At 61.9% G+C, this 109,632-nt stretch carries 116 protein-coding genes and 4 tRNA genes (3 of these 120 only partly in view); 71 read left to right on the top strand and 49 right to left on the bottom strand.

The annotated features are described in order from the left end of the window. Positions 1 to 33, bottom strand: partial view of a ribonuclease E gene (gene rne, locus WBK23_RS04100; RefSeq protein ID WP_424482701.1) — the 5' end (the start) only. It extends 3,072 nt beyond the left edge of the window; only the first 33 of its 3,105 coding nucleotides appear in the window; the start codon lies at positions 31 to 33; its stop codon lies off the left edge, out of view. A 579-nt stretch (positions 34 to 612) separates the two neighbouring features. Here rne and rluC point away from each other — a divergent pair. From rluC to WBK23_RS04085, 3 genes are read left to right on the top strand one after another with little or no spacing between them, the layout of a single operon-like run. Beyond that, positions 613 to 1,566 carry a 23S rRNA pseudouridine(955/2504/2580) synthase RluC gene (gene rluC, locus WBK23_RS04095; protein WP_424482700.1) on the top strand — a complete coding sequence of 318 codons (954 nt, stop codon included), beginning with the start codon at positions 613 to 615 and terminating at the stop codon, positions 1,564 to 1,566. Continuing rightward, positions 1,559 to 2,254, top strand: a complete 696-nt coding sequence (locus tag WBK23_RS04090; RefSeq protein WP_424482699.1) for an HAD-IA family hydrolase — start codon at positions 1,559 to 1,561, stop codon at positions 2,252 to 2,254. The genes rluC and WBK23_RS04090 overlap by 8 nt, the downstream gene beginning before the upstream one ends. Then, complete coding sequence (locus tag WBK23_RS04085; protein WP_424482698.1) at positions 2,244 to 3,224, top strand: S49 family peptidase; 981 nt, start codon at positions 2,244 to 2,246, stop codon at positions 3,222 to 3,224. Before WBK23_RS04090 ends, WBK23_RS04085 begins: the two co-directional genes overlap by 11 nt. A 47-nt stretch (positions 3,225 to 3,271) precedes the next feature. Here WBK23_RS04085 and WBK23_RS04080 read toward each other — a convergent pair whose 3' ends face one another. Beyond that, positions 3,272 to 3,850 (bottom strand): Maf family protein, encoded by a 579-nt coding sequence (locus WBK23_RS04080; protein ID WP_424482697.1) that lies wholly within the window; start codon positions 3,848 to 3,850, stop codon positions 3,272 to 3,274. Positions 3,851 to 3,967: 117 nt separating this feature from the next. Between WBK23_RS04080 and WBK23_RS04075 the strand changes: the two genes are divergently transcribed. From WBK23_RS04075 to WBK23_RS04015, 13 genes are all read left to right on the top strand, one after another. After that, positions 3,968 to 4,495 carry a YceD family protein gene (locus WBK23_RS04075; protein WP_424482696.1) on the top strand — a complete coding sequence of 176 codons (528 nt, stop codon included), beginning with the start codon at positions 3,968 to 3,970 and terminating at the stop codon, positions 4,493 to 4,495. Positions 4,496 to 4,508: 13 nt separating this feature from the next. Then, positions 4,509 to 4,691, top strand: coding sequence for a 50S ribosomal protein L32 (gene rpmF / locus WBK23_RS04070; protein ID WP_411185231.1), 183 nt, complete (start codon positions 4,509 to 4,511; stop codon positions 4,689 to 4,691). A 3-nt stretch (positions 4,692 to 4,694) separates the two neighbouring features. Continuing rightward, a complete protein-coding gene (gene plsX, locus WBK23_RS04065; protein ID WP_424482695.1) occupies positions 4,695 to 5,705 on the top strand; it encodes a phosphate acyltransferase PlsX in 1,011 nt (336 codons plus the stop codon). A 117-nt stretch (positions 5,706 to 5,822) separates the two neighbouring features. Then, positions 5,823 to 6,761, top strand: coding sequence for an ACP S-malonyltransferase (fabD, locus tag WBK23_RS04060; protein ID WP_424482694.1), 939 nt, complete (start codon positions 5,823 to 5,825; stop codon positions 6,759 to 6,761). Positions 6,762 to 6,776: 15 nt separating this feature from the next. Next, the gene (gene fabG, locus WBK23_RS04055; protein WP_424482693.1) at positions 6,777 to 7,520 is read left to right on the top strand and encodes a 3-oxoacyl-ACP reductase FabG; all 744 of its coding nucleotides are present in this window, start codon (positions 6,777 to 6,779) and stop codon (positions 7,518 to 7,520) included. A gap of 196 nt (positions 7,521 to 7,716) precedes the next feature. Next, positions 7,717 to 7,950 (top strand): acyl carrier protein, encoded by a 234-nt coding sequence (acpP, locus tag WBK23_RS04050; protein ID WP_058066290.1) that lies wholly within the window; start codon positions 7,717 to 7,719, stop codon positions 7,948 to 7,950. Positions 7,951 to 8,057: 107 nt separating this feature from the next. Then, positions 8,058 to 9,302, top strand: coding sequence for a beta-ketoacyl-ACP synthase II (gene fabF / locus WBK23_RS04045; RefSeq protein WP_424482692.1), 1,245 nt, complete (start codon positions 8,058 to 8,060; stop codon positions 9,300 to 9,302). Further along, positions 9,302 to 10,117 (top strand): aminodeoxychorismate lyase, encoded by an 816-nt coding sequence (pabC, locus tag WBK23_RS04040; RefSeq protein WP_424482691.1) that lies wholly within the window; start codon positions 9,302 to 9,304, stop codon positions 10,115 to 10,117. The genes fabF and pabC overlap by 1 nt, the downstream gene beginning before the upstream one ends. 3 nt (positions 10,118 to 10,120) lie before the next feature. Then, a complete protein-coding gene (gene mltG / locus WBK23_RS04035) occupies positions 10,121 to 11,173 on the top strand; it encodes an endolytic transglycosylase MltG (RefSeq protein ID WP_424482690.1) in 1,053 nt (350 codons plus the stop codon). A gap of 9 nt (positions 11,174 to 11,182) precedes the next feature. Further along, a complete protein-coding gene (tmk, locus tag WBK23_RS04030) occupies positions 11,183 to 11,815 on the top strand; it encodes a dTMP kinase (protein ID WP_424482689.1) in 633 nt (210 codons plus the stop codon). Continuing rightward, positions 11,808 to 12,794 (top strand): DNA polymerase III subunit delta', encoded by a 987-nt coding sequence (locus tag WBK23_RS04025; protein WP_424482688.1) that lies wholly within the window; start codon positions 11,808 to 11,810, stop codon positions 12,792 to 12,794. The genes tmk and WBK23_RS04025 overlap by 8 nt, the downstream gene beginning before the upstream one ends. A gap of 36 nt (positions 12,795 to 12,830) precedes the next feature. After that, the gene (locus WBK23_RS04020; RefSeq protein ID WP_424482687.1) at positions 12,831 to 13,187 is read left to right on the top strand and encodes a PilZ domain-containing protein; all 357 of its coding nucleotides are present in this window, start codon (positions 12,831 to 12,833) and stop codon (positions 13,185 to 13,187) included. 60 nt (positions 13,188 to 13,247) lie between these two features. Further along, positions 13,248 to 14,030: a TatD family hydrolase gene (locus tag WBK23_RS04015; protein ID WP_424482686.1), complete on the top strand. Its 783-nt coding sequence runs from the start codon at positions 13,248 to 13,250 to the stop codon at positions 14,028 to 14,030. A 301-nt stretch (positions 14,031 to 14,331) separates the two neighbouring features. Here WBK23_RS04015 and WBK23_RS04010 read toward each other — a convergent pair whose 3' ends face one another. Further along, complete coding sequence (locus WBK23_RS04010) at positions 14,332 to 15,465, bottom strand: aminotransferase class V-fold PLP-dependent enzyme (protein WP_424482685.1); 1,134 nt, start codon at positions 15,463 to 15,465, stop codon at positions 14,332 to 14,334. A gap of 76 nt (positions 15,466 to 15,541) precedes the next feature. Between WBK23_RS04010 and WBK23_RS04005 the strand changes: the two genes are divergently transcribed. From WBK23_RS04005 to WBK23_RS03985, 5 genes are all read left to right on the top strand, one after another. Next, a complete protein-coding gene (locus WBK23_RS04005) occupies positions 15,542 to 16,177 on the top strand; it encodes a TetR/AcrR family transcriptional regulator (RefSeq protein WP_424482684.1) in 636 nt (211 codons plus the stop codon). An 83-nt stretch (positions 16,178 to 16,260) separates the two neighbouring features. Then, on the top strand, positions 16,261 to 17,229 hold the full coding sequence (locus WBK23_RS04000) for a GTP 3',8-cyclase MoaA (protein WP_424482683.1): 969 nt from the start codon (positions 16,261 to 16,263) through the stop codon (positions 17,227 to 17,229). A gap of 27 nt (positions 17,230 to 17,256) precedes the next feature. Further along, the gene (locus WBK23_RS03995; protein ID WP_424482682.1) at positions 17,257 to 18,147 is read left to right on the top strand and encodes a radical SAM protein; all 891 of its coding nucleotides are present in this window, start codon (positions 17,257 to 17,259) and stop codon (positions 18,145 to 18,147) included. A gap of 76 nt (positions 18,148 to 18,223) precedes the next feature. Next, the gene (locus WBK23_RS03990) at positions 18,224 to 18,826 is read left to right on the top strand and encodes a DUF4823 domain-containing protein (RefSeq protein WP_424482681.1); all 603 of its coding nucleotides are present in this window, start codon (positions 18,224 to 18,226) and stop codon (positions 18,824 to 18,826) included. 9 nt (positions 18,827 to 18,835) lie between these two features. After that, positions 18,836 to 19,399 (top strand): DUF1285 domain-containing protein, encoded by a 564-nt coding sequence (locus WBK23_RS03985; RefSeq protein WP_424482680.1) that lies wholly within the window; start codon positions 18,836 to 18,838, stop codon positions 19,397 to 19,399. Between the two features lie 75 nt (positions 19,400 to 19,474). Here the strand turns inward: WBK23_RS03985 and WBK23_RS03980 are convergent, their stop codons facing one another. After that, a complete protein-coding gene (locus tag WBK23_RS03980; protein ID WP_424482679.1) occupies positions 19,475 to 21,139 on the bottom strand; it encodes an electron transfer flavoprotein-ubiquinone oxidoreductase in 1,665 nt (554 codons plus the stop codon). Between the two features lie 320 nt (positions 21,140 to 21,459). Here WBK23_RS03980 and WBK23_RS03975 point away from each other — a divergent pair, with 320 nt between their 5' ends. Both WBK23_RS03975 and WBK23_RS03970 read left to right on the top strand, forming a co-directional pair. Continuing rightward, positions 21,460 to 22,209: an electron transfer flavoprotein subunit beta/FixA family protein gene (locus WBK23_RS03975; protein WP_424482678.1), complete on the top strand. Its 750-nt coding sequence runs from the start codon at positions 21,460 to 21,462 to the stop codon at positions 22,207 to 22,209. Beyond that, positions 22,210 to 23,139, top strand: a complete 930-nt coding sequence (locus WBK23_RS03970; protein ID WP_424482677.1) for an electron transfer flavoprotein subunit alpha/FixB family protein — start codon at positions 22,210 to 22,212, stop codon at positions 23,137 to 23,139. It abuts the gene before it with no gap. Between the two features lie 64 nt (positions 23,140 to 23,203). On the opposite strand, the gene WBK23_RS03965 is transcribed toward WBK23_RS03970, so the two are convergent. Continuing rightward, positions 23,204 to 24,133 carry an alpha/beta fold hydrolase gene (locus WBK23_RS03965; RefSeq protein WP_424482676.1) on the bottom strand — a complete coding sequence of 310 codons (930 nt, stop codon included), beginning with the start codon at positions 24,131 to 24,133 and terminating at the stop codon, positions 23,204 to 23,206. 111 nt (positions 24,134 to 24,244) lie between these two features. Between WBK23_RS03965 and WBK23_RS03960 the strand changes: the two genes are divergently transcribed. From WBK23_RS03960 to WBK23_RS03925, 8 genes are all read left to right on the top strand, one after another. Continuing rightward, on the top strand, positions 24,245 to 25,072 hold the full coding sequence (locus WBK23_RS03960) for a substrate-binding periplasmic protein (RefSeq protein WP_424482675.1): 828 nt from the start codon (positions 24,245 to 24,247) through the stop codon (positions 25,070 to 25,072). 9 nt (positions 25,073 to 25,081) lie between these two features. Further along, complete coding sequence (locus tag WBK23_RS03955; protein WP_424482674.1) at positions 25,082 to 25,435, top strand: DUF4398 domain-containing protein; 354 nt, start codon at positions 25,082 to 25,084, stop codon at positions 25,433 to 25,435. Next, a complete protein-coding gene (locus WBK23_RS03950; RefSeq protein WP_424482673.1) occupies positions 25,435 to 26,247 on the top strand; it encodes an OmpA family protein in 813 nt (270 codons plus the stop codon). The genes WBK23_RS03955 and WBK23_RS03950 overlap by 1 nt, the downstream gene beginning before the upstream one ends. A gap of 233 nt (positions 26,248 to 26,480) precedes the next feature. Continuing rightward, entirely contained in the window at positions 26,481 to 27,920 is a 1,440-nt protein-coding gene (locus tag WBK23_RS03945; RefSeq protein ID WP_424482672.1) for a PLP-dependent aminotransferase family protein, read from the top strand. Positions 27,921 to 27,998: 78 nt separating this feature from the next. After that, the gene (locus WBK23_RS03940; RefSeq protein ID WP_424482671.1) at positions 27,999 to 29,744 is read left to right on the top strand and encodes a vWA domain-containing protein; all 1,746 of its coding nucleotides are present in this window, start codon (positions 27,999 to 28,001) and stop codon (positions 29,742 to 29,744) included. Continuing rightward, positions 29,741 to 30,325 (top strand): RNA polymerase sigma factor, encoded by a 585-nt coding sequence (locus tag WBK23_RS03935; protein WP_424482670.1) that lies wholly within the window; start codon positions 29,741 to 29,743, stop codon positions 30,323 to 30,325. Before WBK23_RS03940 ends, WBK23_RS03935 begins: the two co-directional genes overlap by 4 nt. Continuing rightward, on the top strand, positions 30,322 to 31,074 hold the full coding sequence (locus tag WBK23_RS03930) for a hypothetical protein (RefSeq protein ID WP_424482669.1): 753 nt from the start codon (positions 30,322 to 30,324) through the stop codon (positions 31,072 to 31,074). The genes WBK23_RS03935 and WBK23_RS03930 overlap by 4 nt, the downstream gene beginning before the upstream one ends. Positions 31,075 to 31,223: 149 nt before the next feature. Continuing rightward, complete coding sequence (locus WBK23_RS03925; RefSeq protein ID WP_424482668.1) at positions 31,224 to 31,727, top strand: hypothetical protein; 504 nt, start codon at positions 31,224 to 31,226, stop codon at positions 31,725 to 31,727. A 27-nt stretch (positions 31,728 to 31,754) separates the two neighbouring features. Here the strand turns inward: WBK23_RS03925 and WBK23_RS03920 are convergent, their stop codons facing one another. Next, positions 31,755 to 33,578: a long-chain-acyl-CoA synthetase gene (locus WBK23_RS03920; RefSeq protein WP_424482667.1), complete on the bottom strand. Its 1,824-nt coding sequence runs from the start codon at positions 33,576 to 33,578 to the stop codon at positions 31,755 to 31,757. A gap of 233 nt (positions 33,579 to 33,811) precedes the next feature. Between WBK23_RS03920 and WBK23_RS03915 the strand changes: the two genes are divergently transcribed. Next, positions 33,812 to 34,195: a VOC family protein gene (locus tag WBK23_RS03915; RefSeq protein WP_424482666.1), complete on the top strand. Its 384-nt coding sequence runs from the start codon at positions 33,812 to 33,814 to the stop codon at positions 34,193 to 34,195. Between the two features lie 55 nt (positions 34,196 to 34,250). Here the strand turns inward: WBK23_RS03915 and WBK23_RS03910 are convergent, their stop codons facing one another. From WBK23_RS03910 to WBK23_RS03880, 7 genes are all read right to left on the bottom strand, one after another. Continuing rightward, a complete protein-coding gene (locus WBK23_RS03910) occupies positions 34,251 to 35,069 on the bottom strand; it encodes an SDR family oxidoreductase (RefSeq protein ID WP_424482665.1) in 819 nt (272 codons plus the stop codon). A 34-nt stretch (positions 35,070 to 35,103) separates the two neighbouring features. Beyond that, positions 35,104 to 37,092, bottom strand: coding sequence for an acetyl/propionyl/methylcrotonyl-CoA carboxylase subunit alpha (locus tag WBK23_RS03905; protein ID WP_424482664.1), 1,989 nt, complete (start codon positions 37,090 to 37,092; stop codon positions 35,104 to 35,106). A gap of 106 nt (positions 37,093 to 37,198) precedes the next feature. Further along, a complete protein-coding gene (locus WBK23_RS03900; RefSeq protein WP_424482663.1) occupies positions 37,199 to 37,996 on the bottom strand; it encodes an enoyl-CoA hydratase/isomerase family protein in 798 nt (265 codons plus the stop codon). Between the two features lie 106 nt (positions 37,997 to 38,102). After that, positions 38,103 to 39,263, bottom strand: coding sequence for a citronellyl-CoA dehydrogenase (gene atuD / locus WBK23_RS03895; protein ID WP_424482662.1), 1,161 nt, complete (start codon positions 39,261 to 39,263; stop codon positions 38,103 to 38,105). Between the two features lie 18 nt (positions 39,264 to 39,281). After that, positions 39,282 to 40,898 carry a geranyl-CoA carboxylase subunit beta gene (gene atuC, locus WBK23_RS03890; RefSeq protein ID WP_424482661.1) on the bottom strand — a complete coding sequence of 539 codons (1,617 nt, stop codon included), beginning with the start codon at positions 40,896 to 40,898 and terminating at the stop codon, positions 39,282 to 39,284. A 4-nt stretch (positions 40,899 to 40,902) separates the two neighbouring features. Next, positions 40,903 to 41,781, bottom strand: a complete 879-nt coding sequence (locus WBK23_RS03885) for an SDR family oxidoreductase (protein WP_424482660.1) — start codon at positions 41,779 to 41,781, stop codon at positions 40,903 to 40,905. Positions 41,782 to 41,783: 2 nt separating this feature from the next. Next, positions 41,784 to 43,583: an acyclic terpene utilization AtuA family protein gene (locus WBK23_RS03880; RefSeq protein WP_424482659.1), complete on the bottom strand. Its 1,800-nt coding sequence runs from the start codon at positions 43,581 to 43,583 to the stop codon at positions 41,784 to 41,786. 212 nt (positions 43,584 to 43,795) lie between these two features. On the opposite strand from WBK23_RS03880, the gene WBK23_RS03875 reads away from it, so the two are divergent. The 3 genes from WBK23_RS03875 (at position 43,796) to WBK23_RS03865 (ending at position 46,212) form a co-directional block, all read left to right on the top strand. Continuing rightward, positions 43,796 to 44,419: a TetR/AcrR family transcriptional regulator gene (locus tag WBK23_RS03875; RefSeq protein ID WP_424482658.1), complete on the top strand. Its 624-nt coding sequence runs from the start codon at positions 43,796 to 43,798 to the stop codon at positions 44,417 to 44,419. 121 nt (positions 44,420 to 44,540) lie between these two features. Then, positions 44,541 to 45,320, top strand: coding sequence for a substrate-binding periplasmic protein (locus WBK23_RS03870; RefSeq protein WP_424482657.1), 780 nt, complete (start codon positions 44,541 to 44,543; stop codon positions 45,318 to 45,320). A 70-nt stretch (positions 45,321 to 45,390) separates the two neighbouring features. After that, the gene (locus WBK23_RS03865) at positions 45,391 to 46,212 is read left to right on the top strand and encodes a substrate-binding periplasmic protein (protein WP_424482656.1); all 822 of its coding nucleotides are present in this window, start codon (positions 45,391 to 45,393) and stop codon (positions 46,210 to 46,212) included. Here WBK23_RS03865 and WBK23_RS03860 read toward each other — a convergent pair. After that, positions 46,163 to 46,921, bottom strand: coding sequence for a lysostaphin resistance A-like protein (locus WBK23_RS03860; RefSeq protein ID WP_424482655.1), 759 nt, complete (start codon positions 46,919 to 46,921; stop codon positions 46,163 to 46,165). The two genes, WBK23_RS03865 and WBK23_RS03860, sit on opposite strands and share 50 nt — an antisense overlap. 22 nt (positions 46,922 to 46,943) lie before the next feature. After that, the gene (locus WBK23_RS03855; protein ID WP_305591693.1) at positions 46,944 to 47,111 is read right to left on the bottom strand and encodes a DUF2897 family protein; all 168 of its coding nucleotides are present in this window, start codon (positions 47,109 to 47,111) and stop codon (positions 46,944 to 46,946) included. A 173-nt stretch (positions 47,112 to 47,284) separates the two neighbouring features. Here WBK23_RS03855 and WBK23_RS03850 point away from each other — a divergent pair, with 173 nt between their 5' ends. Further along, positions 47,285 to 48,589, top strand: coding sequence for an ATP-binding protein (locus WBK23_RS03850; protein ID WP_424482654.1), 1,305 nt, complete (start codon positions 47,285 to 47,287; stop codon positions 48,587 to 48,589). Between the two features lies 1 nt (position 48,590). After that, positions 48,591 to 49,505, top strand: coding sequence for a response regulator (locus tag WBK23_RS03845; RefSeq protein WP_424482653.1), 915 nt, complete (start codon positions 48,591 to 48,593; stop codon positions 49,503 to 49,505). Positions 49,506 to 49,545: 40 nt separating this feature from the next. On the opposite strand, the gene WBK23_RS03840 is transcribed toward WBK23_RS03845, so the two are convergent. The 6 genes from WBK23_RS03840 to WBK23_RS03815 all read right to left on the bottom strand — a co-directional run bounded on the left by WBK23_RS03840 (position 49,546) and on the right by WBK23_RS03815 (position 56,567). Then, the gene (locus WBK23_RS03840) at positions 49,546 to 50,892 is read right to left on the bottom strand and encodes a class II 3-deoxy-7-phosphoheptulonate synthase (RefSeq protein WP_424482652.1); all 1,347 of its coding nucleotides are present in this window, start codon (positions 50,890 to 50,892) and stop codon (positions 49,546 to 49,548) included. A gap of 106 nt (positions 50,893 to 50,998) precedes the next feature. After that, positions 50,999 to 52,789 (bottom strand): N-acyl-D-amino-acid deacylase family protein, encoded by a 1,791-nt coding sequence (locus WBK23_RS03835; RefSeq protein ID WP_424482651.1) that lies wholly within the window; start codon positions 52,787 to 52,789, stop codon positions 50,999 to 51,001. Further along, complete coding sequence (locus tag WBK23_RS03830; protein ID WP_424482650.1) at positions 52,786 to 53,526, bottom strand: sulfite exporter TauE/SafE family protein; 741 nt, start codon at positions 53,524 to 53,526, stop codon at positions 52,786 to 52,788. The genes WBK23_RS03835 and WBK23_RS03830 overlap by 4 nt, the downstream gene beginning before the upstream one ends. Beyond that, positions 53,526 to 54,308 (bottom strand): SDR family NAD(P)-dependent oxidoreductase, encoded by a 783-nt coding sequence (locus WBK23_RS03825; protein WP_424482649.1) that lies wholly within the window; start codon positions 54,306 to 54,308, stop codon positions 53,526 to 53,528. The genes WBK23_RS03830 and WBK23_RS03825 overlap by 1 nt, the downstream gene beginning before the upstream one ends. Next, entirely contained in the window at positions 54,308 to 55,234 is a 927-nt protein-coding gene (locus WBK23_RS03820) for a bile acid:sodium symporter family protein (RefSeq protein ID WP_424482648.1), read from the bottom strand. Before WBK23_RS03820 ends, WBK23_RS03825 begins: the two co-directional genes overlap by 1 nt. Continuing rightward, the gene (locus WBK23_RS03815; RefSeq protein WP_424482647.1) at positions 55,215 to 56,567 is read right to left on the bottom strand and encodes a flavin-containing monooxygenase; all 1,353 of its coding nucleotides are present in this window, start codon (positions 56,565 to 56,567) and stop codon (positions 55,215 to 55,217) included. The genes WBK23_RS03820 and WBK23_RS03815 overlap by 20 nt, the downstream gene beginning before the upstream one ends. Positions 56,568 to 56,730: 163 nt before the next feature. Here WBK23_RS03815 and WBK23_RS03810 point away from each other — a divergent pair, with 163 nt between their 5' ends. Beyond that, complete coding sequence (locus WBK23_RS03810) at positions 56,731 to 57,504, top strand: spermidine synthase (protein ID WP_424482646.1); 774 nt, start codon at positions 56,731 to 56,733, stop codon at positions 57,502 to 57,504. Between the two features lie 23 nt (positions 57,505 to 57,527). Here WBK23_RS03810 and WBK23_RS03805 read toward each other — a convergent pair whose 3' ends face one another. Beyond that, complete coding sequence (locus WBK23_RS03805; RefSeq protein ID WP_424482645.1) at positions 57,528 to 58,319, bottom strand: crotonase/enoyl-CoA hydratase family protein; 792 nt, start codon at positions 58,317 to 58,319, stop codon at positions 57,528 to 57,530. A gap of 343 nt (positions 58,320 to 58,662) precedes the next feature. Between WBK23_RS03805 and WBK23_RS03800 the strand changes: the two genes are divergently transcribed. Together WBK23_RS03800 and WBK23_RS03795 are read left to right on the top strand one after the other, a co-directional pair. Continuing rightward, positions 58,663 to 60,387: a DEAD/DEAH box helicase gene (locus tag WBK23_RS03800; protein WP_424482644.1), complete on the top strand. Its 1,725-nt coding sequence runs from the start codon at positions 58,663 to 58,665 to the stop codon at positions 60,385 to 60,387. 219 nt (positions 60,388 to 60,606) lie between these two features. Next, positions 60,607 to 61,641, top strand: coding sequence for a cyclic nucleotide-binding domain-containing protein (locus WBK23_RS03795; protein ID WP_424482643.1), 1,035 nt, complete (start codon positions 60,607 to 60,609; stop codon positions 61,639 to 61,641). A gap of 11 nt (positions 61,642 to 61,652) precedes the next feature. On the opposite strand, the gene WBK23_RS03790 is transcribed toward WBK23_RS03795, so the two are convergent. Further along, on the bottom strand, positions 61,653 to 62,420 hold the full coding sequence (locus WBK23_RS03790; protein ID WP_424482642.1) for a DODA-type extradiol aromatic ring-opening family dioxygenase: 768 nt from the start codon (positions 62,418 to 62,420) through the stop codon (positions 61,653 to 61,655). Between the two features lie 169 nt (positions 62,421 to 62,589). Between WBK23_RS03790 and WBK23_RS03785 the strand changes: the two genes are divergently transcribed. After that, the gene (locus WBK23_RS03785) at positions 62,590 to 63,246 is read left to right on the top strand and encodes a thiopurine S-methyltransferase (protein WP_424482641.1); all 657 of its coding nucleotides are present in this window, start codon (positions 62,590 to 62,592) and stop codon (positions 63,244 to 63,246) included. A 53-nt stretch (positions 63,247 to 63,299) separates the two neighbouring features. On the opposite strand, the gene htpX is transcribed toward WBK23_RS03785, so the two are convergent. The 4 genes from htpX to WBK23_RS03765 form a co-directional block, all read right to left on the bottom strand. After that, entirely contained in the window at positions 63,300 to 64,172 is an 873-nt protein-coding gene (gene htpX / locus WBK23_RS03780; RefSeq protein WP_424482640.1) for a protease HtpX, read from the bottom strand. A gap of 144 nt (positions 64,173 to 64,316) precedes the next feature. Then, positions 64,317 to 64,769, bottom strand: coding sequence for a hypothetical protein (locus WBK23_RS03775; protein WP_424482639.1), 453 nt, complete (start codon positions 64,767 to 64,769; stop codon positions 64,317 to 64,319). Continuing rightward, the gene (locus WBK23_RS03770; RefSeq protein WP_424482638.1) at positions 64,769 to 65,512 is read right to left on the bottom strand and encodes an SDR family NAD(P)-dependent oxidoreductase; all 744 of its coding nucleotides are present in this window, start codon (positions 65,510 to 65,512) and stop codon (positions 64,769 to 64,771) included. Before WBK23_RS03770 ends, WBK23_RS03775 begins: the two co-directional genes overlap by 1 nt. A gap of 12 nt (positions 65,513 to 65,524) precedes the next feature. Further along, positions 65,525 to 66,736: a pyridoxal phosphate-dependent aminotransferase gene (locus WBK23_RS03765; protein WP_424482637.1), complete on the bottom strand. Its 1,212-nt coding sequence runs from the start codon at positions 66,734 to 66,736 to the stop codon at positions 65,525 to 65,527. 289 nt (positions 66,737 to 67,025) lie between these two features. Between WBK23_RS03765 and msrB the strand changes: the two genes are divergently transcribed. The 3 genes from msrB (at position 67,026) to WBK23_RS03750 (ending at position 68,487) form a co-directional block, all read left to right on the top strand. Next, positions 67,026 to 67,421 carry a peptide-methionine (R)-S-oxide reductase MsrB gene (msrB, locus tag WBK23_RS03760; RefSeq protein WP_424482636.1) on the top strand — a complete coding sequence of 132 codons (396 nt, stop codon included), beginning with the start codon at positions 67,026 to 67,028 and terminating at the stop codon, positions 67,419 to 67,421. Between the two features lie 113 nt (positions 67,422 to 67,534). Continuing rightward, entirely contained in the window at positions 67,535 to 68,020 is a 486-nt protein-coding gene (locus WBK23_RS03755; RefSeq protein WP_424482635.1) for a glutathione peroxidase, read from the top strand. Then, entirely contained in the window at positions 68,017 to 68,487 is a 471-nt protein-coding gene (locus WBK23_RS03750) for a MarR family winged helix-turn-helix transcriptional regulator (RefSeq protein WP_424482634.1), read from the top strand. The genes WBK23_RS03755 and WBK23_RS03750 overlap by 4 nt, the downstream gene beginning before the upstream one ends. Here the strand turns inward: WBK23_RS03750 and WBK23_RS03745 are convergent. Continuing rightward, complete coding sequence (locus tag WBK23_RS03745) at positions 68,471 to 70,789, bottom strand: ATP-binding protein (protein ID WP_424482633.1); 2,319 nt, start codon at positions 70,787 to 70,789, stop codon at positions 68,471 to 68,473. The genes WBK23_RS03750 and WBK23_RS03745 overlap by 17 nt on opposite strands. A 99-nt stretch (positions 70,790 to 70,888) precedes the next feature. Between WBK23_RS03745 and WBK23_RS03740 the strand changes: the two genes are divergently transcribed. Both WBK23_RS03740 and WBK23_RS03735 read left to right on the top strand, forming a co-directional pair. After that, the gene (locus WBK23_RS03740; protein WP_424482632.1) at positions 70,889 to 71,782 is read left to right on the top strand and encodes an ATP-binding protein; all 894 of its coding nucleotides are present in this window, start codon (positions 70,889 to 70,891) and stop codon (positions 71,780 to 71,782) included. Further along, positions 71,775 to 72,257 carry a GAF domain-containing protein gene (locus WBK23_RS03735; protein ID WP_424482631.1) on the top strand — a complete coding sequence of 161 codons (483 nt, stop codon included), beginning with the start codon at positions 71,775 to 71,777 and terminating at the stop codon, positions 72,255 to 72,257. The genes WBK23_RS03740 and WBK23_RS03735 overlap by 8 nt, the downstream gene beginning before the upstream one ends. A gap of 70 nt (positions 72,258 to 72,327) precedes the next feature. On the opposite strand, the gene WBK23_RS03730 is transcribed toward WBK23_RS03735, so the two are convergent. Both WBK23_RS03730 and WBK23_RS03725 read right to left on the bottom strand, forming a co-directional pair. Then, on the bottom strand, positions 72,328 to 72,990 hold the full coding sequence (locus WBK23_RS03730) for a glutathione S-transferase family protein (protein ID WP_424482630.1): 663 nt from the start codon (positions 72,988 to 72,990) through the stop codon (positions 72,328 to 72,330). Between the two features lie 51 nt (positions 72,991 to 73,041). After that, on the bottom strand, positions 73,042 to 73,812 hold the full coding sequence (locus WBK23_RS03725) for a hypothetical protein (protein ID WP_424482629.1): 771 nt from the start codon (positions 73,810 to 73,812) through the stop codon (positions 73,042 to 73,044). Positions 73,813 to 74,036: 224 nt separating this feature from the next. Between WBK23_RS03725 and WBK23_RS03720 the strand changes: the two genes are divergently transcribed. The 4 genes from WBK23_RS03720 to WBK23_RS03705 all read left to right on the top strand — a co-directional run bounded on the left by WBK23_RS03720 (position 74,037) and on the right by WBK23_RS03705 (position 74,442). Further along, positions 74,037 to 74,112: transfer RNA gene (locus tag WBK23_RS03720), tRNA-Glu, on the top strand. Between the two features lie 38 nt (positions 74,113 to 74,150). Next, positions 74,151 to 74,226: transfer RNA gene (locus tag WBK23_RS03715), tRNA-Gly, on the top strand. Positions 74,227 to 74,269: 43 nt separating this feature from the next. After that, positions 74,270 to 74,345, top strand: a tRNA-Glu gene (locus WBK23_RS03710). 21 nt (positions 74,346 to 74,366) lie between these two features. Beyond that, positions 74,367 to 74,442 (top strand) — tRNA-Gly (locus WBK23_RS03705). A 109-nt stretch (positions 74,443 to 74,551) separates the two neighbouring features. Here the strand turns inward: WBK23_RS03705 and WBK23_RS03700 are convergent. After that, a complete protein-coding gene (locus tag WBK23_RS03700; protein WP_424482628.1) occupies positions 74,552 to 74,962 on the bottom strand; it encodes a PA2817 family protein in 411 nt (136 codons plus the stop codon). A gap of 180 nt (positions 74,963 to 75,142) precedes the next feature. Between WBK23_RS03700 and WBK23_RS03695 the strand changes: the two genes are divergently transcribed. The 5 genes from WBK23_RS03695 to WBK23_RS03675 all read left to right on the top strand — a co-directional run bounded on the left by WBK23_RS03695 (position 75,143) and on the right by WBK23_RS03675 (position 81,922). After that, on the top strand, positions 75,143 to 75,802 hold the full coding sequence (locus tag WBK23_RS03695; protein WP_424482627.1) for a transglutaminase-like domain-containing protein: 660 nt from the start codon (positions 75,143 to 75,145) through the stop codon (positions 75,800 to 75,802). Between the two features lie 208 nt (positions 75,803 to 76,010). Then, entirely contained in the window at positions 76,011 to 76,943 is a 933-nt protein-coding gene (locus tag WBK23_RS03690; protein WP_424482626.1) for an ABC transporter ATP-binding protein, read from the top strand. An 11-nt stretch (positions 76,944 to 76,954) separates the two neighbouring features. After that, a complete protein-coding gene (locus WBK23_RS03685; RefSeq protein ID WP_424483283.1) occupies positions 76,955 to 77,734 on the top strand; it encodes an ABC transporter permease in 780 nt (259 codons plus the stop codon). 97 nt (positions 77,735 to 77,831) lie between these two features. Beyond that, a complete protein-coding gene (locus tag WBK23_RS03680) occupies positions 77,832 to 78,857 on the top strand; it encodes an efflux RND transporter periplasmic adaptor subunit (RefSeq protein WP_424482625.1) in 1,026 nt (341 codons plus the stop codon). Continuing rightward, positions 78,854 to 81,922, top strand: a complete 3,069-nt coding sequence (locus WBK23_RS03675) for an efflux RND transporter permease subunit (protein WP_424482624.1) — start codon at positions 78,854 to 78,856, stop codon at positions 81,920 to 81,922. The genes WBK23_RS03680 and WBK23_RS03675 overlap by 4 nt, the downstream gene beginning before the upstream one ends. A 98-nt stretch (positions 81,923 to 82,020) precedes the next feature. Here WBK23_RS03675 and WBK23_RS03670 read toward each other — a convergent pair whose 3' ends face one another. Beyond that, positions 82,021 to 83,028 (bottom strand): NADP-dependent oxidoreductase, encoded by a 1,008-nt coding sequence (locus WBK23_RS03670; protein WP_424482623.1) that lies wholly within the window; start codon positions 83,026 to 83,028, stop codon positions 82,021 to 82,023. Between the two features lie 224 nt (positions 83,029 to 83,252). Here WBK23_RS03670 and WBK23_RS03665 point away from each other — a divergent pair, with 224 nt between their 5' ends. Beyond that, positions 83,253 to 84,014, top strand: a complete 762-nt coding sequence (locus WBK23_RS03665) for an SDR family oxidoreductase (RefSeq protein WP_424482622.1) — start codon at positions 83,253 to 83,255, stop codon at positions 84,012 to 84,014. Positions 84,015 to 84,160: 146 nt separating this feature from the next. Continuing rightward, positions 84,161 to 85,045 (top strand): bile acid:sodium symporter family protein, encoded by an 885-nt coding sequence (locus tag WBK23_RS03660; protein ID WP_424482621.1) that lies wholly within the window; start codon positions 84,161 to 84,163, stop codon positions 85,043 to 85,045. A gap of 58 nt (positions 85,046 to 85,103) precedes the next feature. Here WBK23_RS03660 and cysB read toward each other — a convergent pair whose 3' ends face one another. The 5 genes from cysB to WBK23_RS03635 all read right to left on the bottom strand — a co-directional run bounded on the left by cysB (position 85,104) and on the right by WBK23_RS03635 (position 89,037). After that, positions 85,104 to 86,078, bottom strand: coding sequence for an HTH-type transcriptional regulator CysB (gene cysB, locus WBK23_RS03655; RefSeq protein ID WP_424482620.1), 975 nt, complete (start codon positions 86,076 to 86,078; stop codon positions 85,104 to 85,106). 113 nt (positions 86,079 to 86,191) lie between these two features. Further along, positions 86,192 to 86,692: a universal stress protein gene (locus WBK23_RS03650; RefSeq protein ID WP_424482619.1), complete on the bottom strand. Its 501-nt coding sequence runs from the start codon at positions 86,690 to 86,692 to the stop codon at positions 86,192 to 86,194. A gap of 150 nt (positions 86,693 to 86,842) precedes the next feature. Further along, positions 86,843 to 87,748: a 5'-nucleotidase gene (locus WBK23_RS03645; protein ID WP_424482618.1), complete on the bottom strand. Its 906-nt coding sequence runs from the start codon at positions 87,746 to 87,748 to the stop codon at positions 86,843 to 86,845. 9 nt (positions 87,749 to 87,757) lie between these two features. Further along, positions 87,758 to 88,702 (bottom strand): putative 2-dehydropantoate 2-reductase, encoded by a 945-nt coding sequence (locus WBK23_RS03640; RefSeq protein WP_424482617.1) that lies wholly within the window; start codon positions 88,700 to 88,702, stop codon positions 87,758 to 87,760. After that, positions 88,702 to 89,037, bottom strand: coding sequence for a thioredoxin (locus tag WBK23_RS03635; RefSeq protein ID WP_424482616.1), 336 nt, complete (start codon positions 89,035 to 89,037; stop codon positions 88,702 to 88,704). The genes WBK23_RS03640 and WBK23_RS03635 overlap by 1 nt, the downstream gene beginning before the upstream one ends. A 48-nt stretch (positions 89,038 to 89,085) precedes the next feature. Between WBK23_RS03635 and WBK23_RS03630 the strand changes: the two genes are divergently transcribed. Both WBK23_RS03630 and WBK23_RS03625 read left to right on the top strand, forming a co-directional pair. Then, positions 89,086 to 89,508, top strand: a complete 423-nt coding sequence (locus WBK23_RS03630; protein ID WP_424482615.1) for a PilZ domain-containing protein — start codon at positions 89,086 to 89,088, stop codon at positions 89,506 to 89,508. Between the two features lie 201 nt (positions 89,509 to 89,709). Beyond that, the gene (locus tag WBK23_RS03625) at positions 89,710 to 90,786 is read left to right on the top strand and encodes a 3-deoxy-7-phosphoheptulonate synthase (RefSeq protein ID WP_424482614.1); all 1,077 of its coding nucleotides are present in this window, start codon (positions 89,710 to 89,712) and stop codon (positions 90,784 to 90,786) included. 68 nt (positions 90,787 to 90,854) lie between these two features. Here the strand turns inward: WBK23_RS03625 and WBK23_RS03620 are convergent, their stop codons facing one another. From WBK23_RS03620 to WBK23_RS03610, 3 genes are all read right to left on the bottom strand, one after another. Continuing rightward, positions 90,855 to 92,051, bottom strand: coding sequence for a benzoate/H(+) symporter BenE family transporter (locus WBK23_RS03620; RefSeq protein ID WP_424482613.1), 1,197 nt, complete (start codon positions 92,049 to 92,051; stop codon positions 90,855 to 90,857). Beyond that, the gene (locus WBK23_RS03615; RefSeq protein WP_424482612.1) at positions 92,051 to 92,662 is read right to left on the bottom strand and encodes a LysE family translocator; all 612 of its coding nucleotides are present in this window, start codon (positions 92,660 to 92,662) and stop codon (positions 92,051 to 92,053) included. Before WBK23_RS03615 ends, WBK23_RS03620 begins: the two co-directional genes overlap by 1 nt. Before the next feature lie 152 nt (positions 92,663 to 92,814). Next, a complete protein-coding gene (locus WBK23_RS03610) occupies positions 92,815 to 93,270 on the bottom strand; it encodes a MarR family winged helix-turn-helix transcriptional regulator (protein WP_424482611.1) in 456 nt (151 codons plus the stop codon). A gap of 111 nt (positions 93,271 to 93,381) precedes the next feature. Here WBK23_RS03610 and WBK23_RS03605 point away from each other — a divergent pair, with 111 nt between their 5' ends. Both WBK23_RS03605 and WBK23_RS03600 read left to right on the top strand, forming a co-directional pair. Then, positions 93,382 to 94,539 carry a PLP-dependent aminotransferase family protein gene (locus WBK23_RS03605; protein ID WP_424482610.1) on the top strand — a complete coding sequence of 386 codons (1,158 nt, stop codon included), beginning with the start codon at positions 93,382 to 93,384 and terminating at the stop codon, positions 94,537 to 94,539. A 36-nt stretch (positions 94,540 to 94,575) separates the two neighbouring features. Then, a complete protein-coding gene (locus tag WBK23_RS03600; protein ID WP_424482609.1) occupies positions 94,576 to 95,178 on the top strand; it encodes a glutathione S-transferase family protein in 603 nt (200 codons plus the stop codon). Positions 95,179 to 95,190: 12 nt separating this feature from the next. Here the strand turns inward: WBK23_RS03600 and WBK23_RS03595 are convergent, their stop codons facing one another. Together WBK23_RS03595 and WBK23_RS03590 are read right to left on the bottom strand one after the other, a co-directional pair. Beyond that, on the bottom strand, positions 95,191 to 95,814 hold the full coding sequence (locus WBK23_RS03595) for a DUF4157 domain-containing protein (RefSeq protein WP_424482608.1): 624 nt from the start codon (positions 95,812 to 95,814) through the stop codon (positions 95,191 to 95,193). A 107-nt stretch (positions 95,815 to 95,921) separates the two neighbouring features. Continuing rightward, positions 95,922 to 96,323, bottom strand: a complete 402-nt coding sequence (locus WBK23_RS03590) for a hypothetical protein (protein ID WP_424482607.1) — start codon at positions 96,321 to 96,323, stop codon at positions 95,922 to 95,924. Positions 96,324 to 96,487: 164 nt separating this feature from the next. On the opposite strand from WBK23_RS03590, the gene WBK23_RS03585 reads away from it, so the two are divergent. The 7 genes from WBK23_RS03585 to WBK23_RS03555 all read left to right on the top strand — a co-directional run bounded on the left by WBK23_RS03585 (position 96,488) and on the right by WBK23_RS03555 (position 103,035). Continuing rightward, complete coding sequence (locus WBK23_RS03585) at positions 96,488 to 96,907, top strand: hypothetical protein (protein WP_424482606.1); 420 nt, start codon at positions 96,488 to 96,490, stop codon at positions 96,905 to 96,907. Between the two features lie 121 nt (positions 96,908 to 97,028). After that, the gene (locus tag WBK23_RS03580) at positions 97,029 to 97,349 is read left to right on the top strand and encodes a hypothetical protein (protein ID WP_424482605.1); all 321 of its coding nucleotides are present in this window, start codon (positions 97,029 to 97,031) and stop codon (positions 97,347 to 97,349) included. Further along, positions 97,336 to 98,748 carry a TolC family protein gene (locus WBK23_RS03575; RefSeq protein ID WP_424482604.1) on the top strand — a complete coding sequence of 471 codons (1,413 nt, stop codon included), beginning with the start codon at positions 97,336 to 97,338 and terminating at the stop codon, positions 98,746 to 98,748. Before WBK23_RS03580 ends, WBK23_RS03575 begins: the two co-directional genes overlap by 14 nt. Before the next feature lie 15 nt (positions 98,749 to 98,763). Then, positions 98,764 to 100,176 carry a multicopper oxidase family protein gene (locus WBK23_RS03570; protein ID WP_424482603.1) on the top strand — a complete coding sequence of 471 codons (1,413 nt, stop codon included), beginning with the start codon at positions 98,764 to 98,766 and terminating at the stop codon, positions 100,174 to 100,176. Between the two features lie 29 nt (positions 100,177 to 100,205). Then, positions 100,206 to 100,706 carry a cupredoxin domain-containing protein gene (locus WBK23_RS03565; protein WP_424482602.1) on the top strand — a complete coding sequence of 167 codons (501 nt, stop codon included), beginning with the start codon at positions 100,206 to 100,208 and terminating at the stop codon, positions 100,704 to 100,706. Positions 100,707 to 100,766: 60 nt separating this feature from the next. After that, on the top strand, positions 100,767 to 101,087 hold the full coding sequence (locus tag WBK23_RS03560) for a copper-binding protein (RefSeq protein WP_424482601.1): 321 nt from the start codon (positions 100,767 to 100,769) through the stop codon (positions 101,085 to 101,087). A gap of 337 nt (positions 101,088 to 101,424) precedes the next feature. Next, the gene (locus WBK23_RS03555; RefSeq protein ID WP_424482600.1) at positions 101,425 to 103,035 is read left to right on the top strand and encodes a M28 family peptidase; all 1,611 of its coding nucleotides are present in this window, start codon (positions 101,425 to 101,427) and stop codon (positions 103,033 to 103,035) included. Between the two features lie 51 nt (positions 103,036 to 103,086). Here the strand turns inward: WBK23_RS03555 and WBK23_RS03550 are convergent, their stop codons facing one another. Continuing rightward, positions 103,087 to 103,458, bottom strand: a complete 372-nt coding sequence (locus tag WBK23_RS03550) for a glutaredoxin family protein (RefSeq protein ID WP_424482599.1) — start codon at positions 103,456 to 103,458, stop codon at positions 103,087 to 103,089. Between the two features lie 123 nt (positions 103,459 to 103,581). On the opposite strand from WBK23_RS03550, the gene WBK23_RS03545 reads away from it, so the two are divergent. After that, entirely contained in the window at positions 103,582 to 103,818 is a 237-nt protein-coding gene (locus WBK23_RS03545; RefSeq protein WP_269383119.1) for a DUF3820 family protein, read from the top strand. A gap of 135 nt (positions 103,819 to 103,953) precedes the next feature. On the opposite strand, the gene WBK23_RS03540 is transcribed toward WBK23_RS03545, so the two are convergent. The 5 genes from WBK23_RS03540 to WBK23_RS03520 form a co-directional block, all read right to left on the bottom strand. Beyond that, a complete protein-coding gene (locus WBK23_RS03540; RefSeq protein WP_424482598.1) occupies positions 103,954 to 105,549 on the bottom strand; it encodes a malate:quinone oxidoreductase in 1,596 nt (531 codons plus the stop codon). 352 nt (positions 105,550 to 105,901) lie between these two features. After that, positions 105,902 to 106,450 carry a GTP cyclohydrolase I FolE gene (gene folE, locus WBK23_RS03535; protein ID WP_424482597.1) on the bottom strand — a complete coding sequence of 183 codons (549 nt, stop codon included), beginning with the start codon at positions 106,448 to 106,450 and terminating at the stop codon, positions 105,902 to 105,904. Between the two features lie 86 nt (positions 106,451 to 106,536). Next, positions 106,537 to 107,094, bottom strand: coding sequence for a Smr/MutS family protein (locus tag WBK23_RS03530; protein WP_424482596.1), 558 nt, complete (start codon positions 107,092 to 107,094; stop codon positions 106,537 to 106,539). Positions 107,095 to 107,281: 187 nt separating this feature from the next. Beyond that, on the bottom strand, positions 107,282 to 107,602 hold the full coding sequence (locus WBK23_RS03525; RefSeq protein ID WP_424482595.1) for a hypothetical protein: 321 nt from the start codon (positions 107,600 to 107,602) through the stop codon (positions 107,282 to 107,284). Between the two features lie 123 nt (positions 107,603 to 107,725). Continuing rightward, positions 107,726 to 108,322, bottom strand: coding sequence for a cysteine hydrolase family protein (locus tag WBK23_RS03520; RefSeq protein WP_424482594.1), 597 nt, complete (start codon positions 108,320 to 108,322; stop codon positions 107,726 to 107,728). 157 nt (positions 108,323 to 108,479) lie between these two features. On the opposite strand from WBK23_RS03520, the gene WBK23_RS03515 reads away from it, so the two are divergent. Both WBK23_RS03515 and prmB read left to right on the top strand, forming a co-directional pair. Continuing rightward, positions 108,480 to 108,617: a hypothetical protein gene (locus tag WBK23_RS03515; protein WP_424482593.1), complete on the top strand. Its 138-nt coding sequence runs from the start codon at positions 108,480 to 108,482 to the stop codon at positions 108,615 to 108,617. Positions 108,618 to 108,708: 91 nt separating this feature from the next. Further along, positions 108,709 to 109,632, top strand: the 5' portion of a protein-coding gene (gene prmB / locus WBK23_RS03510) for a 50S ribosomal protein L3 N(5)-glutamine methyltransferase (protein ID WP_424482592.1). 3 nt of this gene lie beyond the right edge of the window; 924 of the gene's 927 nt are visible here — the first part of the coding sequence; the start codon lies at positions 108,709 to 108,711; its stop codon lies off the right edge, out of view. Then, a protein-coding gene (locus WBK23_RS03505; RefSeq protein ID WP_424482591.1) for a hybrid sensor histidine kinase/response regulator crosses the window boundary here: on the bottom strand, position 109,632 shows a 1-nt sliver of it. It continues 3,476 nt past the right edge of the window; a 1-nt sliver of its 3,477-nt coding sequence is all that appears in the window; the start codon falls outside the window, past its right edge — the gene reads right to left on this strand; only part of the stop codon is in view: it crosses the right edge, with 1 base visible at position 109,632. The two genes, prmB and WBK23_RS03505, sit on opposite strands and share 4 nt — an antisense overlap.

Raw genomic sequence — 109,632 nt, 5'->3', positions numbered from 1 at the left:
GGGCTGAGTTGCGTTAATCAGCATTCTTTTCATGTAGTACCGTCGGTTTCCGGTGCTGGCGGAAGCGGCGTTCGGCACACACGACTCTCAGGGTCGGTGTCAGGTGCGTCAGGAACGGTCGTAAATCGTTCCAGTGTCTAGCGGCTACAGCCTGTTGTGCTGGGCCGCGACAGACGTCTCCTGCTCGCTGTTGTGACAGAAAGCACTAAGTCAGGAGGAGGAATCAGCTGTCGGTAGCGGACGAGATAAAGCGTCTTGGTAAAGCGAGCTGCTACGCGGACCGACAGTTGTACATCTCCACCCTACACGTATCGCTGAAAATCGGGTGCCGCTCGCGAAAATCCGCAGCGGGTTGGCTATTACCGCAACCGTCCAGAGGGGCAGGTTGCGCATTATGGCTTAAAGGCTTTATTTCCGAGTTATTCACAGCCTTGGCGGCTTTTCTTTCGTTGAATAACCCGTCGGACGGCCTCACGTCCCGAATGGGTTGCGTTGGTTGGGGATGGCAGTTTTGGCGATCATCCGCAAACCAGGCCGCTTTTGGCGGCGTTCCCGACTATAGCAGCAATGATTAAGTGCTTCAATTCCATAAAAAATTGTTATGATTGCGCGATGACAAATCCTTCCCCTCCAACCTCCGGCGTCCAGCTGCTCGAGGTTGCGCCGGAACTTGCCGGCCAACGCATTGATAACTTCCTCCGCACCCAGCTCAAAGGTGTGCCCAAGACTTTGATTTACCGGATTTTGCGTAAAGGCGAAGTGCGTGTGAACAAAGGTCGGATCAAGCCCGAGTACAAGCTGCAGGCTGGCGACATTATTCGTGTGCCGCCGCTGCGCCTGGCTGAGCGCGATGAGCCGGAGCCGCTGGCTCAAGGTTTGTTGCAGCGCCTTGAGGCGGCGATTGTCTACGAAGACAAGGCGCTGATCGTGCTGAACAAGCCGGCGGGCATCGCCGTGCATGGCGGCAGTGGCCTTAATTACGGAGTGATCGAAGCTTTCCGTCAGTTGCGCCCCGACGCCAAAGACCTGGAGTTGGTGCACCGCCTGGATCGCGACACCTCGGGCCTGCTGATGATTGCCAAGAAGCGCAGCATGTTGCGCCACCTGCACGAAGCTCTGCGCGGCGATGGTGTGGACAAGCGCTATATGGCGCTGGTGCGCGGGCATTGGGCGACGGCCAAGAAGCAGGTCAATGCGCCGTTGCTGAAAAGCAACCTGCGCTCCGGCGAGCGTATGGTTGAAGTCAATCCTGAGGGTAAGGAGGCTTTGACCATTTTCCGTGTGCTGCGCCGCTTTGGCGAGTTTGCCACGTTGGTTGAGGCCAAGCCGGTGACCGGGCGTACTCACCAGATTCGCGTGCACGCGCAGCATGCCGGGCACTGCATTGCCGGTGACAGCAAGTACGGCGATGACGATTTCACCAAGGAAATTCGCGACTTGGGTGGCAAGCGCCTGTTCCTCCACGCCTATGAGTTGATCGTGCCGCTGCCCGAAGGTGGTCAGCTCAAGCTTGAGGCTCCGGTCGATGAGGTGTGGGCGAGGACTATGGAGCGTCTCGGTGCGTGATTATGAGCTGCTGATCTTCGATTGGGACGGCACGTTGGTCGATTCCATCGGTCGGATTGTGGCGGCGATGCATCTGGCTGCGGATGCCTGTGAACTGCCGCGCTGCACGGATGAGCAGGTGCGCGGCATTATCGGTTTGGGCTTGCCTGAAGCTATCCGTGTTCTCTATCCCAATTTGGCCGATGCCGCGCGTGCTGACCGTTTGCGCCGCAGTTACAGTGAAAACTACCTGGTTCTGGAGTCCGAGCCTTCGCCGCTGTTTTATGGTGTGGCTGAGGCGTTGCAGGCCTTTCGTGCTGAGGGTTATCGCCTGGCGGTGGCGACCGGCAAGGGCCGGCATGGGCTTGATCGGGTGCTGGCGGATCGTGGCTGGCTGGATTATTTCGATTACAGCCGCTGCGCCGATGAAACGGCGAGCAAGCCTGATCCGTTGATGCTGCATGAGATTCTTGCGCAAAGCGGGGTGGCTGCCGGTCGCGCCTTGATGGTGGGAGATTCCTCCTTCGATCTGTTGATGGCGCAGCGTGCGGATATGGATTGTGTGGCGGTGGGCTACGGTGCGCAGCCGTTGCAGGCGTTGCGTGAGTGCCAGCCAACGCTGGCGATAGAATGTTTTACCGAGTTGCGCGCCTGGTTGGGTTTGCGTGCAAGTGAGCAGTCAGTTGAGGTGAGAGCGCATGGCCGATGAATGGAAGGCGTCAGCTGCGGCTGATGGTGAAGGGAAAAGCTGGAAGCTGCTGGAAAAAACCTTGCTCGCCGGTGTGCAGGAGCAGCGCAGGGCGCGGCGCTGGGGGATTTTCTTCAAATCGCTGACGTTTGTTTATCTATTTGTGGCGCTGGCCTTGTTTGTGCCGATGCTCGATTTGAAAAAAAGCGCGGGCAGCAGTGCCGGTCATACCGCTGTGATCGAGGTGCGCGGCATGATTGCCGACCAGGAGTCCGCCAGTGCCGACAATATAGTCAGCAGCCTGCGCGCGGCTTTTGAGGACGCTAACACCAGGGGCGTGATCCTGCGGATCAACAGCCCCGGCGGCAGTCCGGTGCAGTCGGGTTATATCTATGACGAGATCCGTCGGCTGCGCGCCGAGTACCCGGCTATCAAGCTGTATGCCGTGATTACTGATCTGGGTGCGTCGGGTGCCTATTACATCGCCAGTGCGGCCGATGCGATCTATGCCGACAAGGCCAGTCTGGTGGGCTCGATTGGTGTCACCGCGGCGACCTTCGGTTTTGTTGGAGTGATGGAGAAGCTGGGGGTTGATCGCCGGGTTTACACCTCGGGCGAGCACAAGGCGTTTCTCGATCCGTTTCAGCCGCAAAAGGCCGAGGAGACCAAGTTTTGGCAAGGTGTGCTGGAAACCACGCATCGCCAGTTTATTGCCAGTGTTAAGCAGGGGCGTGGCGATCGCTTGAAGGATGCCAAGCATCCTGAGCTGTTCTCCGGGCTGATCTGGTCGGGAGAGCAGGCGCTGCAGCTGGGCTTAATCGATGCGCTGGGTAATACCAGCTATGTGGCGCGGGAGGTGGTTGGCGAGAAAGAAATCGTCGACTTCACGCTGCAGGAGTCGCCTTTTGATCGCTTTGCGAAAACCATGGGTGCCAGCATGGCTGAGCGAGTCGCCTTGCTGATGGGTTTTCGAGGGCCGGCATTGCGCTAGCGGTTGCGCGTGTTAAACAGGCCCGGTCATTGATCGGGCCTGTTTGTTTATGGGGTGTCCACGCCGCTGGCGTGCAGCATGTCGATCAGGCGGATCAGCGGCAAGCCGATCAGGCTGTTGGCGTCGCTGCCTTCGGTGCTGCGAAACAGGCTGACGCCCAGGCCTTCGGCTTTGAAGCTGCCGGCGCAGTCGAAGGGTTGCTCGGCGTGCAGGTAGCGCGTGATTTGCGCGTCGCTGAGCTGGCGAAAATGCACGGTAAAAGGAATGCAGTCGGTCTGGTGCTGGCCGGTGGCGCTGTTGAGCAGGCTCAGGCCGGTCAGAAAGGTGACGCTGTTGCCGCTGGCCGCGAGCAACTGCTCGCGGGCGCGCTCAAAGCTGTGTGGTTTGCCGAGAATCTGCTGGTCGAGCACGGCCACCTGGTCTGAGCCGATGATCAGGTGATGGGGGTGGCTTGCGCTCAGAGCCTGAGCTTTTTCCAGGGAGAGGCGGCGTACCAGGGCCTCAGCGGGCTCGTCGGGCTGGCGCGACTCGTCAATCTGTGGCGCGCTCCAGGTAAATGGCAGGCGCAGGCGTGCGAGGAGTTCACGGCGGTAGGGTGAGCTGGAGGCGAGCACCAGAGGCAGCACGGCAGTTTCCTTTATTGGCTGTGGCAGAATGCGCGCGATTTTAGCCGGCCTGCCGGATGTCCGACAGGCCGAATTTCCTTTGACAGCGGCGGGTTGCATCCCTAAAATGCGCCGCCTATGTCAAATGGCCCGATTCCACCTCACGTTGATCCGCGCAAGTTAGCTGATCGCAGCGCCACCCTTGAGGGTGAGTTGCCGCTAGCCGAATTGCAGCGTCTCTGCGGCCCGCTTGCCGATAACCAAGGCATGGTGCGTACGAAGTTCTTCTTCGAGCGCGACGAGCGTCATGCTGTGGTTTTTCACAGCGAGCTTGAGGTTGAAGTCAAGATGGTTTGCCAGCGTTGCCTGGAGCTGGTCACTTTGCCGATCTACAGCGCGTGTGATTATGCTGTGGTGAAAGAGGGTGCGAATACCCAGTCAGTGCCGCAAGGCTATGACGTGCTTGAATTGGGTGAAGACCCATTGGATCTGCTGGCGCTGGTTGAGGAAGAGCTGTTGCTCGCCTTGCCCATTGTCCCGGCTCATGACCCTAAAGATTGCCAGCAACCAACCGGCCTCGAAGAGCCCGAGTTGATCGAGGACGAGGTAACGCGGTCCAACCCGTTCAGTGTATTGGCACAGTTAAAGCGTGACCCAAACGTTTAGGAGTTAATTAGTTATGGCTGTTCAGCAGAACAAAAAATCCCGTTCCGCCCGTGACATGCGTCGTTCGCACGATGCTCTCGACGCCAGCACCCTGTCGGTCGAGAAAACCACCGGTGAAATTCACCTGCGTCACCACGTATCGCCAGAAGGCGTTTACCGTGGTCGCAAAGTGATCGACAAGGGCGCTGACGAGTAAATCTTGTCCGCTCCGATCATCGCGATTGATGCAATGGGTGGGGACTTCGGTCCCCACAGCATTGTTCCAGCCAGCATCGCTTGCTTGGCTGAATACCCCTCGTTGCACCTGGTCCTCGTCGGCCAATCCTCTCTTCTCGAATCCCTGATTGCTCGCTATCCCGGCGTTGATCGTGCACGTCTGCGCGTTGAGCATGCTGGCGAAGTGATTGCCATGGATGAGCGACCTGCGCAGGCGCTGCGTGGCAAGCCGGACTCGTCGATGCGCGTCAGTCTTGAGCTGCTGCGCAGTGGCGCGGCCCAGGCCTGCGTCAGCGCCGGCAATACCGGTGCGCTGATGGCACTGTCGCGCTATGTGCTGAAGACCCTGCCGGGTATCGATCGACCTGCCATGGTGACGGCTATTCCGACCCAGGCGGGCTATTGTCATCTGCTCGATCTGGGCGCGAATGTCGATTGCAGTGCTGAGCATCTCTACCAGTTTGCTGTAATGGGCTCGGTGACGGCCGAAGCGCTCGGTGTGGTTCGCCCGCGTGTGGCGCTGCTGAACGTTGGTACTGAAGACATCAAGGGCAACCAGCAGGTCAAACTGGCCGCCAGCCTCTTGCAGCAGGCGCAGGGGCTGAATTACATCGGCTATGTCGAGGGTGATGGGCTCTACCGCGGTGAGGCTGATGTGGTGGTCTGCGACGGTTTTGTCGGCAATATCCTGCTCAAGTCTAGCGAGGGCTTGGCGGCGATGATTGGTGCGCGTATCGAGGCGCTGTTCAAATCCAGCCTGGCTGCGCGTGCAGTGGGTGTCTTGGCGATGCCGTTGTTGCGCCGCTTGCAGGATGAATTGGCTCCCGCGCAGCACAATGGTGCGAGTTTTGTCGGCCTGCAGGGCATCGTGGTGAAGAGTCACGGTGCGGCAGGGCCTGATGGCTTCCGGAGCGCGATTCGCCGAGCTTTGGCGGAGATTGAAGAAAATCTGCCGCAGCGTTTGCACGGTCGTCTTGGCGAACACCTGCTTTAACTGACAGCTGAAAGATGTGACCGGGTTGGGCAGCTTGTCATCCAACTGTCAGTTTGTTGCGCTTGGCTAGGCCAGGTGTACATTTCCGACGATCACGATCATTAGGAACAGGTTTTCATGTCTGCATCTCTCGCATTCGTCTTTCCGGGCCAAGGTTCGCAGTCGCTGGCCATGCTGGCCGATCACGGCGCGCAGCAGCCACTGATTCTCGATACCTTTGCCGAGGCCTCCGAGGCGCTCGGTTATGACCTCTGGGCGTTGACTCAGCAGGGGCCGGAAGAGCAACTCAATCAAACCGACAAAACCCAGCCGGCCATCTTGTGCGCTTCGGTGGCGCTGTGGCGTTTGTGGCTGGCTGAAGGCGGGGCGCGTCCTGGCTTTGTTGCGGGTCACAGCCTGGGCGAATACTCGGCTCTGGTCGCTGCCGGCAGCCTGTCTTTGGCTGCGGCGGTGAAGTTGGTGGAGCACCGTGGCCAGCTGATGCAGCAGGCAGTACCGGCCGGGCAGGGCGGCATGGCCGCCATCCTGGGGCTGGAGGATGCCGACGTATTGGCGGCCTGCATCGAAGCGGCGCAGGGCGAAGTGGTCAGTGCGGTGAATTTCAATGCGCCGGGCCAGGTGGTGATCGCCGGCGGCGCGGCTGCCGTCGAGCGGGCCATCGAGGCGTGCAAGGCGCGCGGCGCAAAGCGTGCCATGCCACTGCCGGTCAGCGTGCCCTCGCACTGTGCGCTGATGCGCCCGGCGGCCGAGCGCTTTGCCGAGGCCGTAGCCGCCATCGATTGGCAGGCTCCACAAATTGCCTTGGTGCAGAACGTCAGCGCTGCGGTGGTGACCGATCTCGACAGCCTCAAGCGCGATTTGCTGGCGCAGCTTTACAGCCCGGTCCGCTGGGTTGAGTCGATCGTCTGCCTGTCAGGGCTGGGCGTGACCGATTTGGTTGAATGCGGCCCAGGCCGAGTGCTTTCAGGGCTGAACAAACGCTGCGTGAAGGGCATCAATACCCATAACCTGGATACCCCGGACGCTTTCGCCACTGCGCGTGCGAACCTGGTCTGATTAAGGAGAAATGCTATGAGCCTGCAAGGTAAGGTCGCGTTGGTCACTGGCGCGAGCCGTGGGATTGGCCAGGCAATTGCCCTGGAGTTGGGGCGTCAAGGCGCTGTGGTGATTGGCACGGCGACATCGGCCTCGGGTGCCGAGCGCATTGCTGAAACACTGAAGGCGAACGGCATCGAAGGCGCAGGCCTGGTGCTGGATGTCAGCGACAGCGAATCGGTTGCCAGCACCCTGGAACATATTCAGCAACACCTTGGTCAGCCGTTGATCCTGGTCAATAACGCCGGCATCACCCGCGATAACCTGATGTTGCGGATGAAAGATGACGAGTGGTTCGATGTCATCAACACCAACCTGAGCAGCCTCTATCGGCTGACCAAGGCGGTGCTGCGCGGTATGACCAAGGCGCGGTACGGGCGCATCATCAACATCGGTTCGGTGGTGGGTGCCATGGGTAACGCCGGGCAGGTCAACTACGCAGCTTCTAAGGCCGGCCTTGAAGGTTTCGGCCGTGCATTGGCGCGTGAAGTGGGCTCGCGGGCGATTACCGTGAACGCCGTGGCACCGGGTTTTATCGACACCGATATGACCCGCGAACTGCCTGAAGCACAGCGTGACGCGCTACTGACCCAGATTCCGTTGGGCCGTTTGGGGCAGGCCGAAGAGATCGCGAAAGTGGTCGCTTTCCTCGCTTCTGATGGCGCGGCTTACGTCACAGGCGCTACTATCCCTGTGAACGGCGGGATGTACATGAGCTGAATGTGACGGATGGCTTCAGAAAACTGTCATAGATGCTGTCTAAAATCCGTTATAAAGCTGCAACAGGTTTATAGACAGATCGTTGAAGTGTTCGTGGGGCACCCCGGCATTCAGCTTGAAATGCTAAAAACCCTTTCTATACACTTGGCCGCAGCACAGTGGCCATGATTTGTCCCATTAGGAGTGAGAACAACGTATGAGCACCATCGAAGAACGCGTCAAGAAAATCGTTGCCGAGCAACTGGGCGTCAAAGAAGAGGAAGTAACCAACAGCGCTTCCTTCGTTGAAGACCTGGGTGCCGATTCGCTTGACACCGTTGAGCTGGTGATGGCTCTCGAAGAAGAATTCGAGACCGAGATCCCGGACGAGCAAGCCGAGAAGATCACCACCGTTCAGGAAGCGATCGACTACGTTACCGCTCACGCGTAACACGTAATCGTCGGTTCCCGACTCGGAAAAGCCGCACTCCCTTCATCAGGCGTGCGGCTTTTCTTTAAGCGCATTCCAAGCGTTGAAAACTAGAAAAGGAGATTGCTGTGTCGCGTAGACGCGTCGTGGTTACCGGTATGGGCATGCTGTCGCCATTGGGTAACGATGTGCCGAGTAGCTGGCAGGGCATTTTGGCTGGCCGCAGTGGCATTGGCCTGCTTGAGCATATGGATCTTTCCGCTTTTTCCACCCGTTTTGGTGGTGCGGTAAAGGGCTTCAACGTCGAGGAATACTTGTCCGCCAAAGAGGCACGCAAGCTCGATCTGTTTATCCAGTACGGTCTCGCTGCCAGTTTTCAGGCGGTACGCAACTCCGGTCTGGAAGTCACGGATGCCAACCGTGAGCGCATCGGTGTGGCCATGGGCTCCGGTATCGGCGGCCTGACCAATATCGAGAACAATTGCAAATCGCTGCATGAGCAAGGGCCGCGGCGCATTTCGCCATTCTTCGTGCCTGGCTCGATCATCAATATGATTTCCGGCTTCCTGTCGATCCATCTGGGGCTGCAGGGACCTAACTACGCCATCGCCACGGCCTGTACCACCGGTACGCATTGCATCGGCATGGCGGCGCGCAATATTGCCTACGGCGAAGCCGACGTGATGGTTGCTGGCGGTGCCGAGATGGCCGCGTGCGGCCTGGGCATGGGCGGCTTCGGTGCTGCCCGGGCGCTGTCGACGCGCAATGACGAGCCGACCCGGGCCAGCCGTCCGTGGGACAAGGATCGCGATGGTTTCGTGCTGTCCGATGGCGCTGGCGCACTGGTGCTGGAAGAGCTGGAGCATGCCAAGGCACGTGGCGCGATCATCCATGCCGAGCTGATCGGCTTTGGCATGAGTGGTGATGCCTACCACATGACCTCGCCACCGGAAGATGGCGCGGGTGCGGCACGTTGCATGGCCAATGCCCTGCGCGATGCTGGCGTGAATGCCGATCAGGTGCAGTACATCAATGCCCACGGCACCTCGACCTCGGCCGGCGACAAGGCCGAAGTGGCGGCGGTGAAGTCGGTGTTCGGCGAGCACGCGTACAAGTTGGCCGTCAGCTCGACCAAATCCATGACCGGTCACCTGCTCGGTGCGGCCGGTGCGGTGGAGGCGATCTTCAGCATCCTCGCCCTGCGTGATCAGGTGGCTCCGCCCACCATCAACCTGGATAACCCGGACGAAGGTTGTGACCTCGACTTCGTCGCGCACCAGGCCAAGGCCATGGCGCTGGATGTGGTGCTGTCCAACTCCTTTGGTTTTGGTGGCACCAACGGCTCGCTGGTGTTCCGCCGGTTCGCCGGTTGATGCTGAGCTGGATTGACGGCCAGCCGGCCGAGCTGCTGTCCGTCAAGGATCGTGGCTTGGCCTACGGCGATGGCCTGTTCGAGACCGTCGCCGTAACGGCGGGCCAGGCGTCTCTGCTGGAGCGTCATCTGGCGCGTTTGGCCGAAGGCTGTACGCGTCTGCACATCCCTCTCGATATGACTCTGCTCAAGGCCGAACTGTTGGCGTTTAGCCAGCAGTTGGGCGATGGCGTGGCCAAACTGATCGTTACCCGCGGCGATGGTCAGCGTGGCTATGCGCTGCCTGAGCCGACGCAGCCGCGGCGTATTCTGCAAGGCGCGGCGAAGCCGCAGTATCCCGCGCGCAATGCCGAGCAGGGCGTGCGTCTGTTTCCTTGCGCCACCCGCTTGGCTGAGCAGCCGCTGCTGGCCGGTTTGAAGCACCTCAACCGCCTGGAGCAGGTGCTGGCACGTGCCGAGTGGCAGGGCGCCGAGCATGCCGAAGGCTTGATGCTGGATGCGTCCGGGCGAGTCATCGAGGGGGTCTACAGCAACCTGTTTATCGTCCGCTCCGGTCAGTTGATCACCGCGGAGCTGAGCCGTTGTGGCGTGGCCGGGGTGATGCGCGCCGAGCTGTTGGCGCAGGCCGCTGCCTGTGGAATCGGCTGTCAGGTGCGCGATTTTTATTTGGCCGAGTTGCTGGCGGCCGATGAAGTCTTTCTCTGCAACAGCGTCTACGGCATCTGGCCGGTATGCGCGCTGCAAACGCACGACTGGCCGGTCGGCCCGCTCACCCGTAAACTGCAGGCCATTGCCCGCGATCTACTGGACTGCTGATTCGTGATACGCAAAATTTTGCTGCTGCTGGAAGGCGGCGTGTTGCTGGCTGGCTTGCTGGTTGCGTTTGCCGCCTGGCAACAGCATACGGCGCTGCATCAGCCGCTGAAGCTCACCGAGGACTACCTGGTTGAGGTGCCCGCCGGTGCCACGCCGGGTGGTGTGCTCAACCGCCTGGAAGCCGATGGGGTAATCGACAAGGCCTTCTGGTTGCGCCTCTACTGGCGCTTCAACTTGCGTAATCAGCCGCTGCACAGTGGTGAATACCGGCTTACGCCTGGCCTCAAGGCCATCGATATGCTCGGCCTGTGGCGGCGTGGCGAGGTTTTGCAGTACAGCCTGACGCTGGTTGAAGGCTGGAATTTCCGCCAGGTGCGTGCGGCGCTGGCGCGCGAGACGCGCCTCGATCTGACTCTGACTGAGCTGAGCGATGCCGAGTTGATGAAGCGGCTCGGCCTGCCGGGCCTCAACCCGGAAGGGCGCTTCTTCCCCGATACCTACAGTTTTGTCCGTGGCATGAGCGATCTGGAACTGCTCAAACAGGCGCATGTGCGGCTGGAACAAGTGCTGGCCGAGGAGTGGGCGCAGCGGGCCAAGGATCTGCCGTACCAGGAACCTTATGACGCCTTGATCATGGCCTCGATGATTGAAAAGGAAACCGGTGTGCCCGAGGAGCGTGGCGAGATTGCCGGGGTGTTCGTGCGCCGACTGCGCATCGGCATGCGCCTGCAGACCGACCCAACGGTGATCTACGGCATGGGCGAGCGCTACAGCGGCCGCATCACCCGCGACGACCTGCGCGAGCCGACCGCCTACAACACCTACACCATCGACGGCATGCCGCCGACGCCGATTGCCCTGGTTGGCCGTGAGGCCATTCATGCGGCGCTTAATCCGGTGGCCGGCAGCAGCCTGTACTTCGTCGCCCGTGGCGATGGCAGCCATGTGTTTTCCAATACCCTTGAACAGCACAACCGGGCGGTACGCGAGTATCAGCTCAAGCGGCGGGCGGATTACCGTTCCAGCCCGGCTCCCACAGCGCCCAATAATCACTAAGGACAGCCCGTGAGCGGTTTGTTTATCACCCTGGAAGGCCCTGAAGGTGCTGGCAAGAGCACCAATCGTGACTACCTGGCCGAGCGGTTGCGCGAGCAGGGTATCGATGTGCTGCTGACTCGCGAGCCCGGTGGTACGCCGTTGGCCGAGCAGGTGCGCGAACTGCTGTTGGCCCCCAGCAACGAAATCATGGCGGCTGATACCGAGCTGCTGCTGGTGTTCGCCGCGCGGGCGCAGCACCTCGATCAAGTCATCCGCCCGGCGCTGGCACGCGGTTGTGTGGTGCTCTGTGACCGTTTCACCGATGCGACCTATGCCTACCAGGGCGGTGGCCGGGGCTTGTCTGAGGCGCGTATTGCCGTGCTGGAAGAGTTCGTTCAGGGTGCGCTGCGCCCCGATCTGACCCTGGTGTTCGACTTGCCGGTTGAAGTCGGGCTGGCGCGCGCTGCCGCCCGTGGCCGTCTGGATCGTTTCGAGCAGGAAGGTCGGCAGTTCTTCGATGCCGTGCGCCATACCTACCTGCGCCGCGCGGCTGAGCAGCCGCAGCGCTACCGCATTCTGGATGCCGCGCAATCCTTGAGCGAGGTTCAGCAGGCACTGGATAAGTTGCTGCCGCAGCTGCTGGAGTTGCAGCGTGGCTGAGGCTTACCCCTGGCAGGACGCGCTGTGGCAGCAACTGGCTGGGCGCGCGCAACATGCTCACGCCTATCTGCTGCATGGCCCGGCCGGCATCGGCAAACGCGCCCTGGCTGAACGCCTGATGGCGCGTCTGCTGTGCCAGCGGCCTGTTGGGTTGGATGCTTGCGGACAGTGCAAGTCCTGCCATCTGCTGGCGGCCGGCACCCACCCGGACAACTACATCCTTGAGCCGGAAGAGGCCGACAAGGCCATCAAGGTCGATCAGGTGCGTGATCTGGTCAGCTTTGTGGTGCAAACCGCGCAGCTGGCCGGGCGCAAGGTGGTGCTGGTCGAGCCGACTGAGTCGATGAACCTGAACGCCGCCAACGCTTTGCTGAAAAGCCTGGAAGAGCCTTCCGGCAATACCGTGCTGCTGCTGGTCAGCCACCAACCGAGTCGCTTGCTGCCCACGGTGAAGAGCCGCTGCGTGCAGCAGGCCTGTCCTCTGCCGAGTGAGGCGATGAGCCTGGCGTGGTTGGCCAAGGCGCTGCCCGCTTGCAGTGCAGAAGAACATCGCGAGTTGCTGTTCCTCGCCGCCGGCTCGCCGCTGGCAGCGGTGAAGATGTATGAGCAGGGCGTCAGCGCGCAGCGCGCGCAGGTGGTGGAGGGGGTGAAGAAACTGCTCAAACAGCAGATTGCCCCCAGCCAGCTGGCCGAAAGTTGGAATGCGGTGTCCTTGCAGCTGCTGTTCGACTGGTTCTGCCAGTGGTCGCAATTGATGCTGCGTTACCAGCTGACCCGTGACGAAGCTGGCCTTGGCCATGCCGATATGCGCAAGGTGGTGCAGTACCTTGCGGATAAAACGCCGCAGCCCAAAGTGCTGGTGATGCAGGATTGGTTGCTGGCGCAGCGGCAGAAAGTGCTGGGCAAGGCCAACCTTAACCGTGTCTTGCTTCTCGAAGCCTTGCTGGTGCAGTGGGCAAGCTTGCCCGGACCGGGCTAGAATCGGCCATTAAGTGAATAAAATCAGGAATGCCGCATGAGTCTGCCTCCTAACTTGGGCCCGCGTAACGGAATTTTGTCGCTGACAATCAAGGACAAATCCGTGCTCTATGCCGCTTACATGCCCTTTATCAAGAACGGCGGCCTGTTTATTCCAACCAACAAGAGCTACAAACTCGGCGATGAAGTGTTCATGCTGCTCAACCTGATGGACGAGCCGGAGAAGATTCCGGTGGCTGGCAAGGTGGTGTGGATTACGCCAAAAGGCGCACAGGGCAACCGTGCTGCCGGCGTAGGCGTGCAGTTCAATGACGGTGACAACGCCGCGCGCAACAAGATCGAAACCTATCTGGCGGGCGCACTGACTTCGGATCGTCCGACGCACACCATGTAAGAATCCGTTTCCTCTTTGCGCTGCTCCCGTGGGGGTAGCGACTCTCAAGTGATTGCTCCCATGCTGGTTGATTCCCACTGTCATCTCGATCGCCTCGATCTGGCCGCACACAACGGCTCGCTCGACGCGGCGCTTGACGCTGCGCGTGCGCGCGGCGTCGGCCATTTCCTCTGCATCGGCGTCAGTGCCGACAATGCAGGGGCGGTCAAAGGCCTGGCTGAGCGTTACGCCGATGTCGATTGCTCGGTGGGTGTGCATCCGCTGGATCTAGAGCCAGGTGCTGCGCCGGCACTGGATTGGCTGCTGGCTGAGCTGAACCACCCGGGGGTAGTGGCCATCGGTGAGACGGGCCTGGATTACCACTACGAACCCGAAGCGGCCGAGTTGCAGCAGGCCTCTTTTCGCCTGCATCTGGACGCTGCACGGATTACCGGGAAACCGGTGATCGTGCACACCCGCGGTGCACGCGCCGATACCCTGAGGTTGCTGCGCGAGGCGGCGTTGCCGCAGGCCGGCGTGCTGCACTGCTTTACCGAAGACTGGGAGATGGCCAAGGCCGCGCTGGATCTGGGCTTTTATATCTCGCTGTCGGGCATCGTCACCTTCCGCAATGCCGAAGCGCTGCGCGAAGTGGCGCGTCAGGTGCCGGTTGACCGCCTGCTGGTGGAAACCGACTCGCCCTATCTGGCCCCGATCCCGCATCGCGGCAAACCGAACCTGCCCGAGTATGTGCGTGATGTCGCCGAGTACCTGGCGGTACTGCGTGGCGTCAGTTTCGAGCAACTGGCGGAGCAGACCACGGCCAACTTTAAGCGCCTGTTTCCTTTGGCCCGGGTGAACTGAGCTTCGCAGGTTCAGAGCAAAAAATTGCCTGGAGCAATTTTTAACGTCGCGTAGCGACGGCCCGAAGGGTGGCCGCCATGGATGGCGGACATAAAAAAAACCCGGTCTCTGGGGGATGAGACCGGGTTAAGACCATTAGGAGTAAATCAAAGTACGCGGTCCACGGTACTTTGCCTGGCGGGGCGCTTGGGGGATACGCCGCACACCAGTAACCATCAGTATTGGTGAAGATTGCCGAACGTCCAGGCCGTTTACCGGCATTCTTAAACGGATTTGGAATACGCATCGCGCTGCTGAGTCCTCAAGCAGTGGCCAGCTGGTGCAGCAGCTGCATCGTCTCTTCGATCACGCGCGGTTCAGTATAGAAATGCGGTGATAGGCGGATGCCCGCGCCGCGTTGCGCGCAGACCACCTGCTGCTGTTTCAGCTGTTCGAACAGGGCCAGGTTGTCCCAGCCATCCAGGCTGAAGGTCAGGATGCCGCCACGGCGCTGGCGTTCCAGCGTGCTGTGCAGGTGCGCGCCGGGCATCTTCTGCAGCGCATCGATCAACCATTGCATGCGCTCCTGTAGCGCCTGCTCGACCTGCGCCATGCCGACGTCTTCCAGCAACGACAGGCTGGCCTCCAGGGCCATGGCACCGAGCATGTTCGGGCTGCCGCACTCAAAACGTCGGGCGCTGCGTGCGGGTTCCCAGGTGGTGCGTTGGTAGTCGCCGGCATGTTCGAGCATATGCCAGCCGTATTCGTGCAGTTTCAGCTGGGCGCGCAGGTCGCTGCGGCAATAGAACACCCCAAGGCCTTCCGGGCCGAGTAGCCATTTGTGTCCATCGGCCATGGCGAAGGCGCATTGGCTGGCCTGGACATCAAGGGGCAGAGCACCCAACTGCTGGATCGCATCGATGCACAGCAATACGCCGCGTGCCTGGCAGCCGTGGCCGAGGCGCGGCAGATCCAGGCGCAGGCCACTGGCGTATTGCACGGCGCTGATCGCCATCAGCCGGGTACGCGGACCGCAGGCCGCCAGCAGCGCTGCTTCCGCATCGCCTTGATGCAGATTGACCTGCACCACCTCGACGCCCAATGGCGCGAGGGCTTCCCAGACAATCCGGTTGGAGGGGAATTCTTCGTCGCTGATCACCACCTGATCGCCGGTGCGCCAATCCAGGCCGAAGGCTACAAACGAGAGGGCCTCCGAGGTGTTTTTCACCAGGGCGATATCGCTGTGGGAGGGCGCGTTGAGCAGGCGTTGCAGGCGCTCGCGCAGGCGGCGCTCTACTTGCAGCCAGGCTGGGTAGTTGCGTGCGCCGTGCTGAGCGTTCTCCAGGGCGAAGCGGCTGACCGCATCGACCGCTCGTTGCGGCCAGGGGGAAACCGCTGCGTGGTTCAGATAGCGCAGGCCGGGATGTTGCGGAAACTCGTCATGAACTGCGTACATGGTCGGATGATCCGTGCAATTTGCCGCTAGTTAGGCATAATACGCGCCTTCGATTTTTTGACCCCGTAGTCCTTTTATGCATAAAGAACCCCGCAAGGTCCGTGAGTTTCGCCGCCGCGAACAGGAAATTCTCGACACAGCACTGAAACTCTTCCTCGACCAGGGTGAAGACAGCGTGACTGTGGAGATGATTGCCGACACGGTAGGCATCGGTAAAGGCACCATCTACAAGCATTTCAAATCCAAGGCGGAGATTTACCTGCGCCTGATGCTGGATTACGAGCGCGATCTCAATGAATTGCTGCACTCGGCCGACGTCGACCGCGACAAGGAAGCCCTGTCGCGCGCCTACTTCGAGTTCCGCATGCGCGATCCGCAGCGCTATCGCCTGTTTGACCGCCTGGAAGAAAAGGTGGTCAAGGGCAATCAAGTGCCGGAGATGGTCGAGCAGTTGCACAAGATTCGCGCCTCCAACTTCGAGCGCCTGACCCAGCTGATCAAGGGCCGTATCGCCGAAGGCAAGCTGGAAGACGTGCCGCCGTATTTCCATTACTGCGCGGCCTGGGCGCTGGTGCATGGCGCTGTGGCGCTGTACCACTCGCCGTTCTGGAGCAACGTGCTGGAAGATCAGGAAGGCTTCTTCCAGTTCCTCATGGACATCGGCGTGCGCATGGGTAACAAGCGCAAGCGTGAAGGCGATACTCCGGCTTAGTAGCCGCTATTCAGCCGCCCTATAGCGCGCTGCTGTGCGAACGGCAGGCCTATACTGGCTGACCATTCACGCTGGAGCCTCGCATGATCGTTGACCGTCAGGGCAGACGCTTTCGCAACCTGCGCATCAGCCTGACCGCCGCCTGCAACTATGCCTGCACCTACTGCGTGCCGGACGGCAAACGCTTGGTGGCAGCGCAGGATGAGCTGTCGGCCGAGGCCATGCTGCGTGGCGTGGCGTACCTGATTGAGGCGGCCGGCATTGAGCGCCTGCGCATTACCGGTGGCGAACCGCTGGTCAGCCCCAAGCTCGAAGCGTTTCTACGCGGTGTCAGCCAACTCGGTTTGGCCGATATCAGCCTGACCAGCAATGGCCAGCTGTTGGCGCGCAAGCTGCCGCTGCTGCTCGAATGCGGTATACGCCGTCTGAATATCTCCCTGGATACCCTGGACGCGACGGCGTTTCGCACGATTGCCCGTGGCGGTGATCTGGCCACGGTGCTCGATGGCCTGCAGCAGGCGCGGGCTGCCGGCCTGCAGATCAAGGTCAATATGGTGCCGTTGCGCGGGCAGAATCTCGATCAGGTGCTGCCGTTGCTGGACTACTGCCTGGCCAATGGCTTCGAGCTGCGTTTTATCGAGTTGATGCGCATGGGTCATCTGGCGCGCGACGGCAATGGCTTCCAGCGTCAGTTTGTCGGCATGCCTGAGCTGCTCGGCCTGATTGGCGAGCACTATGACTTTACCCAGGCCAACGCGGCGCTGGATGCCACGGCGCTGCGCTACGAGATACCCGGGCACGGCTTTTTCGGCGTGATCGCCAATGAAAGCGTGCCGTTCTGCCGTACCTGTTCACGCCTGCGCCTGTCCTCGACCGGCTGGCTGCATGGCTGCCTGTCGTCGAGCAACCGCCACTTTGTCGGCGATCTGCTCGACAAGCCGCGCCACCAAGCGCTGCCGGCTTTGCAAGGGCTGCTGGTCAAGGCGCTGGGCGATAAACAGGACGTTGCCTTCTCCGGCGGTGTCACTGTGATGAAGATTATTGGCGGCTAAGTTCGCCATCCGCCCTGAGTAGAAACCATGCACGATTTCCCCATCAGCTATATCGAGCCGGTGTTCCGTCCGCCCAGTGAGGCCCACTCGCTGATTCTGCCGGTGACCAATGGCTGCTCCTGGAACGCTTGTGGCTTCTGCGAAATGTACACTCAGGAGCAGAAGAAATTCCGCGCCCGCGATGAAGCGCAGGTGCTTGAAGAGATTCGCCTGACCGGTGAGCGGATGATCGTGCAGCGGGTGTTTCTCGCCGACGGCGATGCCCTGGTGCTGTCAACACGGCGCTTGCTGACGATCCTCCGCGCGATTCGCGAACACATGCCGGAAGTCGACCGGGTGTCGAGTTATTGCCTGCCGCGCAACCTGCGCAAGAAATCCGTCGATGAACTCAAGGAGCTGGCTGACGCCGGGCTGCGCATGGCCTATGTCGGCTGCGAGTCGGGTGACGACGAGGTGCTGGCGCGGGTCAACAAGGGCGAGACCTTCGAGTCCAGCCTCAGTGCCTTGGACAAGCTCGGTCAGGCTGGTATCAGCCGTTCGGTGATGATCCTCAATGGCCTCGGTGGAACGACTCTGAGCGAGCAGCATGCGGATAACTCGGCGCGCCTGATGAACGAGGCGCAGCCGGAGTTTCTTTCGACTCTGGTGGTCAGTTTCCCTCAGGGCGAAGCGCGCTTTCGCCAAGGTTTTGCCGATTTCCAGTCGCTCGATCAGCAGCAGTTGTTTGTCGAGGTCGAGCGCTTGCTGAGTGGCTTGGAACTGCGCGATACGGTGTTTCGCAGTGACCATGCCTCCAACTACCTGGTGCTCAAGGGTAATCTGGGCGCCGACAAGGCGCGCTTGCTGGATCAGGTGCGCCAGGCCATTGCGCAGCCGCAGCAGGCTGGCTTGCGTCAGGAGTGGCAGCGCGGCTTGTGATGCCGCTGCGCTGGCGTGAAATCTGCATTGAGGCCCTATCCGCCGGTTTTCCGTCACCGGCTGCGGGAGAAGCGTGATGCGTAGTCTGTTGCTGATGTTGGGCGTTTTGCTACTAAGCGGCTGCATGAAGGCCAGTGATCTGGCTGATGAGGCGATTTATCAACTGAGTGACGTCGGCGTGCTCGACCATAGCCAGACGCGCCGTGCCAGCTCGTGGCGCTTGCAGGCCGACTCCTTTATCTACATTGCCCAGGGCCATTTCGTGCCGCCGGGCGGTGCTTATCCGCGGCCCAATGTGGTGGCCGAGGAGGCCTACAAGGGCTTTGTCGAATATTTCCCAATGGTGCGCCGCGCCCAATCGCCGCTAGGGCTGGAAGAGTCGCTGACGCAGGCGCGCGAAGCGGGCGCGCATTACCTGCTGTACAGCCGCTTTGCCTATGCCGATGACCGTATCGGCACGGTGGAGGAGTGGGAGGATCAGGAGTCGCTGGACCGGCTGGGCACCGATCGTGGGGTGATCCAGTTGATGCTGATCGAGACCAATACCCGTTATCTGGTCGATACCGCGCGTATTCGTAGCCGCGGCGGCTTCCTGACGCTCTATGATGTGAAGCCGGAAGAGTTGATCGGTCCGGCGCTGCAGGATTACGCGCGGCGCTTGTTGGGGTTGGCAGATTGAGGAGTGGTGATGACTGATACAGGCAAGGCTGGCGACCTGCTGGCACAGATTCCCAAGAGCAAGGGGCTGCCGCCGGTGCATTTGTGGAATCCGGACTGCTGCGGCGATATCGACATGCGCATCGCCCGTGATGGCACCTGGTATTACCTGGGCACGCCGATTGGTCGCAAGCCGATGGTCAAACTGTTCTCCACGATTATCCGCCGCGATGGCGATGATTACTTTCTGATCACTCCGGTGGAGAAGGTTGGCATCCAGGTCGATGACGCGCCGTTCGTGGCAGTCAGCCTGCAGGTTGAAGGTGAGGGCGAGGCGCAGGTGCTGCGCTTTGTCACCAATGTCGAGGATGAGGTGGTGGCGGGTAGCGAGCACCCGCTACGGGTCGAGCTGGACGCGTTGACCGATGAGCCCGCGCCCTATGTGCATGTGCGGGTCAATCTTGAGGCGCTGATCCACCGCAATGTGTTCTATCAGCTGGTCGAGCTGGCGGTGCCGCGTGAAATCGATGGCAGAGCCTGGCTGGGCGTCTGGAGCAGCGGCGAATTCTTCCCGATCGGGCCGCAGCCTGACTGATCGGCTCTGCCGCTAGTCGTTGAATTCAACGCAATAAAAAAGGCTCCCGAGGGAGCCTTTTTTGCGTCTTACGTCTTACATGTTGGGGTAGTTAGGCCCGCCTGTACCTTCAGGGGCCACCCAGTTGATGTTCTGGGCCGGGTCCTTGATGTCACAGGTTTTGCAGTGCACGCAGTTCTGCGCGTTAATCTGGAACTTCTGCTCGCCATCTTCCTTGGTGACGATTTCGTAAACGCCGGCCGGGCAGTAGCGCTGGGCGGGTTCGTCGTACATCGGCAGGTTCTTGCCCAGCGGAATGCTGGCATCAGCCAGTTTCAGGTGGCAGGGCTGCTCTTCCTCGTGGTTGGTGTTGGAGAGGAATACCGAGCTGAGCTTGTCGAAGCTGAGCTTGCCGTCGGGTTTCGGGTAGCTGATCTTCTGCGCCTCTGCGGCGGGCTTCAAGCAGGCGTAATCCGGCTTGGTGTCGTGCAGGGTGAAGGGGATTTTGCCGCCGAAGATGTTCTGGTCGAGCCAGTTGAAACCGCCACCGACCAACGGGCCGAACTTGTGCAGTGCCGGGCCGAAGTTACGGCTGCGGAACAGTTCGTCGTACAGCCAGCTGGCCTTGAATGCATCGACGTAGCCGGTCAGCTGGTCGCCGCCTTCCTTGCCTGCAAACAGCGCGTCAGCCACGGCGTCAGCAGCGAGCATGCCGGACTTCATGGCGGTGTGGCTGCCCTTGATCTTGGCGAAGTTCAGGGTGCCGAGGTCGCAGCCGATCAGGGCGCCGCCGTTGAAGACCATCTTCGGCAGCGAGTTGAGGCCGCCTTTGCAGATGGCGCGAGCACCGTAGGCCACGCGCTTGCCGCCTTCCAGGTACTGGGCGATCACCGGGTGATGCTTGTAGCGCTGGAACTCATCGAACGGCGACAGGTGCGGGTTGCTGTAGGCCAGGTCGACGATCAGGCCAACCACTACCTGGTTGTTTTCCAGGTGATAGAGGAAGGAGCCGCCGGTGTTTTCGTTATTAACGATATCCAGCGGCCAGCCGGCGGTGTGCACCACCAGGCCTTGCTCGTGCTTGGCGGGGTCGATGTCCCAGATTTCCTTGATGCCGATACCGTAATGCTGAGCATCGGCTTCGGAGTCGAGGTTGAATTTCTTGATCAACTGCTTGCCGATATGGCCACGGCAGCCTTCGGCGAACAGGGTGTACTTGGCACGCAGTTCCATGCCTGGGGTGTAGTAACCCTCTTTCGGGTGACCTTCACGGTCAACACCCAGGTCGCCGGTGAGAATGCCGTAGACCGCGCCTTCTTCATTGATCAGCGCTTCCTGAGCAGCGAAGCCTGGGTAGATTTCTACGCCGAGGTTTTCTGCCTGCTGCGCCAGCCAGCGGCACAGGTTGCCCAGAGAGATGATGTAGTTGCCATGGTTGTGCATGGTCTTGGGCACAAACAGGTCTGGCACGCGAGTGGATTTATCCGCGCCGGTCAGCACGTAGATGTCATCGCGCTTGACTGGGGTGTTCAGCGGCGCGCCGAGCTCTTTCCAGTCGGGGAACAGCTCGTTCAGTGCGCGCGGCTCGAACACGGCGCCGGAAAGAATATGCGCGCCGACTTCGGAGCCTTTCTCGACCACGCAGACGCTGATTTCTTTACCGGCTTCGGCGGCTTTCTGCTTCAGTCGGCAGGCGGCGGACAAACCAGCAGGGCCGGCGCCGACGATGACGACGTCGAATTCCATAAATTCGCGTTCCACAGGCTATCTCCTACTCAGGGCTCTCTAATTTTATTTGGCGATCGAGCTCGTTCCATGAGCGATGCTGGCGCATTATATCCAGACCCTTCGGATGGGCCAATACAAACGTTTGTTTGAATTTTCTGTAGGGCTGCTAGAATCTTACTACATCGCTGACGATCGGCCGCTTCGTTGTATTGACCAGTCTAGGTCGTGCGGTCAAGATACGGGCGGTTTTGTGTCTGCCGTTATTGGTTGACTCCCGGTTCCGGCCGGTCTGCTGTTCCCGCCATGTTCGCTTCTGGCGACATTCTTATTCACCGGAGAGTAACGAGGAATCCATGAAGGTTCTTGTAGCTGTCAAACGAGTGGTCGACTACAACGTCAAAGTTCGCGTCAAAGCGGACAACAGCGGCGTTGATCTTGCCAACGTCAAGATGTCGATGAACCCCTTCTGCGAAATCGCCGTGGAAGAAGCTGTACGCCTGAAAGAAAAAGGCGTGGCGAGCGAAATCGTCGTCGTCACCATCGGCCCGGCCACTGCTCAAGAGCAGCTGCGTACCGCGCTGGCGCTGGGTGCTGATCGCGCCATTCTGGTTGAGTCCAGCGACGAGCTGAACTCCCTGGCTGTGGCCAAACTGCTTAAGGCAGTGGTCGACAAAGAACAGCCGCAGCTGATCATCATGGGCAAGCAGGCCATCGACAGCGACAACAATCAGACCGGCCAGATGCTCGGCGCGCTGACTGGCTTCGCCCAGGGCACCTTCGCCTCCAAGGTTGAAGTGGCTGGCGACAAGGTCAACGTAACCCGCGAAATCGACGGCGGTCTGCAGACCGTTGCGTTGAACCTGCCGGCTATCGTGACCACCGACCTGCGTCTCAACGAGCCGCGCTACGCGTCGCTGCCAAACATCATGAAAGCCAAGAAGAAGCCGCTGGAAACTGTTACCCCGGCTGATCTGGGCGTTTCCACCGCTTCCACCGTCAAAACCCTGAAAGTCGAAGCGCCTGCTACCCGCAGCGCCGGCATCAAGGTCAAGTCCGTGGCTGAACTGGTCGAGAAACTGAAGAACGAGGCGAAGGTAATCTAAATGACTATCCTGGTTATCGCTGAACACACCAATGCCGCCCTGGCTCCTGCCACGCTGAACACCGTGGCTGCTGCCGCGAAAATCGGTGGCGACATCCACGTTCTGGTTGCCGGTGCCGCGTGCGGCGCAGCTGCCGAAGCCGCCGCCAAAATTGCTGGCGTGGCCAAGGTGCTGGTTGCTGACAACGCTGCCTTCGCTCACCAGCTGCCGGAAAACGTTGCGCCGCTGGTTGCCGAACTGGGCAAGGGCTACAGCCACATCCTGGCTGCTGCCACCAGCAACGGTAAGAACATCCTGCCGCGCGTTGCCGCCCAGCTGGACGTTGATCAGATCTCCGAGATCATCGCCGTTGAAAGCGCCGACACCTTCAAGCGTCCGATCTATGCCGGTAACGCCATCGCTACCGTGCAGTCTTCGGCTGCCGTGAAAGTGATCACCGTGCGTTCCACCGGTTTCGACCCGGTTGCTGCTGAAGGCGGTTCCGCTGCTGTTGAAGCAGTGGGCGGCGCAGCTGACGCGGGCAAATCGGCTTTCGTTGGCGAAGAGCTGGCCAAGTCCGATCGTCCTGAACTGACCGCTGCCAAGATCGTCGTTTCCGGCGGCCGTGGCATGCAGAACGGTGACAACTTCAAGCACCTGTACGCTCTGGCCGACAAGCTGGGCGCTGCTGTAGGTGCTTCGCGCGCCGCAGTCGACGCAGGCTTCGTGCCGAACGATATGCAGGTCGGTCAGACCGGCAAGATCGTTGCGCCACAGCTGTACATCGCCGTTGGTATCTCCGGCGCGATCCAGCACTTGGCCGGCATGAAAGACTCCAAAGTGATCGTTGCGATCAACAAGGACGAAGAAGCGCCGATCTTCCAGGTAGCCGATTACGGTCTGGTAGCTGATCTGTTCGAAGCAGTCCCTGAGCTGGAGAAACTGGTTTAAGCCGGTTTCCCCGCCCAGAAAAAACCCGCTCACTGAGCGGGTTTTTTTATACCCGTCTTTTGCGTTAGTTCTGCTGGGCCTGGAGAAAGGCGCGGTAATGTTCGGCGGTCTGCTGGGGGCGCTCGATCATTGGTGCATGGCCGGTCTGCGGCATGATGACCACACTTGGCTTGCGCAGCAGCGGTCGCATCACCTCGATGCTCGATACATGCAGCGCCCGATCCTCTGCGCCCCAGATGATCAGCGTGGGTGCCGAAATTTTCGCAAGCTCAGGCTCCAGTGGGATATAGCGTTCGATCAAATGGGCAAACACTTGGTCGTAATGGGCGCTGTTGCGGATCGCCTGTTCGGCAAAATAGCCTTTGAGCGATTCCGGCAGGTAGGGCGGCTGCACGAAGACGAACTCCAGCAGGCGCTGGAAATCTTCGGGCTGCTTGACCACCAGCGGGTTGGCTGCGCCACGTTCCAGCAGTTGCATCAGCTCGCTGGGCTGTGGCGCGGTGATGCCGGCATTATCGAGCAGGGCCAGGGACAGCACCTTGTCGGGGTAGCGCGCGGCATACAGCGCGCTGATATGCCCGCCCATGGAGTTGCCGATCAGGTGCAGTCGGTCGATGCCGAGCGCCTCGATCACGATGGCCAGGCGCTCGGTCTGGGTGCCGACATCGTAGCTGCCGGCGGGCCTGTCGCTGGCACCGAAACCCGGCAGGTCGAGGGCGATGACCCGGTAGTCCTTGCTGAGGTGGCGGGCAAAGCGCAGCCAGTTGTCTTTATTGGCGGCGAAACCGTGAATCATCAGGATGGTTTGTGCGTTGCTCGGGCCGCCCTCGTAGTAATGAATGCTAAGATCGCCAACCGTTATCTGCTTGAGGCTTAGCCCAGCCAACTGTCGCTCAGCCAGCTGCATGCTCGCCAACAAGGCGGCCGGCGACAGGTAGAGCAGCGCAGCGGTAGCGGCGAGCAAGAGGATCAGGCCGGCGATCAGTTTTTTCATGACGTGTCTTTATCGCGAATTGGTATTGATGCGTATTAAGCTAGCATGAACCAGATGTTTTCCGATGGGCGACCACCAGCGCCCATCCAAGGTTAAGTCGAGAAGTCGCTAATGCTTGAGCGTGGTTTTTATAAGTCGTTTCTCCTGCTGTGCGCTGTGCTGCTGATGCCGGTCTTCGCCGTTGCCGCCGGCAAGTGCGAACGCCTGGTGGCGACCGGCAACCCGGAATACCCGCCGTATCTCTGGCGCGATCCGCAGAATCCGCAGCAACTGATCGGTGCCAACGCCGATTTGCTCAAGCACCTGGCCAAAGAGCTGGGGGTCGCCGTGGAGATCCTCTACACAGGGCCCTGGTCACGCGCCCAGGATGAGGCCAGAACTGGCCGAGTAGATCTGCTGGCCGGAGCCTTTCTGACTCTGCCGCGCCTGGAAGTCATGGATTACGTGCACCCGGCGTTCTATTTCACGCCGAGTGTGGTGTGGGTGCATCGCGGTGCCGAGTTCCCCTATGCCGGCTGGGAAGATTTGCGCGGGCGTACGGGCGATACCTTGGTCAACAACAGCTTTGGCCAGCAGTTCGACAGCTTTGCCAAGGACAATCTGACCCTGGAAGGGGTTTCCAGCCTGACTCAGGCATTTCAGAAGCTGCTGCTAGGCCGCACCGATTATGTGCTCTACGAGCGCTACCCAGGCCAGGCGCTGGCTGAAACGTTGGGTATGCAGGACGATCTGCTGGTGCTCGACCCGCCGATCTCCAGCGAAGGCTTGTACCTGACGCTGTCACACAATTCCGCCTGCAACGATCCATGGTTGCGCGGCATGTTGGCGCAGAAAATGACCGAGGCGGTTGCCGCCGGTTTGCCGGAAATTTGGCTGCAACGCAATTTGCAGCGCTGGAAAGAACAACAGCTCACACCCGTCAGTGAAGCTACTCAGTAGGGAAGCCCCGTGATCTATCGACGTCTATGTGCGGTGTTGCTGCCGCTTATTCTCAGTGCCTGTGCCTCCGACCCCGCGCCCACCGAGCAATTGCGCTTGACCGAACAGGCGCTCAGCCAGACGCAGGCTTTGGGCGTGACCGCAGAACAATCGCAAGCGTTGCGTCAGGCCGAGGAGAAGCTGGCCCTGGCGCAAGCCGCGCTGCTGGAAGAAGACTACAAGCAGGCCCGCGTATATGCCGAGCAGGCGGAGCTTGATGCACGTCTGGCCGAAGCCGAGCATCTGACGGAAAAGAGCCAGCAGCAACTGGCGGAGCTGAGCAACAGCATCAACCGCTTGCGTAAACAACTGGGGGGCTTGTGATGAAACCGGTCCTGCAGTGGATGAGCACCGCCCTGGCGGCGTTGTTGCTGAGCGGTTGCGCCTCGTCGCACAGCGATAGTGAACAAGCGCTCGTAGCCGCGCACAGTGCATTTCAGCGCGTCAAGGAAGACCCGGATGTGCTGCGCAGCGCGCCCAAGGACCTGATTCGCGCCGGCGAGTCGCTGGCCAAGGCCGATCGCCTGTCGAGCTACTGGGGCAGTGCCGATGATGTCACCCACTACGCCTACCTGAGCCAGCAGTACAGTGCGATTGCCGGGCAGAAGAGCGCCTTGAATCTCAACCAGGAGCGTGCGGTCAAGCTGGAGCTGGAACGTCAGCGCCTGCAACTGGCGTTGCGCGAGGCCAAGTTGCTCAGTGTGCAGGACCAGAGCAACTGGCTCGAAGAGCAGATGGTCAGCCTGGCCACCAGCCAGAGTGAGCGCGGCCTGGTGATGACCCTGGGCGATGTGCTGTTCGATGCCGGCCACACCGACCTCAAGGCCTCGGCCAACCGCACCGTGCTCAAGCTGGTGCAGTTCCTCCAGCTCAATCCGCGCCGCGTGGTGCGCATCGAGGGTTATACCGACAGCCGTGGCGATGCCCAGGAAAACCTCGAACTGTCTCGCGCCCGCGCGCAGGCGGTGGCAGATGTGCTGGTTGACCTCGGCATTGATAGCAAACGCATCGAAGTGCAGGGCCATGGCGAAAGCTTCCCGGTGACCGAGAATGCCTCGGCCAAGGGCCGTGCGCAGAATCGTCGGGTCGAGATCGTGTTCTCCGACGAGCAGGGCCGCCTGGGCGACTCACGCTAAATCGCATTGCACCTGAAAAGCCCCAGTTTACTGGGGCTTTTTATGGCCTGTTATTCAGTCTGGCCAACCTGCAGGGTGTAGCTAGGCATCGCAGCACAATCCATACACCTGTTGATTGAACCGTTACAGTCCTGGCGGATGCTCACTGTATCGCCCACAATTCAGTGAACTGTACCGGTGCAATTTAAAATGGCCGGTTTACTGTTACGGTTCAGTCAAGCAGGAACGCGGTCATGACCAATCTGTTGCTTTATCAGCGCATCGCCCAGCAACTGGCAGAAGACATCCGCCGGGGCGTCTATCAACCCGGCGAACGGGTGCCCTCGGTGCGCAAGATGAGTGCGCAGCTCAGCGTCAGCCATGCCACCGTGCTGCAGGCTTACGCCAATCTGGAAGACCAGGGCCTGATTCGCGCGCGCCCGCAGTCCGGCTTCTATGTGCACCAGACTCCGGCACTCACCGCGCCGACCCCGGATATCGCCCGGGTCGAGCGACCAGGGCTGGTAACGCGCAGCAGCATCATCAATCAGGTACTTACCGAATCACGCCGCGAAGGGGTATTTCCCCTCGGCGCAGCGGTGCCACATGTGGATTACCTGCCGGTGCGTGCGTTGCACCAGCAGTTGGCCAAGGTCACCCGTTTCCATAGCGCGCGGGCCTTTAGCTATATGTTCAGCCCAGGCTTCGAGCCGCTGCGCCGCCAGGTGGCGATCCGCATGCGCGACGCTGGCGTGGTGGTCGATCCGACCGAGGTGGTGATCACCCACGGTTGCGTTGATGCCTTGCAGATGAGCCTGCGAGTGCTGACCAAACCGGGTGATCTGATCGCCACCGAGTCGCCGACCTATTACGGTCTGCTGCAACTGGCCGACCTGCTGGGTCTGAAAGTGATCGAAATCCCCAGCGATCCGAGCACCGGTATCAGCCTGGAGGCCTTGCAGCTAGCGGCCAATCAATGGCCGATCAAGGCGCTGGTGCTGACCGCGCGGCTGAGCAATCCGCTCGGCGGCACCATCCCCGAAGAGCGTCAGCGCCAGCTGCTGCGCCTGGCCGGTGATTACGATATCCAGATCGTCGAAGACGATATCTACGGCGAATTGCTGTTCGAGCAAGGGCCGACCAAGGCGTTGAAGTCCCATGATCGCGACGGCCGTGTGCTGTATTGCTCAAGCTTCTCCAAGACCCTGTCGCCCGGGGTGCGCATCGGCTGGATCATCGCCGGCAAGCATCAGGACGAGATCCAGCGCCTGCAGACGTTCAGCACCCACTCGGCGTGCAGCGTGACGCAGATGGCGGTGGCGGCGTATCTGGAGAACGGTGGCTATGACCGCCACCTGCGCTTTATCCGTCAGGAGTACCGCAAGAACCTCAGCGCCTTCCAGTTGGCGGTGCAGCAGTACTTCCCCGAAGGCACGCAGATGACCCGACCCAAGGGCGGCTTTATTCTCTGGGTCAGCCTGCCGGCGCGGGTCAATACCAAGGATTTGCATATGCGTGCCTTGCAGCAGGGCATCAGCATTGCGCCGGGGCTGATCTTCAGTAACACCGAGCAGTTCAATCACTGCATCCGCCTCAATTGCGGAATCCCGTGGAACCGTGAGGCCGAGCGCGCTTTGATGACCCTGGGCATGCTGGCCGGGCAGTTGTGTCAGGAAGGCGCGGCGAGTTTTTAACCGCGGCTTAACCCGATTCAACCCATGACGGCGTCTACCTGAGCGAATGGTTTATTCGATCGCTCAGGAGATTCCCCCATGTCTGCTTACCCCATATTGCTTACCCGTCCTCTGCTTGCCGGTTTTGCCGCAGGCGTACTGATCAGCCTCGGTGCGTGCAGCGCCGCCAACCCCGAAGCGCCGGCCGCAGAGGCTGGAAACCCGCAACTGAGCGATCAGGCCCATAAGCGTGAACGGGCCGAGCTGCATGAACAGCTGGCCGCTGCCCCCGCTGAACTGCAACGCAAAAGCCAGGTAGCGGGTAGGACCGTGATGCCCAGCGTGGCCTACGCGCCGATGTCCATGCCGCAGGCCGATACCGTGCCGCCGGGTTACCGTGACCAGGGCCGTGAGCAGTACCAGAAGATCGCCGCCAATCCACTGCATGCCGTGGCTGAAACCCCGGTGTCGACCTTTAGCATCGACGTCGACACCGGCAGCTACGCCAATGTGCGGCGCTTTCTCAATCAGGGTCAGCTGCCGCCGCAGGATGCGGTGCGCCTGGAGGAGCTGGTCAACTACTTCCCCTACGCCTATCCGTTGCCCACGGGCGATGCGCCGTTTGGCATCAACACCGAGCTGGCGCGCACGCCCTGGAACCCGGAAACCCGCTTGCTGCGCATCGCCATCAAGGCCTCGGATATGCAGGTAGCACAGCTACCGCCGGCCAATCTGGTGTTTCTAGTGGATGTGTCCGGTTCGATGGACCGCCGCGAAGGCCTGCCGATGGTGCAGGGCACGCTGAAGCTGCTGGTCGAGCAACTGCGCCCCCAGGACAAGGTGTCGCTGGTGGTGTACGCCGGCTCATCCAGCGTGGTGCTGGAGCCGACTGTCGGCAGTGAAAAGGCCAGGATCCGCGCGGCGATTGATCAGCTTACGGCCGGTGGCTCAACAGCCGGCGAGTCGGGCATTCAGCTGGCTTACCAGCAGGCGCAGCAGGGCTTTATCGACGGCGGCATCAACCGCATCCTGCTGGCCACCGATGGCGACTTCAACGTCGGCATCAGCGACTTTGAAACCCTCAAGCAACTGGCGGCGGATAAACGCAAGACCGGCGTATCGCTGACCACCCTGGGCTTTGGCACCGACAACTATAACGAGCAGTTGATGGAGCAACTGGCGGATGCCGGCGATGGTAATTACGCCTATATCGACAACCTGCGCGAGGCGCGCAAGGTGCTGGTCGATCAGCTCGGCTCGACCCTGGCGACGGTCGCCAGCGATGTGAAGATCCAGGTCGAGTTCAACCCGGCCGAGGTCAGCGAATACCGTCTGCTGGGTTACGAGAACCGTGCCCTGAAGCGTGAAGATTTCAGCAATGACAAGGTCGATGCCGGCGAAATCGGAGCAGGCCATACGGTGACCGCGCTGTATGAAGTGCTGCCGGCCGGTGGCAAGGGTTGGCTGGAGCCGCTGCGTTATCAGCCTGCGGCGAAAACCGCGGGCAAGGCGGGCGAACTGGCTTGGCTGCGCATTCGCTACAAGGTGCCGGGGCAGAGCGATAGCAAGCTGTTGCAGCAACCAATTCAAGCCGCCGATACGCGGGCCGTCAGCCAGGCCAGTGAGGACCTGCGCTTTGCCGCGGCGGTGGCGGCCTTTGCCCAGCAGCTCAAGGGCGACAAGTACACCGGGCGCTTTAGCCTGGCCGACAGCGCCGAGCTGGCGCGTAACGCCAAAGGCGACGACCGTTTCGGCCTGCGCGCCGAGTTCGTCCAGCTGGTGGAACTGGCGCAGAGTCTGCAAACTGGGGCTTCCCGTTCAACTACTGCCCGAGTGGACCAGTGAACCTACCCCTCACGGATGACGACGCCGCCTTGTTGCGGCGTTACCGCCAAGGCGACAGCGCGGCGTTTGCCCAGTTGTATAAGCGCCATCGCCTGGGCCTGTTTCGCTTCCTGCTCGGCCTGTGCGGTGACCACGCTCTGGCCGAGGAGGTGTTTCAGGAAACCTGGCTGAGCCTGATTCGCAGTACCAGCGAACAGCGCGAAGCGGTGCTGTTCAAGACCTGGCTGTACCAGATCGGCCGCAACCGGTTGATCGACCATTGGCGCAAGCACGGCCGCCATCAGGGGCAGCAGGATGAATATGATGAGCAGCAGCACGCCAGCAGTGATCCGCAACCCGGGCCGGAGCAGCAACTCAGCCTGAGCCGCGACCAGCAGCGCTTGCAGGCGGCGCTGGATGACCTGCCCGCCGAGCAGCGTGAAGTGTTCCTGTTGCGCGCCCACGGCGACCTGGAGCTGGCCGAGATCGCCGCACTGACCCAGACCCCAGCCGAGACGGTAAAGAGCCGTCTGCGCTATGCAATGCAGAAATTACGCCGGCTGCTGGCCGAACCTGGCGCAGCCGAGGAGTTGTCCGCATGAACCACGATCCCCATTCCCCAGACGAGCTGGAGCAGCAGTTGCTCGGCCACTTTCGCGCGCACAGCCATGGCGAGCCTTCGCCTGAGCTGGATGCGCGGATTCTCGCGGCCTCACGCGCGGCGTTGGCTAGCGAGCCGCAACCGCGTCTGAGCGAGCGTTTGCATGCCTGGCTGTTCGGTGGCGCGGGTCGTCAGCGCTGGTCGGTGGCATTGGCCGGCGTGGCCTGCCTGGGCATCGGCGTCAGCCTGACCTGGCGCAGCGTTGAGCAGGTTCCGGATGCCTTCGATGCGGTACCCACGGGGGCGTTGATGGCTCCGGCTTCCTCTGCGGCCAGGCAGGCAGCGCCGGCTGCGCCGCTGGCCGAGTCCGCGCCCGCTGATCTGGCGGGGGCTTATGAATCCCAGGCCACACCTGCGATACAGGCCTACAGCGCGGATGCGGCGAAGGCCGAGAAGAAATCAGCCGCGCCCGAACCGCTGCGTGAAGAAGTCGCCAGTCCGGCGTTGGCTGACCAGCCGGCTCAGGCTGCACCGGCACCGCGTGCCCTGGCCAAATCCAAGGCCCAGGCCAGCAACCAAACCAAGCAAGTCGAGGCCGAGCAGACGTTGCAGGCTGAATTGCAACGCCTGCTCAAGTTGCGCCGCGAGGGCTGGAGTGATGAGGCCGATGCGCTGCTGCTGAAATTGATGCGTGACTACCCGCAGGTGGATATCGGCGCGCAGCTGCAACAATTGGAAAAGGCTGACTGATCGCGCTGCACCCCGCGTGCGGTCAGCGTCTGCCCGGACACTGGTGGCATTGCGGGCGTTGGGCGCTGCGCACTGAGCCGCACAGCGCTTGCCAGTGCGGCGGGCAGGGGGGAGCATAGTGGCTTGTATCACTGCCTTTGTAGCTGCCCATGACCTGCCTTCGAAGCCTGGCGTTGCTATTAACGCTGTTCACCCTGCTGGGCTGTGACCCGCCCTCCGCGCCGAAACCAACCCCCCCGGCAACCACGTCCGCGCTGGAGTCCACTGTGTCGCCGCCGGCTGCACCTGTTGTGCCGGAGACCGTGGCGGTGCTCGAGCCGCAACAACTGGCCGAGCCGGAAGCCAAGCCGAAGCCGGTGATAGCACCCACGCAGGCCGCGCCGCCTAAAGCAGTCAAACCGGCAAAGCCTGCGGCACCCGAGCAGCCTCCTGTGGTTCTGGACCTGAGCCTGCCGCCGGAAGTGTTCGCGCCGCTACAGCCCCTGGAACCGCTGGATGATGCCCCCGCCAAGCTGCTACCGCCGCTGTTTGGCGAAAAGGTCGCGCCCGAGAGCCCGTTTCAGCTCAACGGCAAGCTGATCACTAATGAACGCGGTGACGATTATTGGGAGTCGGTGGAAGGCGCGCAGCTGCAGTTCGAGTTCAAGCAGTAGGTGCCGGCCCGGTTGGGCCGGCTTGTTTCAGAATCGATACTGCTGCTGGTCGATGGCCTGGTACAGCGTCTGATCCAGTGGCTCGAAGCGCGCTTGCCCGGGCAGGCGCACCCAGAGCGGGTCGCGCACGGCGTTGGGGTCATAGGCGGCCTGCTTGAGGTCGGTCTTCTTGTATTTGAAGGTGCCGGTGGTTTCCACCTCGCCGAGCAGGCGGATAAACAACGGCGCGGCATACACCGGCAGTTCGCTGTCCAGGTGCGCCGCCAGGGCGTTGCCATCCAGCATCTCGCCCTCGCTCAAACGCAATGCGGCCATGCCGCAGCGGCCGTTGGTGCCGGGGATTTCCACGCCATACACCACCGCATCCTCGACGCCGGGGAACGCCCCCAGCACGTTCTCTACCTCGGTGGTGGAGACGTTTTCGCCTTTCCAGCGGAAGGTGTCGCCCAGGCGGTCGACAAACTGCGCGTGCTTGCAGCCGATATCGCGCATCAGGTCGCCAGTGTTAAACCAGGCATCGCCCTTCTTGAACACGTTGCGCAGGATCGCCGCTTCGCTCTTGGCCGGGTCGGTGTAGCCGTCGAATGGCCACTTGGCGCTGATTTCGCTGATCAGCAAACCCGGCTCGCCCTTGTCGGCCTTCTGCAGAAAGCCCTTGGCGGTGCGGATGGCGCAGTCGTTCTCCAGGTCATAGCGCACGATGGCGTAGGTGGCGGGGGAGAAGCCCACGGTGTTGTCGAAGTTGAACACGTTGGTAAAGCCGATATTGCCTTCGCTGGATGCGTAGAACTCGGTGATCTGCTCAACCCCGAAGCGCGCCTTGAACTCGCTCCAGATCGAGGGCCGCAGGCCGTTGCCGATCATGCAGCGCAGGCTGTTGTTCTTCTCTGCGGCGCACTCAGGCTGATTGAGCAGATAGCGGCACAACTCGCCGATATAGCCGAAGCAGGTGGCCTGGTAGCGCTGCACATCCGGCCAGAAGGCGCTGGCGGAGAACTTGCGGCGCAGGGCGATGGCCGCGCCACCGGCGAGGGCGGCGCTCCAGCATACGGTCACGGCATTGTTGTGGTAGCAGGGCAGGGTCAGGTAGAGCACGTCCTGATTGCTCAGGGTCAGGCCGGAATGGCCGAAACCGCCGTAGGCCTTGATCCACTTGCCGTGGCTCATGATCGAAGCCTTGGGCAGGCCGGTGGTGCCGGAGGTGTAGATCAGGAAGCAGGGGTCCTTCATCTGCACCTTGGCGCTGTCGGGCAGGTTATCGCTGGCCTGGCTGCGTGCCAGTTGCATCAGGTTGGTCCAACCGTCGGGGGCCTGGCCGGCGTCCTGCAGGCAGTCCTGATCGGCGATCCAGTAGCGCGCCGGCTCGTTGTGCAGTTGCTCAGCGATCTCGCCGTAAGCCTCCAGCAGTTCAGCGCCGAGCACCAGGTGGCTGGGGTTGACCAGATTGAGGCTGTGCGCCAGCACTTTGCCGCGCTGGGTGGTGTTGACCAGTGCGCCGACCGCGCCGAGCTTGCTGAGCGCGGCGAGTATCGCCAGCAGCTCCAGACGGTTTTCCAGCATCACTGCCACCACGCTGCCATGGCGCACGCCTTCGGCCTTGAGCGCCCAGGCCAAGCGATTGGCCCAGGCGTTGAACTGGGCATAGCTGAGGCTGCGTGACTCATCCAGCAACGCCGGGCGATCGGGATGCTGCTGCACAGTGCGCTCCAGCGCCCAAGCCAGCGATAGGTTCTTTTCGCGGTTACGGATGCCGGCGTAATACAGGCCGCGCAGCATGCGCGGTACACGTGGCAGGTGCTGGGGCAGGCAAGCAAGAAAACGCAGCGGGGAAATCAGATCGGCTTGGCTCATGGCTCTCGCGCTTATGGTTGTTATGCGGGGGCGAAGGCCAACTCTAGTTGCCCAAACGCAGTTGCGCCATGGCTCTGGCGCAAGCCTGACAGGGCAGATCGGCAAATAGTGAGCCGCCTGCGTATTGCCAGATTGCCCGGAGCTGTGGCATTAGCTCGACACACCGGACACACCGGACACACCGGACACACCGGACACACCGGCGCGATGGCGCGCTGAGCCAGGAGGGTGCGATGAACCTGAACCAAATCACCGTGGCGGTCACCGACGTGCCGCGCGCCATCCGTTTCTATCAGCGCCTGGGGTTGCAGCTGATTGTCGAGAGCCTGCCGGACTACGCACGGTTCTGTTGCCCGGATGGCCAGGCGAGCTTTTCCCTGAGCAAAGTTGCGCAGGTGCCGGCGAGCCAGACGTTGATCTACTTCGAATGCGCTGAACTGGATCAGACCGTCGAGCGCCTGCGGGCCCAGGGCATCGAGTTCAGCATGCTTCCGACAGACCAGCCCTGGCTCTGGCGCGAGGCCTATCTGCAGGACCCCGACGGCAATCCGCTGTGCCTGTATCACGCCGGGGAAAATCGCTTGAATCCGCCCTGGAGGCTTAAGCAAGGCATCTAATGCACTGCGCCACGACCCGCTCCAAGGTGAGCGGGCTTTGCTGCGGCCTGCCGATTTAGTCAACAAACAGATCGTTCATCAGCTTGCCGGCCGGATCATAGCGGTACTGCTCGAAGTCGCTCTGGCCCTGTTCGCGGAGGATTTCCTCGTCGATCAACAGGCGGCCGCTGATGCTGCGTTCGCTGCTGGAGAGGATGGCGTGGGCGGCATCGGCCATGATCGCCGGCAGGCGCGCAGCCTTCATCACTGCGGGTCCTCCGGCCTCGAACTCGATGGCGGCGGTGGCGATCACCGTCTTCGGCCACAGCGAGTTGACACTGATGCCGTATTTCTTGAATTCCTCGTGCATGCCCAGGGTCAGCATGCTCATGCCGTACTTGGTGGTGGTGTAGGGGCCGTAGCTGGCGAACCACTTGGGATCAAGGTTGAGCGGTGGCGATAGGCTGAGGATATGGCCCTTGCTCTGTTTAAGGTAGGGCAGGGCGGCCTGGCTGCAGACCATCACCGCACGGGTGTTGATCTGGAACATCAGGTCGAAACGCTTGGGTTCGAGTTTCTCCACACCGACCAGCTTGATTGCGCCGGCATTGTTGATCAGTGCATCAATACCGCCGAAGTGCTCGGCCGCCTGGGCCATGGCGTTTTTTACTGCGTTCTCGTCACGCACATCGACTTGCAGGGCCAGGGCCTTGCCGCCCATTTCCTCGACCTCGGCGGCCACTGAATGGATGGTGCCGGGCAGCTTGGCGTGGGGTTCGGCGCTTTTCGCCGCAATCACGATATTGGCCCCTTCACGCGCGGCGCGCAGGGCAATTTCACGGCCGATGCCGCGGCTGGCACCGGTGATAAACAGGGTTTTGTCTTGCAGTGACATATGCGTTCTCCAAGTCTTGTTGTTATAGGGCGCGTCAGGCTTCGTTGGCTTCGATTTCCACCAGCAGCTGACGGTTCTTCACCTGATCGCCGCGGCTGATGCCAATCCGCCGTACCACGCCGTCGATGCTGGCCTTGAGCGGGTGTTCCATCTTCATCGCTTCCAGCACCACCAGCAGTTGGCCTTTGCTGACGCTGGCACCTTCCTCGACCAATACCTCGACAATCGCGCCGTCCATCGGTGCCTTGACGCTGCCCGAGCCCGCGCCGGCAGCGCTGCTGACCGGCAGGTGGGTGATATCGCTCAGCTGCAGATTGCCGTTATGGCCGTAGAGCCAGAGGTTTTCGCCGGCGAGGTGATAGGCCAGGCGCTGGCGAATGCCGTCCAGCTCCAGGGTGGCCCAGCGGCCGTCGCTGGCCAGCAGCTTGAGGCTGACTTGCTGCTCGCCGAGTGTGGCCAGCAGGTTGGGTTGTGGGCCGTCGGCCAGTACTTGCAGCTCCACGGTAAATGGCTGTTCGCCTTGCTTAAGCAGAAAACGCCAAGGCGCGCTGCCAGCGTTGCGCCAGCCGGAGAGGCCCGGTTGGTGTGCGCGGGCATTGGCCGATTGCTGGAACAGCAGGGCGGCTGCGGCGGCCAATTCGCGGGCTGCGGGTGGCTGCGGGCTCAGGCTCGGGTCGCTGGCGAAATGCTCGGCGATAAACGCGGTGGTGGCATTGCCGGCGGCAAATTCCGGGTGGCTGAGCAGGTTAGCGAGAAAGCGCTGGTTGCCGTTGACGCCCAGTAGCACACAATCCTCAACCGCACGCACCAGCTTGCGCCGCGCTTCGTCGCGGGTCGCGCCATAGGCGATGACCTTGGCCAGCACCGGGTCGTAGAACGGCGTAATGGTTTGGCCTTCGACCAGGCCGTGGTCGACGCGGATGCCATCGCGCAGCGCCGGCTCCCAGCGCAGGGCGGTGCCGGTTTGCGGCAGGAAATTCTGCGTGGCGTCTTCGGCGTACAGGCGCACTTCCATGGCGTGGCCGGTGAGGCGAATTTCGTCCTGCTTAAGCGGCAATGGTTGGCCTTCGGCGACGCGAATCTGCCAGGCGACCAGATCCTGGCCGGTGATCAGTTCGGTGACTGGATGCTCGACCTGCAGGCGGGTGTTCATCTCCAGGAAGAAGAATTCGCCATTCCGATCCAGCAGAAACTCCACGGTGCCGGCACCGACGTAGTTCACTGACGACGCCGCCTTCACCGCCGCCTCGCCCATGGCCTGGCGCAGTTCAGGCGTCATCACCGGGCAGGGCGCTTCCTCGACCACCTTCTGGTGGCGGCGCTGCACCGAGCAGTCGCGCTCACCGAGATAAACGATGCTGCCGTGCTGGTCGCCGAATACCTGGATTTCCACGTGGCGCGGCTGGATCACCGCGCGTTCGAGAATCAGCTCGCCGGAGCCGAAGGCGTTCTGCGCCTCCGAGCGGGCAGTGCGGATCTGCGCCAGCAGCTCACTGGAATCGTGTACCAGGCGCATGCCACGACCACCGCCGCCAGCACTGGCCTTGATCATCAGTGGGTAGCCAATACGCCCGGCTTCGCGGCTGAGGGTCTCGTCGTCCTGCGCCGCGCCTTCATAGCCGGGAATGCACGGCACGCCGGCTTCGAGCATGGCGATTTTCGACAGGCGCTTGCTGCCCATCAGGTGGATGGCTTCCACGGTCGGGCCGATAAACACGATGCCGGCGGCTTCACAGGCGCGGGCGAAGTCGGCGTTCTCGGAGAGGAAACCGTAGCCGGGGTGAATCGCGTCGGCCCCGGTCTTCTGCGCCGCTTGGATGATGTTGTCGATCAGCAGGTAGGACTGATTAACCTGGGCCGGGCCGATGCACAGCGCCTCGTCGGCCAGCTGCACATGGCGCGCATCGCTGTCGGCCTCCGAGTAGACGGCCACGGTGCGGTAGCCGAGGTCCTGGGCGGTGCGCATCACCCGGCAGGCGATTTCCCCGCGGTTGGCGATCAGAATTTTGTTAAAGGCGGGCATCTGTGTGCTCCTGCGAGGCGAATGCTGTTTATCGTGGGAGGGGCTTTAGCCGCGACAAGCTCACCGCCATCGCGGCTAAAGCCCCTCCCACACAAGTGTGCTGCGGTTACTGTGCCCAGCTCGGCGCACGTTTCTGCACAAAGGCCATGGTGCCCTCGATGCCTTCGGTTCCGGTGACTGCGGCGGCGAACTGCTCGGCGGCGCGGTCCAGCAATGGCCCGAGTGCTTCGTGTTCGGCGGCCAACAGCAGGGCCTTGGTCTGGGCATTGGCCTGCGGTGCGCATTGGCGTACCTGGCTGAGTACCTGGTGCAAACGGGCGTCAACGGCTTCGCTATCGGTTTCGCTGAAATGCACCAGGCCCAGGCGTTCGGCTTCGCTACCATTGAAACGGGCGGCGGTCAGGGCCAGGCGGCGGGTCTGGGTCAGGCCGATTCGCCGCACCACAAAGGGTGCAATCTGTGCCGGCAGAATGCCCAGGGTGGTTTCCGGCAGGCCGAATTTGGCGTCCTGCTGGCAGATGGCGATATCCGACACGCAGGCCAGGCCGAAGCCGCCGCCGAGCACTGCGCCTTCGAGCACGGCGATCAGCACCTGTGGCGTGTTCTGCGCTTCTTCCAGCAGACTGCCGAAGGCGCGGTTAAGGCTGCGGTAGGCGTCACCACCGGCCGCACGAGCGCCGGCCATATCCTTGATATCGCCACCGGCGCAGAAATGGCCACCGGCACCACGCAGCACAATGGCGCGCACGTTCAGATCATTGCGCAGGCTTTCCAGCACAGCGCGCAATTCGCTGACCATGACCAGGCTCATGGCGTTGCGGCTGTCCGGGCGGTTAAGGGTGATATGCAACACACCGGCATCGAGGCTTAGCAGCAAGGTTTGGCAATCGGGTAGAGCAGACATCCGCTATTCCTCTGCGTAGGATGGGTTGAGCAACGCGATACCCATCAATTCGGTGGCGATGGGTATCGACGCTGCGCGTCTCACCCATCCTACGGTCGTACGTTTCTCAACCCTTCCGTTTGCCAGGCAGAATGCCCATCAGCTTGCAGATAATGCCCAGCATGATTTCGTCGGCACCGCCGCCAATGCTCACCAGGCGCACGTCGCGGTAGGCGCGGGCCACCGGGTTTTCCCACATGTAGCCCATGCCGCCCCAGTACTGCAGGCAGCTGTCGGTGACTTCACGGCCGAGGCGGCCGGCCTTGAGCTTGGCCATCGAGGCCAGGTTGGTTACGTCGCGGCCGCGCACATATTGCTCGGTGGCCTGATAGACCAGGGCGCGCAAGCACTCCACTTCGGTCTGCAACTCGGCCATGCGGAAGTGGATGACCTGGTTGTCGATCAGCGCATTGCCGAAGGTCTTGCGCTCTTTGCAGTAGTCGATGGTGGCGTTGATGCAGTGCTCCAGGCCCTTGATCATATTGGCCGCGCCGAACAGGCGCTCTTCCTGGAACTGCAGCATCTGCATCATAAAGCCCGCGCCTTCGTGGCCGATGCGGTAGCGCTGCGGCACGCGCACGTTGTCGAAGAACACCTGGGCGGTCTCCGAGCTGCGCATGCCGAGCTTGTCCAGGTGCGGGCTGATGCTGATGCCCGGGGTCTTCATCGGCACCACGATCAGCGATTTGTTGACGTGGGCCTTGTCGTCGCTGGTGTTGGCCAACAGGCACATAAAGTCGGCCGATGGCGAGTTGGTGATCCACATCTTGCTGCCGTTGATCACATAGTCGCTGCCGTCTTTCTTGGCGGTGGTTTTCAGCCCGGCCACATCCGAGCCGGCGCCGACTTCGGAGACGCCGATGCAGCCGACCATCTCGCCAGTGATCGCTGGGCGCAGGAACTCCTCGCGCAGCTCATCGGAGCCGAAGCGCGCCAGGGCCGGTGTGCACATATCGGTCTGCACGCCGATGGACATCGGGATGCCGCCGCAGATGATGGTGCCGAACTCTTCGGCGGCGACGATCGAGTAGCTGTAGTCCAGGCCCATACCGCCGAATTTCTCCGGCTTGGAGATGCCCAGCAAACCGAGGTCGCCGGCTTTCTTGAAGATCTCGTGGATCGGGAAGCGACCGTCTTTTTCCCACTGTTCGACGTGCGGGTTGATTTCCTTATCGACAAAATTACGAACCGTGCGGCGTAGCTCTTCGTGTTCTTGGGTAAAGATCATTTCTTATTCTCCGAATGATTACAGGCGGGCTACGCCGAACGAGTTGGATTTAAGCGGGCGCACAGCGGCTTCTGCACAGATATCCAGCAGGTAGCCGAGCAGTTTGCGTGTATCGCGTGGGTCGATCAGGCCGTCGTCCCACAGGCTGGCGGTGCCATAGAGCGCGGTTGACTGGCTGTCGAGTTTCTGTGCGGTAACGGTTTCCAGCATGTCGAGCATCTTCGGGTCGGCTTCTTTGCCTTCCTTCAGGTGTTTTTCCTCGGTGACGATGCGCAGCACCTTGCCGGCCTGGGCGCCGCCCATCACGGCGGTCTTGCTGTTGGGCCAGGCGAAGATAAAGCGCGGGTCAAGGCCGCGGCCGCACATGGCGTAGTTGCCGGCACCATACGAGCCGCCAACCACGATGGTCAGCTTCGGCACCGTGGCGTTGGCCACCGCCTGGATCATCTTCGAGCCGTGTTTGATCACGCCGAGCTGTTCCGACTCGGTGCCGACCATAAAACCGGTGGTGTTGTGGAAGAACAGGATTGGCGTGTTGCTCTGCTCGCACAGCTGGATAAATTGCGCCGCCTTGGCCGCGCCTTGCGGGGTGATCGGGCCGTTGTTGCCGATAAAGCCGCAGGGCTGGCCTTCGATCTGCAAGTGGCCGCAGACGGTCTGGTTGTCGAATTCGTTCTTGAAGTCGAGAAACGCCGAGCCATCGGCGATACGAGCAATGATCTCGCGCACGTCGTAGGGCTTCTTGGCATCAGCCGGCACCAGGCCGAGCAGCTCTTCGACCGGATACAGCGGCTCGCTGTAGGCCTTGGCTGGGCGCGCCGGCAGTTGCGCGTTCCACGGCAGCATGGCGAGGATTTCCCGGGCGATGCGCACGCCGTCGGCGTCATTTTCGGCCAGGTATTCGGCGGTGCCGGCGACCTGGGCATGCATCTCGGCGCCACCCAGTTGCTCGTCGGTGGCGATCTCGCCGGTGGCGGCTTTCAGCAGTGGCGGGCCGGCGAGGAACATCTTGGCCTTGCCGCGTACCACTACCACGTAATCCGATAGCCCTGGCTGATAGGCCCCGCCCGCGGTGCTGGAGCCGTGCACTACGGTGATCTGCGGCAAACCCATGGCCGACATGCGCGCCTGGTTGGCAAAGCCGCGCGCGCCTTCGACGAAGATGTCGGCGGCGTAGTTGAGGTTGGCACCGCCGCTTTCGGTCAGCGCCACCACCGGCAGTTTGTTCTCGAAAGCGATCTGCTGCAGGCGCAGGGTCTTCTTCAGCCCGGTGGGGGAGATGGTGCCGCCCTTGATCGCGCTGTTGCTGGCGCTGACCAGGCAACGCACCCCGGCGATATAGCCGATACCGGAAATAATCCCGCCGCCGGCCTGGGTGCCGTCCTTGTCGTCATGCAGCTTGTAGCCAGCCAGCGACGACAGTTCGAGAAAGGGCGCGCCAGGGTCGAGCAGCAGATTCAGGCGTTCACGCGGTAGCAGTTGGCCGCGCTTTTCGAACTTCGCCTTGGCTTCAGCCGCCTTGTTCAGGCAGTTCTGTTCGATCTGGCGAAAGCTGGCCACGGCAGCGAGCATGGCTTCGCGGTTGTTGGCGAAGTCCTCAGCATGCACGTCGATCTCGGAATGGATTACCGGCATCGCATCACTCTCCCTGGTCTTTCAGCACATCGGGCAGGTAGGCCCGATGGAAGCCGTTGTAAGACTGGCTCTGCCCGGCCTTGGCCTTGAACAGCGGGAAGGCTCGGCTGCCCTGGCTGGCGGCACCGTCGATGCGCACCGTGTTGCCACTGATAAAGGCGGCGCCCGGCGAGAGCAGAAAGACGATGGCCGCTGAGACTTCCGATTCTGTGCCGATGCGCTTGAGCGGCACATGTTCGCGCAGGGTCGGGATTACCGCCTTGAACGCGCCTTCGTAGGTGTCCATGCCGCTGGAGGCGACCCAGCCCGGTGCCACGGCATTGACCCGCACCCCGGCGTGGCCCCACTCGACGGCGGCGGTCTTGGTGAAGTTCTCCATCCCAGCCCTTGCCGCACCCGAATGGCCCATGCCGGGCATGCCGCCCCACATGTCGGCAAGCATGTTGACGATGCTGCCGCCGGTTTTGCTCATGCTCTGGTTGAACACCTCGCGGGCCACCAGAAAGCCGCCGACCAGGTTGGTGCGCACCACCGTCTCGAAGCCTTTCTGGTTGATTGAGGCGAGCGGCGAGGGGTACTGACCGCCGGCATTGTTGACCAGGTGATGAATCGCCCCGCGCTCGCTGACCACTGCCGCGACCATGGCCTTGACCGATTCCTCATCGCGAATGTCGCAGACCTGGTAGCTGACGCTGCCGCCATCCTCACGGATTTCGCCGGCGGTCTTTTCCAGCTTGTCGGCCTTGCGTCCGACCAGCACCACATGAGCGCCGAGGGCCGCCAGTTCATGGGCAGTGCAGCGGCCAATGCCGCTGCCGCCGCCGGTGACCAGAATGGTTTGGCCGCTGAATAGGCCGGGTTTAAACACCGAGTCGTAGCTCATTGTTATTGTCCTTGTTCGAGGCTAGCGGCCAGTGCCTTGGGCACTTGCACCGGGAATTCCAGCAACTGTTGGGCGAAGGCCTTGCCTTGCGGATCGATGCGCAGCGAGGCGACGCCGCCGCCACCCAAGGCGTTCTCCAGTAAAAAATTCAGGCTATGGCTGCCCGGTAAATACCAGCGGCTGACCTTGCCGGTTTGCGGGTCGAGCGCGTGCTGCATCCATTCGGCCACGGCACCCTCACTCAGCGCAGCGGCGATCCAGGCCAAGTACTCGGGCTTTCTGGCCATTACACCAATATTGCTGTGATTGCCCTTGTCGCCAGAGCGCGCCACCGCCAGCTTGATCAGCGGTACGCAGGCGTCGGGCTGACCGCTTGAGAGCGGGGCGGCAATATCGGCAGCGATCTGTGCGCTATCCAGTACCGCGATCTGCGGCAGGGCGACCGGTGTGCGTTCGCCGTTGAGTTCCACTTCCATGACGCAGGCGCTTTTGTCGGCGAGAAAGCTGAACAGGCGGATTACCGGGTAAACCGTAGGGCGACCACCGACGATACCGGTCAGCCCCGGGGCCATGCCGGTGGCTGCCTGGGCGATCTCGCGGGAGAAGAGGATCAAGGCTTCTTTCTTGGCATGACGCACGGCGATCTTGATTACGATCTCGCGGGTGTCGGTGCGTTGGCCGCGGGGGCCGTAGGTGGCTTCGGAACCCAGCAGCTCGATGCTGACTTCCTTGTACGGGCCCCAGCCGCGCTCGGCGAACATTCCCTCGGTCTTGCTGATGATCGCCTGGCTGACGCGCTGGGCTTTCTTCACCGCATCGATGCCAGCCATCAGGCAGCTGGCGGTGCAGCGGAAACCGTCCGGGTGGGTGGCGCTGACCTTGTATTGATCAGTTGGCGGCAGGCCGCGTGCGCCTTTCAGTTCAACGCGGTTGTCGCTGACTTGGGTCAGTTGCACCTGGGTGAAATCGCAGAGCACATCGGGCAGGTAATAGGCCCGTGGATCGCCGATTTCATAAAGCATTTGCTCGCCCACGGTAAAAGGCGTGACCAAGCCGCCGGAACCATCCGGCTTGGCCACGACAAAACTGCCATCGGCGCTCACTTCCACCACCGGGAAGCCGATATGTTCGTAGTCCGGCACGCTTTCCCAATCGGTGAAGTTGCCGCCGGTGCACTGCGCGCCGCACTCGATGATATGTCCGGCCAATGCGGCTTGGGCCAACTGGTCGTAGTCGCTCCAGCTCCAGCCGAATTCATGCACCAGCGCGGCGCTGACCACGGCGCTGTCGACCACCCGGCCGGTGATGACGATGTCCGCACCCAGTTTCAGGGCTTCGACGATGCCCGGCGCACCGAGGTAGGCGTTGACCGAGACGCAGAAGGGCGGCAATGGCGCGCCGCTGAACATCTCCACGGTGCCGGCCTTGGCCAGCTCACCGAGCTTGGGTTGCAGGTTGTCGCCATGCAGCACGGCAATCTTCAAGTTGACCCCGGCCTGCTCGCAGGCGGCGGCCAGAGCGGCGGCGCAGGCGCTGGGGTTGACCCCGCCGGCGTTGCTGATTACGCGGATGTTCTTGGCAGCGATAGTGCCCAGCAGCGGTGCCAGGGTTTCCACAAAGTCGGTGGCGTAGCCGGCGTCCGGCGTCTTCATGCGTGCACCGGCCATGATCGACATGGTCACTTCGGCCAGGTAGTCGAATACCAGGTAATCCAGTTCGGTGCCTTGAACCAGCTGAGCGGCGGCGGTGCTGGTATCGCCCCAGAAGGCGGAAGCGCAGCCGATGCGTACGGTTTTAGTCATTGGAATAGGTCCGCAACACATGAATAAGGTGATTCGAAGGCTACCAAGCAAGCGCTTGGTTGAAAAGCCCTGGAGTGAATCTTTCTAACCTAAAGTGCGGCCAAGCGCTTGCTTGGTTGGCTGGCGCAGCATAAATTTCACCAATAACGACAAGCACTTGGGTAAACCTGCGGCTTGGCCCAAGGCATATAGAGAGTTGGAGAGTACTTAGCGTGGATGATCAACAAGCTCAGGCGGTGATGCGCGATCTGGTGGCCAGCGGGCAGATCACCGACCCGGACAGTGCCCGCGGCAAACTGCTGCAAACCGCCGCGCACCTGTTTCGCAGTAAGGGCTACGAGCGCACCACGGTGCGTGACCTGGCCAGCGCCGTGGGCATTCAGTCGGGCAGCATCTTTCACCACTTCAAGAGCAAGGACGAGATCCTGCGTTCGGTGATGGAGGAGACCATCCGCTACAACACCGCGTTGATGCAGGCCTCCCTGGCCGAGGCGAGCGATCTGCGCGGCCGCGTGCTGGCGCTGATCCGCTGCGAGCTGCAATCGATCATGGGCGGCACCGGCGAGGCCATGGCGGTGCTGGTGTACGAATGGCGCTCGTTGTCGGAGGAGGGGCGCGAATTTATTCTCGAACTGCGCGACAACTACGAGCAGCTCTGGCTGCAGGTGCTGGGCGAGGCCAAGGCGGCCGGCTACTTCAAGGCCGATCCCTTTATCCTGCGGCGCCTGCTGACCGGCGCGTTGAGCTGGACCAACACCTGGTTCCGCTCCGAAGGTCCGATGACCCTCGATCAGTTGGCCGAAGAGGCATTGTCGCTGGTGCTCAAGGACGCTTGAGGAAATTCAGCTACGCTAGGGTGGCACTTTGATAGTATTTTGGCGTCAAGGGACTGCGCATTCTTCGGCTCAAGGAAGAACACCGCTGGTTTGAGTCTGTTGTGAGGTTTGCCGCTTGACCATGCTGTTAAGAGCTTTGCTGCTTGGGCTGATGCTATTGGCCGCAGGCGTTGCGCATGCCACGCAAGACGTGCGCGTAGGCGCGTACCATTTCCCGCCTTATGCAGTGAAGCCGGAAAGCGCGCGCCCGGCAGGCTTGCTGCCGGAACTGCTGCAAGCCCTCAATCAATTGCAACGCGATTACCGCTTCACTCTGGTGGCGACTTCGACCATGCGCCGCTACCAGGACCTGCAGAGCGGGCGATTCGACCTGATGCTGTTCGAGTCGCCGGACTGGGGCTGGCAGGACACGCCGCATGCCGCCCTCGACCTGCATGTCGAAGACGCCGAAGTCTATGTCGCGCGGCTGCAACCGGGGCGTGACGAGCATTATTTCGATCAGCTCAAGGGCAAGCGCCTGGCACTCTACAGTGGCTATCACTATGGCTTTGCCGGTTTCAACGCGGATAAGCAGTTTCTCACCGAGCAATTCAATGCGCTGCTGACCTATTCCCACGACAGCAACCTGGTCATGCTCCTGCGTGGTCGGGCCGATGTGGCCGTGGTCACGCGTTCCTACCTGCGTGCCTATCAGCAGCGCAACCCGGAGCAGAGCAGCGCTTTGCTAGTTTCCCAGCGGGTCGATCAGGTCTACCACCACCAGGCCTTGTTTGGTCGGCAGTCGAGTATGAGCCCCGAGGTGTTTGCCGACCTGCTGCAGCGGCTGAACCGGGATAAACAGCTGGACAAGCTGCTCAGTCGTTACCATTTGAGTGACCCGGCCGTGCTGATAAATGACTGAAACTGCTCTGTTCGGTCAGATTTTCCTGGGGTAGGCTGCGCTCATTGGAAAATAAGGAAGTTGGCGTCGTATGAAGCTGTTCATGCGTAGGGTAAGCAAGGTAAGTGGCTGGTGTCTGGCCATGCTGCTGGCTGTCCAGGTGCAGGCTGCGCAGGAAGTTCGGGTGGCAGCAGCGTATTTCCCCCCCTATGTATTCAAGAATGAACAGTCGCGCAGTCCAGGCTTGCTGAACGAGTTGCTGGAGGCACTGAATCAGGCACAGGGCGATTTTCGCTTTGTCGCGGTGCCGACTGCGGTAAAGCGCCGTTACCGCGATTTCCAGCAGCAACGCATCGACCTGGCGATCTTTGAAAACCCCGAGTGGGGCTGGCAGGACATCGCGCATACCGCGCTGGACATGCAGCTGGAAGACTCCGAGGTATTTGTTGCCCGTGCCGAGAGCGGGCGCACCCAGCGCTACTTCGACGATCTGCGTGGCAAACGCCTGGCGCTCTATCACGGCTATCACTATGCCTTCGCCGGCTTCAATGCCGAGCCGGACTACCTGGCCAAGACCTTCAACGCCACCCTGACCCATTCCCACGAGAGCAACCTGCTGATGGTGCTGCATCAGCGCGCCGACGTTGCCCTGGTGACCCGTTCCTATATTGGCGACTTCCTTGAGCGCAATCGGCAATACGCTGGGCAATTGCTGATTTCCGAGCGGGCCGACCAGCGTTATCGCCATCACGTGCTGCTGCGTCCGGGGGCACCGATCGAAGCGCAACAGTTCGCCGCGCTTCTCGAACAGGTGCGCAGCAATGGCCAGCTGGTGAAGATTTTCGGCCGTTATCAGGTCGCGGTCATGCCAGCCGCAACGGGTAACTCAGTAGCAACAGGTGCAGCAAATTGACTGCGCCGTGCACGGCGATGGCCAGGCTGATACGGCCGCTGAGCTGAAAGACCAGTCCATAACCCAGCCCGGCTACGCCGGCGACCACGGCAAACAGCGGGCTGAATGGCAGATGCACGGCGGCGAACAGCGCGGCCGTCAGGCCAATCCCCGGCACTATGCCCAGCCAGCGCACCAGGTGGCTTTGCAGCAGGCCGCGAAACAGCAGCTCCTCGGTCAGTACCGCTACTCCCAGATTGACCGCCAGCCATATCCACAGCTGCTCTGGCCATTTCGGTTGCCAGCCGACCAGACCCAGCGCCAATGCCAGCAGCGGCACGCCCAGCAGGGTCAGTGCCGCCGTCAGCCAGACGCCAGTCGACCGTGCTTTACTCGGGTGTTCTTGCCCCAGCCACCAGGCCAACAGCGTGACGCCGACCAGCAGCTTGTCCCAGGACAGGCGCAGGGCGTAAGGCGCGGCATCGGTACTGAGTTGGCGAGCTGGCCACAGCGGCGTGGCGCTAAAGCCTGGAGCAAGGTGCGCGGCGAAGGCGATGCAAGCCAGTAGGCTCAGCATTACCCATAACGCGTTGGGCAGGTACTTGTCTGCATACAGCAGTAATGCGCAGAGAGCGGTCCCGGCGGCCAACCCAGGCAGTTGGATATAACCCAGGGCAAATCCACTGGCCAGGCACAGGGCAGGCAGCAGCAGGCGCAGATGCAATGGCATGGTACGTCCTTGTCGTTCGCGGTTAAGGCTCGCGGGCGTCCTTGGCTTCCTGTTCAAGCTGGCGTTGGCGGATCTTCGCCAGCTGTTCCTCGCTTAACGGCAGCGGTTTGGCCGTGCGCAGCAGCACCATCAGGCCACCCACGATGGAGCCCAGCACCAGGAGCATCAGCAGCCAGATATACCAGGTCATAAACCCGTCCTTGCAGAGTTGAGCCTGCACCTTAGCGCGCGGCGGCCGGCAAATAAACGGCAGCAGCGCCAGCGCAGCGCTTTGGCCCGGGGCTAGCGAGTGTGATGACTGTCACACGGCAGCAACTTGGCGCTGCTTGAATGGCGGCTTTCCAACGCACAGGGAGCTTGTCCATGACCACTGCCAGCGCGCTAACGCGTTTGCTCAAGCCGGTTACGCCGTTGGCTGCGGACATGAGCATCGCGGATGTCGCGGATCGTTTGCTGACCCCGGAGCACAAGGCGTTCCTCTCGCTGCCGATCATCGATGAGGCCGGCATGCCGCTGGGGCTGGTCAGTCGTACCACCTTGCAGGACATCTTTATGCAGCGTTTTGGCCGCGACTTGCGCGGTCGCCATCCGGTGCAGGAGGTGATGAACCCGGCACCGCTGATGGTCAGCCTGGAAACCAGCCTGGAGGAGGCGGCCAAGCAGATCACCGGGCAGCTGCAATACCCGATCACCGAGGACTTTATCCTGGTCGACGGGCACGGCCGGTACTGCGGCCTGGGCACCGTGCTCGACCTGCTCAAGGCCATGGAGGCGCGCATCGCCCAGCGCAATCTGGTGCTGCGCAAGGCCCTGGTCGACCTCAAGGAGTCCCAGGCGCAGCTGGTGCAGTCAGAGAAAATGGCCTCGCTCGGGCAGATGGTCGCCGGTGTGGCCCATGAGTTGAATACTCCGCTGGGCTACGTGAAAAACAACGTACAACTGCTGCGCGAACTCAGCGCGCCGCTGTTCGAGCTGGCCGAGGCGCAAGCCACGTTGGCCGATTGCCTGGGTGATCAGGATTGCGACGAGTCACGCCTGGCGATCGCCCTGGATAAGGCCGCCATCGCCCGTGACAATGCTGCGCCGGAACTGCTCAGCGAAGACCTTACGCAACTGTTCAGCGACACCCTCTACGGCCTGGAGCAGATTGCCGAGCTGGTGGTCGGACTCAAGGATTTCGCCCGCCTGGACCGCGCCATGAGCGAGCAGGTCGACCTCAATGACTGCATCCGCAGCGCCCTGGTGATCGCCCGCAACGGCATCAAGGACAAGGCCGAAACCCAGCTGCAACTGGGCGAGTTGCCGCGTATTCCCTGTGCGCCCTCGCAGATCAACCAGGTGCTGCTCAACCTGCTGAATAACGCCGCCCAGGCCATCGACGGTTTCGGCCGCATCGTGGTGAAAACCTGGGCCGAGGACAGCGCGGTGTTTATCTCCGTGCAGGACTCCGGGCGCGGTATGTCGGCCGACGTGCAGGCGCGGGTTTTCGATCCGTTTTTCACCACCAAACCGGTCGGCGAGGGTACCGGGCTGGGCCTGTCGATCAGTTACAAGATCATCCAGGACCACGGCGGGCAGATTCGTGTGGCCTCGCAGCCAGGGCGCGGAACGCGCTTTCTGATCCGCCTGCCGCGCCCGCAGGCAATCCCACTGCAACGGAGCGCCTGAAATGACTGCTGCCATCCGCATTCTGTTTGTCGATGACGAAGAGCGCATCCTGCGCAGCTTGGCCCTGCAGTTTCGCCGCGAGTACCAGGTGCTGACCGAGAGCGACCCGCGCCGCGCCTTGGAACGCCTGAAAACCGAGCGCGTGCAGATCATCGTCAGCGACCAGCGCATGCCGCAGATGAGCGGTGCCGAACTGCTGGCCCAGGCGCGGCAGATCGCCCCCGATACCTTGCGCATTCTGCTGACGGGCTACTCGGATCTGGATGCCGCCGTGGAGGCGCTCAATAGCGGCGGCATCTTCCGTTACCTGACCAAGCCCTGGGACCAGCAGGAAATGGCCTTCACCCTGCGCCAGGCGGCGCAGATTGCCGCGCGCCAGTTGCAGGCGCCGAAAGCCGTCACGGTGGCGCGCCAGGCGGTCGCACTGAATGTGTTGCTGTTGGATGACGATGCGCAAACCCTCGCGGTGGTGGCCGAGTTCTGCGTCAAGGGTGGGCATCGCTTGCTGCGTGTGGCGTCGCTGGCCGAAGCCGTGGGCGTACTGAACAGCCAGCCGGTGGACATGCTGGTCAGCGATCTGCAGCTGGCCGGCGAAGACACCGCGGCGCTGCTGAAGTCCCTGGCCCAGCTGCAGCCGCGCTTGCTCAGCTTGGTGGTGACGCCGTTTTGCGACACTCAGGCGCTGCTCAAACTGATCAACGAGGCGCAGATCTTCCGTTACCTGCCAAAACCCATTCGCCGTGGTTTGTTCGATAAAGGTTTGTTGGCAGCGGCTGAGCAAGCGCAGATCTGGCGTGCGCAGCCAGCAGAGTTGGTGACTCGCCTGGCGCAAGTTCCACTGGAGGAGCGTGATCGTGAGAAGGTGGGCAGCCTGATGGGCATGCTCGGGCGTTTGCGTGAGCGGCTGATCGCCTAAGAACGGCGGATAACCACGGGGTTATCCGCCGTTGTTGGTTTTAGCGGCGTACCTGCTTAAGGGTTTCGGCGATCAGGAAGGCCAGTTCCAGCGACTGGTCGGCATTCATCCGTGGGTCGCAATGGGTGTGGTAGCGGTCCGACAGGCCGTCCTCGGTGATCGGCCGTGCGCCGCCGATGCATTCGGTGACGTTCTGCCCGGTCATCTCGATATGGATACCACCGGCGTAGCTGCCTTCGGCCTGGTGCACGGCGAAGAACTGCTTCACTTCGGCCAGAATCTGCGCAAAGTCGCGGGTCTTGTAACCGCTGCTGGCCTTGATGGTGTTGCCGTGCATCGGGTCACTGCTCCACAGCACCTGACGACCTTCGCGCTGCACGGTCTGGATCAGGCGCGGCAGACCGGCTTCGACCTTGTCCGCGCCCATGCGCACGATCAGGTTGAGGCGGCCGGGATCGTTGTCCGGGTTGAGGATATCGATCAGGCGGATCAGGTCTTCGCTGTCCATGCTCGGGCCGACTTTCACCCCAATCGGGTTGCCGACGCCACGCAGGAACTCGACATGCGCACCGTCCAGCTGGCGGGTGCGGTCGCCGATCCACAGCATATGCGCCGAGCAGTCGTACCAGCCGCCGGTAAGGCTGTCCTTGCGCACAAAGGCTTGCTCGTAGTTCAGCAGCAGCGCCTCGTGGGCGGTGAAGAAGCTGGTTTCACGCACTTGCGCCGCGCCGTCCATGCCGCAGGCGCGCATAAAGGCCAGGGTTTCGTCGATGCGGTCGGCCAGTGCGCTGTACTTCTCGCCCAGCGCCGAGTTGGCGATAAAGTCGAGGTTCCACTGGTGCACCTGATGCAGGTCGGCGAAGCCGCCCTGGGCAAAGGCGCGCAGCAGGTTCAGCGAGGCGGTGGACTGGTGGTAGGCCTGCAGCAGGCGCTCCGGGTCCGGCACGCGGCTGGCAGAGTCGAAGCCGATGCCGTTGACGATGTCGCCACGGTAGGCCGGCAGGGTCACGCCGTCGATGGTTTCGTCATTGGCTGAGCGTGGCTTGGCGAACTGGCCGGCCATCCGCCCGACTTTTACCACCGGGCAACCGGCGGCAAAAGTCATGACAATGGCCATCTGCAGCAGCACCTTGAAGGTGTCGCGGATTTTCGCCGCGCTGAACTCGGCAAAGCTCTCGGCGCAATCGCCACCCTGCAGGAGAAACGCGCGACCCTGGGTGACCTCGGCAAACTGGCGGCGCAGTTCGCGAGCTTCACCGGCAAACACCAGCGGCGGATAACCGGCCAGGGTCTGCTCGACCTGGGCCAGTTGCGCGGCGTTCGGGTACTGCGGTTGTTGCTGGATCGGCTTGGCTCTCCAGCTTTCAGGGCTCCAGGGTTGCGACATTGCGGCTCTCGGCTTAAGTCAATTTAGGCGGACGGGCATGGTAACCGATAAGCCATGACCGGCAAGCCGATAGGCGCGATAGAGCCGCTGCATGGTGACGTACGGCTCAGGCCGTGACGGGTTTGAACCCTGCTGCTGGCGCTGTGCGCGGCGCTACGTCACGCCCCGGCAGAAAGCTGCCAAAGCCTTGCTGTTTGCCCAGCTCCTCAGGGAACTCGCTGCCACGGCGGTAGGCGATGCGGCCGTTGATCAGGGTGGCATCCACCGCCGCGTCATTGCGTTTGACCACGCGCTCCAGGCCGAGCACTTCCATCGGCGCTTCATGGATCTCATCCAGTGCATCGGTCAGCCCGGCCGGGTTGACGATCACCACGTCAGCACGGTCGCCGACGCGGATGTAGCCGGCATCCACGCCAATAAAGTCCGCCAGCTCACCGCTCAGGCGATGGATCGCCCGGCCGGTGTCCATAAACGGCGTGCCAGCCAGTTCGGCGTCACGCACGTATTTAAGGAAGCGCAGTGGGAAGTTGTACTGGGCGATGGAGCGCAGGTGCGCGCCGGAGTCGGCGAAGCCCGGCTGGGTCCAGGGGCTGGACAGCAGTTTGTGCATCACCGCCTCGCGCTGGTTGCCGTAGCAGGTGGTCCACTTCAGCGCTTCGCGGTGCTGGCAGGCCAGCTCGAAGTAGGCGTCCACCGCATCCAGGCCCATCTCTTGGCCGAGTTGTTTGAAGTTTTTGCCGACCATGTTGGCGTCCGGGCATTCGCTTACCCAGCAGTCGGAGAAGTCGCGGTGCCACAGGCCTTTGGTGAGTACGGCCTTGACCTGCTTCTTGAACAGCGCGCGGAACTCTGGCTCCTTGACCTTGTTGTACAGCTCGTCCGGGTCTTTGATATTGCGCAGAATCTCGCCGGCACCGAACTCCTCGAAGGCGTTCACATTCAGTCCTTCCAGGCGCAGGGTGAAGGGCGCGGGCAGGGTTTGCCAGCGGAAGTGGCCGCGCAGCACGCGGTTGGCCAGCCAGCCAGAGAGGCGGGTGAAGTAATGCAGCAGCGGCTGCGATTTCAGGTCCAGCGCCGTGAGCATCGAGCACTTCAGCGGCGTGCGGAACCAGCCGTGGGCCTGATAAAGGAAGGCGAACACGTTGACCTTGGTCACTGCGTCCGGCGCGCCCTGCATCACCGCACCACGCCGGCGCAGCACGGCAAACAGGCGCGAGAACTCGGTCCAGCTGGCGAAGGTCGAGGGCAATGGGCTGGACCAGGCGCGGTCGCCGTCCATCTTGTCGAGCTTGGTGGTCATCACCGACAGACCGATGCAGCCGGCGTCCAGCGCTTCTTCCAGACGTTGTTCCATGCGTTGCAGCTCGGCTTCGGTCGGCTTGATCTTACTGGTGGCGCGTTCCAGGCCGAGCACCGCCACGCGCAGCTCGGAGTGGCCGAGGAAGGAGCTGACGTTCGGCCCCAGCGGATGCTGGTCGTAGAAGGCGCGGTAGCCGGCGGCGTCGCGCCAGGTTTTCTTCTCTTTAAGAATCGGCAGCACGTATTCGCGCGGCACCGCCTCGACCCGGGTAAACAGGTCGGAGCAGTCCTCGGCATCGGCCAGCACCATGCTGATCGAGCAGGAGCCGATGGTTACGCTGGTGACGCCGTGGCGCACCGACTCCTTGAGTGCCGGCGCGGCGATCACTTCGGCGTCGTAGTGCGAGTGGATTTCCAGAAAGCCCGGCGTCACCCACTTGCCGGCGGCGTCCAGCACTTCGGTGCAGCCGCTTTCATCCAGCGGGCTGAGGCTGACTGCATCAATACGCCCGGCCTTGATACCGATATGCCGCAGCTGCCCTGACTGGTTGCTGCCATCGAAGTACAGGCCGTTCTTGATGATCAGGTCGTAGTTCATAGCAGACTCCAAGGCGCTAACAGCAGGCCGCCGGTAACCAGCAGCAACAGGTAAATGGCGATACGGAAGTGTTGTTCATTAAAGCGCTGGTGCAGGCGCTCGCCGAGCCACACGCCGATCAGCAGCAAGGGCGCGTAACTGAGCACTTGCGGCAGGGCGGGCAGCAGGCGACCGTCAAGCAGGAAGGCCAGGGTCAGCAGGCTGTTCAAGGTGAACCAGACGCTGACCAGGGTGGCGCGCAGACGCGCCTTGTCCAGTTGGGTGCCGGCCAGGGCGAACACCAGCAGCGGCCCGCCAGAGGCGAACAGGCCATGACTGACGCCGGCACACAGGCTGAGCAGGCGGCTTAGCCACAGCGGCCGGGCGGGTTGCGCGGTCGCATGGCGCAGGCGCCACAGTTCGCGGGCGGCAAACCACAGCACCAGCGCGCCGAACAGGCGCTTGGCCAGCGCGGCGTCGAGGAAGGGCAGCAGGGCGTAACCGAGCAGGGTGCCGATGACCATGCCAGGCAAAATCATGCCCAGCAGCAGGCGGCGGTCGATCATCTGCCGATGCCGCCAGACCAGATAGCCGGTCATGCAGATATTCAGCGGCACCAGTACCGGCAGCAGCTGGTCGATCGGCAGCAGCAAGGCCCCCAGCGACAGGGCGATGACGATGCTGCCGAAACCGGTGATCGCCTCCAGGGTGTAAGCCAGCAGGATAAAGCCGGCCAGGGCCAGCCAGGCGATGTCCATCAGCCCATCTCCGCGGCGAAGCGTGCGCTCATCTTGCGGTAGTAAAAACCGGGTGCGATGCGCCAGAGCAGGCTGGCCAGCCTGCTGCCACGGTCCGGGAACAGGCGTTCACGGCCTTGCGTCTGGGCCTGGAGAACCTGCGCGGCCATCCAGTCGGCCCCGCGTACCTGGCCGATGGTCGAGCGCGCATGGCCGGCCGGTTGGCCGTCGGCCCCGAGGGCGTTGAGGTCGATGGGGGTGTCGAGAAAGCTTGGGTACACCAGCAGCATGCGGATGCCGTCGCGGGCAGCCTCGCCGCGCAGCACTTCGAAGAACTGGCCCAGGGCGCTTTTCGCCGCGCAATAGCCGGCGCGGCCGAGCACCGGCATCCAGCCGGCCATGGAACCGATGGCGATAATCTGGCCACGGCTCTGACGCAGCAGCGGCAGGGCGCTCAGGGTCAGCTCAACTGGGGCCTGATAATCCACCGCCATGACCTTGCGAAACACCGCCGGATCGGTCTGGCTGGTGGGCGAGCGGTGGGTGATGCCGGCGTTATTGATCAGCACATCGAGGCGGCCGAAACGCGCGCTACAGGCGTGCAGAAGTTGCTGGTGCAGCGCCGGGTCGGTGATATCGCCGGCGAGGCCCAGTACGCGCTCTGCACCAAGCTCATTAACCCGCTCGGCCAGGCCTGCGGCGTTGATGTCGGTGAGCAGCAGGCCGTAGCCCGCCGCATGATAGGCGCGTGCAAGCGCCCAGCCGAGGCCGCTGGCGGCTCCGGTGATCAGGGCAATAGGCATCAGTGACTGCCTTCGCCGAGAGCCCTGACCTGTGCGCTGGCCGGTGGCTTGCGTGACCAGTAGAGCGCCAGGAGCAGCCCGGAAAGCAGCTGCCAGCAGCCCCAGAATGCGGCGATCAGCAGCATGCCGCCCGCCTGCGGGAAGAAGGTGAAGATCAGCGCCATGCCCAGGGCCGAGTTATGAATGCCGGTTTCCAGGGTCACCGCCCGCACATCGGCCTCGGGCAAGCGCCACAGCCGCGCACAGAGGTAGCCCAGCAGCAGTGCCATGCCGTTGAGGGTAACCACCAGCCAGAAGAACAGGTGGAAGTAGTCGATAAATTGCGCGAAGTTCTTGGCGAACGCGCCGCCGACAAAGGCCAGCATCACCAGCAGGGAGAAGGTGCGCAGCGGTTTTTCCAGCGTGTGCGCCAACTCTGGGTGGCGCTTGCCGAGCAGCATGCCGAGCACCATCGGCAACACCAGAACCAGCAGTACCATCAGCAGCAGCTCGACCGGGTCGACACTGATTTCCGTAAGCAGCGCGCGGGTACTGGGGTTGAGGCCGGCATACAGGGCGAAGTTGAGTGGGGTGAAAATCCCCGCCGTAACGCTCGACACCGCGGTGACGCTGGCCGACACGGCGACGTTGCCGCGCCCCAGCCAGGTCATGATGTTGGAGAAGGTGCCGCTGGGGCAGGTCGCGACCAGGATCATGCCCAGGGCCAGGCCCGGGTCGATTGGCAACAGGATGGTCAGCAGGCAGGTGCTGGCCGGCAGCAGGATGAACTGCACGAGCATGCCGATCAGCGGGGCTTTGGGCGCAAGCAGGATGCGCTTGAAGTCATCGGCGCGCAGTTCCAGCGACACGCCGAACATCATCAGCGCGATGATGGCATTCAGCGCGATCATCGCGCTGGGGGAAAACTCAAGATTGACGGCAGGCATCGTGGCTTTCCTTTGGCGGAGTCGGGGTAACTGGGCTGAGGTGCTGTTGCAGTTCGGCGATATGGCGGTGCAGCGTGGCCCGGTAACTGTCTTTGTGCACGTAGTAGGCCATGCGCTCCAACTCCAGATAGCTATAGCCGCCATCCAGGCGTTGTGCGCTGCGCGCCTGCACCAGGGCGCGGAAACGTTTGGCGGCGGCGCTGCCTTGCTGCTGTTGGCGAATCACCAGGGCGACCAGCTCGGCCTGCTCGTCGCGACCCTGCCAGCCCAGGCCCGAGGCCTCGACCATGCCCATCATGAACAGGTTGTCGTACTCGGGGTGGAACACGTTCAGGTACAGCTGCGGCGCGCCCACCTGCGCCGGCCAGTTGAGGTGGGCGCGGTCGATAAAGGGGTAGTCGAGCTTGTAGCCGGTGCCTTGCAGGATCAGGTCGTACTCGGCCTGTTCGCCATCGCTGAAGGTCACCTGCAGACCATCAATCTGGGCGATGTCGCGGCGCGGCTTGATGTCGCCATGGCCGAGGTAGTGCAGCACCAGAGAGTTCATCACCGGGTGCGATTCGTAGAGTTTGTAGTCCGGGTCGGGCAGGCCGTACTGCGAGGGCTTGCCGACCAGGGCGCGCACCAGCAGGCCGTCGAGGAACTGCTTGAGTGGGCGTGGCAGCTTGATTGCGCCGCCGAGGGTGTCGGTGGGGCGGCCCAGGGTGAACTTGGGCAGGAAGTAATAGCCGCGGCGCACCGACAGGTCCACCGAGGCGGCGCGGTGCACGGCGTCCACGGCGATATCGCAGGCGGAGTTGCCGCAGCCGACCACCAGCACGCGCTTGCCATCGAATACCGCGGGCGAGCGGTAATCGCTGGAGTGCATCAGCTCGCCACTGAACTCGCCCGGCAGCGCCGGCTGGTTGGGCGTGTGCAGGGTGCCGTTGGCGATCAGTACGCCGTCGAACAGCCATTCGCGCTGCACGCCGTCGCGCTCGCTGAGTAGCTGCCAGCGGCCGTCGGCCTGGCGCTGCACGCTGACAACCCGGGTATTGAACTGATAGTGCGCGTACAGGCCGAAGTGCTCGGCGTAGTCGCGGAAGTAGCGGCACATTTCGCTGTGGTGCGGATAAGGGGCCACCTCGTCGCGCATCGGAAATTCAGTGAACTGGGTGGTGCCCTTGGAGGAAATCAGGTGCGCCGAGTCGTACATGGTGCTGTGCGGGTTATCGATGTCCCATAGGCCGCCGACATCCGCGTGCAGTTCGAAACCGACAAAGTCGATGCCGTGCTTGTGCAGTTGACGTGCTGTACACAGCCCCATGGGGCCGGCACCGATAATGGCGTACATGGCAAACCTCGATAAGCGTTTTTATTGTTGTAGCCGCACGGCGACGAACTCGGCGCTCCCGACTGCGGCAAATTATCGCGTGACCAGGGGAGGGTGCCTCAATGACAATTAGCGCCTTTCACCTGGCCGAAATGGTCGGGGATGTCATGGTGGAGTGTGCTGGATGCCAGGTTTACCTCCGGTCGGTCAGATGCCGGACCCGTTGTTGATCGCCGAAGTGCACGATGCCTTCGGGGTGATCCAGGTGGTCGAAATGGGCGCTTACCGCTTTCTCGAGTTCGGTGAGGCGATTGAGCAGAGCTGCGTCTACATGCCGGACCCGAGTTGGCTGGAGTACGACTACACCCGCGCCATGCTGCTTGGCGCGTTATGCCATGAACACCCGGAAAGTGCGTTGTTTCTTGGCCTCGGTGCCGGCAACCTGACCCAGGCGTGCCTGAAGTTTCTGCCGCTGGATGATGTCGAGGTGATCGAACTGCGTGCCGATGTGCCGCGACTGGCCATGGAGCATATGGGCCTGGTCGATGACCCACGGCTGACCATCCGCATCGGCGATGCCCTGGAGTTGCTGGAAAGCGCGGAAAAGACCGACCTGCTGTTTGTCGACCTGTACACCGACCACGGTCCGGCGACCGGGCATCTGGCCTGGCGTTTTCTGGAAAATTGCCAGAAGCAGCTCAACCCGGGCGGCTGGCTGATCATCAACCAGTGGGCCGGCAACGACGGCAAGCCCCTCGGCGCGCCACTGTTGCGCGGGCTTTACCATCGGCATTACTGGGAGTGCCCGGTGAAGGAGGGCAACGTCGTGCTGCTGGTGCCGGCGGATCTGGACCAGGAGATTGACTTCGACGAGCTGCGCCGCCGCGATGCGCTGCTGGCACCGCAGTTCGGTTATTCGCTGGAGTCGTTGATCAAGGTCGTACGCCCGGCAACCTGATCAGGTCGCCGGACTTAATCGGCTCAACGCCCTTTAAAGTCGCCGGGACGGCGCTCCAGCATGGCCTTGACCCCTTCCTGAGCATCTTCGCTGGCCATCAGCCGGCGGACTGTCGGATGCAGGCTGGCGGTGGCGGCCACTGCGCCTTCGCTGACGGCCTGGCGTGCCGACGCCAGCGTCGCCTGCACGCCTAGCGGTGCCTGGGCGGCAATGCGCTCGGCGAGCCACAGCGCCTTGGGCAGCAATTCCTCGCTGGCCACCACTTCCTGCACCAGGCCGAGGCGATAGGCCTCGTGGGCATCGAACTGATCGCCGGTGAGCAGCCAGCGCATGGCATTGCCCCAGCCGGCGGTCTGATGCATGCGCAGGGTCGCACCGCCGAACGGGAAGATGCCGCGCTGCACTTCCATCTGCGCAAAGCGGGTATTGCTGGCGCAAATATTGATATCCGAGGCCAGCATCAGTTCGATGCCGATGGTGTAGCAGTAACCCTGGGCGGCCACGATCACCGGCTTGCTGGTGCGCGGCCCACCGAATACGCCCCAGGGGTCACAGCCGCCTGCGGGAATGCTCCAGCCCGCGGCGAAACTGGCGGCCACGTTGGCCAGGTCCAAGCCGGCGGTAAAGTGTTCGCCATGGGCAAACACCAGCGCCACCCGCGCCTCGCTGTCGCGCTCGAATTCGCCATAGGCCAGGCAGATATCATCCAGCAGGTCGAGGTCGAAGGCATTGCGTTTACTCGCGCGGTCCAGGCCGATCAACATGATCTGCCCACGTTTTTCACGGCTGACGCGGCCGCTGGTGCTTTGGGTCATGGCGGTGAGTCCTTGTACGCAGGTTGGGGCGGGTGTGCGCTGTGCTACTACAGCGTGCCAGCTGCAGGCTACCAGAGGATGACCATTCGGCACGGCACAGGCTCTATTTGTGGCTTATTTATGGAAAAGCAGGCACATCGGCCAGGTTTTCCGGTATAGTGCGCGCCGGTCAATTTTTGGCCACGTTCAGGTAGTGCAAATCGCCCGAAGCTCGACTTCGGCAGCCAGTCCGCAAAGCGGGCTATCCTTGACGATTCATTTATCACCATGTTTTCGCAAATCCCCGCCGACAGAGCTGCCAGGGTGACCTTAGGGTCTTACACGGCATGCGCAGCTTTGGAACATGGGTCTTTGCGGATGCACTAGAGGCAGACCCATGACCCAGGAAATCGGCGGCTTCGCCGCACTCGGACTCAATTCCAATATTCTCGCTGCCCTGACCGCTGTTGGTTACGAAGAGCCGTCGCCGATTCAGGCGCAGGCTATTCCGGTAATCCTCTCCGGCCAGGACATGATCGGCCAGGCCCAGACCGGTACCGGCAAGACCGCAGCGTTCGCCCTGCCGATCCTGTCGAAAATCGACCCGGCCAAGAAAGAGCCGCAGGCGCTGATTCTCGCGCCGACCCGCGAACTGGCCCTGCAAGTGGCCACCGCGTTTGAAACCTATTCCAAGCAGATGCCAGGCCTCAACGTGGTGGCCGTTTACGGCGGCGCGCCGATGGGCCCACAGCTGAAAGCCATTCGCCAGGGCGCACAAGTGATCGTGGCCACCCCGGGCCGTTTGGTCGACCACCTGCGTCGCGACGAGAAAGTGCTGTCGACCATCCAGTACCTGGTACTCGACGAAGCCGACGAAATGCTCAAGCTGGGCTTTATGGATGACCTCGAAGTGATCTTCGAGGCCATGCCGGCCAGCCGTCAGAGCGTGCTGTTCTCCGCCACTCTGCCGCACTCGATTCGCGCCATTGCCGAAAAGCACCTGCGCGACCCGCAGCACATCAAGATCGCCTCCAAGACCCAGACCGTGACTGCCATCGAGCAGGCGCACCTGATGGTCCACGCCGACCAGAAGCACGCCGCCGTACTGCGTCTGCTGGAAGTCGAAGAGTTCGACGCGCTGATCGGTTTCGTGCGCACCAAGCAAGCCACCCTGGACCTGGCCGCCGCGCTGGAAGCCAAGGGCTACAAGGCTGCTGCACTGAACGGCGACATCGCGCAGAACCAGCGTGAGCGCGTGATCGAGTCGTTGAAAGATGGTCGTCTGGACATCGTCATCGCCACCGACGTGGCCGCTCGCGGTCTCGACGTGCCACGTATCACCCACGTGATGAACGTGGACATGCCCTACGACCCGGAATCCTACGTGCACCGTATTGGCCGTACCGGCCGTGCTGGCCGTACCGGTCGCGCCCTGCTGCTGGTGACTCCACGTGAGCGCCGCATGCTGCAAGTGATTGAGCGTGTCACCGGGCAGAAGGTTGGCGAGGTCAAGCTGCCGGACGCCCAGCAGGTGCTGGACGCACGCATCAAGAAACTCACCAACAGCCTGGCTCCGCTGGTCGCTGATGCCGAAGCCAGCCACGGTGATCTGCTTGATCGCCTGACTGCCGACATCGGTTGCAGCCCGCGTGCCCTGGCCGCAGCCCTGCTGCGCAAGGCCACCAATGGTCAGGCACTGACCCTGGCTGAAGTCGAGCGTGACCAGCCACTGGTTCCGGGCAGCAGTGCCCCGCGTGAACGTAGTGAGCGCAGCGACCGTGGTGACCGTGGTGACCGTCCTGAGCGTGATGGCAGCCGTGAGCGTCGCGCTCCGGTGCCACTGGCCGAAGGCCGTGCCCGTTGCCGCACCGCGCTGGGCGCGCGTGACGGTATCGCCGCGAAGAACCTGCTGGGTGCCATCCTCAACGAAGGCGGCCTGGTGCGTGAAGCCATCGGTCGCATCCAGGTGCGCGAGAGCTTCAGCCTGGTCGAGCTGCCGGAAGAAGGCCTGGAGCGTCTGCTGGCCAAGCTGAAAGACACCCGCGTCGGTGGCAAGCCGCTGAAGCTGCGTCGTTATCGCGAAGATTGATGGCTGACGGCGCAAGCTGACAGGTGTCAAACAAAAGCCCCGCATCGTCGTGATGCGGGGCTTTTTTGTGGGCTGAATCAGGGGCTGCGATGACGAGATGAACGCCCCCGTCTGTATGCTGTGAGCTAGTGTGAATATATGGACGACTGGCCCGTTGCGTCGTGTTCTGGTCGCCATTGCAGAGGGCCTGACATGGTTACCGCTACTGTATCTTTGACGTTGGAGTCATTACTCCGCTTCAGTCCGTTCGACTTCCTTAGCCCGCGATATCGCCAGCAAGTGCTTGACAGCGTGCAGTATGTGCAGCACAAGGCCGGAACCCCGCTGTTCAAGCGTGCAGAGAAGTCCGTGACGCTGTACTACCTGCTAGAGGGCAAGGTCGGGGTCGGCGAGGACGGTGCGCGCAAGCCGATGCTGGCGGGCAGCCCGCAGGCCTGCAATGCTCTCAATGAGACGCAGCCCCATGCGCAGTCGGTCGTGGCACTTAGCGATGTCAGCTTGTTCGCGGTGGATCGCGGCTTGTTGGAGCGTTTGCTGAACTGGAGTCAGACCGCCGATTACGGCGTGGTAAGCCTGGATGCCCAAGTCGAGGAGCAGCACGACGATGAGGATTGGCTGGGCAAGTTACTGAGCTCGCCGTTGTTCGGCAGATTGCCGCCGGCACATTTGCATACCTTGCTGGCGCATTTCGAGTCGGTTGAAGTCGCGGCGGGCGAAACCGTGGTGCGCTATGGCGAGCCAGGGGAGCATTTCTTCGTCCTCAAGAGCGGTCGGGCGGCGGTGACGCTGCCCTCGGCCTATCAGCAGGAACCACAGCAAATCTTGCAGGTTGGGGATTTTTTCGGCGAGGAGGCGCTGGTCAGTGGCGCGGTGCGTTCGGCCACCGTGACCATGCTCGAAGATGGCGTGCTGGCGTGTCTGGACCGTGCGCTGTTCGTCGAGCTGGTGCAGCCGACGCTGATTCCACAGGTCACTACGGACCAGTTGAAGCAGATGCTCCTGCGCGACCAGCGGCAGCTGAAACTGCTGGATGTGCGCCTGTCGGTGGAGTACCGCATCGGCCACCTGCCAGGCAGTATCAGTCTTCCTGTCGCCAGTCTGCGTAGTCAGACCGAGAATCTCGACCGCGAAGCCCTCTATGCGGTGACGCCGGAAGGCGGTATCCGCAGCGAGTTGGCGGTGCATCTGCTTAATCAATTGGGCTTCGAGGCGTATCTGCTCAAGGACCCGCCGGTGGCACCGAGCGCCGCCTGAGCGCCCGCCAATCAAGCGAAGCTATAGATATCCATGCCCAGGGCGGCATAGTTGAAGCTGCTGTGTTCGATCTTGAAGCGACCGCCCGCGGCGCGCGCGAAGAACAGCGGCAGCAGATGCTCATCACTGGGGTGGCTGCGCACGGCGTGGGGCGCTTGGCGGCGGTAATCGTGCAAGGAGTCTTCATCGCCGCTCGCCAGTTTTTCGACCATCCAATCGCGAAACGCTTGCGCCCAGGGCGCGATCACCTCGGGGGCGGCCTGCCAATCGAGTTGACCGAGATTGTGGGTGATGCTGCCGGAGCCGATCAGCAGCACGCCTTGTTCGCGTAATACGCTTAAAGCCTGGCCGATGCGGGTTTGCAGCGCCGGGCCGGCACGACTCGGCAGCGATACCTGGACCACCGGGATATCGGCCTGCGGGTACATCAATGACAGCGGCACCCAGGTGCCGTGGTCGAATGGCCGCTCGCCATCGAGTTGCGCGGCCAGGCCGGCATCTTCCAGCAGTTGTTGGATGCTCTGCGCCAGCTGTGGCTGGCCGGGCGCGGGGTATTGCACCTGATGCAATGCCGCGGGGAAGCCGCGGAAGTCATGCCAGGTCTCTGGCTGGGCTGCGCTGCTGATGCGTAGGTCGTGGCTTTCCCAGTGCGCTGAAACCAGCACGATGGCGCGTGGCTTGGGCAGCTGACTGGCCAGGCGCGCCAGGGCTGGGCCGCTGGCACCGGGTTCGAGGGCTAGCATGGGCGAGCCGTGGGAGATAAACAGGCTGGGTAACATGGCGGGCCTCCTGAGCGATTGATTGCATCATCTATCAGTCGGGTTAGTGGTAAAAGCGCAAATACCCGAGGTTTAAAATCGGATAAATAGATTGGTCTGTAAGGCGGTGCTTGGACTGGCTGGGCGTTTCGCTCAGCATTGGCCGCTGAATATTCTGGGGAGAGTGGCGATGCACGCGGAGTTTTGGCAGGCGCGTTGGGCGCGCAGTGAAATCGGCTTTCATTCGCCGCAGGTCAACCCTTATCTGTTGCGGCATTGGCCCGCTCTGGCTTTGGCGGCGGGCGCGAAGGTGCTGGTGCCGCTGTGTGGCAAGAGCGTGGACATGGCCTGGCTGGCCGGTTTGGGTTATCAGGTAGTGGGCGTTGAATTGGCGCGCCAGGCGGTTGAGGATTTCTTCATTGAGCAGCAGTTGTCGCCGCAGATCAGTGAGGAAGGCGCGTTTGTGGTGTATCGCGCCGGGGCTGTGGAAATTTACTGCGGTGATTTCTTTGCCCTGACGGCGCAGCAGTTGCAGGGTTGCCAGGCACTGTATGACCGCGCCGCGCTGATTGCCTTGCCGCCTGAGATGCGTGAGCGCTATGCCGCGCATTTGGCGCAGGTTCTGCCCGTAGGCTGCCGAGGGTTATTGGTGACCCTGGATTACCCGCAAGAGCAGATGGCGGGGCCACCGTTTGCGGTGCCCGGCAGCGAGGTGCAGCAACTGCTGGGCGCGGCATGGCAGCTTGAATGCATCGAGGCGGCGGATGTGCTGGGCGACAACTGGAAGTTCCTCCAGCGTGGCCTGCAGCGCCTGGATGAGCGGGTGTATCGCTTGTGTAAGGTCTGAAGCCTGAAAAGAAAAAGGCGGCCCGTGGGCCGCCTTTTGCGTTGCTGCTGAGCTTAGCCGCGCTGACGCAGGGCTTCGATACGTACTTCCAGCGGCGGGTGAGTCATCAGCAGGCCAGCCAGGCCGCCCTTCAGGCCGCCGTTGATGCCGAAGGCGGTCAGGCTGTTAGGCATGGTGACTGGCACTTCCTGCTCGGCGCGCAGGCGCTGCAGAGCGGCGATCATCGCACCAGTGCCGGCCAGGCGAGCACCGGCTTCGTCGGCTTTGAACTCGCGCTTACGCGAGAACCACATAACGATGATGCTGGCCAGAATCCCTAGAACAAGCTCGGCGAAGATGGTCGCGACGAAGTAGCCGATGCCCGGGCCGTCTTCGTTCTTCAGGATCACTTTGTCGACGAAGTTGCCGAAGATCCGCGCGAAGAACATCACGAAGGTGTTCACCACGCCCTGGATCAGCGCCAGGGTGACCATGTCGCCGTTGGCCACGTGGCCGATTTCGTGGGCCAGTACGGCTTTTACTTCATCGGGCGAGAAACGCTCCAGCAGGCCCTGGCTGACCGCGACCAGTGCGTCGTTCTTGTTCCAGCCGGTGGCAAAGGCGTTGGACTCATAGGCCGGGAAAATACCGACTTCCGGCATCTTGATCCCGGCTTCGCGGGACAGTTCTTCCACGGTCTGCAGCAGCCACTGTTCGTGACGGGTGCGCGGCTGGGTGATGATTTCGGTCTTGGTGCTCATCTTCGCCATCCACTTGGACAGCAGCAGCGAGACCAGCGAACCGGCGAAGCCGAACACCGCGCAGTAGATCAACAGGCTGCCATAGTTCTGGCCGGTATAGCGGTCAACCCCGAGCAATTTCAAGGTGATGCTGGCGATCGCTACGACTGCTAGGTTGGTGGCCAGGAACAGCATAATGCGCATCATGGTGTATTGAGACTCCTCACGGGAAACATCTATCAGGCCGCTGAAAACCCTGTATTGGCTGCTTCGCCCGGCTTTCAACGGCCACTATTGGTTATGACGGCTATATAAGGGCGACCCCCCGGCCACTTCAACCGGGCGACTATTTCAAACTATGTCGCTTGCGCCGTTGAGGTTGCTTTCAAACAGCAGGCGGGTGAGGCGGGCGACACGTTCGCCATGGCGCTGGCCGAGGGCTTCGCGCAGCTGAAAGGCCAGGGTGGCATGCACGCGGCGTACGCTGGGCGGCAAGGCATCACCTTCGCGCAGGGCGTGAGGTACGCCGCGAGTCAGGCGCAGAAAGCCTTTTTCGCTGAGCACCGCCTGGTCGAGGGCGTCGTAGCCGATGGTCGACTCGAAGCGGATATAGCCTTCATCGGCCAGCCACAGCAGGGCCCCCAAACAGCTTTGATGGCGCGGCGTGGGCAGGCCGAATTCGTCGGGCTCTTCGCGGCCGATCAGGTCTTCGACATACAGCGCGGCTTTGCTGGGGAACGCCTGGTACAGGGTCAGCATGCCGGCGGCGGCATCCTTGTAGAAGTCGTCGATCTGCAGGTCCATCAGAATTTGCCAATCATGGAGGTTGGAAGGTAAGGCAGCACGCGGCCCAGCAGCGCCCAGGGCCAGCCCGGCACGTAGGCACTGACGGCGCGTTTGTCGATGTGCTTGGCGATCAGCGCCGCGCCACGTTCCACGTCGATCAGGAACGGCCGGCTGGGCATGTCGCTGTTCAAGGGGGTGTCGATAAAGCCCGGCAGCAGCAGGGTGGTGTCGATGTTCTTGCCCAGCAGCTCGGCGCGGGTGGCTTCCATATAACTGATCAGGCCGGCCTTGCTCGCCGAGTAGGCCGGGCTATGCGGCAGCCCACGCTTGCCGGCGACCGAAGCGACCGCCACTAGGTGGCCATGGCCTTGTTGGCGAAACAGTGCGCAGGCCGCATCCAGGCAGGCAATCGCGCCGATCAGGTTGGTTTCCACGGTCAGTCGGGCGCGCTTGAAGTGGCCACCGCCGGCTTTGCCGGTCAGGGCGATACCGGCGTTGGCGATAATCCCGTCCAGCCCGCCGAGGGCATTGGCAGCCAGACCCACAGCGTCCTGGCAGGCGTCGTAGTCGGTCACATCCAGTGGCAGTACCACCACCTTGCGCTTGAAGCGTGCCTGCAGCTCGGCAGCCAGCAGGTGCAGGCTGTCCTCGCGGCGTGCGGCAAGAGCCAGGTCGTAACCCTTGGCCGCCAAGTCGCGGGCCAGGGCGGCACCGATGCCGGAACTGGCACCGGTCAGCAGGTAGCGTTTGCCCTGGCTCATGGGTTGCTCCGATTACTGTTGGTAGGTCTTGAGGAAACCGCCGATGCGGCCGATGGCCATTTCCAGCTCATCCACCCGCGGCAGGGTGACCACGCGGAAGTGATCCGGCCACGGCCAGTTGAATGCGGTGCCCTGGACGATCAGCAGTTTTTCCGAGAGCAGCAGATCGAGGACGAACTTCTCGTCGTTATGGATCGGGCAGACCTTCGGGTCGATCTTGGGGAAGGCATACAGCGCGCCCATTGGCTTGACGCAGCTGACCCCGGGGATATCGTTGAGCAGCTCCCAGGTGCGGTTGCGCTGCTCCAGCAGGCGGCCTTGCGGCAGCACCAGGTCGTTGATGCTCTGGTAGCCGCCTAGTGCGGTCTGGATCGCGTGCTGGCTCGGCACGTTGGCGCACAGGCGCATATTGGCGAGGATGTCGATGCCTTCGATATAGCTCTGCGCGCGGTGCTTGGGCCCGGAAATCGCTACCCAGCCGGAGCGGAAACCCGCCACGCGGTAGGACTTCGACAGGCCGTTGAAGGTCAGGCACAGCACGTCCGGAGCCAGCGAGGCGGTGCAGATGTGCACGGCGTCGTCGTAGAGAATCTTGTCGTAGATCTCGTCGGAGAACAGCACCAGGTTGTGCTGGCGCGCCAGCTCGACGATATCCAGCAACACTTCCTTGGAATACACCGCGCCGGTGGGGTTGTTCGGGTTGATCAGCACCAGGGCCTTGGTGTTCGGCGTGATCTTGGCCTTCATGTCGGCGATATCGGGGAACCAGCCGGCTTGCTCGTCACACAGGTAATGCACCGGCTTGCCGCCGGCCAGTGCTACGGAAGCGGTCCACAGCGGGTAGTCGGGGGCCGGGATCAGTACTTCATCGCCGTTGTTCAGCAGCGCCTGCATAGCCATCACGATCAGCTCGGAGACGCCGTTGCCGAGGTAGATGTCCTCGATGCCAACGCCTTCCACCTGCTTCTGCTGGTAGTACTGCATCACCGCCTTGCGTGCGCTGAACAGGCCCTTGGAGTCGCTGTAGCCCTGGGCGGTGGGCAGGTTGCGGATCACGTCCTGAAGGATTTCCTCCGGCGCTTCGAAACCGAACGGTGCCGGGTTGCCGATGTTCAGCTTGAGGATGCGATGGCCTTCCTCTTCCAAGCGCTTGGCGTGCTTGAGCACCGGTCCGCGAATGTCGTAGCAGACGTTGGCAAGCTTGTTCGATTTGCTGAACTGCATGTAAATGATCCCGAATGGTGAGCGCCGCTGAATTACCCTGCAAAAAGACGCGATCTGACGCGCCTTGGCAGGTTGTAACGCCGGTGACAGACTGGGGTCGAATGATACGTGGCAGCCCGACCTTGGCAAAGGTACTGGTCGGGCTTTTTTGTGCTCAGCACATCCATGTGCTTCACCCCTTCGGGGCTTACGCGCAAAAACGCTCCTGGCGGTTTTGTGGCGTGCCATCCATGGCTGTGCGACGTTAAAAATCGCTCCCGGCGATTTTTTGTGTAGAGGAGACTTACCTGTGAACAAGCTGGATAAACCCCTGGAAGCCTGGCGCGAAGAGCTTTCTGATGAGCAGTTTCACGTGTGCCGCCTGGGCGGTACCGAGCGCGCGTTTTCCGGCCAGTACCACGACAGCAAGGTGCCGGGCATTTACCACTGCGCCTGCTGCCAGGCCGAGCTGTTCGATTCGGCGGCCAAGTTCGATTCCGGCAGCGGCTGGCCGAGCTACTTTCAGCCGGTCAGCCAGGAGGCAATCGCCAGCCTGGATGACTTCAGCCATGGCATGCACCGCATCGAGGTGAAATGCGCCCAGTGCGATGCGCACCTCGGTCATGTGTTTCCGGATGGTCCGGTGCCGACGGGCTTGCGCTACTGCATCAACTCGGCGTCGCTCAGGCTGGTGCCGCACGCTTAACGTCATGCCGTAGGCCTGCTATCAGCGGGCCTTATTTCATGGCAATTAAATTGCGTGCAATTTAATTGCTAGCTATCTTGTCCGCCACTTCCATCCAAAGAGGGACTGCAACCATGAGCAACGCACTCTTCGATATTCCGGTTACCACCATCAAAGGCGAGCAGAAGACCCTGGCCGATTTCGGCGGCAAGGCGGTGCTGGTGGTCAACACGGCCAGCAAGTGCGGCTTCACCCCTCAGTACAAGGGCCTGGAAAACGTCTGGAAACAATACAAGGACCAGGGCTTGGTGGTGCTGGGCTTCCCCTGCAACCAGTTCGGCAAGCAGGAACCGGGTGATGAGGGTGCGATCAGCGAGTTCTGCGAGCTGAACTTCGGGGTGAGCTTCCCGCTGTTCAAGAAGGTTGATGTAAATGGCAGCGATGCCCATCCGCTGTTCGTCAACCTGAAGAAGAGTGCACCGGGCTTGCTGGGCAGCCAGGGTATCAAGTGGAATTTCACCAAGTTTCTGCTGAGTGCCGATGGCCAGGTGATCAAGCGTTTCGCCCCGACCACCAAGCCCGAAGACCTGACTGCCGAGATCGAAGCGCTGCTCAAATGATTCCAGCCAGTCTGTCAGCGGATGAAGGGCTGCAGCTGGATAACCAGCTGTGCTTCAAGCTGTATGCCGCCTCCCGGGCGGTGATCCGTGCCTACAAACCGATGCTCGATCAGCTCGGCCTGACCTACCCACAGTACCTGGCCATGCTGGTGCTGTGGGAATGGCAGCAGCAACCACCGGCGCAACCCACGGTGAAAGCCTTGGGTGAGCGCCTGCTGCTCGATTCGGGCACGTTGACGCCCTTGCTCAAACGCCTGGAGTTGCAAGGCTTGCTGCTGCGCCAGCGCTCGGCCAGTGACGAGCGTGAGGTTCATCTGGCGCTGACCGATGCGGGCTGTGCGTTGCGTGAGCAGGTGCTGCCGCTGAAAAACCAGCTGCTGTGCGAGCGCGGCGTCGATCTGGATGCCCTGGCCGCATTGCGCAGCCAGGTTGGGGTGTTGCTCGATCAATTTATGGCGTTGCGTTAGCCGTCAGCCATTGGTCGAGCAGGGCAGCCAGTTCGTCCTTGCGAAAGGGTTTGGCCAGGTAGTCATTCATGCCAGCGGCGCGGCAGCGTTCGCGCTCATCTGACAGTGCGTTGGCGGTCAAGGCGATGATCGGCAAGTCAGCGTGCTGCGGCAGCTGGCGAATGCGCCGGGTGGTCTCGTAGCCATCGAGCACCGGCATATTGCAGTCCATCAGAATCAGGTCGACCGCCTGCGTCTCCAGCGTGCTCAGGGCTTCGCCGCCGTGGTTGGCCAGCAGCACCTCGCAACCGAGCTTGCCGAGCATGCCCTTGGCCACCAACTGATTGACCGGGTTGTCTTCCACCAGCAGCACCCGCGCTTGTCGACTGGCTTGCGGCTCCGCATGCGCGGGCGTTGCGCTGGGTTCGCCTTGGCCGAGGTTGCGGCGCAAGGCGTGCAGCAGCGTCTGGCGCGCCAGTGGTCGGGCCAGTTGCTCGATGGGGGCCAAGGCGTGGGCCTGATCATTAGGCAGGAAGTTGCCGTAGGCGCTGACCAGCAGGATGGGCAGGCTGCACGCCGCGCGCAGTTCGTGCAGGCGCTGCGGGCAGTCGCTGATCAGCAGGTCGGTGTTGCTGGTATCCAGAGCCGCATCGGGGTCGATATGCCGGTACTCCAGGCCCCAGTCAGGCAGCAGGCTGCTCAGTTGTTTGCGCAGTCCCGAGCCGGCCGGGGTCAGCAGCAGCACGCGGCCGTGCAGGCGTGGCGGCGGTGCGGCGGCGGTGTGACTGGGCAGCGGCAGCTCCACGCTGAAGCGGCTGCCAATTCCTTCCTGGGTTTCCAGGCTGAGCTCCCCGCGCATCGCTTCGCACAGTCGGCGGGTCAGGGCCAGGCCCAGGCCGGTGCCGCCGAACTGGCGGGTAATGCCGGCACCCGCCTGGGCAAAGGGCTGAAAGATCCGGGTCTGGGCGTCTTCGGCGATACCGATGCCGGTGTCGCGCACCACGATCTGTATGCCACTCGGGCGGGCGTTGAGGCTGATGTCGACGCGCCCGGCCCGGGTGAATTTCAGCGCATTGGACAGCAGGTTGCTGAGAATCTGCCGCACCCGGGTCGGGTCGCCGACCACTTGGGTTGGCAGCTTGGGGTCGATCAGGCAGGTCAGCTCGACGCCGGCCGCGGCATTCTGCGAGAGCAGGTTGGCGGTTTCCTCGAGCATGCTGGCGAGGTCGAAGGGGATGTGTTCCAGCTCCAGCTGGCCGGCTTCGAATTTTGACAGGTCGAGGATGTCGTTGAGCAGCTCGACCAGTACCTTGCCGGAATCATGGGCAATCGACAGTTGCTGGCGTTGTTCGTTGTTCAACGGGCCGTCCAGCGACAGGGCGAGCATGCCCAGCAGGCCGTTGAGCGGGGTGCGGATCTCGTGGCTCATATTGGCCAGAAAGGCCGAACGCGCCTGGGCCATGTCCAGAGCCATGCGTTTGGCCTGTTCCAGTTCGCTGTTGGAGTCGAGCAGGCGACTGTTGGCCGCTTCCAGCTGCTCGGTGCGCGCCGAGACCATGTCTTCCAGTTCGGCCAGGTAGCGCGTCAGGCGGCCTTCGGCTTGCTGGCGCTGTTCGATCTCGGTGGCAATGCTGGCCAGCTGGCGGTTGGTCACATCGACCAGTACACCGATTTCGTCGCGCTCATGGTTGGGCGGGTAGGGTAGTTTGTCCTTGTTCGGACTGCGCAGGTCGCGCTCGCTGAGGGCGCGAATAAAGCCGGTCAGCGGCTTGGTCAGCATGAAGTAGAACAGCACCAGCAGAATCAGCGAGAGCAGCAGGCTGCGGGCAAAACCGGTGAGCAGGGTCAGCAGTGAGCGATTGAGGAAGTGGCTGCCAAAGGCGTAGGTGTCGACTTCCAGGCTCAGGCTACCGAGGGCTTCATTGGGTGAGTGGCTGACGAACAGGGCGGTCTGGAAGTGCCGGCGCTCGCCGAACATAAAGTCGCTGAGCACCCGGTAGCGGCTCTGCATGGCGGGGCGGCTGACGCTGGCCAGGGTCATCTGGTTGTTGTCGATGATCTGCGCGTTGATCACCGCCGGCGAGCGCAACAGCCCCAGCACCAGCTCCTGGGCCAGTTCGGCGTCGATGTTGTAGGCGATGCGCGCAGCCGGGTTGTGGCTGATTTCCATCAGCGCATTGATCTCGCGGTTGATGGAGGCATCTTCGCTGGCATAATCGATGCCCACTTGAATCAGGCTGAGCGCCGTGCCGAGGATAAACGCTACCAACACGGTCAGGCCGGCCTGTTTGAATGACAGGCGTTGGGTGAGCGCTATATCCATATGAGCTGGCAGTTCTCGTGTTGAATCGCCTGCCAAGCATAGCCCATCTGTTTTAGCTGACGGCAGTGGCTGCGCTGCCGCAATACTCTGGAGTGTGTCGTGGATTCGCGTTTAAGCAGTTTTTTAGTGCGGGCCGAGGACGTGCTGAGCCGACTCGAGCCTTTGTTACCCGCGCCGCGTTTGCTTATTGATTGGCGGCAGAGCCTGGCTGCGCGCTGGCAACGTGATGGTCGCAGTGGTTTTCTGCTGCCGCTCAAGGTCAGCCTCGATCTGCACCTGAGTGACCTGATCGGAGTGGATCGTCAGCGCGAACAGTTGGCGCGCAATACTCGGCAGTTTATCCAGGGTCTGCCGGCCAACCACGCGCTGCTCTGGGGCGCGCGCGGTACGGGTAAATCATCGCTGGTGCGGGCGCTGTTGGCCGAGCATGCGGCTGCGGGGTTGCGCCTGGTTGAGATCGAACGTGATCATCTGGCCGATCTGCCGCGCATCGTCGAGCAACTGGCCGGTTTGCCGCAGCGTTTTGTGCTGTTCTGCGACGATCTGTCGTTCGAGGCCGGCGAGGGCGATTACCGCATGCTGAAAACCGTGCTCGACGGCTCCCTGGAGCGTGCGCCGGACAATGTGCTGCTGTACGCCACTTCCAACCGCCGTCATTTGCTGCCGGAGAAAGAGAGCGACAACGAAAACTGGCAGCGCGTGGATGGCGAGTTGCACCCCAATGAGGCCGTGGAGGACAAGATCGCCTTGTCGGACCGTTTCGGCCTGTGGCTGTCGTTCTACCCCTTCACTCAGGAGCACTTCCTCGATGTAGTGCGCCACTGGATCGAGGTGCATGCCGCGCAGGCGGGGTTGGCCTGGCAGTGGCATGAGGCGTTGGAAAAGGCGGCGATTCGCTGGGCCTTGGGCCGTGGTAATCGCAACGGCCGCTGCGCCTATCAATTCGCCCGGGACTGGGTCGGCCTGCAATTGCTGAGTAAAACCGATGATTGATCTGCAGCAAAGTGGCCAGGGGCTCGATGGCTATCCGCTGCTGACGGCGCAGCTGCAGGCGCTGCTGGCCGGTGAGCGCGACTTTATCGCCAATGCTGCGCAGTTCTCGGCGTTCCTGTTTCAGGAACTGGCGCAGTTGAACTGGGCCGGGTTTTACCTGGCGCGCGGTGACGAGTTGGTGCTTGGGCCGTTTCAGGGCAAGGTGGCCTGTGTGCGCATTCCGTTCGGGCGTGGCGTATGCGGCGCGGCAGCAGCTAGCCGGCAAACCCAGCGGGTCGAGGATGTGCATGCCTTTGCCGGGCATATCGCCTGCGACAGTGCGTCCAATAGCGAGCTGGTGGTGCCGCTGCTCAAGGATGGCCGCTTGATCGGCGTGCTGGATCTGGACAGCCCGCTGCTGGCGCGTTTCAGTGCGGCGGATCAGGCGGGCATAGAGCGCCTGGTCGAGGTGTTTGTGCAATCGACCGACTGCTGAGCCTCGCTAACGCCAAGGCAAAAGAAAGCCCGGCAAGTGCCGGGCTTTTTCTTGCCGATCGATCAACGGCTCAGGCGTTGGCCGCCATCTTGGCGAGCATCTTCTGTTCGCCCGGCAATACACCCTGCACCGAGGCGCGGGCCTTGATTCGCGCGTAGTGCGCATGCAGGTTGGGCCAGCGTTGTGCATCCAGCTGTTCGTCGCCATGCTGCATATTGATCAGTTGGCAGGCTATGGCCAGATCGGCCAGGGTCAGGCTGTCGCCGACAAAGTACTCGGCGGCACCCAGGGTCTGTTCCAGGTAGTTGAAATGCGCCGGGAGTTTTTCCTGCAGGGCTTTCTGTACGGCGGCTTCGTCGCAGCTCTGGCCCATGCTGGGTTTTAGCGCGCGATTGCGGAACACCGTGAAGGTGCACAGTGGTGCCAGCTCATAGTCGGCGTATTTTTCCAGCCAGCGTACCTGGGCACGTTGTTCGGCGTTGTGCCCGAGCAGGCTGGGGCGATCCGCCTGTTTGTCGTCGAGGTATTGGCAGATCACGCTGGAGTCGGCGAGGCTGAAGTCGCCATCCTTGAGCGCGGGAATGCGCCCCAGTGGGTTGAGGTCGCGGTACCAATCCGGCTGGCCGAACGGCAGGATGATTTCCAGTTGGTAATCCAGCGCTTTCTCCGCGAGAAACAGGCGCACTTTGCGGACGAAGGGCGATAGCGGGGCACCGTAAACGATCAGGCTCATGCTGGGGTCTCGTCGGTTCGCACGGCCGCGCCGATTGGCGCGGGGAGGGCATCAGTCGTAGATGTTCTTCTTCTTCCACTCGTCTTCGCCGCCGAGCGACTTCAGGCCCTCGTCCAGCTCGCTGGCCTGGTCGGCGCGGGGCTTGCTGTTTTCCAGAACCATGGCGTTGGCGTTGGCGAGTTGCTCCTCGAACTTTTTCAGGGCGCTCTGGTAAACCGCCGGGTCAGGCTGTTTGCGCAGGTATTGCACGCCGCGCTCGAACGCCAGGCGCGCCTGGCCTGGCTGGTTCTGTTGCAGCGCTTGTTGGCCGAGGTTGCCGAAGAACTCGATATGCACCTGGGTCAGCATATGGCGCACTTCTTTGAGCCAGTGCTTGGCCTCGTTGGCCGGGATAAGCCCCTCTTTGGCGCTGCGGGTCAGCTGGCCGTGCAGGCCCTCCAGCTGGAAACGTACATCCTTGGCCTTGGCTTCATTGAGGATGGGCTGTGCTGGATTGTTGACCGCAATCGACTCGCCCTGCGCAATCAGTTTGCGCAGCTCTTCAATACGCGCCTTGAGGGCGTTGTTGCCCTTGTCCAGTGGCAGCATGCGTTCACTGAAGTGCAGCTGCAGGCGGCTGAGCAGCAGCTTCAGGGCTGGGGTCATGAGTTGGCCGGGGAGGGCTTCGGCGAGATCGGTGCAGCGGCGCAGGCGGTCGTTGAGGTCGGCCTTGATGCGCGCCTTCTCCAGCTTGTTGTTCTCGACCATATGATTGATGTAGGCAATGGCGATCAAAACGACGATGCCAGAAACAATCAATATGGTAATCACGAGTGGGGACATGGGTGGAGCCTCTCGATCACCGGTTTTTCGTCCGAGTGTAGTGCCTTAGCCAGGAGGCTGATAGGGCTGCATCACATTCGGGACTGAAGTCTTTGATTTATAAAATTTTTTACGCGGAGGTTGACGAGCCTTGCAAGGCTCCATAGAATGCGCGCCACTTCGTAGCGCAATGCCTTAGGGCGGAACGTGTAGAAGCCGGAGAGAAGTTGTAGTTTCCGGGCTGCGTCCCCTTCGTCTAGTGGCCTAGGACACCGCCCTTTCACGGCGGTAACAGGGGTTCGAGTCCCCTAGGGGACGCCACTTCTTTATGAAGTGTGCTGCTTTAAACCAAGTTGTATGCGGGAATAGCTCAGTTGGTAGAGCACGACCTTGCCAAGGTCGGGGTCGCGAGTTCGAGTCTCGTTTCCCGCTCCAGATTCAGGTCATCTGCTCAGGCAGGTAGCCGACAAGTTCCAAGGTCCCCTTCGTCTAGTGGCCTAGGACACCGCCCTTTCACGGCGGTAACAGGGGTTCGAGTCCCCTAGGGGACGCCATTTTTAGTACCAAGCTACATTGCGGGAATAGCTCAGTTGGTAGAGCACGACCTTGCCAAGGTCGGGGTCGCGAGTTCGAGTCTCGTTTCCCGCTCCAAATAAATGAAAACGCCGCTCACTGAGCGGCGTTTTTATTTTTGCGTTTTAAATACCCATAAAAAAGCCCGCCGGTGATGCCGTGCGGGCTTTTGTGCGTCTGGTAGCGCTTAGTGCGTGCTGCCTTGGGCAGGCATCGCCAGCAGCTGCTTTTCCTGATTCCAGTCGAACGGTTCGTCGTTCTCTGCGGCGTAGAAGCGGCGCTCTTCGAGGGTCTGGTACATCTCGATTTCTTCGTCCGGCATAAAGTGCAGGCAGTCGCCGCCGAAGAACCACAGCAGGTCGCGGGGCACCAGGTGGGCGATCTGCGGGTAGCGCTGGAAGACCTGGCTGATCAGGTCCTGGCCGAGGTACAGGCTGGCTTCCGGATCGCTGGGCAGGTCGGCGAGCAATTCGTCGTAGCGCTCCAGGTACATGGCGTGGCTGTCATCGAGAATCTGCTCGGCTTCGCCCAGGGCCACCAGAATGGTGCGCAGGTGCTGCAGCAGCGTGAGGTGATGGTCGATGTGGGTGTTGGCCATGGGGCAATCCTGTAGGTAAAACGGGCGCGCAAGTATAAGGGCATGCGCCTTGGCTGTCCCGGCTACTGCGCAGTCGCCCGGCGAACGGATGGCGACAAGAGCGGTGAGCTTGGCCGAATCGTCGTAACCCAGGCGGGATTGGCCTGGCTAGACTGGCGCATCAATCATGGAGAAGCCCTGATGCGCGAATACCTTGAGCCTGGCCGTTTTATCGACAGTGATCACCCTGCGCTGGTGGCATTCGCCGAGGCGTTTCGCGGGGCCAGTCGTGAGCCGCGCGAACAGGCGATCAAGCTGTATTACGCGGTGCGTGATCAGATTCGCTACAACCCTTACGTGTTCAGCCGTGATCCTGAAACCCTGAAGGGCAGTCACGCCTTGCTTGCCGGCGAAAGCTACTGCGTGCCCAAGGCCACCCTGCTGGCGGCGTGCGCTCGCCATTGCGGCATTCCGGCGCGAATCGGCCTGGCCGACGTGCGCAACCACCTGTCCACACCGCGCTTGCTGGAGATGCTGCGTAGTGAAGTGTTCGCCATGCACGGCTATACCGAGCTGTATCTCGACGGGCGCTGGGTCAAGGCCACGCCGGCGTTCAACCTGCAGCTGTGTCAGCTGTTCAAGGTCGCGCCGTTGGAGTTCGATGGCCTGAGCGACAGCGTGTTTCACCCGTTCAACCAGCAGGGTGAGCGTTATATGGAATACCTGCGCGACCACGGCCAGTTTGCCGATGTGCCGTTGGAATTGTTCTTCGGTCATCTGGCTGTCTGTTATCCGCACCTGTTTGTCGAGGATGCGCAGTCGATCAGCGGTGACTTTGCTGGCGAGGCAGTACCCGGTTGATCTATCGACAGGGCTGATAAGCATCATCGGCAACTGGCGGGTTTCTTCCGCGCGCAGCGCTGCTAGGCTGCTGGCCTGCTTTGGGGCATCGAGTTATCCGGTAAAAGGGCTGCGATAGCGGCCGCCCAGGCGCTAGACTTGGGCACTTCGTGCTGTACAGCTCGGCCCCTCTCGAATTTTTCTTCTCTACTCAGGTGCGCGCATTTTTATGAGTACCGCTCTGTCTATCCGTCAATTGAGCAAAACCTACGGCAACGGCTTCCAGGCTTTGCATGGCATCGATCTGGATGTGGCCGAAGGTGACTTCTTCGCCTTGCTCGGCCCCAACGGTGCCGGCAAATCCACCACCATCGGCATTCTCTCCACCCTGGTGACCAAGAGCGGCGGCACGGTCAATGTGTTCGGCCATGACCTGGACAAACAGCCGTCGGCGCTCAAGCGCTGCCTGGGTGTGGTGCCGCAGGAATTCAACTTCAACCAGTTCGAAAAACCCTTCGATATCGTGGTGACCCAGGCTGGCTACTATGGCATTCCCGCGAAAATCGCCAAGGAGCGCGCCGAGCAATACCTCAACCAGCTCGGCCTGTGGGGCAAGCACAATGTGCCGTCGCGCGAGTTGTCGGGCGGTATGAAGCGCCGCCTGATGATCGCCCGCGCCCTGGTGCACCAGCCGCGCTTGCTGATTCTCGATGAGCCGACTGCCGGGGTTGATATCGAACTGCGCCGTTCGATGTGGGGCTTTCTCAGCGAGCTGAACGAGCAGGGCATCACCATCATCCTCACCACCCATTACCTGGAGGAGGCCGAGCAGCTGTGCCGCAATATCGGCATCATCGACCACGGGCGTATCGTCGAGAACACCAGCATGAAGGAGCTGCTGAAGAAGCTGCACGTGGAAACCTTCCTGCTCGACCTCAAGGAGGCGCAACTGATGCCGCCGCAGTTGCTCGGCTACCCGGCGCAGCTGCTTGATGCGCATACCCTGGAGGTGCAGGTGGAGAAGAGCCAGGGCATTACCGAGCTGTTCCGCCAGTTGGCTCTGCAGAAAATCGAGGTGCTGAGCTTGCGTAATAAAACCAATCGCCTGGAGGAACTGTTCGTTTCCCTGGTCGGCAAGAACCTGGCGGGGGTGGCGGTATGAGCACGGCGTATCTGAATTCCGAACTGGCCGCCAACCTGGTGGCGCTGCGCACCATCGTCTACCGCGAGGTGCGCCGCTTTACCCGCATCTGGCCGCAAACCCTGCTGCCGCCAGCGATCACCATGGTTTTGTACTTCGTGATCTTCGGCAATCTGATCGGCCGGCAGATCGGCGATATGGGTGGCTTCACCTATATGGAATACATCGTGCCGGGGCTGATCATGATGTCGGTGATCACCAACTCCTACGGCAACGTGGTGTCGAGCTTCTTCGGCAGCAAGTTCCAGCGCTCCATCGAGGAGCTGATGGTCTCGCCGGTGTCGCCGCATATCATCCTCACCGGCTATGTGGTTGGCGGCGTGCTGCGCGGCCTGGCGGTGGGCTTTATCGTCACCCTGCTGTCGCTGTTCTTCACCCACCTGCAGGTGCATCACCTCGGCATTACCGTGCTGGTGGTGCTGCTGACTGCGACCATCTTCTCCCTGGGCGGGTTTATCAACGCGGTGTATGCGCGCAATTTCGACGATATTTCGATCATCCCGACCTTTGTCCTGACGCCTCTGACCTACCTCGGTGGGGTGTTCTATTCGATCAGCCTGCTGCCGCAGTTCTGGCAGACGGTGTCGCTGGCCAACCCGGTGCTGCACATGGTCAACGCCTTCCGTTACGGCATCCTCGGCGTCTCGGATATCCGCATCGGCGTGGCCATCGCCTTTATGCTGGTTGCCACCGCCGTGCTCTACGCGGTGTGCATCCGCTTGCTGGTGACGGGCAGCGGCATGCGCCAGTAGTGCCGGCGCAAGGCTAATATCGGGAAACATGTTTAACGGCTGAGCAGCACGGCCCGGCCGTTAAACTCGGCCTCTATAACAAAATTAGGGGTTGTATATGGTTGCCCGCGCGCATGTTCTTCTCGCCGCCACGCTGTTGGCGGCGGTTGCCTGGCCGATTCAGGCCGAAGAGCCGCCGGTGGTCGAGGTGGTGCCGGTCGCCAAGAGCCTGGTGCGCGATGAGCTGATCACCTTCGGCTCCTTGCGCTCCGATGAGTCGGTGATGATTCGCCCGGAAATTGCCGGCCGCCTGAGCAGCCTGCATTTTCGTGAAGGGCAGAGTGTCGAGGCCGGCGCGCTGCTGGTCAGCCTGGATGATTCGATCAGCCGCGCCGAGTTCGCCCAGGCCCGCGCTAACCTGAACCTGGCAGAAAAGAACTTTGAACGCGCGCAGATGCTGTTCAAACGCGGCGCGAGCAACCCGCAAGCCCTCGACGAAGCCAGCGCGCAACAACAGGCGGCCCGCGCCACTCTGGCGTTGTCCCAGGCGCGTCTGGATAAAACCCAAATTCTCGCGCCCTATGCCGGCGTGCTCGGCCTGCGTCAGGCCAGCCCCGGCGATTACCTCAGCGAGGGCCAGGGCATCGTCAATCTGGAAGTGCTCGACCCGCTCAAGGTGGATTTCCGTATTCCGCAAAAAGCCGTCAGCCAGATCCGCCTCAAGCAGACCATCGAAATCAGCCTGGACGCCTACCCGGACGAACGTTTCAGCGGCGAAATCTTCGCCATCAACCCGCGTCTGGATGAGGTCGGCCGTAGCCAGGCCGTGCGCGCGCATATCAGCAACAGCGATGGGCGTTTAAGCCCCGGACAGTTCGTCAAGGTGTCGGTGATTCTCGCCGAGCGCCCCAATGCCCTGGTGATCCCCGAAGAAGCCTTGATGCCTGTAGGTGAGCGCTTGCTGGTCAACCTGGTGGTGGACGGCAAGGTCGAGGTGCGTGAGGTCAAGCTGGGCAAGCGCCAGGCCGGATTGGTCGAGGTGCGTGAAGGCTTGGACGGTAGCGAGGTGCTGATCAGCGCCGGTTGGCAGAAGGTCCGCAACGGTGATGCAGTGCGCAGCAAGGCGGCGGAGCGCACGCCATGACCCTGTCGGATATCTGCATCCGGCGGCCGGTGTTTGCCACGGTGCTGTCGCTGATCGTGGTGCTGCTCGGCTTGATGGCCTATGACCGCCTGGCCGTGCGTGAGTACCCGAATATCGACGTGCCGATTGTCACGGTCAACGTCACCTATCCCGGCGCCAGCCCGGAGATCATGGAGTCGCAGGTCGCCCAGCCGATTGAGGATGTGCTCTCGGGCATCGAGGGACTGGATTTCGTCAGCTCCATCAGCCGCTCGGAAAACACCCAGATCACCGCGCAGTTCATCCTTGGCAGCAACTCCGATGAAGCCGCCAACGATGTGCGCGACCGTCTTGGCCGCGTGCGTGGTTTGCTGCCGGATGAAATCGCTGAGCCCATCGTGCAGAAGGTCGAGGCCGACGCCCAGCCGGTGATCTGGCTGGCGTTCTACAGCGAACGCTACAGTGCCATGGCGATTACCGATGTGCTGGAGCGGGTGATCAAGGACCGCCTGCAGACCATTCCCGGCGTGTCCGAGGTGCAGATTCGCGGGGCGCGCACCTACGCCATGCGCATCTGGCTCGACCCGGAGAAGCTCGCCGCGCACAACCTCACGGTACAGGACGTGGAAGATGCGCTGCGCCGGCAGAACGTCGAGATTCCGGCCGGGCGTATCGAATCGCAGCAGCGCGAATTCACCGTGCTCACGGAAACCGACCTGAACACCCCCGAGCAATTCAATCAGCTGATTCTCGATGACTCGCGCGGCTACCTACTGCGCCTGGCCGATGTTGGCCACGCCGAGATCGGCGCCAAGGACGAGCGCAGTATCGTTCGCTACAAAGGCCGCCCGGCGGTGTCGATGGGCATGATCAAGCAGGCCACGGCCAACCCGCTGGACATCTCCGATGGCCTGGCGCAGGCCTTGCCCGATATTCGCGCGCTGTTACCGGACGGCATGGAAATGGCGGTGGCCAACGACAACTCGCTGTTTATCCGCGAGTCGATCGACAACGTGTTTATCACCATCTGGGAAGCAGTCGGGCTGGTCATCCTGATCATCTTTATCTTCCTGCGTTCGTTGCGCGCCACCATCATCCCGCTGGTGACCATCCCGGTGTCGCTGATCGGCGCGTTTGCCCTGATGTCGCTGATGGGCTTCACCATCAATACCCTGACGCTGCTGGCCATGGTGCTGGCGATCGGTCTGGTGGTGGATGACGCCATCGTCATGCTGGAGAACATCCACCGGCATATCGAAGAGGGCATGGCCCCGGTGCAGGCCGCGCTCAAGGGCAGCCGCGAAATCGCCTTTGCGGTGATGGCCATGACCCTGACGCTGGCCGCCGTGTTTGCCCCGATCGGCTTTATGCAGGGCACCACCGGCAAGCTGTTTACCGAGTTCGCCTGGACCCTGGCCGGCGCGGTACTGGTGTCGGGCTTCGTCGCCCTGACCCTGACGCCGATGATGTGCGCACTGCTGCTCAAGCCGCATCAAAGCGGTGAGCGGCACAACCGCCTGTATAACCTGATCGAGAACTTTCTCAACGGCCTGACCTACAGCTATAAACACCTGCTGGCCAAGGCGCTGAGCGCCTGGGTGCTGGTGGTGGGCGTGCTGTTACTCACCATCGTCACCTGCGTGCTGCTGTTCTCCGGCCTCAAATCCGAGCTGGCCCCGACTGAAGACACCGGCACCATCATCGGCGTATTCAACGGCCCCGACGGCGCGACCCTGAACTACACCAGCCGTTACGCCGAGGAGATTGAAGCGGCGTATGCGAGCATCGCGGAAACCAACCGCTATATGGTGATCGCCGGTTTCCCCACGGTGGCCCAGGGCATTTCCTTTATGAAGCTGGAGGACTGGGCCGAGCGTAGCCGCAGCCAGTTCGAGATACGTAACGAACTGCTGCCCAAGTTGCAGGCCATCGCCGGCGTGCGCGCCTACCCGGTCAACCGCCCGCCACTTGGGCAGAGCGCGCGTAACCAGCCGGTGAATTTCGTGATCCGCTCCTCCATGGAGTACGCCCAGTTGCAGGGGTATGTGGATGAGCTGCTCAGCCAGCTGCGTGACTATCCCGGCCTGGAAAGCCTCGATAGCGATCTCAAGCTCAACGCGCCGCAGCTGAAAGTAGCGGTCAACCGCGAGCAGGCGGTGGTGGTCGGCACCGACGTGGCCACCATCGGCCGCAGCATGGAAAGCCTGTTTGGCAGCCGCCAGGTCACCCGCTTCAAGCAGAACGGCGAGCAGTACGACGTGCTGGTGCAGTTGCAGGGCGTCGACCGCAGCAACCCCGACGACCTCAACCGGGTCTACGTGCGTGGGCGCAACGACAACATGGTGCAGCTCTCCAACCTGATCGAGGTGCGCGAGACGGTGGCCCCGCGTGAGCTCAACCACTTCAACCAGCTGCGCGCGGTAACCATCAGCGCCAACGTTGGCAGCGGCTACACCCTGGGCGAAACCCTGCAGCACCTGGAGCAGGTCGCTCGCGGCGTGTTCCCGGCGGAAACCCAGTACGACTACACCGGCACCTCGCGTGACTTCAAGGAGTCCAGCGCCGGTATTGCGCTGATCTTCGCTCTGGCCCTGGCATTTATCTTCCTGGTGCTGGCTGCGCAGTTCGAGAGCTTTAGCGACCCGCTGATCATCCTGTTCAGCGTGCCATTGTCGATGGCCGGGGCCTTGCTGGCGCTGACCTTGTTCGGCGGCACGTTGAATATCTACTCGCAAATCGGCCTGGTGACACTGATCGGCCTGATTACCAAGCACGGCATCCTGATCGTCGAGTTCGCCAACGTGCTGCTGCGTCAGGGCCATGAGTTGCGCGCGGCGGTGATCGAGGCGTCGGTGCAGCGTTTGCGGCCGATTCTGATGACCACTGGGGCGATGGTGTTGGGTTCGCTGCCGTTGGCGATTGCCACGGGCGCGGGGGCGGAAAGCCGGCAGCAGATCGGGCTGGTGATTGTCGGCGGTTTGCTGGTCGGTACGCTGTTCACCCTGGTGGTGATTCCGACCCTGTATATGCTGCTGCGCCGCTGGCGGCCGATCCAGCAGGAGATCGAGGAAGTGGCAATTGCCTAGGGAGAGTGGGCACAGCGCAGGGCCTGTGGGAGGGGCTTTAGCCGCGACATTGCAGCGTCGCGGCTGAAGCCCCTCCCACCCAAGCCGGAACCGGGCGCTTAGTCGACCTTAAGCACCAGCTTGCCGAAGTTTTCGCCGCTGAACAGCTTGAGCAGGGTTTCCGGGAAGGTCTGCAGGCCGCTGACAATGTCTTCCTTGGATTTCAGCTTGCCGCTGGCCAGCCAACCGCCCATCTCCACAGCCGCTTCGGCGAAGCGCGTGGCGTAGGTCATCACCACCATGCCTTCCATGCGCGCGCTGTTGACCAGCAGGTTGAGGTAGTTGGCCGGACCTTTGACCGCCTGTTTGTTGTTGTACTGGCTGATCGCGCCGCAGATGATCACTCGCGCCTTGAAGGCCAGGCGGGTGAGCACCGCATCGAGAATGTCACCGCCGACGTTGTCGAAATACACATCCACGCCTTTCGGGCATTCGCGCTTGAGACCGGCGATCACGTCTTCGTTCTTGTAGTCGATGGCACCGTCGAAGCCCAGCTCATCAATCAGAAACTTGCACTTGTCCGCGCCACCGGCGATGCCGACCACGCGGCAGCCCTTGAGCTTGGCGATCTGCCCGGCAATGCTGCCGACCGCACCGGCCGCGCCGGAAATCACCACGGTTTCGCCGGCTTGCGGTGCGCCGACATCTAGCAGGGCGAAATAGGCGGTCATGCCGGTCATGCCCAGTGCCGACAGATACAGCGGCAGCGGCGCGCGCTTGGGGTCGACCTTGTAGAAGCCCTTGGGCTCACCGAGGAAATAATCCTGCACGCCGAGGGCACCGTTTACATGGTCGCCCACGGCAAAATCCGGGTGCTGCGAGGCCACCACCTCACCGACACCGAGGGCGCGCATCACTTCGCCAATGCCGACCGGCGGGATATAGGACTTGGCATCGTTCATCCAGCCGCGCATGGCTGGATCCAGTGACAGGTAGGCGTTTTTCACCAGGATTTGCCCGGGGCCGGGTTCACCGACACTGGTTTCCACATAGCTGAAAGTCTCGCGGCTGGGCAGGCCGACCGGGCGTTGGGCAAGCAGGAACTGACGATTGAGTGGGGCAGTCATGGCAGGTACTCACTGAGCGGAAAGACTGTTGATAGCCCGTAGTGGTGCAATCGGCAAGATTTGCCCGCGGGACGAATGGTGTTTAATCCATTCGAATGATAGGTGGCCTGGGGTGTTAATCACTCGTTTGGATGAAGCCATCACCAGCAGTTTGATAGTGCTGCCTTGGCGGCGGGCAGCTGATTAGACTCGCTGCAGTTTCTAATCCTTGCGAGGACACGCAGATGAGCTTGAGCTTTTCCGGCCGGGTTGCCCTGGTCACCGGTGGTGCTGCTGGTATTGGTCGTGCCACGGCACTGGCATTCGCCAACGAAGGCCTGCAAGTGGTGGTGTCCGACGTTGATGTGGCGGGCGGCGAGGCGACTGTCGGGCTGATCCGTGAAGCCGGCGGCGACGCACTGTTCGTGCGCTGCGACGTGACCCGTGACGCCGAGGTCAAGGTGCTGATGGAACGCACCCTGGGTGCCTACGGCCGTCTGGATTATGCCTTCAACAACGCCGGCATAGAGATCGAGAAGGGCAAGCTGGCCGAAGGCAGCGAAAGCGAGTTCGACGCGATTATGGGCGTCAACGTCAAAGGCGTGTGGCTGTGCATGAAGCACCAGATCCCGCTGCTGCTGGCCCAGGGTGGCGGCGCCATCGTCAACACCGCTTCGGTTGCCGGCCTGGGCGCTGCGCCGAAGATGAGCATCTACGCTGCCTCCAAGCATGCGGTGATTGGCCTGACCAAGTCGGCTGCGGTCGAGTATGCGAAGAAGAAGGTGCGAGTCAACGCGGTGTGCCCGGCGGTGATCGACACCGACATGTTCCGCCGCGCCTATGAAGCCGACCCGAAGAAGGGCGAGTTCGCTGCCGCCATGCACCCGGTTGGGCGCATCGGCAAGGTCGAGGAAATCGCCACCGCCGTGCTCTACCTGTGCTGCGATAACGCGGCGTTTACCACCGGCCAGGCGCTGGCGGTGGACGGCGGCACCACGGCGATCTGATTCCGTTACGTAATAAAAAAGCGCCTATTTGGGCGCTTTTTTTATACCTCGCCATTTCTTTCACACGATTGGCCACTAAAGTCACTGCAGTGTTCTACGCCGCTGTTCAAGATCGCCCAGCGCTTTGATCAAGGAGTAAAAAAGCCGTGACTGCTGATCCGTTATTGACCCTGTTCCTGCCCATTGCCCTGGGCATCATCATGCTCGGCCTGGGCCTGTCGCTGACCCTGGCGGATTTTGCCCGGGTGGTGAAATTTCCCAAGCCGGTGCTGATTGGCCTGGGCTGCCAGCTGTTGCTGCTGCCGTTGGTGTGCTTCTTCCTGGCCAAAGCGTTTGGTCTGGCCCCGGCGCTGGCTGTGGGCCTGATGCTGCTGGCGGCCTCGCCGGGCGGCACCACGGCCAATCTCTACAGTCACCTGGCGCACGGCGATGTGGCGCTGAATATCACCCTGACCGCAGTCAATTCGGTTATCGCGGTGCTGACCATGCCGCTGATCGTCAACCTGTCGCTGGCCTACTTTATGGAAGGCGATCAGGCCCTGCCGCTGCAGTTCACCAAGGTGGTGCAGGTGTTTGTCATCGTCCTCGGCCCGGTGGCTATCGGCCTGTGGATCCGCAGCCGTTTCCCAGGCTTTGCCGCGCGCATGGAAAAGCCGGTGAAGATCATTTCCGCGCTGTTTCTGCTGGTTATCATCCTGTTGGCGGTGGTCAAGGATTGGCAGACCTTTGTCGATTACGCACCTTTGGTGGGCGGCGCGGCGCTGGCGTTCAACCTGATCAGCTTGGCCGTGGGGTACTGGGTGCCGCGTCTGTTCAAGCTGAGCCTGCGTCAGGCGGTGGCGATCGGCATGGAAATCGGCATCCACAACGGCACCCTGGCGATTGCCCTGGCGCTTAGCCCGATGTTGCTGAACAACCCGACCATGTCCATCCCGGCGGCGATCTACAGCATCATCATGTTCTTTACCGCTGCGGCGTTTGGCTGGTGGATCAATTTTGCCCATGGCCAAGAGCTAAAAGCCACTGAGTAGGTTTTTTAGGCCATAAAAAAGCCCGTCCTAGTGACGGGCTTTTTATTCGGCTGACGGTTTAGTGCAGCGGCAGTTCCACGCCTTCAAACAGCTCTTCCAACTCGATCTTGCTGTGGCACTGCACAGCCTTGGCCATCACGTCGCGGGTCAGGTGCGGGGCGAACTTCTCGATAAAGTCGCACATAAAGCCGCGCAGGAAGGTGCCGCGGCGGAAGCCGATCTTGGTCACACTGGCTTCGAACAGCTCGCCGGCATCCAGCACCACCAGATCCGGATCGAGCTTGGGGTCGACGGCCATCTTGGCCACGATGCCCACGCCCAGGCCCAGGCGCACATAGGTCTTGATCACGTCGGCGTCGGCGGCGGTAAACACTACTTTCGGCGTCAGGCCGCGATGGCTGAAGGCTTCGTCGAGTTTGGAGCGGCCGGTAAAGCCGAACACGTAGGTGACGATCGAGTATTCGGCTAGGGCTTCCAGGGTCAGTTTCGGCAGCTTGGTCAGCGGATGCCCTTGGGGCACCACTACGCAGCGGTTCCAGCGGTAGCAGGGCATCATGATCAGGTCGTTGAACAGCTCCAGACCTTCGGTGGCGATGGCGAAGTCTACGGTGCCGTCGGCGGCCATTTCGGCGATCTGCATCGGCGTGCCCTGGTGCATGTGCAGGGCCACGTCCGGGTATTGCTTGATAAACGCACTGATCACTGGCGGCAGGGCATAGCGCGCCTGGGTGTGGGTGGTGGCGATCGACAGGGTGCCTTTCTTCTCGTTGGAGAACTCCTGAGCGATCTGCTTGATGCTTTCGACCTTGCGCAGGATTTCCCCAGCGGTGTTGATAATCCGCTCGCCGGCCGGGGTGATGCGAGTTAGGTGCTTGCCGCTGCGGGCGAATACTTCAACCCCCAGTTCGTCTTCCAGCAAGCGGATCTGTTTGCTGATGCCCGGCTGCGAGGTGTAGAGGCTTTGCGCCGTGGCAGATACGTTGAGGTCGTGATGCGCGACTTCCCAGATGTAGCGCAGTTGCTGAAGCTTCATAAAAATCCCTCAAAGCCAAGAAGTGCCGTTCAGATTACCGGCGTTTTTATATAACCAGATTGACGATTAGAGCATTAAATCTAGACCAATTCTTTAAGTGTGCCGGGCGATCTTTAAAGTTCACCGCGGCTGCGGTGTTGCAGCATCGGCACCAGGTACACCGGTACTTCAGATAACTGCACCAGCCGCGACGCGGTACGCCCCAGCGGAATATCCATATCTGTGCCGTGGCTGTGACTACCTAGGACCAATAGATCGACCCCGAGTTGCTGTGCCTCATCGAGAATCACCAAGGGCGGGTCACCCTGTACCACGCGCACGGCCTTGATCAGGTCGAGGTCATGCACTGCTTCGCCGATCTCATCACGAAAGCCTTCCAGTACCCGTTGCTCAATGCTCGCCATCACTGTGCTCAGGCCGTTTTTGCGCAGTTCCTTGAGGCGTTCCTCATCCAGATAGGTTTGTAAGACCGACTCGGCAAACAGCCCCATGGGTTCCACGGCATGCACGACGTACAGACTGGCGTTGAAGGCGCGGGTCATGGCCAGAGCATGTTGCAGGATATAGGGGGCATAGAGGCCGAGGTCGGTGGCGTAGAGAATCGAGCGAATCATTCGGCCTCCTTGACTGCCAGACTGGCGGGCCTGCTCTGAGCTTAGCAGCGCCATCGATAAGTCAAAGAAAGCCGAGGTTTTGAGGACGAATGGTTATATACGAGGGGGTAGGGCTAAGCGGCGAGGACGGTTGAGCGCCCTCGCGCGGGGTTAGATCTGCGGTTCGTTGCTGATGCCGTGCGGTACATGACCGGTGGGCACGACTTTGCTGGCTTTTTCGCAGTGTCCGGTCTGGTCGTCGAAGAACACGTCGGCGCCGAAGGTTTCCAGAATCGCGGCTTTTTCCAGGCCGCCGAGGAAGAAGGATTCATCCAGGCGGATATTCCACTCGCGCAGCGTGCGGATCACCCGTTCATGGGCCGGTGCCGAGCGCGCGGTGACCAGGGCGGTGCGGATCGGGCACTGTTCTTCGGGAAACTCTTGCTGCAGGCGGTGCAGGGCGGCGAGGAAGGGCTTGAACGGGCCGCCGCCCAGCAGCTCGCGGGCCGACTCGCGTTCGTGGCTCTGGAAGGCTTCCAGGCCGGCCTGCTGATAGACCCGCTCGGACTCGTCGGAAAACAGCACGGCGTCGCCGTCGAAGGCTATGCGCAGCTCATTGCTTGCCGCCCGTCGTGCGCCGCCGGACAAGATGGTTGCCGCGCCAAAGCCGGCCCGCAGCGCGCTGCGCACATCCTCGGCGTGGGTGGAGAGAAACAAATGGCAACCGAATGCGGCCAGATAGGGGTCGGGGCTGCGCCCACCGACAAAGGCGGCGCGGGAGATGCCCAGGTTGTAATGCTGGATTGAGTTGAAGGCGCGCAAGCCGGTGTCGGCGCTGTTGCGCGAGACCAGAATCACCTCGACCCGCTGCTGCTTGAGGGTGGTGTTGATCTCCAGCAGCTTCTCCACCAAGGGGAAGGCATCGCCGGGGGCGAGAATTTCGTCCTCATGCTCGATCTGGTATTGGCGATAGGCCTCGACGCCCTGACTTTCATAGACCTGGTGGCTGTCGCGCAGGTCGAACAGCGCCCGCGAGGAAATCGCCAGTACCAGTTTGTCGCCTAATCCCTTGCTCATGGCTGTGTCCTATTGCGGGCGTTGTTCGAGGAAACGCAGGGTCTGGTAGAGCATCTCGGTGCGCGGCATGGCGCAGCCGGCCTTGGCTGCCGCAGCCAGCGGCGCGTTATAGATGGCGTGCAGCTCCAGCGGGCGATGCAGGGCGAAGTCGTGGTACATGCTCGGCAGGTAATCGGGCATGCGGTCGGTGGCGCTTAGCAGCTTGCCGGCAAAGCCAGGCGGCAATTGATGGCCGCAAGCGCTGGCGGCATCGATCACTTCCTGCATGATCGCCGCGATCAGCGCACGGCTGTCGGGGTTGCCCATCAGCGCGCTGGTGCCGCTGCCCAGCAGCACCGCCAGGCCGTTGTAGGGCACATTCCACACCAGCTTCTGCCAGCGCGCCTGGGCCAGGTTGGGCATGGCCGAGGAGTCCAGGCCGGCAGTGGTGAACAGGCTGGTGCCTTGTTCGAGGATCTGCTGGCGGCTCTCGGCATCGGCAGGACCTGAGTGATAGCCCAGGTTGACCCCGCCCAGTGCCTGATGCTCGATCACTCCCGGCGCGCTGCGGTGCGCGCAGATATAGCAGAGGCCGCCCAGCAGGTGCAGGGTGTCCGGGAGCAGCGGGCGCAGTTCTTCCTCAACCTCCAGGCCGTTCTGTAGCAGTACGACCTTGGCCCCCGGCGCGGCGGCCTGGCTGATCAGCGGAGCCAGTTCGGCGTTGCTGGTGGTTTTCGCCCCGACCAGCAACCAGTCGCACGGCGGCATATCGGCCGCCGACTGATAAGCCTGCACCTTGTCCAGTTGCAGTGCGCCGTGCACGGCACTGTTGAGGCGCAGGCCCTGGCTGGCGACTGTAGCGAATTCACTGCGCAGCAGAAAGTGCACATCAAAGCCGGCGCGGGCCAACATCAGGCCGTAAAAGCCGCCAATGGCACCGGAGCCGATAATGCCGATACGGGGTGCTGCATTCATCAGGGTAATTCCTCTGCGGGGCGCGACAGGGCAGTGTCCAGCGCCTTAATAAGTTCGGCAGCCTGCAGACGGCTCTGCAAAGCGCCATAAAATTGGCCATCGCGCACCACGAACAGCGCGGGCAGGTGGAATACCTCGTAACGCGTCACTAAACCGCCATTGTTGGCGGCATCGATCCAGGCCAAACGCTGCACTGGCAGGGGCAGATTAGGCAGCTCACGGCGCGCCCAACGGCAGCTGGCACAACCTATGCTGGTAAATATCAACAGTGAAGTGCCGGGCAGGTCCAGCAGATGGCGATCCGCATCAAAGTCGGTCAGTTCAAGCTCAGCCACTATACTGCCCTTGTGGTATCAAATTGATGGCATCAGAGGTAGTCGGAGATGCGTCATTTCTTGCGTCATCCCAGTGACATGCCGGTTGAGCTAGTTGTACGCAAACAGGCATTTGTACCCAAAGAGCGGCTCAACAATATCAGCCTCGGCGGTGTGGCTTGCAACTCCAGCCGCGCTTTTCGCCGGGGCACCGCGATCGAACTGCGAATCCCCGTGTTTGGTGAGCATGCGCGTTATCCAGGTTTAGTGGCCTGGTGCCGCAAGCAGGAAGGCAAGTACCTGGTAGGTATCGCTTTTGTCGATGAAGACACCCTGTTTCGTGCACGCATGGTCGAGCAGGTTTGCCAGATCGAGCATTACCGCCATCAGCGCGAGCAGGAGCTGGGTTGCAGCCTGTCGGTGGAAGCGGTGGCTCAGGAGTGGATCGCCCAGCACGCCGCCGAGTTCTCCCGGGCCAGCCTGAGTCAGTGATTGCTCCGCCAGCAGGCCGTTGTTAACGCAGTATTGCCCCGCACGTAGTTTTTCGACGACCTGCCAAGCCCATTGTCGAGCCAGGCCTTTACGCGCTAAGGTTCGGCTTCCCCGCTGTGCTCATATTGCTGTGCTCCGCCACACGGGGATCGCTGGCGGCCGGCACCCGTGACCTGATGACTCTGACTGATGAATAGCACGATGGCTGATTTACCGATTGATGACCTGAACGTTGCCTCCAACGACACCCTGATTACCCCGGCCCAGCTCAAGCGTGAAATTCCGCTGACCGACGCTGCGCTGCGCACCGTGGCCAGTGGCCGTGAGGTGATCCGCAATATTCTCGATGGCACTGATCATCGCCTGTTCGTGGTGGTCGGGCCGTGCTCGATCCACGATATCAAGGCCGCCCATGAGTATGCCGAGCGCCTCAAGGCGCTGGCCGCCGAGGTCTCCGACAGTCTGTATCTGGTTATGCGCGTGTATTTCGAGAAGCCGCGTACCACCGTCGGCTGGAAAGGCCTGATCAACGATCCGTTTATGGACGACTCGTTCAAGATTCAGGATGGCCTGCATATCGGTCGTCAGTTGCTGCGTGACCTGGCTGAAATGGGCCTGCCGACTGCCACCGAAGCCCTCGACCCGATCTCCCCGCAGTACCTGCAGGACCTGATCAGCTGGTCGGCCATCGGCGCGCGCACTACCGAATCGCAAACCCACCGCGAAATGGCTTCCGGTCTGTCCTCGTCCGTGGGCTTCAAGAACGGCACCGATGGCGGCCTGACCGTGGCGATCAATGCCCTGCAGTCGGTTTCCAGCCCGCACCGTTTCCTTGGTATCAACCAGGAAGGTGGCGTGTCGATCGTCACCACCAAGGGCAATGCCTACGGTCACGTGGTGCTGCGCGGTGGCAACGGCAAGCCGAACTACGATTCGGTGAGTGTTGCCGTTTGTGAGCAGGAACTGACCAAAGCCGGCATACGCCCGAACATCATGGTCGATTGCAGCCACGCCAACTCCAACAAGGACCCGGCTCTGCAACCGCTGGTGATGGACAACGTGGCCAACCAGATTCTGGAAGGCAACCAGTCGATCGTCGGCCTGATGGTGGAAAGCCATCTGGGCTGGGGCAACCAGTCGATTCCCAAGGATCTCAGCCAACTCAAATACGGCGTGTCCATCACCGATGCCTGCATCGATTGGGAAAGCACCGAGAAAACCCTGCGCGGTATGCATGCCAAGCTCAAAGACGTGCTGCCGAAGCGTCAGCGCGGCTGATTTCGCCAGCTGTAACGAAATAACGGGCTAATGCGCACTGCATTAGCCCGTTTTTTTATACCTATCAATTACCCGTCCTGCTTGCCCCAGTTAAGAATTGCCAGGGTCAAAAGCCCTGCAACAATCCCCCAGAACGCTGAGCCCACCGAGAACAGGGTCATGCCCGAGGCGGTTACCAGAAAGGTGATCAGCGCCGCTTCACGCTCTTTCGGCTCGCTCATGGCCTGGGTCAGGCCGCCGATGATCGAGGCGAATAGCGCCAGCGCCGCGATAGACAGGATCAATGCCTTGGGTAGAGCGGCAAATAGCGCCGCCAGGGTTGCGCCGAAGATGCCGGCGATGCCGTAGAACACCCCACACCAGATGGCGGCGGTGTAGCGTTTTTTCGGGTCTTCGTGGGCTTCCGGGCCGGCGCAGATCGCCGCGCTGATGGCGGCCATATGGATACCGTGGCTGCCGAACGGGGCCAGCAGCATCGAGGTCAGTCCGGTCGTAGTCAGCAACGGGCTGGCCGGCACGTCATAACCATTGGCGCGCAGCACGGCCATGCCCGGCAGGTTCTGCGAGGCCATGGCGACGATAAACAGCGGAATGCCGATGCTGATGGCCGCTGCCAGAGAAAAACTTGGCGTGGTCCATTGCGGTGTGGCCAGTTGCAGCTCGAAGTGCGCAAAATTGAGCAGGCCGAAGACTCCGGCCAGCACGCTGCCGACGATCAAGGAGGCCAGCACCGCATAGCGCGGCAGCAAGCGTTTGCCCAGCAGATAGGCGAGCAACATGGCCACCACCAGCACCGGCTGCTGTTCGGCGGCCCCACAGATTTCCAGACCGATCTTGAACAGCACGCCGGCCAGCAGGGCGGCGGCCAGGGAACCCGGAATACGGCGCATGATGCGGTCGAAGCTGCCGGTCAGACCGATCAGCACGATCAAGCCGGAAGCCAGGATATAGGCCCCAATCGCCTCGCTGTAGGGCACGCCGGGCAGGCTGGTGATCAGCAGCGCTGCGCCTGGGGTGGACCAGGCGATCATTATCGGCGCGCGGTAGCGCAGCGATAGGCCTATGCAGCAGATCGCCATGCCAATCGACAGCGCCCAGATCCACGAGGAAATCTGCCCGTTAGTCAGACCGGCGGCCTGGCCGGCCTGAAACATCAGTACCAGCGAGCTGGTGTATCCGGTAAGCATGGCGATAAAGCCGGCGACCACCGCCGAGGTTGAGGTGTCGGCCAGCGGTCGTAGGCGGGCTTGCGGCAGGTCGTGCATCAGAGCAGTCCGGTGTCGGCGAAGATGGGGTACAGCGAGGCTACCAGCAGCAGGGCCATGCCGATATTGAACACACGCAGGGCGCGGGCGTTACTCAGCCAGTTGCGCAGCAGGCTGCCGGCCACCGTCCACAAGCCGACGCTGGGGCAGTTGACCAGAGCGAACAGTGCCGCGATCAGCAACACATTGACCACGAAGTTTTCCTGCGGGGTATAGGTGGTGATGGCACCGATGGCCATGATCCAGGCTTTCGGGTTGACCCATTGGAAGGCCGCCGCCTGCAGGAAGCTGAACGGTTTGCCGGTGGCGTTGCTCTGACTGTCCGGTGCGCCGGAGTTGGCGATTTTCCAGGCCAGGTACAGCAGGTAGGCCGCGCCCAGGTAACGCAGCACGCTGTACAGCAGCGGCACCTGCTCGAACAGTTGGCCCAGGCCGAGGCCGACCGAGGCCACCAGCAGCATAAAGCCCAGACTGATGCCGAACATATGCGGCAGGCTGCGGCGCAGGCCGAAGTTCACCCCGCTGGCCAGCAGCATCATATTGTTCGGCCCCGGCGTCACCGAGGTGACAAAGGCGAAGGCGATAAAGGCGAGCAGCAGTTCGGTGGTCATGGCGCAGCCTCATAGCACTCATCGGGGGGAGCAGTGCTGATCAGCCTAGGGGCAGATGGGCGGGGCGTCGCGGTACAGCGATGCGGGCAATAAGCGGTACAGTTTCGGGAGGCCTGTATTCCAAGTCGGTACAGTTTTCGCCGCGCGCGTTGCTAACTGTCACCTGCACCGCTCTGGCGGCTATTGCCCAGGGTTTGGTTGACCTGCAGCCAGCCGCTGACGGCGGTTTCCCCGGCTTCACTAAAGGCCCGCTGCAGCAGCTTGGCCTGTTCACGGCGCAGCGCCTGTTCCAGTTTGGCCCCTTCGGCGGTAAAACCGAGCAGGCGTTTGCGCTTGTCGTCCTCGGCGGCGAGGCTCTGCACCAGACCCATTTCCAGCAACTGGCGTAGCGGGGTGTTCAGCGCCTGTTTGCTGACGCCCAGGTAGGCGAGCAGCTCTTTCATGCTCAAACCAGGGTACTTGGCGATAAAGAACAGGATGCGGTGATGCACCCGCGACAGCCCGCGGCGCGCCAGGATTTCATCGGCCTTGGCAGTAAAGGCCTGATAGCCAAAGAAGAAGGCTTCCATGGCGGCTTGCTGGGTGGTTGTGCTCTTGAGGTCAAGCATTAAGGTCAAGCCTATTGACGTATTCGGGCGGAACGTCGTAGTTTCCGATAAACAGAATTTCGGTCAAACAGTTTGACCTATTTTTATTTGCCTTTGCTACCGGTGATATCCATGGCCTTCTCCGAACGTGTTGCCCGCCTGAAAAGCTCCCTGATCCGTGAAATCCTCGCCGCAGCGCAGCGTCCGGAAGTGATGTCCTTCGCTGGTGGGCTGCCCGCCGAGCCGATGTTGCCGAAGGTCGAGTGGGCCGATATGCCCGCGAGCATGGGTCAGTACGGCATGAGTGAAGGCGAGCCGGCGCTGCGCGAAGCCATCGCCGCCGAAGCCCGTGTCCTCGGTGTGCCCTGCGATGCCAGCCAGGTGCTGATCGTCAGCGGCTCGCAGCAGACCCTGGATCTGGCCAGCAAGCTGTTTATCGATCCGGGCACCGAAGTGCTGCTCGAAGCGCCGACCTACCTGGCTGCGTTGCAAGCTTTCCAGCTGTTCGGTGCCGATTGCATCGCCGTGCCGCAGGAAGCCGATGGCCCGCAGATCGATGCGCTGCGCCAACGCCTGGAGAATCACAAACCGGCCTTCGCCTACCTGATCCCGACCTTCCAGAACCCCTCGGCGGTGCGCTACAGCGAAGCCAAGCGCGACGCCGTGGCAGCGCTGCTCGACGAGTTCGGCGTGACCCTGATCGAAGACGAACCCTACCGCGAGCTGGTGTTCGACGCCGGCAGCGCCACGCCGATCGTCAGCCGCCTGCAGAAGGCCAGCTGGATCTACACCGGCACCGTGTCGAAAACCCTGCTGCCGGGCCTGCGTGTCGGCTATCTGATTGCCACCCCGGATCTGTTTCCCTACCTGCTGCGCCTCAAGCAGTCGGCCGACCTGCACACCAACCGCATCGGCCAGTGGCAGGCGCTGCAGTGGCTGGGCAGCGAGAAATACCGTGGCCACCTGGCCGAGCTGCGCGATTTTTACCGGATTCGCCGCGACGCCATGCAGGCGGTGCTGGAGGAGCATTTCAGCGACCTGGCCGACTGGCAGATTCCCCAGGGTGGGCTGTTCTTCTGGCTGACCCTCAAGCAGCCGCTGGACACTCGCACGCTGCTGGCTCCGGCGCTGGCGCAGAACGTGGCGTTTATGCCGGGCGAACCGTTCTTTATCGACCCGGATCAGCATCCGGGGCATTTGCGGCTTAACTTCAGTCACGTCGCGCCGGAGCGCCTGAGTGAAGGGCTCAAGCGTCTGGCCGAGGTGATTCGTCAGGCGCAAGCGAGCTAGTTGAAGGGTTTCGGGGCGATTTGCGAGGAGGGCAATATGTACAAGGTCTATGGCGACTACCGTTCGGGCAACTGCTACAAGGTCAAGCTGATGCTGCACCTGCGCGGTATCGCCTATGAGTGGGTACCGATCGATATCCTCAAGGGCGAGACCCAGAGCGAGGCCTTCCTGGCCAAGAACCCCAACGGCAAGATCCCGGTGCTGGAGCTGGAAGACGGCACCTGCCTGTGGGAGTCCAACGCCATTCTCAATTTCCTCGCCGATGGCACGGAGTTTCTGCCCAGTGAGCCGCGCCTGCGCACTCAGGTGCTGCAGTGGCAGTTCTTCGAGCAGTACAGCCACGAGCCCTATGTCGCGGTGGCACGCTTTATCCAGCTGTACCAGGGCCTGCCCGAGGCGCGCCGCGCCGAGTACGAGGAGTGCCATGTACGCGGACACAAGGCGCTCCGGGTAATGGAGAAGCAGCTGCAGCGCACGCCGTATCTGGTTGGCGAGCACTATTCGATTGCCGATATCGCCCTGTATGCCTACACCCATGTGGCCGATGAGGGTGGCTTCGACCTGAGCGCCTACCCGGCGATCCGTGCCTGGCTGGAGCGGGTCGCCAGCCATCCGCAGCACGTAAGCATGCTGGGCTGAGCAGCGCTCTACTCAAGGGTAGCGAGAGGCTTCTGGCGCGGTCTTGCTGGCTCTTAGCGCCCTAGTTACCTGGGTTTGCATGGCGTAGGCGGGTGCCTCGACGGCGTTGTAGTTACGGCTGTAGCGGGCGGCAAACTCGCGGGCGCCCCACTGCAGGTATTGCTGCACATGCTTGAGCTCGTGGGCCCACAGCGCGACATTGTTGAGGGCATCATCGGCATTGCGAAAGACGATGATGTCGATCAGGGTGACCGCCTGTACATCGGGGTTTTGCAGCATGGTGTGGGCGGCGTTCAGCTCCACATCATCGCCCACCTTGTAGCGCGCCGAGTCGAGCACCTGAATGTCGTAGTAGGGCTCTAGCTGGGCGCGGATATTTAGCGGAATGGGCTGAGTATCGCCCGCTGCTGCAGTGTTGCGCGATTGCACCAGCCAGTTATGCAGCCCCGTTGCCGCCATATTGTTCATGTTTTCGTAGATAGCCCCCATCTCCCCGCTGGCACCTGGCGCACAAAAACAGGTGACCATGCAGACTTCTTGTTGCCCAGCCGGGCAGGCGAAAACCGCGGGCGAGGCGCAGGCGGATATCAGCAATACCGCTAAGCGCAAAGGTTGACGCAAAAGGACAGCGAACAAGGGGGGCTCCTAGAGGTAGTGGCGGGCGAGTGTTGGACTGCAGTGGCCTGCGTTTGTTGCCCCGTTTTCAGACTATCGCTGAGCTTGTTTGAGCGGCCTCAGGGCACTCAGGTGTCACGTAACAGGTCATTGGCGTTGAGCAGGCTGTAGGCAATTTCCGGACGCTTTTCCAGGCTGCGGCGGATGGCGGTGGGGATGGCCTGGCGAGTCTTGCGGCACAGCCCCGGCAGCTCATCGATCTCAATCGCGATGCCACGCATGCTGCGCACTTCGTTGAAACCGGGGGCGACGGCGACGCGCACGCCGAGCTGCTCATAAATACGCCGCTGCATCTTTTCCAGATCGGCCAGGCTCTCAAGGTTCTCCAGCCGCTCTAGCAGGCGTTTTTCCTCCGTGCGTGTCAGCAACAGAATGCGCACATCCCTGTTGGCGCTCTCCAGCAGCTGCTCGCGCCCACAGTCGCAGGCACCGGGTGGGCAGGGTTGGCGGAGCGTGGCGGTGAGTGTCATGGGTTCCGATCATAGCCATCCTGGGTCGGGTTTGCCCATGGTCTTGGCTGTCGTGGTTGCCATCGGCTTCAGGCCAGGCAACGCCAGGCGCTGGCCGAGCATGGACAAGCGCATAAATCGGTGGATAATCCGCCCGTCTTCACTTCGAAACCGCTGACCCACGCATGCGCATATTGCGAGTTGCCCTGATCTGGATGCTGATGCTCGCCCTCCCGGCGCAGAGCATGGCGGCGCTCGGCATGCAGTTATGCGCGGCGACCAAGCAGGGCGGGGCGGTTGTCCAGGCTGATCGGCAAATGGCGGCGCATCATCCCGGTGCGATGGTCATGGCCCAGCCGGCCGATATGCCTGCCCAGACCGCGCACCACGCCAGTTCCACCGACAACGCCAGCAACGCCGCACAAGGCAGCGATAACAGCCTGTGCAGCCTCTGCGCTTTTTGTGTCGGCGCGGTGGCCCTGAGCACAGTGGTTGCCAGCAATTCTCCGCTGCAAGCGGTCGAGCCGTCCCTGGCGCGACTGGATCAGTTTGTCGGCTTTATCGCCGAAACCCCCGAAAGACCCCCACGCCTGTTTCTCGCCTAAGCCAAACCGCGCGTTGATGCGCCTGTGGCCGTTGCTGCCCAGGCCCGCGTGACGCGTATTTAGCTATTAGTCGGTGTTCGCCTGTACTGCGCAGGCGCGCCGCTGCACGCGAGACTATTCGATGATGCGTTTTTCCTTTACCCGCCGGCAGGCGTTTGTCTGCCTGGCGTTGCTGGTGCTGTCTATTGGCAGTTGGGCCGAGTCGCCCGACCCGCTGGACGCCCAGGCCGCCACGCCGGCTCTGCACTATCAATCGCCGCTCAAGGCCTACCAGGGCTTTAGCGAGCAACCGCTGCATAACTGGCGCGAGGCCAACGACCTGGTCGGCCGGATCGGCGGTTGGCGCACTTATGCACAAGAGCCGTATGCGCAGGAGCCACGGGGGGCTCAGCCTGCCGATACACCGGCTAAACCAATGGAGCCGCACCATGACCATCACTAAGCAAGGTGGTATGACGAGCCGCGCCGGGCTTTGCGCAGTGGTTGTGCTACTCAGCGGCTGTGCCAGCTTTAGTCAGGATGGCGGTTTCAGCCAGGTCGAGCAGGCCGGCCAACAGCTGGACAAGCAGGTGACCTGGGTGAAAACCCCCGAGCAACGCAGCCAGGTGGCCGAGCGGGTTGCCGAGTTGCTGGCCCAGCCGCTGACGGCGGATGCCGCGGTGCAGGTCGCCTTGCTAAATAACCGCGGCCTGCAGGCGAGTTTCGACGAGCTGGGTATCAGCGAGGCCGAGCGTGTGCAGGCCGGGCGTATTGCCAATCCGGGCTTTTCCTTCGGTCGATTGGAGAAAGGCAGCGAAGTGGAATACGAGCGTGGCCTGCATCTCAATCTGGCGCGCTTGGTTGCCATGCCGCTGACTTCTGGCATGCAGGCCAAGCGCTTCGAGCAGGTGCAGCGGCAGACCAGCCTGGCGCTGTTCGAGCTGGCCAGCCAGACGCGCAAGGCCTGGTACCGCGCGGTGGCCGCGCAGGAAAGCCTGGCTTATATGCGCCAGGTGATGGGCTCGGCCGAGGCCGGTGCCGAACTGGCGCGGCGGCTGACCGCGGTGGGTAACTACAGCGTGCTGCAACGGGCCCAGGAGCAGAGCTTCTATGCCGATGCCGGGCTCAACCTGATCCGCGCCGAGCAGGCCCGGGTGCAGAGCCGCGAGCAGCTGACCCGCTTGCTCGGCCTGTGGGGCGCGCAGCTCGATTACCGCTTGCCCGAGCGTCTGCCTGAGTTGCCGGCCACGGCCGAGCCACTGCCGGATATCGAGCGCCTGGCCATGGGCCAACGTCTGGATATCCAGGCCGTGCGCCTGGACGCCGAACGGCTGGCCAGCAACCTGGGGCTAAGCAAGACCACGCGCTTTATCAACGTGCTGGAGCTGGGCGTGGTGAATAACCGCTCCAACGAGGAACCTACCCAGCGCGGCTACGAGATCAGCGTCGAGTTGCCGCTGTTTGACTGGAGCGGGGCCAAGGTGGCCAAGGCCGAGGCGCAGTACCGGCAGATGCTCAATCGCGCCGCCGCCACGGCGGTCAACGCCCGTTCGCAGGTACGCGAGGCCTACCTGGGTTACCAGGCTAGCCATGACCTTGCCCGGCATTACCGCGACGAGGTGCTGCCGCTGCGCGCGCGTATCGCTGAGGAAAACCTCCTGCAGTACAGCGGCATGTTTATCAGCACCTTCGAGCTGTTGGCCGATGCGCGCAAGCAGGTGCTGGCGGTGGATGGCTATCTGCAGGCGCAGCGCGATTTCTGGCTGGCCAAGGCCGATCTGGATATGGCCCTGCACGGCGCACCCAGCCTCTCTCCCATGACCACGGCCACGGCCGCCACCGACGAGCCCGCCGGGCACTGATCAAGGACAATTCCCATGGTTTCACGACGTGATTTCTTTCTCGGTGCCAGCGCGATTACCGCCGCTGTCGCCACCTCGGCGGTCAGTCGAATGTCCCTGGCCGGCGTGCCGGAAGCGGTGTCGCAGGGCAGCGCCGATACCCAGCCGCCGCTGCAGCCGCAGAACGGTCGGCCCTATAACCCGGTGGTCACCCTCAACGGCTGGACTTTGCCCTGGCGCATGAACAACGGCGTCAAGGAGTTCCACCTGGTGGCAGAGCCGGTGGTGCGTGAGCTGGCACCCGGCTACAAGGCCCACCTGTGGGGCTATAACGGCCAGTCGCCGGGGCCGACCATCGAGGTGGTGGAGGGCGACCGGGTGCGCATCTTCGTCACCAACAAGCTGCCGGAGCACACCAGCGTGCACTGGCACGGCCAGCGCTTACCCAATGGTATGGACGGCGTATCGGGCCTGACCCAACCCTCGATTCCTGTGGGTAAGACCTTCGTCTACGAATTCGTCGCCCGCCGCCCCGGCACCTTTATGTACCACCCGCATGCCGACGAGATGACCCAGATGGCCATGGGCATGATGGGTTTCTGGGTCACCCATCCCAAGGAGCATCACCCGCTGATCAGCGAGGTGGATCGGGATTTCTGCTTTCTGCTGAATGCCTACGACATCGAGCCGGGTGCCTACACGCCGAAGATCATGACCATGCTCGACTTCAATCTGTGGACCTTCAACAGCCGCATCTTCCCTGGCATCGACCCGTTGGTGGTGCGGCATAACGACAAGGTGCGCCTGCGCGTCGGCAACCTGACCATGACCAACCACCCGATCCATCTGCATGGTCATGAGTTCGAAGTGACCGGCAGCGATGGCGGGCCGCGGCCTCTGGCAGCCCGCTGGCCGGAGGTAACCACGGATATTGCCGTGGGGCAGATGCGCCAGCTGGAGTTTCTCGCCGATGAGGAGGGCGACTGGGCCCTGCATTGCCACAAGAGCCACCACACCATGAACGCCATGGGCCATGACGTGCCGACGCTGATCGGCGTCGACCAGCGCGAGATGACCCGCAAGGTCGCCAAGTTGATTCCCGATTACATGGTGATGGGCGAGCGCGGCATGGCCGATATGGCGGAGATGCAGATGCCGCTGCCGGACAACACCGCACCGATGATGAGCGGCGACGGTCCCTTCGGTTCGGTGGAGATGGGCGGCATGTTTACCGTGCTCAAGGTGCGTAAGGACCAGCCCGCAGGCGATTACCGCGACCCGGGCTGGTTTAAGCACCCGGCCGGCACTGTGGCCTATGAGTGGAAAGGGGAGCTGGCCAAACCGGCGCGCTCGAGCGAGGCCGGCGGGCAGTCGATGCCGCTTAAGCAACCGATTGGCGAGCCGGTTGAAGTGCAGATACGTAAACCCAGCGGACATGCCGGCCACTGATACGAAATGATTTTTTGGGAGATGACTCAATGCAACAGATAAATCGTTTGTCCTTGGCACTGCTCTTGGCTGGCCTGTTGCTCAGCGGCCAGGTGCTGGCCCATGGCGAGCCGCATGCCGGGCAGCACAGTGCAGCCGTGATCAAGGAGCAGAAGCCCTGGGGCATCGCCGGCGACCGCGAGCAGGTCAGCCGCACCATCGAGATCGGCATGAGCGACCAGATGCGCTTTAGCCCTGACCAGTTGGAGATCAAGCAGGGCGAAACCATTCGCTTCGTGCACCGCAACCAGGGCAAGGTGCTGCATGAGTTCGTGCTCGGCACCCAGAAGGATCTGGATGCGCACGCGGCGATGATGGCCAAGTTTCCCGGCATGCAGCACGACGAGCCGTATATGGCCCACGTCGGACCGGGCCAGAGCGGGGAAATCATCTGGACCTTCAACCGCGCCGGCGACTTCGACTTCGCCTGCCTGATTGTCGGCCACTACCAGGCCGGCATGGTGGGCAAAATTCGTGTAGTGGCTGAATAAGACCTAGCAACCAGGGCATCCGCCTGTGGCCGATGCCCACCGTTAACCCGAGGAAAAACTATGAAAAACCTACTGATCGCTCTAGCTCTGGGCAGCGTCTTGGCCTGGCCCGCATTCGCCAGCCAGCACGGTGCCACACCGACTGCGAGTGAAGCCGCTGCAATGAGCCACGGCGAGGTACGCAAGATTGATGCGGCCAACCAGAAGGTCACCCTGCGCCACGGCCCTCTGCTCAATCTCGGCATGCCGCCCATGACCATGGTGTTCGCTGTGCAAGCCCCTGGCCTGCTGGCTGGGCTGAAGGTGGGCGATAAGGTCAACTTCGTGGTCGAGCAGCAAGGCAGCCAGTTCGTGGTGACCGAGCTGCAAACCGCGCAATAAGCGCAGTTGCGCCTGTTCCCATACACCTGTGTGGGAACAGCTTTCGCGCGCTCATCACCCTTGTAACTCCTGCCCGTTGCGGCCGCACATAGCCGGCAAATCGGCATTGGGTTTATCTCAGGGCGACGAATCTGAGCAATCTGGCGACGACTTTACGGTCTTGGGCGGTGAGTCAAGAAACGCGTCAATAGTGGCCTTGGTTTTTTGCAATATTCGGAAAACGGAACAATCGTGCACGGGTCAAGCGCACAGGGTCGTGTCCGCTGGAAGTGGTAGGGGACAGTGGCGTCAGCCAGACGGCCTGCTTACAACAACATTTACCCAAGGATGATTTTCGATGAAAAAGAAAAACAATGTTCGTCGGGTTGTGGGTTCCCTCGCTCTAGCCGCTTCCACCGCCACGCTTGCCGGCTCGCCCGATGACAGCCAGCGCTTCAATGATTATTGGAGCCCAGGCAAGCCGAGCCTTTCGGCCTGTAAATCGCCGCTGTTGGTGGGCACGCCACTGGGTTTGCCGCGCTGCATGCAGGCCAGCAACGTGATGACCCGGCTGCAGAAGCTGCAGGACATCGCCGTCATGAACGGCGGCAACCGGGCTGCCGCGCAACCGGGTTACCAGGCCTCGCTCGATTACGTGCGCAGCACCCTCGAGCGCGCCGGTTATCGGGTGACCATCCAGGCATTTCCCTTCACCTCCTACGAGCCGATTGGGCCGGGCACGCTCAGCGCGCTGGCACCGACTCCGAGCGACTACGTCTGGGATGAGGACTTCACCTACCTGTCGCAAACCGAAGCCGGTGATGTAAGTGCTGCCGTGGTGGCAGTGGATGTGGCGCTCGGTGCGGGCAATACCTCCAGCAGCGGTTGCGAAGTGGAAGATTTCGCCGCCTTCCCCAGTGGCTCGATCGCCTTGATCCAGCGCGGCACCTGCAGCTTCCAGCAGAAGGCCGAGAACGCCGCCGCCGCCGGGGCAGCGGGGGTGGTGATCTTCAACCAGGGCAATACCGAGGATCGCATGGGCTTGATGAACGCGACTCTGGGCGATACCTATGCCGGTGGTATTCCAGTGTTGTTCAGCACCTATGCGCTGGGTGCCGGCTGGGCCCAGACCGCGGGCTTGCAGGCGCGCATGGTGGCCGACGTGGAGCGTAACCGTACCGAAACCCATAACCTGATTGCCGAGACCCGTCGCGGCAACCCGAACAATGTGGTGATGGTCGGCGCGCACCTGGACTCGGTGGGCGAAGGCCCGGGGATCAACGACAACGGTTCGGGCAGTGCCGCCGTGCTGGAGATGGCAGTGCTGATGAGCAAGGCGCACCCGTTCAACAAGGTGCGTTTCGCTTGGTGGGGCGCGGAGGAGTCTGGCCTGGTCGGATCCACCTATTACGCCAGCCAGTTGCCCGATGCGGAGAAGAAGCGGATCAAGGCGTACCTGAACTTCGACATGATAGGTTCGCCGAACTTCGGCAACTTTATCTATGACGGCGACGGTTCCGACTTCGGCCTGCAAGGCCCGCCCGGTTCGGCGGCCATCGAACGCTTGCTGGGGGCTTACTTCAACCTGCGTAGCAAACCTGCCGAAGGCACCGAGATCGACTTCCGCTCTGACTATGCGCAGTTCTTTGAAGAGGGGATTGCCTTTGGCGGCCTGTTTACCGGTGCCGAAGACCTGAAAAGCGAAGAGCAGGCGCAAAAGTTCGGCGGTGCCGCCAACCAGCCGTTCGACCCTTGCTACCACGCGGCGTGCGACGGTATCGGCAACATCAACAGCGATTCGCTGGAGTTGCATGCCGATGCTATGGCGTTCGCCACTAGCTGGCTGTCGTTGTCGACCAAGATCATCGACGATGAAATCGCCGCTGCAGCCGAGGCCGCCCCGCAAGGGCGTGCGGCCAAGCAGTCCGTACGTAACGTTGAGCGTTGGGGCCGCTACTTCATCAAGTAAGGCTTGAAATAACAGCTGCGCCAGGGCTTAGGCTCTGGCGCAGTTTTGTTTTTAGGCGTTAGCGAAGCGCTCATCCAGATAGGCGATGATCGCCTTGGACTCATACAGCCAAGTGCTCTGGCCGTTTTCTTCGATGCGCAGGCACGGCACCTTGATTTTGCCGCCTTGTTGCTCTAACTCGCTGCGCGCCTGGGCGTCGTTCTTCGCGTCGCGCAGGGCTACCGGCACATTCAGCTTGTGCAGGGTGCGGCGGGTTTTTACGCAGAACGGGCAGGCGTTGAATTGGTACAGCGCGAGGTTGCTGGCGCTTTGCTCGACCGCAGTCTGAGCTTCAGGAGTGCGTTTGAGTTTGGCCGGACGGCTGATCCAGTCGAGGAAGATGATCAACTGGCCGAGGCCGATGCGCAGTGCCTTGATAATCATGCTGGGGCAAACCTTGGGTCGATAAACAGGGGCGCGCAGCTTACCCGAGTTTTTCCGCCTTGGCCTGACCCTGAGCCGAACGGCATAATCCGCGCTCGATTGCCGAACCCTGCCGAGCCTGCGATGAAACCTGAAGACCTGCTGTTGCTGGTAACCCGCGAAATGCCCTTCGGCAAACACAAAGGCCGCTTGCTCGCCGATCTGCCGGGTAATTACCTCAACTGGTTTGCCCGCGAAGGTTTTCCCCAGGGTGAAATCGGCCGGCTGCTGGCGCTGATGCAGGAGATCGATCACAACGGCTTATCCGGTTTGCTCGACCCGCTACGCACCAAGCCGCGGGTGCCGTTCAAGGGCCAGTAGGCTGTTCACCGCGCAATAAAAAACCGGCTTATGGCCGGTTTTTTATTGCGCGCCATCCATGGCCGCAGGTTGTGTCGCCGAGAGGCGACGGTAAAAGGTGCTTCTGGCAATTTGCATTGCGCAGCAGGCGGCTGATTACTCCGTCTGGCTGGCCTCTGGGGTGAGGGCCTGCGGTGGCACTTCAACGAACTCCAGTTGCAGGCGTTCGCTGCTCCAGGCGCGGGTCTGGTTGGTCAGCGCCAGGTCATCGTTCAGCTTTTGGCCGTAGGATGGGATGATTTCTTTCAGCTTGGCCTGCCACTGCGGGCTCTGCATCTTGTCCTTGAAGGTCTTCTCCAGTACCGAGAGCATGATCGGTGCGGCCGTCGAGGCACCTGGCGAGGCACCGAGCAGGGCGGCGATGCTGCCATCGGCCGAGCTAACCACTTCAGTGCCAAACTGCAGGACGCCGCCATGCTCGGCGTCTTTCTTGATCACCTGCACGCGCTGGCCGGCTTGCACCAGTTGCCAGTCTTCCGACTTGGCCTGCGGGAAGTACTCGCGCAGCGAATCCATGCGGTCTTCCTGGCTGAGCATCAGTTGGCCCATCAGGTAGGTGCTGAGCGACAGGTTATCCAGGCCGGCGTGGGTCATCGGCAGGAGGTTATCGGTGGTCAGGGCGCTGAACATGTCGAGCAGCGAGCCGTTTTTCAGAAACTTGGTGGAAAAAGTGGCGAACGGCCCGAACAGCAGGACCTTCTTGCCATCGATCACGCGGGTGTCCAGGTGCGGTACGGACATCGGCGGCGAACCCACCGAGGCCTTGCCGTACACCTTGGCCAGGTGTTGGGCGACGATCTCCGGGTTGCTGGTAGCCAGGAACGAGCCGCCAACCGGGAAGCCGGCATAACCTTCGGCTTCGCTGATGCCGGATTGCTGCAGCAATTTCAGCGCCGCGCCGCCAGCGCCGATAAACACGAACTTGGCGTTGATGGTTTTCTCTGCGCCGCCGTTGGCCAGGTCGGCCACCACCACGTTCCAGCTGTTGTCGTCACTGCGCTGAATGTCGCGCACTTCATGCTGCAGGTTGAGGCTGACGTTGTCCTGCTGGCTCAGCGAGCTGAACAGCTGGCGGGTGATTTCGCCGAAGTTGACGTCGGTGCCGATCGACACGCGGGTGGCGGCGAGCTTCTGCCCCGGCTCGCGCCCTTGCATCACCAGCGGCACCCACTGCTTGATCTGCTCTGGGTCCTCGGAGTACTGCATGCCGCGAAACAGCGAGCTGGCTTGCAGGGCGGCGTGGCGCTTCTTGAGGAACGCGACGTTGTCATCGCCCCAGACAAAGCTCATATGCGGCACGTTGTTGATAAACGAAGGCGGGTTGTTCAGCACCTTGCGCTCGACCTGATAAGCCCAGAACTGCTTGGAGATCTCGAACGACTCGTTGATCGCCACCGCCTTGCTGATGTCGATGCTGCCATCGGCCAGCTCCGGGGTGTAGTTCAGCTCACAGAAGGCCGAGTGGCCGGTGCCGGCGTTGTTCCAGGGGTTGGAGCTCTCGCTGGCAACCTGGTCGAGGCGCTCGTAGATATCAATGCTCCAGCCCGGCTCCAGTTCGTTGAGGTAGGTGCCCAGGCTGGCGCTCATGATGCCGCCGCCAATCAGCAGGACATCTACGGTTTTTTCCGGCTCGGGCTGCTTGGCGCAGCCGATCACGCTCAGGCACAGCAGAGCCAACAGGAATCTTTTCATTTAACCAACCATTTCATCGATGAAATCAGGATGACGACCTGTGCGACACGGGGTCAGGCGTGCGGCAATAGCGGGGCAGGGTATGCAGGGCGTCGTGTGCATAACGGCAGCGGCTCAGGGCGGGGCGACTGTCGTTGCCTGGCTTAATCGCAAGAAGCATGCCCGCCACTGCGCGGCCCACATTGCGGCGCTCTGCCGCGGTGTTGCAGGGCGATATGGCAGATGTGGTGGCGTGATCTCGCCACATGCGGGTGGTTTTATCGCGGCTTCTGGCGGATTGCCGCCGAAGATCTGGTGTGAGCAGGCATAAAAAAACCGGCACAGGGCCGGTTTCTTGTACCGCAGGGCTTGATCAGTTATTGACCAGGCTGAGGAACTCGCTGCGGGTGGCGGCGTTTTCGCGGAACTCGCCGAGCATCACCGAGGTGACCATGGAGGAGTTCTGCTTCTCCACGCCGCGCATCATCATGCACATATGCTGCGCTTCGATCACCACCGCAACACCGAGGGCACCGGTAACCTGCTGGATCGCCTCGGCGATCTGCCGGCTGAGGTTTTCCTGGATCTGCAGGCGGCGCGCGTACATGTCGACGATGCGCGCGACTTTCGACAGGCCGAGCACCTTGCCGTTGGGGATATAGGCGACATGGGCCTTGCCGATAAACGGCAGCAGGTGGTGCTCGCACAGCGAGTACAGCTCGATGTTCTTCACCAGCACCATTTCGCTGTTGTCGGAGCTGAACAGCGCGCCGTTGGTGACTTCTTCGAGGCTCTGCTGGTAGCCCTTGCACAGGTACTGCATGGCTTTGGCGGCGCGTTTTGGCGTGTCGAGCAGGCCTTCGCGTGATACGTCTTCGCCGAGTTGGCCGAGAATCTCGGTGTATTGCTGTTCCAGGGACATGGACAATCTCGTAGGTCTTTCTAAAGGGCGCAGGTTAGGCCGCGAGGGCCTGGCTGGCAAGTGCACAGCCCGCCAGCTGCTGGAGCTTATTCGTCGCGGCCGTCCATCATGGTGCGCTTGAGCATTACATAAACCGCTCCGGTGCCACCGTGCTTGGCCAGGCAGGACGTGAAGCCGAGCACTTGCGGGTGCTGGCGCAGCCAGGTGTTGACGTGGCTCTTGATCATCGGCTTGCGGCCGTCCATGCGCACGGCCTTGCCATGGGTAATGCGCACGCAGCGCACCTCCAGCTTGTTGGCCTCGGCGATAAACTCCCACAGGGTGTCGCGGGCCTTTTCCACCGTCATGCCGTGCAGGTCGAGGCTGCCCTCGAAGGCGATTTGGCCCAGCTTGAGCTTGCGCATCTGGCCTTCCTGCACGCCGTTGGCGGCCCAGTACAGCGGGTCTTCGGCACCGACATCGATCACGAACTGGTCGGACAGGCCGTCGACCTTGGTCGACTCCACCCGCGCCGTGGCGGCCTGGCGCAGGGTGGCCAGTTGGGCCCGGTTGGGTTTGGCTTTGCCTGTGTCGGCACGGTCATGCTTGATCGGTTTGACGCCGCGTAACTCGGCTTTGAACAGGGATAAGTCGTCGTCTTGCATCTGGGCCTCCGCGAAGGCCGCTAGTGTAACCAAGCTGCCTAGCAGGCCGGTGAAAAACGTAGGCGAGGCAGGCAAGACAAGGCAAAAACAGGCGAGGAAGCGGAGTGTACTTTTGTACATGAGCATTCCGAGCCTGTTTTTAACGCCGTATTGCCAACGCAGGTAGTTTTCAACGGTCTGCTAGCACTCAGTCGCGCTTTTTCATCAGGTGTGGGGCCATGCTCAGGTCGCTGGGGCGGCGCAGGCGGCGTCGGCAGCGGCGCCAGAGCAGTACGCCGAACACCAGCAACAGCAGCCCGATCACGACAAATACGCTGGCTGCAGCTGGCGATTCGTTCAGCGGGCCGAGCGCCGCAGGTTGGCCGAGCAGGGTGGCGACGCCCGCCATACTCAGCAGTACGCCGATTGTGGCGAACAGCGCCGCCAGGCCAGCGCCCAGGCGCAAGCGCCAGTTGTTGGAATTGCGCGGGCGCAGGCGGCGGGCGTCGAAACCATCGGTGAGCTTCATTCCGGTTTCCTCATGCCAATTTCCTCAGTGGCTATCGGCGGTATGACCGGCCAGGGCGGACGTGGTTCAACTGGGCCGGCCAGCCAATGCGCAGGTTGCGACCTGGCGTGCAGCTACGCGGCTTCAGATCAAGGCGCTGGCACGCGGGACTACGGCGGCGAAATTGTCGGCCAGGGCAATCATTTCGGCGCGGTGCATGTCGGCGGCGCTGATCACCTGGCCATCGAGGGTCGGCAGATCACGGGTGGCGCAGGCGGCATCGACCACGGTGCAGCGGTAACCATAGTCCTTGGTGGCGCGTACCGTGGTGCTGATGCTGGAATGGGTCATAAAGCCGCAGACGATCAGGTCCAGGCGGCCGAGGCTTTGCAGGCGCTCATGCAGGTCGGTGCCGGTAAAGGCATTCGGCATGCGTTTCTCAACGATGATTTCGCCAGGCTGCGGCGCTACCTCGGGCAGGTGCAGACCGCGCGGGCCACGGGGGTCGAGCAGGCCGTCGGGGATGCCCAGGTGTTTGACGTGAACGATGGCGCTGCCCTGATCGCGGGCGGCGGCCAGCAGTTTGGCGATTTCTTCCAGCGCGGCATCCAGCCCCGGTAACTGCAACACGCCGCTGCGGTATTCCTCTTGCGCGTCGATGATCAGCAAGGTCGCATTGCTCAGGCTGGCGGGGGCGTGGCCGCGGCCAGTGAGGGCGAACAGCGTTTGTGGGGTGGACATGGCAGGAACTCCAGGCTGGCATGGACAGTCCGACCATTGTCCGCCTGTGCTGCGCTGCTGTGAACCTTTGTGGTCGATGATCTTGCGTGCCGCCTGAGCGGCGAGCAGAATCGGGGTGCTGCCGAGGACCGGCGATTTCAAGCAAAGGAGCTGCAATATGAGCCTGATTGCACTGTTTTCCGAACATTTCTGGCTGTTATTCGCCCTGGCGGTATCCATCGCGGTACTGCGTGAGTTGCGCATCAAACGCGATGAGCCTTCGCTCAGCGAACCCCGCCACACGCCCCAGGACTAGCCGGTCGCACTGGCAGCCTTTCTTAGGTCGCCGCTGCATTGCATCGGTTAGCTTGGGCTAGAATGCTCTCCTTTTCCCCGGAGACGCCCCCGTGACCGACGCCACAAACGCCCACACCACCCGCCTGCGCACCGTGCGTGACTATATTCGCTGGGCGGTGAGTCGTTTTCACGGTGAAGAGCTGTTCTTCGGGCATGGCACCGACAATGCCTGGGACGAAGCCCGCCAACTGGTGCTTGGTGCGCTGCATCTGCCTTACGAAATTGCCGACAGCTACCTTGATTGCCGCCTGGAAGACGACGAGCACGCGCACCTGCAGCTGCTGCTCAAGCGCCGCATCGACGAGCGCGTGCCGACTGCCTACCTGCTGGGTGAGGCCTGGTTCTGTGGTCTGCCGTTTATTGTCGATGAGCGCGTGCTGGTGCCGCGATCGCCGATTGCCGAGTTGATTGAGCAGCGCTTCCAGCCTTGGCTGAGCGCCGAGCCTGCGCGGATTCTCGACCTGTGCAGCGGCTCCGGCTGTATCGGCATCGCCTGCGCCTATGAGTTCCCTGAGGCCGAAGTGGTGCTCGGTGATCTGTCCTATGACGCCCTCGAAGTGGCTAATCAGAATATCGAACGGCATGAGCTGGATGGCCGCGTGTACACCGTGCAGGGCGACGGTTTTGCCGGGTTGCCGGGCCAGCGTTTCGACCTAATCGTGTCCAATCCGCCCTATGTGGATGCCGAGGACTTCGCCGATATGCCGGCCGAGTACCAACATGAGCCGGAGCTGGGCCTGGCCTGCGGCGACGATGGCCTCGACCTGGTGCGGCGCATGCTGGCCGAGGCGGCGGATCATCTGACGGAGAAGGGTGTGTTGATCATCGAAGTGGGCAACAGCCAGGTACACGTCGAAGCGCTGTACCCGGAAGTCGACTTCACCTGGCTGGAGTTCGAGCGTGGCGGCCACGGCGTATTCCTGCTGGGTGCCCAGCAATGCCGCGAGCACCAGGCGCTGTTCCGTCAGCGCCTC

This window comes from Pseudomonas sp., from assembly GCF_049653025.1.
In the GTDB taxonomy this organism is placed as follows: domain Bacteria; phylum Pseudomonadota; class Gammaproteobacteria; order Pseudomonadales; family Pseudomonadaceae; genus Aquipseudomonas.
Note: the sequence above shows the minus strand (reverse complement) of the source record. Positions and strands in the feature narration are given on the sequence as shown.

Coding starts and splice junctions, on each gene's coding strand:
- rluC (WP_424482700.1), top strand. CDS start 613: ATGACAAATCCTTCCCCTCCAACCTCCGGCGTCCAGCTGCTCGAGGTT.
- WBK23_RS04085 (WP_424482698.1), top strand. CDS start 2,244: ATGGCCGATGAATGGAAGGCGTCAGCTGCGGCTGATGGTGAAGGGAAA.
- WBK23_RS04075 (WP_424482696.1), top strand. CDS start 3,968: ATGTCAAATGGCCCGATTCCACCTCACGTTGATCCGCGCAAGTTAGCT.
- rpmF (WP_411185231.1), top strand. CDS start 4,509: ATGGCTGTTCAGCAGAACAAAAAATCCCGTTCCGCCCGTGACATGCGT.
- fabD (WP_424482694.1), top strand. CDS start 5,823: ATGTCTGCATCTCTCGCATTCGTCTTTCCGGGCCAAGGTTCGCAGTCG.
- fabG (WP_424482693.1), top strand. CDS start 6,777: ATGAGCCTGCAAGGTAAGGTCGCGTTGGTCACTGGCGCGAGCCGTGGG.
- acpP (WP_058066290.1), top strand. CDS start 7,717: ATGAGCACCATCGAAGAACGCGTCAAGAAAATCGTTGCCGAGCAACTG.
- pabC (WP_424482691.1), top strand. CDS start 9,302: ATGCTGAGCTGGATTGACGGCCAGCCGGCCGAGCTGCTGTCCGTCAAG.
- WBK23_RS04020 (WP_424482687.1), top strand. CDS start 12,831: ATGAGTCTGCCTCCTAACTTGGGCCCGCGTAACGGAATTTTGTCGCTG.
- WBK23_RS04015 (WP_424482686.1), top strand. CDS start 13,248: ATGCTGGTTGATTCCCACTGTCATCTCGATCGCCTCGATCTGGCCGCA.
- WBK23_RS04010 (WP_424482685.1), bottom strand. CDS start 15,465: ATGTACGCAGTTCATGACGAGTTTCCGCAACATCCCGGCCTGCGCTAT.
- WBK23_RS04005 (WP_424482684.1), top strand. CDS start 15,542: ATGCATAAAGAACCCCGCAAGGTCCGTGAGTTTCGCCGCCGCGAACAG.
- WBK23_RS04000 (WP_424482683.1), top strand. CDS start 16,261: ATGATCGTTGACCGTCAGGGCAGACGCTTTCGCAACCTGCGCATCAGC.
- WBK23_RS03995 (WP_424482682.1), top strand. CDS start 17,257: ATGCACGATTTCCCCATCAGCTATATCGAGCCGGTGTTCCGTCCGCCC.
- WBK23_RS03990 (WP_424482681.1), top strand. CDS start 18,224: ATGCGTAGTCTGTTGCTGATGTTGGGCGTTTTGCTACTAAGCGGCTGC.
- WBK23_RS03985 (WP_424482680.1), top strand. CDS start 18,836: ATGACTGATACAGGCAAGGCTGGCGACCTGCTGGCACAGATTCCCAAG.
- WBK23_RS03975 (WP_424482678.1), top strand. CDS start 21,460: ATGAAGGTTCTTGTAGCTGTCAAACGAGTGGTCGACTACAACGTCAAA.
- WBK23_RS03970 (WP_424482677.1), top strand. CDS start 22,210: ATGACTATCCTGGTTATCGCTGAACACACCAATGCCGCCCTGGCTCCT.
- WBK23_RS03965 (WP_424482676.1), bottom strand. CDS start 24,133: ATGAAAAAACTGATCGCCGGCCTGATCCTCTTGCTCGCCGCTACCGCT.
- WBK23_RS03960 (WP_424482675.1), top strand. CDS start 24,245: ATGCTTGAGCGTGGTTTTTATAAGTCGTTTCTCCTGCTGTGCGCTGTG.
- WBK23_RS03950 (WP_424482673.1), top strand. CDS start 25,435: ATGAAACCGGTCCTGCAGTGGATGAGCACCGCCCTGGCGGCGTTGTTG.
- WBK23_RS03945 (WP_424482672.1), top strand. CDS start 26,481: ATGACCAATCTGTTGCTTTATCAGCGCATCGCCCAGCAACTGGCAGAA.
- WBK23_RS03940 (WP_424482671.1), top strand. CDS start 27,999: ATGTCTGCTTACCCCATATTGCTTACCCGTCCTCTGCTTGCCGGTTTT.
- WBK23_RS03930 (WP_424482669.1), top strand. CDS start 30,322: ATGAACCACGATCCCCATTCCCCAGACGAGCTGGAGCAGCAGTTGCTC.
- WBK23_RS03925 (WP_424482668.1), top strand. CDS start 31,224: ATGACCTGCCTTCGAAGCCTGGCGTTGCTATTAACGCTGTTCACCCTG.
- WBK23_RS03920 (WP_424482667.1), bottom strand. CDS start 33,578: ATGAGCCAAGCCGATCTGATTTCCCCGCTGCGTTTTCTTGCTTGCCTG.
- WBK23_RS03915 (WP_424482666.1), top strand. CDS start 33,812: ATGAACCTGAACCAAATCACCGTGGCGGTCACCGACGTGCCGCGCGCC.
- WBK23_RS03910 (WP_424482665.1), bottom strand. CDS start 35,069: ATGTCACTGCAAGACAAAACCCTGTTTATCACCGGTGCCAGCCGCGGC.
- WBK23_RS03905 (WP_424482664.1), bottom strand. CDS start 37,092: ATGCCCGCCTTTAACAAAATTCTGATCGCCAACCGCGGGGAAATCGCC.
- WBK23_RS03900 (WP_424482663.1), bottom strand. CDS start 37,996: ATGTCTGCTCTACCCGATTGCCAAACCTTGCTGCTAAGCCTCGATGCC.
- atuD (WP_424482662.1), bottom strand. CDS start 39,263: ATGATCTTTACCCAAGAACACGAAGAGCTACGCCGCACGGTTCGTAAT.
- atuC (WP_424482661.1), bottom strand. CDS start 40,898: ATGCCGGTAATCCATTCCGAGATCGACGTGCATGCTGAGGACTTCGCC.
- WBK23_RS03885 (WP_424482660.1), bottom strand. CDS start 41,781: ATGAGCTACGACTCGGTGTTTAAACCCGGCCTATTCAGCGGCCAAACC.
- WBK23_RS03880 (WP_424482659.1), bottom strand. CDS start 43,583: ATGACTAAAACCGTACGCATCGGCTGCGCTTCCGCCTTCTGGGGCGAT.
- WBK23_RS03870 (WP_424482657.1), top strand. CDS start 44,541: ATGCTGTTAAGAGCTTTGCTGCTTGGGCTGATGCTATTGGCCGCAGGC.
- WBK23_RS03865 (WP_424482656.1), top strand. CDS start 45,391: ATGAAGCTGTTCATGCGTAGGGTAAGCAAGGTAAGTGGCTGGTGTCTG.
- WBK23_RS03860 (WP_424482655.1), bottom strand. CDS start 46,921: ATGCCATTGCATCTGCGCCTGCTGCTGCCTGCCCTGTGCCTGGCCAGT.
- WBK23_RS03855 (WP_305591693.1), bottom strand. CDS start 47,111: ATGACCTGGTATATCTGGCTGCTGATGCTCCTGGTGCTGGGCTCCATC.
- WBK23_RS03850 (WP_424482654.1), top strand. CDS start 47,285: ATGACCACTGCCAGCGCGCTAACGCGTTTGCTCAAGCCGGTTACGCCG.
- WBK23_RS03845 (WP_424482653.1), top strand. CDS start 48,591: ATGACTGCTGCCATCCGCATTCTGTTTGTCGATGACGAAGAGCGCATC.
- WBK23_RS03840 (WP_424482652.1), bottom strand. CDS start 50,892: ATGTCGCAACCCTGGAGCCCTGAAAGCTGGAGAGCCAAGCCGATCCAG.
- WBK23_RS03835 (WP_424482651.1), bottom strand. CDS start 52,789: ATGAACTACGACCTGATCATCAAGAACGGCCTGTACTTCGATGGCAGC.
- WBK23_RS03830 (WP_424482650.1), bottom strand. CDS start 53,526: ATGGACATCGCCTGGCTGGCCCTGGCCGGCTTTATCCTGCTGGCTTAC.
- WBK23_RS03825 (WP_424482649.1), bottom strand. CDS start 54,308: ATGCCTATTGCCCTGATCACCGGAGCCGCCAGCGGCCTCGGCTGGGCG.
- WBK23_RS03820 (WP_424482648.1), bottom strand. CDS start 55,234: ATGCCTGCCGTCAATCTTGAGTTTTCCCCCAGCGCGATGATCGCGCTG.
- WBK23_RS03815 (WP_424482647.1), bottom strand. CDS start 56,567: ATGTACGCCATTATCGGTGCCGGCCCCATGGGGCTGTGTACAGCACGT.
- WBK23_RS03810 (WP_424482646.1), top strand. CDS start 56,731: ATGCCAGGTTTACCTCCGGTCGGTCAGATGCCGGACCCGTTGTTGATC.
- WBK23_RS03805 (WP_424482645.1), bottom strand. CDS start 58,319: ATGACCCAAAGCACCAGCGGCCGCGTCAGCCGTGAAAAACGTGGGCAG.
- WBK23_RS03800 (WP_424482644.1), top strand. CDS start 58,663: ATGGGTCTTTGCGGATGCACTAGAGGCAGACCCATGACCCAGGAAATC.
- WBK23_RS03790 (WP_424482642.1), bottom strand. CDS start 62,420: ATGTTACCCAGCCTGTTTATCTCCCACGGCTCGCCCATGCTAGCCCTC.
- WBK23_RS03785 (WP_424482641.1), top strand. CDS start 62,590: ATGCACGCGGAGTTTTGGCAGGCGCGTTGGGCGCGCAGTGAAATCGGC.
- htpX (WP_424482640.1), bottom strand. CDS start 64,172: ATGATGCGCATTATGCTGTTCCTGGCCACCAACCTAGCAGTCGTAGCG.
- WBK23_RS03775 (WP_424482639.1), bottom strand. CDS start 64,769: ATGGACCTGCAGATCGACGACTTCTACAAGGATGCCGCCGCCGGCATG.
- WBK23_RS03770 (WP_424482638.1), bottom strand. CDS start 65,512: ATGAGCCAGGGCAAACGCTACCTGCTGACCGGTGCCAGTTCCGGCATC.
- WBK23_RS03765 (WP_424482637.1), bottom strand. CDS start 66,736: ATGCAGTTCAGCAAATCGAACAAGCTTGCCAACGTCTGCTACGACATT.
- WBK23_RS03755 (WP_424482635.1), top strand. CDS start 67,535: ATGAGCAACGCACTCTTCGATATTCCGGTTACCACCATCAAAGGCGAG.
- WBK23_RS03750 (WP_424482634.1), top strand. CDS start 68,017: ATGATTCCAGCCAGTCTGTCAGCGGATGAAGGGCTGCAGCTGGATAAC.
- WBK23_RS03745 (WP_424482633.1), bottom strand. CDS start 70,789: ATGGATATAGCGCTCACCCAACGCCTGTCATTCAAACAGGCCGGCCTG.
- WBK23_RS03735 (WP_424482631.1), top strand. CDS start 71,775: ATGATTGATCTGCAGCAAAGTGGCCAGGGGCTCGATGGCTATCCGCTG.
- WBK23_RS03730 (WP_424482630.1), bottom strand. CDS start 72,990: ATGAGCCTGATCGTTTACGGTGCCCCGCTATCGCCCTTCGTCCGCAAA.
- WBK23_RS03725 (WP_424482629.1), bottom strand. CDS start 73,812: ATGTCCCCACTCGTGATTACCATATTGATTGTTTCTGGCATCGTCGTT.
- WBK23_RS03700 (WP_424482628.1), bottom strand. CDS start 74,962: ATGGCCAACACCCACATCGACCATCACCTCACGCTGCTGCAGCACCTG.
- WBK23_RS03695 (WP_424482627.1), top strand. CDS start 75,143: ATGCGCGAATACCTTGAGCCTGGCCGTTTTATCGACAGTGATCACCCT.
- WBK23_RS03690 (WP_424482626.1), top strand. CDS start 76,011: ATGAGTACCGCTCTGTCTATCCGTCAATTGAGCAAAACCTACGGCAAC.
- WBK23_RS03680 (WP_424482625.1), top strand. CDS start 77,832: ATGGTTGCCCGCGCGCATGTTCTTCTCGCCGCCACGCTGTTGGCGGCG.
- WBK23_RS03675 (WP_424482624.1), top strand. CDS start 78,854: ATGACCCTGTCGGATATCTGCATCCGGCGGCCGGTGTTTGCCACGGTG.
- WBK23_RS03670 (WP_424482623.1), bottom strand. CDS start 83,028: ATGACTGCCCCACTCAATCGTCAGTTCCTGCTTGCCCAACGCCCGGTC.
- WBK23_RS03665 (WP_424482622.1), top strand. CDS start 83,253: ATGAGCTTGAGCTTTTCCGGCCGGGTTGCCCTGGTCACCGGTGGTGCT.
- cysB (WP_424482620.1), bottom strand. CDS start 86,078: ATGAAGCTTCAGCAACTGCGCTACATCTGGGAAGTCGCGCATCACGAC.
- WBK23_RS03650 (WP_424482619.1), bottom strand. CDS start 86,692: ATGATTCGCTCGATTCTCTACGCCACCGACCTCGGCCTCTATGCCCCC.
- WBK23_RS03645 (WP_424482618.1), bottom strand. CDS start 87,748: ATGAGCAAGGGATTAGGCGACAAACTGGTACTGGCGATTTCCTCGCGG.
- WBK23_RS03640 (WP_424482617.1), bottom strand. CDS start 88,702: ATGAATGCAGCACCCCGTATCGGCATTATCGGCTCCGGTGCCATTGGC.
- WBK23_RS03630 (WP_424482615.1), top strand. CDS start 89,086: ATGCGTCATTTCTTGCGTCATCCCAGTGACATGCCGGTTGAGCTAGTT.
- WBK23_RS03625 (WP_424482614.1), top strand. CDS start 89,710: ATGGCTGATTTACCGATTGATGACCTGAACGTTGCCTCCAACGACACC.
- WBK23_RS03620 (WP_424482613.1), bottom strand. CDS start 92,051: ATGCACGACCTGCCGCAAGCCCGCCTACGACCGCTGGCCGACACCTCA.
- WBK23_RS03615 (WP_424482612.1), bottom strand. CDS start 92,662: ATGACCACCGAACTGCTGCTCGCCTTTATCGCCTTCGCCTTTGTCACC.
- WBK23_RS03610 (WP_424482611.1), bottom strand. CDS start 93,270: ATGCTTGACCTCAAGAGCACAACCACCCAGCAAGCCGCCATGGAAGCC.
- WBK23_RS03605 (WP_424482610.1), top strand. CDS start 93,382: ATGGCCTTCTCCGAACGTGTTGCCCGCCTGAAAAGCTCCCTGATCCGT.
- WBK23_RS03600 (WP_424482609.1), top strand. CDS start 94,576: ATGTACAAGGTCTATGGCGACTACCGTTCGGGCAACTGCTACAAGGTC.
- WBK23_RS03590 (WP_424482607.1), bottom strand. CDS start 96,323: ATGACACTCACCGCCACGCTCCGCCAACCCTGCCCACCCGGTGCCTGC.
- WBK23_RS03585 (WP_424482606.1), top strand. CDS start 96,488: ATGCGCATATTGCGAGTTGCCCTGATCTGGATGCTGATGCTCGCCCTC.
- WBK23_RS03580 (WP_424482605.1), top strand. CDS start 97,029: ATGATGCGTTTTTCCTTTACCCGCCGGCAGGCGTTTGTCTGCCTGGCG.
- WBK23_RS03575 (WP_424482604.1), top strand. CDS start 97,336: ATGACCATCACTAAGCAAGGTGGTATGACGAGCCGCGCCGGGCTTTGC.
- WBK23_RS03570 (WP_424482603.1), top strand. CDS start 98,764: ATGGTTTCACGACGTGATTTCTTTCTCGGTGCCAGCGCGATTACCGCC.
- WBK23_RS03565 (WP_424482602.1), top strand. CDS start 100,206: ATGCAACAGATAAATCGTTTGTCCTTGGCACTGCTCTTGGCTGGCCTG.
- WBK23_RS03560 (WP_424482601.1), top strand. CDS start 100,767: ATGAAAAACCTACTGATCGCTCTAGCTCTGGGCAGCGTCTTGGCCTGG.
- WBK23_RS03555 (WP_424482600.1), top strand. CDS start 101,425: ATGAAAAAGAAAAACAATGTTCGTCGGGTTGTGGGTTCCCTCGCTCTA.
- WBK23_RS03550 (WP_424482599.1), bottom strand. CDS start 103,458: ATGATTATCAAGGCACTGCGCATCGGCCTCGGCCAGTTGATCATCTTC.
- WBK23_RS03545 (WP_269383119.1), top strand. CDS start 103,582: ATGAAACCTGAAGACCTGCTGTTGCTGGTAACCCGCGAAATGCCCTTC.
- WBK23_RS03540 (WP_424482598.1), bottom strand. CDS start 105,549: ATGAAAAGATTCCTGTTGGCTCTGCTGTGCCTGAGCGTGATCGGCTGC.
- folE (WP_424482597.1), bottom strand. CDS start 106,450: ATGTCCCTGGAACAGCAATACACCGAGATTCTCGGCCAACTCGGCGAA.
- WBK23_RS03530 (WP_424482596.1), bottom strand. CDS start 107,094: ATGCAAGACGACGACTTATCCCTGTTCAAAGCCGAGTTACGCGGCGTC.
- WBK23_RS03525 (WP_424482595.1), bottom strand. CDS start 107,602: ATGAAGCTCACCGATGGTTTCGACGCCCGCCGCCTGCGCCCGCGCAAT.
- WBK23_RS03520 (WP_424482594.1), bottom strand. CDS start 108,322: ATGTCCACCCCACAAACGCTGTTCGCCCTCACTGGCCGCGGCCACGCC.
- WBK23_RS03515 (WP_424482593.1), top strand. CDS start 108,480: ATGAGCCTGATTGCACTGTTTTCCGAACATTTCTGGCTGTTATTCGCC.